Source organism: Mycobacterium sp. MAA66 (assembly GCF_041261665.1).
Taxonomy (GTDB): Bacteria; Actinomycetota; Actinomycetes; order Mycobacteriales; family Mycobacteriaceae; genus Mycobacterium.
This window is the reverse complement of the sequence record NZ_JBGCCC010000014.1, coordinates 1-102,421: the sequence shown is the minus strand read 5'-3', so window position 1 is coordinate 102,421 and position 102,421 is coordinate 1. Positions and strand designations below refer to the sequence as shown.

Annotated in this window: 89 protein-coding genes and 2 pseudogenes; 50 read left to right on the top strand and 41 right to left on the bottom strand. The window is 63.6% G+C overall.

The features are described from left to right. Together ABIA30_RS25810 and ABIA30_RS25805 are read left to right on the top strand one after the other, a co-directional pair. A partial coding sequence (locus ABIA30_RS25810) for an MBL fold metallo-hydrolase (protein WP_370070750.1) occupies positions 1-408 on the top strand: 408 nt, incomplete at its 5' end. 916 nt (positions 409-1,324) lie between these two features. Beyond that, positions 1,325-1,570 (top strand): hypothetical protein, encoded by a 246-nt coding sequence (locus ABIA30_RS25805; RefSeq protein ID WP_370070748.1) that lies wholly within the window; start codon positions 1,325-1,327, stop codon positions 1,568-1,570. Positions 1,571-1,801: 231 nt separating this feature from the next. On the opposite strand, the gene ABIA30_RS25800 is transcribed toward ABIA30_RS25805, so the two are convergent. Next, on the bottom strand, positions 1,802-5,488 hold the full coding sequence (locus ABIA30_RS25800) for a P-loop NTPase fold protein (RefSeq protein WP_370070746.1): 3,687 nt from the start codon (positions 5,486-5,488) through the stop codon (positions 1,802-1,804). Between the two features lie 305 nt (positions 5,489-5,793). Continuing rightward, a complete protein-coding gene (locus ABIA30_RS25795) occupies positions 5,794-6,075 on the bottom strand; it encodes a PhoU domain-containing protein (RefSeq protein WP_370070744.1) in 282 nt (93 codons plus the stop codon). Positions 6,076-6,330: 255 nt separating this feature from the next. Here ABIA30_RS25795 and ABIA30_RS25790 point away from each other — a divergent pair. After that, positions 6,331-6,620 (top strand): annotated as a pseudogene (locus ABIA30_RS25790) (DUF3349 domain-containing protein). Positions 6,621-6,667: 47 nt separating this feature from the next. Here the strand turns inward: ABIA30_RS25790 and ABIA30_RS25785 are convergent. Continuing rightward, positions 6,668-6,807: pseudogene (locus tag ABIA30_RS25785) on the bottom strand (transcriptional regulator); the annotation flags it as partial. Between the two features lie 161 nt (positions 6,808-6,968). On the opposite strand from ABIA30_RS25785, the gene ABIA30_RS25780 reads away from it, so the two are divergent. Then, the gene (locus ABIA30_RS25780; protein ID WP_370070742.1) at positions 6,969-7,928 is read left to right on the top strand and encodes a hypothetical protein; all 960 of its coding nucleotides are present in this window, start codon (positions 6,969-6,971) and stop codon (positions 7,926-7,928) included. 510 nt (positions 7,929-8,438) lie between these two features. On the opposite strand, the gene ABIA30_RS25775 is transcribed toward ABIA30_RS25780, so the two are convergent. Together ABIA30_RS25775 and ABIA30_RS25770 are read right to left on the bottom strand one after the other, a co-directional pair. Next, positions 8,439-9,323 (bottom strand): hypothetical protein, encoded by an 885-nt coding sequence (locus ABIA30_RS25775; RefSeq protein WP_370070740.1) that lies wholly within the window; start codon positions 9,321-9,323, stop codon positions 8,439-8,441. A gap of 706 nt (positions 9,324-10,029) precedes the next feature. After that, the gene (locus ABIA30_RS25770; protein WP_370070738.1) at positions 10,030-13,812 is read right to left on the bottom strand and encodes an NACHT domain-containing NTPase; all 3,783 of its coding nucleotides are present in this window, start codon (positions 13,810-13,812) and stop codon (positions 10,030-10,032) included. A 351-nt stretch (positions 13,813-14,163) separates the two neighbouring features. On the opposite strand from ABIA30_RS25770, the gene ABIA30_RS25765 reads away from it, so the two are divergent. Further along, positions 14,164-14,376, top strand: a complete 213-nt coding sequence (locus ABIA30_RS25765; protein WP_155899294.1) for a hypothetical protein — start codon at positions 14,164-14,166, stop codon at positions 14,374-14,376. Between the two features lie 416 nt (positions 14,377-14,792). On the opposite strand, the gene ABIA30_RS25760 is transcribed toward ABIA30_RS25765, so the two are convergent. The 7 genes from ABIA30_RS25760 to ABIA30_RS25730 form a co-directional block, all read right to left on the bottom strand. Continuing rightward, entirely contained in the window at positions 14,793-15,887 is a 1,095-nt protein-coding gene (locus ABIA30_RS25760) for a GGDEF domain-containing protein (protein WP_370070736.1), read from the bottom strand. Between the two features lie 434 nt (positions 15,888-16,321). After that, positions 16,322-17,452, bottom strand: coding sequence for a GGDEF domain-containing protein (locus tag ABIA30_RS25755; RefSeq protein WP_370070734.1), 1,131 nt, complete (start codon positions 17,450-17,452; stop codon positions 16,322-16,324). Positions 17,453-17,721: 269 nt separating this feature from the next. Next, positions 17,722-18,696: an Abi-alpha family protein gene (locus ABIA30_RS25750; RefSeq protein ID WP_370070732.1), complete on the bottom strand. Its 975-nt coding sequence runs from the start codon at positions 18,694-18,696 to the stop codon at positions 17,722-17,724. Then, positions 18,693-20,045 (bottom strand): hypothetical protein, encoded by a 1,353-nt coding sequence (locus ABIA30_RS25745; RefSeq protein ID WP_370070730.1) that lies wholly within the window; start codon positions 20,043-20,045, stop codon positions 18,693-18,695. Before ABIA30_RS25745 ends, ABIA30_RS25750 begins: the two co-directional genes overlap by 4 nt. A 197-nt stretch (positions 20,046-20,242) precedes the next feature. Next, on the bottom strand, positions 20,243-20,506 hold the full coding sequence (locus ABIA30_RS25740; RefSeq protein WP_370070762.1) for an arylamine N-acetyltransferase: 264 nt from the start codon (positions 20,504-20,506) through the stop codon (positions 20,243-20,245). A 446-nt stretch (positions 20,507-20,952) separates the two neighbouring features. Continuing rightward, positions 20,953-23,571: a LuxR C-terminal-related transcriptional regulator gene (locus ABIA30_RS25735; protein ID WP_370070728.1), complete on the bottom strand. Its 2,619-nt coding sequence runs from the start codon at positions 23,569-23,571 to the stop codon at positions 20,953-20,955. A 33-nt stretch (positions 23,572-23,604) separates the two neighbouring features. Then, positions 23,605-23,802 (bottom strand): hypothetical protein, encoded by a 198-nt coding sequence (locus ABIA30_RS25730; RefSeq protein WP_370070726.1) that lies wholly within the window; start codon positions 23,800-23,802, stop codon positions 23,605-23,607. Positions 23,803-24,042: 240 nt separating this feature from the next. On the opposite strand from ABIA30_RS25730, the gene ABIA30_RS25725 reads away from it, so the two are divergent. Continuing rightward, positions 24,043-28,215 (top strand): hypothetical protein, encoded by a 4,173-nt coding sequence (locus ABIA30_RS25725; protein ID WP_370070724.1) that lies wholly within the window; start codon positions 24,043-24,045, stop codon positions 28,213-28,215. Positions 28,216-28,369: 154 nt separating this feature from the next. Here ABIA30_RS25725 and ABIA30_RS25720 read toward each other — a convergent pair whose 3' ends face one another. The 3 genes from ABIA30_RS25720 to ABIA30_RS25710 are packed head-to-tail and all read right to left on the bottom strand — an operon-like array spanning position 28,370 to position 30,214. Continuing rightward, entirely contained in the window at positions 28,370-28,960 is a 591-nt protein-coding gene (locus tag ABIA30_RS25720) for a DUF4865 family protein (RefSeq protein WP_370070722.1), read from the bottom strand. A gap of 1 nt (position 28,961) precedes the next feature. Next, positions 28,962-29,603, bottom strand: coding sequence for a hypothetical protein (locus tag ABIA30_RS25715; protein WP_370070720.1), 642 nt, complete (start codon positions 29,601-29,603; stop codon positions 28,962-28,964). Next, positions 29,600-30,214 (bottom strand): DUF4865 family protein, encoded by a 615-nt coding sequence (locus ABIA30_RS25710; protein WP_370070718.1) that lies wholly within the window; start codon positions 30,212-30,214, stop codon positions 29,600-29,602. The genes ABIA30_RS25715 and ABIA30_RS25710 overlap by 4 nt, the downstream gene beginning before the upstream one ends. 106 nt (positions 30,215-30,320) lie before the next feature. Here ABIA30_RS25710 and ABIA30_RS25705 point away from each other — a divergent pair, with 106 nt between their 5' ends. From ABIA30_RS25705 to abc-f, 3 genes are all read left to right on the top strand, one after another. After that, positions 30,321-31,178 (top strand): LysR family transcriptional regulator, encoded by an 858-nt coding sequence (locus tag ABIA30_RS25705; RefSeq protein ID WP_370070717.1) that lies wholly within the window; start codon positions 30,321-30,323, stop codon positions 31,176-31,178. 295 nt (positions 31,179-31,473) lie between these two features. Beyond that, a complete protein-coding gene (locus ABIA30_RS25700; protein WP_370070715.1) occupies positions 31,474-32,349 on the top strand; it encodes an alpha/beta fold hydrolase in 876 nt (291 codons plus the stop codon). Positions 32,350-32,496: 147 nt separating this feature from the next. Beyond that, positions 32,497-34,161, top strand: coding sequence for a ribosomal protection-like ABC-F family protein (gene abc-f, locus ABIA30_RS25695; protein WP_370070713.1), 1,665 nt, complete (start codon positions 32,497-32,499; stop codon positions 34,159-34,161). Between the two features lie 31 nt (positions 34,162-34,192). Here the strand turns inward: abc-f and ABIA30_RS25690 are convergent, their stop codons facing one another. Both ABIA30_RS25690 and ABIA30_RS25685 read right to left on the bottom strand, forming a co-directional pair. Then, positions 34,193-35,536, bottom strand: a complete 1,344-nt coding sequence (locus tag ABIA30_RS25690; protein WP_370070760.1) for an ABC1 kinase family protein — start codon at positions 35,534-35,536, stop codon at positions 34,193-34,195. A gap of 61 nt (positions 35,537-35,597) precedes the next feature. Continuing rightward, positions 35,598-36,533 (bottom strand): zinc-binding dehydrogenase, encoded by a 936-nt coding sequence (locus tag ABIA30_RS25685; protein WP_370070711.1) that lies wholly within the window; start codon positions 36,531-36,533, stop codon positions 35,598-35,600. 114 nt (positions 36,534-36,647) lie between these two features. Between ABIA30_RS25685 and ABIA30_RS25680 the strand changes: the two genes are divergently transcribed. After that, a complete protein-coding gene (locus tag ABIA30_RS25680) occupies positions 36,648-37,067 on the top strand; it encodes a MarR family winged helix-turn-helix transcriptional regulator (protein ID WP_370070709.1) in 420 nt (139 codons plus the stop codon). Positions 37,068-37,082: 15 nt separating this feature from the next. On the opposite strand, the gene ABIA30_RS25675 is transcribed toward ABIA30_RS25680, so the two are convergent. The 3 genes from ABIA30_RS25675 to ABIA30_RS25665 all read right to left on the bottom strand — a co-directional run bounded on the left by ABIA30_RS25675 (position 37,083) and on the right by ABIA30_RS25665 (position 39,215). Continuing rightward, positions 37,083-37,760: a sterol desaturase family protein gene (locus tag ABIA30_RS25675; protein WP_370070707.1), complete on the bottom strand. Its 678-nt coding sequence runs from the start codon at positions 37,758-37,760 to the stop codon at positions 37,083-37,085. After that, entirely contained in the window at positions 37,757-38,479 is a 723-nt protein-coding gene (locus tag ABIA30_RS25670; RefSeq protein WP_370070705.1) for a FadR/GntR family transcriptional regulator, read from the bottom strand. Before ABIA30_RS25670 ends, ABIA30_RS25675 begins: the two co-directional genes overlap by 4 nt. A 142-nt stretch (positions 38,480-38,621) precedes the next feature. Continuing rightward, positions 38,622-39,215: an NUDIX domain-containing protein gene (locus ABIA30_RS25665; RefSeq protein ID WP_370070703.1), complete on the bottom strand. Its 594-nt coding sequence runs from the start codon at positions 39,213-39,215 to the stop codon at positions 38,622-38,624. 401 nt (positions 39,216-39,616) lie between these two features. Here ABIA30_RS25665 and ABIA30_RS25660 point away from each other — a divergent pair, with 401 nt between their 5' ends. Together ABIA30_RS25660 and fadD12 are read left to right on the top strand one after the other, a co-directional pair. Beyond that, complete coding sequence (locus tag ABIA30_RS25660) at positions 39,617-40,420, top strand: lysophospholipid acyltransferase family protein (protein WP_370070758.1); 804 nt, start codon at positions 39,617-39,619, stop codon at positions 40,418-40,420. Between the two features lie 5 nt (positions 40,421-40,425). Continuing rightward, the gene (fadD12, locus tag ABIA30_RS25655; RefSeq protein WP_370070701.1) at positions 40,426-42,072 is read left to right on the top strand and encodes an acyl-CoA ligase FadD12; all 1,647 of its coding nucleotides are present in this window, start codon (positions 40,426-40,428) and stop codon (positions 42,070-42,072) included. Here fadD12 and ABIA30_RS25650 read toward each other — a convergent pair. Together ABIA30_RS25650 and ABIA30_RS25645 are read right to left on the bottom strand one after the other, a co-directional pair. Further along, the gene (locus tag ABIA30_RS25650) at positions 42,062-43,501 is read right to left on the bottom strand and encodes a wax ester/triacylglycerol synthase family O-acyltransferase (protein WP_370070699.1); all 1,440 of its coding nucleotides are present in this window, start codon (positions 43,499-43,501) and stop codon (positions 42,062-42,064) included. The genes fadD12 and ABIA30_RS25650 overlap by 11 nt on opposite strands. A 306-nt stretch (positions 43,502-43,807) precedes the next feature. Beyond that, positions 43,808-43,999, bottom strand: coding sequence for a three-helix bundle dimerization domain-containing protein (locus ABIA30_RS25645; RefSeq protein WP_370070697.1), 192 nt, complete (start codon positions 43,997-43,999; stop codon positions 43,808-43,810). 153 nt (positions 44,000-44,152) lie between these two features. Here ABIA30_RS25645 and ABIA30_RS25640 point away from each other — a divergent pair, with 153 nt between their 5' ends. Further along, positions 44,153-44,533: a hypothetical protein gene (locus ABIA30_RS25640; protein ID WP_370070695.1), complete on the top strand. Its 381-nt coding sequence runs from the start codon at positions 44,153-44,155 to the stop codon at positions 44,531-44,533. Between the two features lie 52 nt (positions 44,534-44,585). Here the strand turns inward: ABIA30_RS25640 and ABIA30_RS25635 are convergent, their stop codons facing one another. Then, positions 44,586-44,939, bottom strand: coding sequence for a VOC family protein (locus ABIA30_RS25635; RefSeq protein ID WP_370070693.1), 354 nt, complete (start codon positions 44,937-44,939; stop codon positions 44,586-44,588). Positions 44,940-45,169: 230 nt separating this feature from the next. Here ABIA30_RS25635 and ABIA30_RS25630 point away from each other — a divergent pair, with 230 nt between their 5' ends. After that, positions 45,170-46,288, top strand: a complete 1,119-nt coding sequence (locus tag ABIA30_RS25630) for an adenylate cyclase regulatory domain-containing protein (protein ID WP_370070691.1) — start codon at positions 45,170-45,172, stop codon at positions 46,286-46,288. A 73-nt stretch (positions 46,289-46,361) separates the two neighbouring features. Here the strand turns inward: ABIA30_RS25630 and ABIA30_RS25625 are convergent, their stop codons facing one another. After that, positions 46,362-46,877: a DoxX family protein gene (locus tag ABIA30_RS25625; RefSeq protein ID WP_370070689.1), complete on the bottom strand. Its 516-nt coding sequence runs from the start codon at positions 46,875-46,877 to the stop codon at positions 46,362-46,364. A gap of 152 nt (positions 46,878-47,029) precedes the next feature. Between ABIA30_RS25625 and ABIA30_RS25620 the strand changes: the two genes are divergently transcribed. Further along, positions 47,030-48,118 (top strand): LLM class flavin-dependent oxidoreductase, encoded by a 1,089-nt coding sequence (locus tag ABIA30_RS25620; RefSeq protein WP_370070687.1) that lies wholly within the window; start codon positions 47,030-47,032, stop codon positions 48,116-48,118. A gap of 53 nt (positions 48,119-48,171) precedes the next feature. Here ABIA30_RS25620 and ABIA30_RS25615 read toward each other — a convergent pair whose 3' ends face one another. From ABIA30_RS25615 to ABIA30_RS25605, 3 genes are all read right to left on the bottom strand, one after another. Further along, positions 48,172-49,737: a class I adenylate-forming enzyme family protein gene (locus ABIA30_RS25615; protein ID WP_370070685.1), complete on the bottom strand. Its 1,566-nt coding sequence runs from the start codon at positions 49,735-49,737 to the stop codon at positions 48,172-48,174. Positions 49,738-49,835: 98 nt separating this feature from the next. After that, the gene (locus ABIA30_RS25610; RefSeq protein ID WP_370070684.1) at positions 49,836-50,480 is read right to left on the bottom strand and encodes a TetR/AcrR family transcriptional regulator; all 645 of its coding nucleotides are present in this window, start codon (positions 50,478-50,480) and stop codon (positions 49,836-49,838) included. 112 nt (positions 50,481-50,592) lie between these two features. Further along, the gene (locus tag ABIA30_RS25605) at positions 50,593-51,411 is read right to left on the bottom strand and encodes an amidohydrolase family protein (RefSeq protein WP_370070682.1); all 819 of its coding nucleotides are present in this window, start codon (positions 51,409-51,411) and stop codon (positions 50,593-50,595) included. Positions 51,412-51,574: 163 nt separating this feature from the next. On the opposite strand from ABIA30_RS25605, the gene ABIA30_RS25600 reads away from it, so the two are divergent. Beyond that, the gene (locus ABIA30_RS25600; protein WP_370070680.1) at positions 51,575-52,729 is read left to right on the top strand and encodes an LLM class flavin-dependent oxidoreductase; all 1,155 of its coding nucleotides are present in this window, start codon (positions 51,575-51,577) and stop codon (positions 52,727-52,729) included. 16 nt (positions 52,730-52,745) lie between these two features. Further along, positions 52,746-53,450, top strand: coding sequence for an enoyl-CoA hydratase/isomerase family protein (locus ABIA30_RS25595; RefSeq protein ID WP_370070678.1), 705 nt, complete (start codon positions 52,746-52,748; stop codon positions 53,448-53,450). 40 nt (positions 53,451-53,490) lie between these two features. Here the strand turns inward: ABIA30_RS25595 and ABIA30_RS25590 are convergent, their stop codons facing one another. Both ABIA30_RS25590 and ABIA30_RS25585 read right to left on the bottom strand, forming a co-directional pair. Beyond that, entirely contained in the window at positions 53,491-54,849 is a 1,359-nt protein-coding gene (locus ABIA30_RS25590; protein WP_370070676.1) for an MmgE/PrpD family protein, read from the bottom strand. Between the two features lie 52 nt (positions 54,850-54,901). Continuing rightward, positions 54,902-55,357 (bottom strand): flavin reductase family protein, encoded by a 456-nt coding sequence (locus tag ABIA30_RS25585; RefSeq protein WP_370070756.1) that lies wholly within the window; start codon positions 55,355-55,357, stop codon positions 54,902-54,904. Between the two features lie 248 nt (positions 55,358-55,605). On the opposite strand from ABIA30_RS25585, the gene ABIA30_RS25580 reads away from it, so the two are divergent. The 6 genes from ABIA30_RS25580 (at position 55,606) to ABIA30_RS25555 (ending at position 61,220) form a co-directional block, all read left to right on the top strand. Then, positions 55,606-56,826 (top strand): amidohydrolase family protein, encoded by a 1,221-nt coding sequence (locus ABIA30_RS25580; protein ID WP_370070674.1) that lies wholly within the window; start codon positions 55,606-55,608, stop codon positions 56,824-56,826. Between the two features lie 9 nt (positions 56,827-56,835). Further along, a complete protein-coding gene (locus ABIA30_RS25575) occupies positions 56,836-57,990 on the top strand; it encodes a hypothetical protein (RefSeq protein WP_370070672.1) in 1,155 nt (384 codons plus the stop codon). Next, a complete protein-coding gene (locus tag ABIA30_RS25570) occupies positions 57,987-58,379 on the top strand; it encodes a Zn-ribbon domain-containing OB-fold protein (RefSeq protein ID WP_370070670.1) in 393 nt (130 codons plus the stop codon). Before ABIA30_RS25575 ends, ABIA30_RS25570 begins: the two co-directional genes overlap by 4 nt. A 55-nt stretch (positions 58,380-58,434) precedes the next feature. Continuing rightward, positions 58,435-59,274: a mycofactocin-coupled SDR family oxidoreductase gene (locus ABIA30_RS25565; protein ID WP_370070668.1), complete on the top strand. Its 840-nt coding sequence runs from the start codon at positions 58,435-58,437 to the stop codon at positions 59,272-59,274. 129 nt (positions 59,275-59,403) lie between these two features. Further along, positions 59,404-60,861: an aldehyde dehydrogenase family protein gene (locus tag ABIA30_RS25560; protein ID WP_370070666.1), complete on the top strand. Its 1,458-nt coding sequence runs from the start codon at positions 59,404-59,406 to the stop codon at positions 60,859-60,861. A 32-nt stretch (positions 60,862-60,893) separates the two neighbouring features. Then, a complete protein-coding gene (locus ABIA30_RS25555; protein ID WP_370070664.1) occupies positions 60,894-61,220 on the top strand; it encodes a non-heme iron oxygenase ferredoxin subunit in 327 nt (108 codons plus the stop codon). Positions 61,221-61,242: 22 nt separating this feature from the next. On the opposite strand, the gene ABIA30_RS25550 is transcribed toward ABIA30_RS25555, so the two are convergent. Beyond that, positions 61,243-62,388: an NAD(P)/FAD-dependent oxidoreductase gene (locus tag ABIA30_RS25550; protein ID WP_370070662.1), complete on the bottom strand. Its 1,146-nt coding sequence runs from the start codon at positions 62,386-62,388 to the stop codon at positions 61,243-61,245. Between the two features lie 71 nt (positions 62,389-62,459). Between ABIA30_RS25550 and ABIA30_RS25545 the strand changes: the two genes are divergently transcribed. The 5 genes from ABIA30_RS25545 (at position 62,460) to ABIA30_RS25525 (ending at position 68,353) form a co-directional block, all read left to right on the top strand. After that, the gene (locus ABIA30_RS25545; protein ID WP_370070660.1) at positions 62,460-63,824 is read left to right on the top strand and encodes a cytochrome P450; all 1,365 of its coding nucleotides are present in this window, start codon (positions 62,460-62,462) and stop codon (positions 63,822-63,824) included. A 94-nt stretch (positions 63,825-63,918) separates the two neighbouring features. Beyond that, positions 63,919-65,295 carry an MmgE/PrpD family protein gene (locus ABIA30_RS25540; protein ID WP_370070658.1) on the top strand — a complete coding sequence of 459 codons (1,377 nt, stop codon included), beginning with the start codon at positions 63,919-63,921 and terminating at the stop codon, positions 65,293-65,295. An 11-nt stretch (positions 65,296-65,306) separates the two neighbouring features. Further along, on the top strand, positions 65,307-66,122 hold the full coding sequence (locus ABIA30_RS25535; RefSeq protein ID WP_370070656.1) for an SDR family NAD(P)-dependent oxidoreductase: 816 nt from the start codon (positions 65,307-65,309) through the stop codon (positions 66,120-66,122). 11 nt (positions 66,123-66,133) lie between these two features. Further along, entirely contained in the window at positions 66,134-67,489 is a 1,356-nt protein-coding gene (locus ABIA30_RS25530; protein WP_370070654.1) for a CapA family protein, read from the top strand. 9 nt (positions 67,490-67,498) lie between these two features. Continuing rightward, positions 67,499-68,353 carry an LLM class F420-dependent oxidoreductase gene (locus ABIA30_RS25525; protein ID WP_370070652.1) on the top strand — a complete coding sequence of 285 codons (855 nt, stop codon included), beginning with the start codon at positions 67,499-67,501 and terminating at the stop codon, positions 68,351-68,353. Positions 68,354-68,407: 54 nt separating this feature from the next. Here ABIA30_RS25525 and ABIA30_RS25520 read toward each other — a convergent pair whose 3' ends face one another. Continuing rightward, the gene (locus ABIA30_RS25520; protein ID WP_370070650.1) at positions 68,408-69,895 is read right to left on the bottom strand and encodes an aldehyde dehydrogenase family protein; all 1,488 of its coding nucleotides are present in this window, start codon (positions 69,893-69,895) and stop codon (positions 68,408-68,410) included. A 260-nt stretch (positions 69,896-70,155) separates the two neighbouring features. Here ABIA30_RS25520 and ABIA30_RS25515 point away from each other — a divergent pair, with 260 nt between their 5' ends. Then, positions 70,156-71,466: an amidohydrolase family protein gene (locus ABIA30_RS25515; protein ID WP_370070648.1), complete on the top strand. Its 1,311-nt coding sequence runs from the start codon at positions 70,156-70,158 to the stop codon at positions 71,464-71,466. A 25-nt stretch (positions 71,467-71,491) separates the two neighbouring features. Next, positions 71,492-71,722: a hypothetical protein gene (locus tag ABIA30_RS25510; RefSeq protein WP_370070646.1), complete on the top strand. Its 231-nt coding sequence runs from the start codon at positions 71,492-71,494 to the stop codon at positions 71,720-71,722. 72 nt (positions 71,723-71,794) lie between these two features. On the opposite strand, the gene ABIA30_RS25505 is transcribed toward ABIA30_RS25510, so the two are convergent. Both ABIA30_RS25505 and ABIA30_RS25500 read right to left on the bottom strand, forming a co-directional pair. Next, the gene (locus ABIA30_RS25505) at positions 71,795-73,255 is read right to left on the bottom strand and encodes an aldehyde dehydrogenase family protein (RefSeq protein WP_370070644.1); all 1,461 of its coding nucleotides are present in this window, start codon (positions 73,253-73,255) and stop codon (positions 71,795-71,797) included. 212 nt (positions 73,256-73,467) lie between these two features. After that, entirely contained in the window at positions 73,468-74,256 is a 789-nt protein-coding gene (locus ABIA30_RS25500; RefSeq protein WP_370070642.1) for a hypothetical protein, read from the bottom strand. 649 nt (positions 74,257-74,905) lie between these two features. Between ABIA30_RS25500 and ABIA30_RS25495 the strand changes: the two genes are divergently transcribed. The 15 genes from ABIA30_RS25495 (at position 74,906) to ABIA30_RS25425 (ending at position 86,577) form a co-directional block, all read left to right on the top strand. After that, a complete protein-coding gene (locus tag ABIA30_RS25495) occupies positions 74,906-75,796 on the top strand; it encodes an MlaE family ABC transporter permease (protein ID WP_370070640.1) in 891 nt (296 codons plus the stop codon). Continuing rightward, positions 75,796-76,653: an ABC transporter permease gene (locus tag ABIA30_RS25490; RefSeq protein ID WP_370070638.1), complete on the top strand. Its 858-nt coding sequence runs from the start codon at positions 75,796-75,798 to the stop codon at positions 76,651-76,653. The genes ABIA30_RS25495 and ABIA30_RS25490 overlap by 1 nt, the downstream gene beginning before the upstream one ends. Positions 76,654-76,703: 50 nt before the next feature. Beyond that, on the top strand, positions 76,704-77,777 hold the full coding sequence (locus ABIA30_RS25485; RefSeq protein WP_370070636.1) for an MlaD family protein: 1,074 nt from the start codon (positions 76,704-76,706) through the stop codon (positions 77,775-77,777). Continuing rightward, entirely contained in the window at positions 77,774-78,775 is a 1,002-nt protein-coding gene (locus ABIA30_RS25480) for an MlaD family protein (RefSeq protein WP_370070634.1), read from the top strand. The genes ABIA30_RS25485 and ABIA30_RS25480 overlap by 4 nt, the downstream gene beginning before the upstream one ends. A gap of 5 nt (positions 78,776-78,780) precedes the next feature. Next, on the top strand, positions 78,781-79,743 hold the full coding sequence (locus ABIA30_RS25475; protein WP_370070754.1) for an MlaD family protein: 963 nt from the start codon (positions 78,781-78,783) through the stop codon (positions 79,741-79,743). Beyond that, entirely contained in the window at positions 79,743-80,852 is a 1,110-nt protein-coding gene (locus tag ABIA30_RS25470; RefSeq protein ID WP_370070632.1) for an MlaD family protein, read from the top strand. Before ABIA30_RS25475 ends, ABIA30_RS25470 begins: the two co-directional genes overlap by 1 nt. Beyond that, positions 80,849-81,850, top strand: coding sequence for an MlaD family protein (locus ABIA30_RS25465; RefSeq protein ID WP_370070630.1), 1,002 nt, complete (start codon positions 80,849-80,851; stop codon positions 81,848-81,850). Before ABIA30_RS25470 ends, ABIA30_RS25465 begins: the two co-directional genes overlap by 4 nt. Next, positions 81,847-82,791 (top strand): MlaD family protein, encoded by a 945-nt coding sequence (locus ABIA30_RS25460; RefSeq protein WP_370070628.1) that lies wholly within the window; start codon positions 81,847-81,849, stop codon positions 82,789-82,791. The genes ABIA30_RS25465 and ABIA30_RS25460 overlap by 4 nt, the downstream gene beginning before the upstream one ends. A gap of 56 nt (positions 82,792-82,847) precedes the next feature. Beyond that, a complete protein-coding gene (locus tag ABIA30_RS25455) occupies positions 82,848-83,543 on the top strand; it encodes a hypothetical protein (RefSeq protein ID WP_370070626.1) in 696 nt (231 codons plus the stop codon). Positions 83,544-83,631: 88 nt separating this feature from the next. Further along, positions 83,632-84,240 carry a hypothetical protein gene (locus ABIA30_RS25450; protein WP_370070752.1) on the top strand — a complete coding sequence of 203 codons (609 nt, stop codon included), beginning with the start codon at positions 83,632-83,634 and terminating at the stop codon, positions 84,238-84,240. Positions 84,241-84,342: 102 nt separating this feature from the next. Next, positions 84,343-84,732 (top strand): hypothetical protein, encoded by a 390-nt coding sequence (locus tag ABIA30_RS25445; protein ID WP_370070624.1) that lies wholly within the window; start codon positions 84,343-84,345, stop codon positions 84,730-84,732. Positions 84,733-84,793: 61 nt separating this feature from the next. Continuing rightward, positions 84,794-85,234, top strand: a complete 441-nt coding sequence (locus tag ABIA30_RS25440) for a hypothetical protein (RefSeq protein ID WP_370070623.1) — start codon at positions 84,794-84,796, stop codon at positions 85,232-85,234. A gap of 83 nt (positions 85,235-85,317) precedes the next feature. Then, positions 85,318-85,767: a hypothetical protein gene (locus ABIA30_RS25435; protein ID WP_370070622.1), complete on the top strand. Its 450-nt coding sequence runs from the start codon at positions 85,318-85,320 to the stop codon at positions 85,765-85,767. A gap of 154 nt (positions 85,768-85,921) precedes the next feature. Then, positions 85,922-86,179, top strand: coding sequence for a hypothetical protein (locus ABIA30_RS25430; protein ID WP_370070620.1), 258 nt, complete (start codon positions 85,922-85,924; stop codon positions 86,177-86,179). A gap of 11 nt (positions 86,180-86,190) precedes the next feature. Next, positions 86,191-86,577 carry a DUF732 domain-containing protein gene (locus tag ABIA30_RS25425; protein WP_370070618.1) on the top strand — a complete coding sequence of 129 codons (387 nt, stop codon included), beginning with the start codon at positions 86,191-86,193 and terminating at the stop codon, positions 86,575-86,577. Positions 86,578-87,700: 1,123 nt separating this feature from the next. Here ABIA30_RS25425 and ABIA30_RS25420 read toward each other — a convergent pair. The 5 genes from ABIA30_RS25420 to ABIA30_RS25400 form a co-directional block, all read right to left on the bottom strand. Then, positions 87,701-88,150, bottom strand: a complete 450-nt coding sequence (locus ABIA30_RS25420) for an SRPBCC family protein (protein WP_370070616.1) — start codon at positions 88,148-88,150, stop codon at positions 87,701-87,703. Positions 88,151-88,199: 49 nt separating this feature from the next. Next, complete coding sequence (locus ABIA30_RS25415) at positions 88,200-88,964, bottom strand: SDR family NAD(P)-dependent oxidoreductase (RefSeq protein WP_370070614.1); 765 nt, start codon at positions 88,962-88,964, stop codon at positions 88,200-88,202. A gap of 2 nt (positions 88,965-88,966) precedes the next feature. Then, positions 88,967-90,082 (bottom strand): NDMA-dependent alcohol dehydrogenase, encoded by a 1,116-nt coding sequence (locus ABIA30_RS25410; protein WP_370070612.1) that lies wholly within the window; start codon positions 90,080-90,082, stop codon positions 88,967-88,969. Between the two features lie 110 nt (positions 90,083-90,192). Next, a complete protein-coding gene (locus tag ABIA30_RS25405) occupies positions 90,193-91,110 on the bottom strand; it encodes a TIGR03619 family F420-dependent LLM class oxidoreductase (protein WP_370070610.1) in 918 nt (305 codons plus the stop codon). Between the two features lie 111 nt (positions 91,111-91,221). Then, a complete protein-coding gene (locus ABIA30_RS25400; protein ID WP_370070608.1) occupies positions 91,222-93,936 on the bottom strand; it encodes an AAA family ATPase in 2,715 nt (904 codons plus the stop codon). Between the two features lie 279 nt (positions 93,937-94,215). On the opposite strand from ABIA30_RS25400, the gene ribA reads away from it, so the two are divergent. Next, entirely contained in the window at positions 94,216-95,535 is a 1,320-nt protein-coding gene (ribA, locus tag ABIA30_RS25395; protein WP_370070606.1) for a GTP cyclohydrolase II, read from the top strand. On the opposite strand, the gene ABIA30_RS25390 is transcribed toward ribA, so the two are convergent. Genes ABIA30_RS25390 through ABIA30_RS25380 form a run of 3 tightly spaced genes read right to left on the bottom strand, consistent with a single transcriptional unit; the run spans position 95,464 to position 97,002 of the window. Next, entirely contained in the window at positions 95,464-95,727 is a 264-nt protein-coding gene (locus ABIA30_RS25390; RefSeq protein ID WP_370070604.1) for a cytochrome C oxidase subunit IV family protein, read from the bottom strand. The two genes, ribA and ABIA30_RS25390, sit on opposite strands and share 72 nt — an antisense overlap. An 8-nt stretch (positions 95,728-95,735) precedes the next feature. Beyond that, the gene (locus ABIA30_RS25385) at positions 95,736-96,296 is read right to left on the bottom strand and encodes a cytochrome c oxidase subunit 3 (RefSeq protein WP_370070602.1); all 561 of its coding nucleotides are present in this window, start codon (positions 96,294-96,296) and stop codon (positions 95,736-95,738) included. Continuing rightward, complete coding sequence (locus ABIA30_RS25380; RefSeq protein WP_370070600.1) at positions 96,289-97,002, bottom strand: hypothetical protein; 714 nt, start codon at positions 97,000-97,002, stop codon at positions 96,289-96,291. The genes ABIA30_RS25385 and ABIA30_RS25380 overlap by 8 nt, the downstream gene beginning before the upstream one ends. Before the next feature lie 220 nt (positions 97,003-97,222). Here ABIA30_RS25380 and ABIA30_RS25375 point away from each other — a divergent pair, with 220 nt between their 5' ends. From ABIA30_RS25375 to ABIA30_RS25360, 4 genes are all read left to right on the top strand, one after another. Continuing rightward, positions 97,223-98,446 (top strand): cytochrome P450, encoded by a 1,224-nt coding sequence (locus ABIA30_RS25375; RefSeq protein WP_370070598.1) that lies wholly within the window; start codon positions 97,223-97,225, stop codon positions 98,444-98,446. Positions 98,447-98,501: 55 nt separating this feature from the next. Then, positions 98,502-99,752 carry an acetyl-CoA hydrolase/transferase family protein gene (locus ABIA30_RS25370; RefSeq protein ID WP_370070596.1) on the top strand — a complete coding sequence of 417 codons (1,251 nt, stop codon included), beginning with the start codon at positions 98,502-98,504 and terminating at the stop codon, positions 99,750-99,752. 16 nt (positions 99,753-99,768) lie between these two features. Then, positions 99,769-100,611: an SMP-30/gluconolactonase/LRE family protein gene (locus ABIA30_RS25365; protein ID WP_370070594.1), complete on the top strand. Its 843-nt coding sequence runs from the start codon at positions 99,769-99,771 to the stop codon at positions 100,609-100,611. Between the two features lie 158 nt (positions 100,612-100,769). Continuing rightward, positions 100,770-102,329, top strand: coding sequence for a class I adenylate-forming enzyme family protein (locus ABIA30_RS25360; protein WP_370070592.1), 1,560 nt, complete (start codon positions 100,770-100,772; stop codon positions 102,327-102,329). The last annotated feature ends 92 nt before the right edge of the window (positions 102,330-102,421 follow it).

Here is a 102,421-nt window from a genome sequence, read left to right as displayed (position 1 = left end):
CCGGAGCTGTCAAAAGCCCTCGATGCGCCGGTCCTGCTGCACCCGGCCGACGAGATGCTGTGGCGGGTTGTCCATCCGGACAGCAAGTTTCACGCCGTCGCCGACGATCAGGTGCTCACCGTCGGCGGCGTCGCGATCCGGGCCATCCACACCCCCGGGCACTCCCCCGGCTCGGTGTGCTGGCACGTCCCCGAGCTTGATGCGGTGATCTCCGGTGACACCTTGTTCCACGGCGGGCCCGGTGCCACCGGCCGCTCCTACTCCGACTTCCCGACCATCCTGGCGTCGATATCGGAGAAACTCGGCAAACTTCCCGAGGACACCGTGGTCTACACCGGGCACGGCGACACCACCACGATCGGCGGCGAGCTGGTCAACTACGACGAATGGGTGACCCGCAGCCACTGATTCAGAGCGCCTTCAAAGCGCACCACACAGCCAGCGGCGCTACCGTGAAAATATGCGCGAGTCCAGTGTGGTGGCGCCTCGGCAAGTGAGATTCCGCCAGGCACACGAGATCCCACAGCTGCAATCCGCAACCTCACCTAGGCCGAATGATCAGCCAGCAAGCACGCGGCTGACTTCGTTCCCCTCTCGACGCTATGCCGCCCTAGTCTCATCGCAACGCGATAAGCCCCCCCCAAAGAACTGCTCCGAATCGATGATCAGGGCGAGCCACGGCTGCTGGGACAGCCTGCTGGTAGCGGCTCGTGCGACCTGACCCTGGTGGTGACTTCCCGTGAATCGAGGTTCTGGGAGCTACGCCAGGCCCAAGCGAGGGAACTCGCTGCTGAGATCGGTTCGCGGGCACAAACTCTCAGCACGATCGACGCGCAAGTCGCTGGCAAGAATATTGCGGCACGGCCACCGTGACTCAGGCAGGTGCAGACGGCTGGCGAGTCCGGGGGATGCGTAGAAGAAAAGGCCTTGAAGTCGAAAGGCATTGCTCCACTTGTAGGTTGCATTTCTCCGTGTCATTTTGCATTTTGACTTGTCATGCGATGTTGTACACGCCAACTTGGAATGCAATGTAGGCGGCTGGGTCCGAACGGAATATCGGGCTTCCGGAGATTCATCCAACATCGCGATCGTGGATAGGGAATCCGACTATGTGTTGGAAGGACGTTGTCCCTAAAACGATCTCGTGATCGAGACGTACGTTTGGGCGACGTGGTCAGACGACGCTGTCTCGTGTTACAGCTGCTTTGGTCGATGTTCGGGAAGCGGGCCGACAGGGAACCTCAGCAGTCAATTGCTCTCGCTCTGGACGGGGTGGGTCGGGTAGGCGCATGCTCAAGGATCGTCCTTAGGAGTCAAGATGCATATGCCACCACCACTGAGCTTCCCGAGGCTCGGCGATCCGCTGAACGGGGATGACTTGGCCTATGTCAAACGGATCAGTGCTGAAAGGCAATCGAGGGCCTGGAACAAGATCCTTGTGGATGATCCGGTGATCGGGCCCGCGTGCGGTCTGGTGGTGGGTGTTGCTCCGATGCGGAATGCTGAAGGTCGCTATCCGTTGGTCTGGGTGTATGCGCCGTCGACGATCGCGGTCTTTCGCGACGACTAGCTGGGTCAATGCGGAAGCCTGCTGTGGTCATGAAATTGTCTTGATACGGAGGTGATTTCGCAGATTGGGCGCTGCTCGCGGCGTAGGGGTCGGCGGGGTGACGGATTTGGGCGTTATCGGTATCAGACGGCAACGACGATGGTGGGGAGCCGTCAGACCTACGATGCAGCCGATCGAGGTGGGTGTCGCCTGGGCCAGGCCGCTCGGATCTCGTGTGTTGTCGAAGCGGATCTACCCGGTGTAGTCGATCGTTGTTTTGCGTTGGAAGAAACCTCGTCGCTGCGACGAATAACCCAAGCGTGGCATAACGTTCGACGCTTTCTTCTCCAACGCTTCGTTGTCTTCGACCGCCTTTTGGACCGCTTCGCCAAGGGCTCTTTTGATGCCGTAGGGAAGCGGCGAACCGAGACGTTGCAGCGCGTCTAGGGCTATGTCGGTCTGGCCCGTGGCTCTAGGTGATCCGTCCTGACCTAGCAGCGGGATCACGATGGACTGAATGAGTCGCCGACGAACTGAGTCTTCTGAGATCGAGGCCGCATCCCACATGTCGATAACCGATCGGCGTTGGGGATTGTTTTGGCAGCCTTCGAATCTGGCGATCAAAATCGTCGCGATCGAATCTGGGGGAACGTCTTTCAGCCCGACCAACTCTAGTTCAGCGGTGTGCAGCCGCGGCGACTCTGGCTTCGCGATGTAGCGGCTGAGTAAGTCCAAACGTTCTGTAGCGGACCAGTCCGCTCGCACGTGTGACAAAGCTTGGGCGATGTCGGCGGTCGTGGCTTCGCGACCCAGCAGCGTTCCGACAAGTTCGGCGGTTTCGGCCGCAGACGGCCGCGTCAGCTCAAGCCACATGCTTACGGTCTTACTTGCGGCCGCGCCGAACTGTTCAACCAGCGCTGTGATCGCCGCGAGATCAGGAGTCGACGAAAAGTCTTCGGCCCGTGCCTTGGTCGCGGTGCTCAGGGTCAGGATCAACACTGTTTTGAACGGCTCCTCGATCGTGGTGGATGCCGACAGCGTGCTTGTGATCTCGCGTGCGATCTCAAGTGTTTCGTCGTCGCACGGGACTAGATCGTTGAAAACCGTTGTGGTGGTGGTGACCAGGTATTGACTTAGTGGTCCGGACCCTGTCAGCACGGGATTGAAGCTGGTCGCATAGGTACCCACAAGGCTGGGCAGGGCGGCACGGGAGAGCTGTTCGCGGGAGACGAGGCCGATATCGATCAGGGCTTGTATCTTCGGCACCGTTGTTTCGCGATATTGGGCTATTGCGTCAGTTGTAACTAGCCCAGAAAGTGTGTCCGTCACTTGAGCGGTGATGTCGGGCCTATCTGTGGCTGGCAGTTGAACGAGAATCTTTTTGAGAGACCGTGCAGCGTTGTCCGCTGTCTCGGCAGAAATGTTGTCCTGTGCTGCTCTTGTCCAGAGCATCTCTGCAAGGTGTTTAACGGCGGCAACGTGCTGCGGCTCTATTGCGTTTGGCGCGATCGCGCTGATCCATTTGGGCCACAATGAGATTGGCTGGAAGGAGACTGCCTCCAAGAGGGCGTCCAGCAGGGTGCCTTGGTGGACTGGGCTGATGCATTCGACTAGCTTGGCTACGCCAATTCTGCCAGCAGCGGTGCGCGTCTTGAGAAGTGTGAGCGCTATTTGTTGCGCTACTTCGGTTCCGGTGCGTTCGCTTGCGAGCTGGGTTAAAGCATGAATGATCGGCGCCGCGTCGAACGGGACATCGTCGTCGGCGTGTTCTGTGGCGGCGGTTACTGTCGTCGCGGGAACGTCCGAGGCTTCCTGAGCCTTCTCGTGCTCTGAGTACTTCAATACCGCCGCGCGCAGGGCGTCCTCCAACAGAGTGCTGGATGCTGTGACGAGTTGGAGTAGATGTGAGTCGGGAAGTTCTCGCAGGACATGCACGGCGCGATCACCCCCGTCGCGCACGATGGCGGACGTAACCAAGCGGGCCAAGGCGTCGCCGTTGTCTTTGAAAGCGGGGGCGGGGTGACGGAGGATGAATGTGACATCAGCGTCGGCTATCGACTCCGCGTAGCGAAGGATGGCTTCGCGAAGGCGCGACGCGCCATCTGCGGTTCCAGCGGACGCGAGCTTCCAAGCCGACTCGACGGTGTCGTTGTTCAGTATCGCGGGATGTTCGTGGAGCAAGACGGCGATTGTGTCGCTGGCAGAGTTCGCGACTTTGTCCATCGACAGGGAGTCGTCGTTGGCGTACAGCCTCAGCAAAGTTTGTGCGGCATTCGGGGCTCCGAGGCCAATGCTGGTGCGTAACAGTTGGGTGAGCAGTTCGATTGCGCCGCCGCGGTTTTCGGGTGTAATACTTCGAAGTTGTTCCCGGGCAAGCTCGTAGTTGGCGTCTTCTGCTGCTCGCTCGATGGTCAGGGCTGTTTGGCCATCGAGTCCGAAGGCGGCTCCAGTGCTGTGGAGATGGACAAGGTCGCGAGATGGACCTGACACCAGTTGGGTGCGTTTGAGGTAGTCGAGAAGCTGGCGGTTGCTCTGTTTTGTGGTGCGCTCGAAAGCTTCCGACCGCCCGTCGTCGGTGCCTTCGATAATCAAGCTTGCAGGGGCTTCGCCGTCGTTTGCGTATGCTTCCGCACGGGAAATCGCCTGCGGCGACCAGGAATCATCGGTCTGAACCTTGTTCGCGATCGCGAGCACTAATTCGGGAAGCCGGGCATCCAGTTCCAGGTCGCGGGCAAAAAGCGGAAACTCGACTCGCAGGCACACTAGCTTCGCCAGCGAAGGGGCGATGCTACGAGGATCGTCGCTGAGTAGGGACTCGCGGAAGCGCTGCTCAGCAATTCGATAGCTTAGGGCAAATGTGTTGAGCAAGTGCTTAACTCGGCGGGGGCTGGTTACATGAGTCGGCACGAGAACAGAAACGACATAGTCTGTGGCGATCTCAGACCACACACCGCCCCGATCTTTGACAAGGTCGGCAGCAAAGCGTGTGATCCGGTGAGATAGAAGCGGTGGCAGGCTCACCTGATACTGAAAGACTTTGTCTAAGTATGCACTTCCGGTGCTGTAGTAGGGATTTACTTCGTTGGCCGGAGTCTCTTGCTTTGCCGCACGCGTCAAACTCTCCTCGAGCACTTGCTGATCCGCAGCGATCACAAATACGCACTTCTCAACGCCCAAGAACGTTCTGATCGCGTCTAACGTGGCAACGACATCGTCAGCTGAACAACGGTCGAGCTCGTCCACGAAAATAACCAGTCGGTTAGCTCCACTTTTTTTGACAAGCTGGACGAAAATCTCTTCAAACTGCTCATCGCTGTCGGGCTTTCCCACGCTTCGATCGACCTGAAGAGTCTTGCTGGCCATCGTCATTAGGGCCGATAGAAGTGCCGCTGGCAATAACGCCGATGCTGCCGTTTGGGCCGCTAGCTTGGCGAACGCTGGACCGAATGCGCCACCTTGGCGCCACGCGATGAGGGACAGCACTACTGCCATGACTACAGCAATCAAGAGCAACAGTGTGGAGAAGGTGAGGAAAATTCGACCGAGGGTTCTCGGGCCAAGGGAAACCGATGTCTGGCTCTTTCCGGTGTATAGGTCGCTACGGAACTTTGAGTCATTGACCTTCAGCTCACTGGCGACAGCTGAGATGAAGTTGCGCCGCAGCGGGGCCTCGGCGTATTTAAAGGCGTCGAAGCGGGCGAACTTGATGTTCCGGTTCTGGCCTACCTTATTGCGCAGCAAGTTCCCGATGCCGCTCTTGCCGGACCCCCACGGGCCGTACAGCGCGACGTTCGATGGTGTGGGAACAGTTGTGACGAGTTCAGCGAGCTGCTCGGCGATCTGGGCGTGGGCTAGCTGGTCTCGATCTTGGGTCGTTACCTCGCGGTCCTCGATTAGGTCCGAAGGATGAAGCAGTTGAGAACGAGCGGGTTTCGCCATTAGTCGTGATCGCCTTTGTCTACGTTGACAACACCGTCTTGAAGTGTGAGTACATCATCGTTGACTAATGCGACAAATAATCGAAGGTGTGGCGAGTGGGTCGGGCTTGGCATGAGACAAGATCTGACGAGCACTTGGCAGCAACAGGGTGCGGATTCTTGGTGCCTTCTCCGAATGGAATTTGAGTGACTTGCAAATGTGACGCCACTTCACCGGGGTATTGGGTTACACGCTCGATGTAGAGCCGTTTGAACAGGCAGCTTGCAACGTACTTTGACAAGCTCTGGCGGCTCGCCCGGTTTCTGTCACAGTAGCCAGGCGTGTCTACCGTCATGCATCTCGACGGCCGCGACAGCTACAACTGACGCATGTCTGCAGCAGGCACCCATCCGCTCCACATCGGTAATGTCTTTATGGGCGCTGACCACGGTGCGCCGGTCCCCAGCGACCGGTGCTGGCCGCGCCAGCACAGTGAAGACATCGGCTTCCAACTGGGTTCGCCGGTGGGTGAGTGCGTCGTCCTGGCCGATGACGTGTTCAGCCAAGACCAGATCGGCGTTCCGCAGCGCTTCCGTGGCCTGCTGCAACGCATGTCCCGTCAGACCGCAGAGTTCAGCGGTGTCGGCGCGCAGCGCAGCCAGCCGCTCCTAAAATACAGCTCGCATGGTCATCGAGCCTACGGGGAGAAGCTGGGGTTTACCCATGTCGACATGGGGATATGGGAGATATCAGTGAACTGACACTGTCCGATAGGCGGCGGGCCGCCTGATGTTGCGTACATCCGGCTGCGCACGCCTAGATTTGGCCAGTCAGACAGCGCCAGCTGCTGTAGGAGGTTCGAGGTGACGATTCCAGCGATCGTTGGACGTGTCGTGGGGTTTCTGCGTGCCGGCTACCCCGATGGGGTCCCGACCACTGACTACGTTCCGCTGTTCGCGCTGCTGCGCCGCCGACTGTCTGAGGACGAGGTCCGCGCCGTTGCGGACCAGCTCCACACCCCCGAGCCCGTCGACATCACCGATATCGAGGTCGCCATCACCAAAGCCCTGGACGCGCTGCCCTTCCCGAGGACGTCGACCGCGTCAGGCAGCGGCTGATCAGCGGAGGATGGCCGGTCAACTGCCAGCTGTAAACCGCCAGCGACAGTGCATGGCTAACTAGGAAACTCAGAGGAGCGGATCAGCTGACGTCGCTGGCCTGGTCCGGTGTGCCCATGCGCAGGTGTTCGCTATGGCAGACCGCTTCGTCGAGCAACTGGGCGACGTGGTTTTGTCGTACAGGCGGTAAACGATGCTGCGGCCACTGCGGCCACCGGCGACCCGCGACGGTCTTCCCGCGAGTACGACCGCGCTGCGCGGGCGAGGATTCATGGACCGCAGCTTGAGGTGCGCCTCACGTGTCGCCATGATGGGGCATATTCACTGTGTTGTTCGTGCGGAGTGCGAGGCCGATGCGGCAGAAGTTGTGCGAGGAGTGTGCAGTGGCTGACACCACCGGAGGCACCGAGCGGCTCAACGCTGCGCCGGACGAAATCCGCGAGCTTCTAACCATTTTGGCATCCCGCACGGTGGAGGGTGACAGTGATCGTGCGGATGCTGATGCGGCATTTGCCCGCGTGGCTAATCGGGCTGTTGATCTGTGGCAATCGTGGTGGGCTAGTGGCCGAGAGACCCGTCAGTGCCATGTACCGCAGGGTTTGAACGCAAAGTTTGTGGTCGTATTCGGTCTGGCCGCACATGCCCTCAATCACGTCAAAGTTGCCTTGCAAGTTCGAAGTGATACACCCGGCGTAGCTAAGTCATGCGTGCGGATCGCTCTTGAGCACGCGTTGACAGCTCAGTGGGTGATGCTCACTGAATACGGCGAGCGAGAAGTGTTGGCAAAACACCTTCGGAGCGATTACATCCGTCTAACCGAGATGGTAGGCGCAATACGCGAAATCAATTCGACGGACAGCGTTTTCGCCGCAGGGCATGGCTTGTCGGACGAGCAGCTGCAGAGGCTTCTAGCGGTAGTGGACAACCCGATATCGGGTGGTCCGCCGAACATGATCGACATGTGTGGACGTTTCGCCGGGGGTGCCGCAAAGACGTTGTTCTACGATCTACAGCGCGATTTTTCTGGCGCGGTGCACACATCAAATGCGTTGATAATTAGCCATTTACGCCAAGAGGGCGGAACCGTGAAGGGAGTCGACTGGACAGGATCGCAACTCGCGGTGGCCGATACGGCACGGGTCTTGGCGATGGCATCGACGTGGGCGCTATACGTACTGGAAGTATGCCGGGCCGGTCAACCGAACATCGCCGATGTGCTTGCGTTGGGTCAACATGTTCAGCTACCAGTAGATCTGCGCATGAGTGACCAGTCTCCTCAGAAGCAGCCCACCGGTGATCGAGCGTACTGGAACCAAGAGGTAGCCGGGCCGGCGACGATCTAGTGTTGGTCGCACAGAAGGTTTGGCGCTCCCGGGCGGAACCCTAATAGGGTCAGCGTGAGTATTTTGCCGCTCTACGTTTAACCCGCCATCGGTTGATCTACGGCGAGCTAAACCACGACCCGTGAGCCGACTGATTGGGTCGGTCGGTACCGGAGCAGGATCGTTGGCTGGTTGTATCCGTCGTTGGCCTCCGTCGCCGAAGCGGAGTTGAATTCGCCTGCGGTTCTTGCACTATGGACAGCCGATCCCAGACGATTCGACGTTTGGACCAGACTACGGTGACGGTACGACCCTCGACGTAAGAGCGGGTTTTGGAAACCGGGTCCCTTGTTCGCAGGAACCCGGTTCTCTCCATCATCGGTCCCGACGCGCCCCGCAGGAAGGCCCTACAGCCCCGTGACCACGGCGGGGAGTGCTGGCAGTCGATGTGAGCGACCGATTGATGCCCGTGGAAGAGGTGTTTGCAGACAGATTGACGAGCCTTCGTAACACGCCGTGATAGCGAGGGCGTCAGCCTCTCTCGCGGCGGGTCGCCTTCGGTCGACCTCCGTAGCCAGGCGGATGGGCGAGGTAGTCCGCGATCTCAGGCACAACGGATAGATCTTCGCAGAGTTCCACCAGGTGGGTCGCGACGTCGTGGGAGTACGCTAGGGCATCCCGGCGAACGTCGGGATCGATAGGTGTCCGCTTCTTGTCCTCGGGATTCTCCAGGAGCGCTACGGACGCCCCCCACCTTCCACTAAATCGCCTCATCCAGCAGACTTCGCTCGCAGATAGCGCCCCAGTGTGGGCCACGTAGTTCCGGTAGTCCGCGAGTGTTGTCCCGTATGTGTTCCAACTGTTGGCCACCGTTGCGGCAATTGGACCTGGTATGTGCGTAGATCCTGACTCGATTGCCACCACGGTCTTGCGCATCGAACTCCAACGCCCCTTTCCGTCGGGTGAGTCGCTGAAGTGCTTCCACAAGACTTTCGAAACGGCCTCATAGACACGGCGTGCAGCTCCGAGGTACGCGTCGATTTCAAATAAGAAGCGAGAGTCGCCTGTATTCCCGTTCTGTGGTCCGACCCAGTACCCGTGCCATTCGTCGAATATCTGGCAGGCAATGACGTAACGGTCGATAACACTGTTGAGGTGGTAAAGGGACTCCCGGAGAAAGAAGCGGACGTCGCTTTCCTCGTAATAATCCGCGACCTTGTGTGGGCCGGGCACCTCCAGAGCGTGGATCGTCCGCTCATTTAGTGACGATCCGTCGCTGGCGACGAGCGTCAAAGTGGAATCGGAGTAGATCGGCAATCGGTTTGTCGCGATGATCGCAAGGCCCGCCGGCGGCCGCTCACCATCGGGCACCAAGATTCCGTGCTCGTACACGTCGACATTGTCGGGATACTTCACGTGTTCAGCATGTCAGGGAAAAGGAGCTGTCGTACAAGCTATTTCGGTACCTGGGCCCCACGCTTGTTGGAGAGCGGTCAAAGTCAACAGCCGGGTGTGTAACCCCTTGGCTCGCCGCCAATACCGACTAACCCGATGTGGACTGCGTCGTCCCTAAAAGACTCGCTGGCGGGACCGTCGTCGATGATGTTGTCGCTGGATAGTCGATTTTCGGACACCGCAGCACCAAATTCTGTCGCCGCGGTCGCCGAGGATGTCAGGGCGAAAGGATGCGCGGCTGGGAAATCCGGCCGACTCCCGAGATGACTCTCGGTGTGGGCGGAACGATGATCACAGACTAGCTATCGGGACACCGTGATATCGCCCGCCGGCGGTCCCAGCAGGCGTTCAACGAACACTTCGCCACGATCTGGCCGACGTCGTGCTCGCACTCGCCAATCTCCACTTGGCGGAAGGTTGACACGCAACGTTTTGATAGATGTGTGAATCTGTTTGTGTAGGTAGGCAGTTCGGGCAATCCCGCCCGCGCCACCGGTGGCGGTGGAAAACCTCTCGGACTATCGCGATCGATCCTGCCAGGGCACTCAACCGGCTCGGCGCCATCCGCGGTGGTACTACGTGAGCCGAATGATTGGGCCGATTGGTAACCGGAGCAGGATCGCGGGCTGGTGCCAGCAGTTGCGGAAGGTCGGTCTGAGAAAGCGGTTCAGGAGGGGCCGATGTCCAAGACGACGACGTCGACGTACCTGGAAGGAGCCTGCTGTTCTGCCTGCACTCGAAGTTCGTCAGCAAGCACACCAGCATCAGGATGCTTCTTGGTCCATCCTTTGGGGCGCAGTTCGATAGGAACCCAATAGATCAGGTACAGACCATCAGTGAGCTCGGTGGGCTTCATGTACTTATCCACAAGCTGATCTGGTAGAGCGGTTGACAATTCGCGATTGTTGACCAGTTTCGCTTCCATCGGAACCCGCGCGATCTGAGGGCCGCCAGAGGAGGCTGTGATGTCGATGCGGGTGCCTATGCCGGCGTCCTTGCGACGCGTCACCTGTATCTCGCGATCGAGCACGACGTGGGGTCTGAGGCGTAGCTTCAGCTGTTCGACCAGCCAGTCGGATATGGTGTCCTCACTCTTGGGCGAAGCGTTGTCGTCGCCGGGTTCGCCATCCCATAAGCTTCGAAATCCGCCGCGGCGTAGGTCGTTTTGGATATGTGCGAGTTGTTCGACTAGCAGCGTGCGGAGTCCGGCACTATCTCGGATCAGTCGGGCGTCACCGCTATCGATGAGTTCCATGAGTGTGACCGGAGCTAGCGGCCGCCAGTTTGTCATCGCCTCATAGGCTCGGGCTTGTTGCAGCAGGTGGCGGATCCGGTCCGTGTCTGCGACCGGCCTATCTTTGGCCAAATCAATGAAAGCGTTGGCCATGCCACGACTGGCCATCGATTGCAATAAACGAGTCCGTGTCCGACGTGCTGCCGCAGCCGGAGTTTCCGCGGCGTAGTCGTAAAGTTCGTCGGGATCTTGAGCGAACGGAAGCTCGTCAAGAACTAGCCTTGTCAACGCGACCACCGAGTCATCGGACAGTTTCTCAGTGTCGAGGTCCCGCAGATGCTCCAAGGGGCCCAGGCTTTCTTGGGTGATCCAGCTTGCGAACAGGTCCTCTGGCGCCAGCCTCGCGAGCGCGGCGAACGCCGCCGGGGGCACCTCGCGCTCGCCCATAGCTGCTTTTGCGACCGCAACCGCGACGTCGGGGGCGTGCTCTACCAGTACGTCTAGTGCTTCCGAGCGACGGGCTGCGGATTCGTCCGTGGCGCGAGCAATGTGCTCAACGATGGAGAGGAGCCGACCATCGTTGAAGTCGGCCAGAGGGTGGTACGCATACGACACAGCGGGCATCGAGCGGATCTGTTCGCGCAATGCCGCGTCGACCGCGTCTCGAGCACTCCGATACACTGCACTTCGGAGCTCGTGCAGCCACGACTGCTCCGACGAATAATGCGACATCGCGGTAATCACCGGCGCCCACGCCGTCCATGCCGTGTCTTCCACGTCTACCAGCAACTCCGGTCGGTGCATTACCAGCGTCGCGACGAGAGCTACGCCGGCCCAGTCGGGTATGACGTCCTCGGCCTGGAACACATCCTGCCCTGCCCACCGGTCAACGGTGGGCGTCCTGGCGTTGAGGTATCGGATGCCGATGAGCAGAAGTTCGTCCTGCTCGTCCGTGCTCAGTTGGGACCACAGCCGCCTGTTGGTCAGGTCCCAGTCGAGGTGACGGTTAGGGTCATCACCCCGGCCCGCCAGTGCTACGGAGACGCACCACCAATCGCCAGGCACGGCGCGGGCATGCTCCATGGCCGTGTGCAGCGCAGACGTTTCCTCGCCCGTAGAGTCGCTGTCTGCTCTGTCGGTCTGGCTCGGAAAGGGGGGCCGCGACGAGATGTCCTGATGGCCGAGGAACGACTTGAGGTCGTCGTAGGCCGGGTGGTTCTCGTCCAATGAGAGGATGCGGTCGGCTGCTTCGGCGTCGGCAACGTTCCAAGCCAGGTTTCGGGCCACCACTCCGGCGCACGTCAGGGCTTCGGATGGTGCGGTAGGCATCCAGTCAATGAGCCAGCCAAGGTCAGATGGCGTGAGGATGCCTAAATCCTGGACTGCCATGAAAGCGTGCTCATGGGCACCCAAGGCGGTGGCAGCGATAGTCCGGCGGAGGTCTGGGTCGTCATCGGTCTGCCACGGCAGATCGCCCTGGCGCCCGAATCGATCACTGGCCAACGCGGATCCGATCGCTTCGGCGGTCGACGGATCTCTGGTATCCCACGCCCGCTGGAGTAGCCCTCGAATGAGGTCGTCGAAGGCCCGATCGCCGTCCTCTGGCCGCCGCCGCAGTGCATCATTCAGAGTAGGTAGCACTTCAACCGAAGGTATTAGCCCAGGAAGCTCGCTGAGCAAGCGTTCGTAGTTGCCGATGAAGTGCGAATCAGTTCTGGGGCGGATTGCATTTCGGATGCGGTCGAAGTCCAAGGCGTTGGGCAGTACGGCGCGTAGCGCGGCCGCACGGATTTCGTCGAATGGGTCCTGCGTGGCGCCCAGCTCGAGTAGTGGCGACAGTTCCGCCTTGCGATCATCCGGGGCGACAGCGGCGAAAGCGGTGACAGCTTCGGCCCTGATCATCGGGGGCAACGAGGACTCGAGTGCCAGAGCGAGGAGGTCGTCGGCGACCTCGTGGACGACGCATTGTCGGGCGACCCGACAGATCCAGAATCCAACCCACGGGTTTGCTACGTTGCTCGCCGCAGCGTGCAGCTGAACAGCCAATTCAGGGTGCGACAGTATTGAAGTGTCTGCCCGTGGGGGGCCTTCAAACAACCCAGACGCCGCTCCGTCCAGCAGCGCCTCGACGAGGCTCCGGCGAGTCTGATCATTGGCGAACTCCAGTCCAGCCGTGCTCAACAATTGCCTCGCGTTCTCAGCAATCAGAACATCCGGCACCGGCGCGCCCTTCGACAACAACCAGCCCAGGACTTCGATCATCGGTCCAGGAACCAGACCGTTGACATCGGCACCGAGAAGGGTGATCAACCGTTGTCCAGCGACACCGCGGCGCCGAAGGTATGCCGCTGCCAGGTATTCCGTGTAGGACTGGTGCGTGAACGCCACCGCGCCCTGTCCGGCAGCAGTGAACAGCGCAGTGCCCAATACCTCCTGGATATCCGTCACGGTTAGGGGAGCACCGGCCAGGTCGGGTTCGGCGTGCGTTGGTACCGCGCTGACCGCCAGATGGCCCGCCGAGAAGCCGCCGGCGTGCTGAAGCGAAAAGCTTCCGACGCCGCAAAACATTGAGAGTGCAGCCAGGCGTTCGGCGATCAGCTCCCGCCGTTGGTCGTCTAGTTGCCCAGGGAGGCGAGTCGCGCTTCCCTCGCTGAGCATACGGTTGACTGCGTGCTGCATGGCAACAGACCGATTTGCCGGAAGTTCGCCCGAATGACGCCATGCGTCGAGCAAGTTGGACGCATGCAGCGGAAGTGCTAGCAAACGGATCAGGCCCGCCTGCTCAACTCCGTTGATGAAGGCGTCGGCGTCGTCCGCTGCCATCGCCCGGATGTCAGGTATCCCAAGAGGGAGGAGTTCTAGTTCCTCGAACCCCGGCAGGGCCGCGCGCATCCCGTCTGCCAGCGCGCGTGTCCATGAGGCAGGTCGACAGGCGAACCGCCATGCCAGTTTGCGCATCTCTGCCCGACTGAGGAGCTTGACCAGCACGTGTCCAATATTCGGATCCACTTGTAGCGCCTCATCGATCGCGTCGATAAACACGGTCATTTGAGGTGCGGGCGCCGATGCGGATTGATCGGAAGAGAGCTGGTCGAACGCCGCAATGAGGGATTGCGTGTTGTGCATCCGCAGATCTATTGACTGGCTGGCCGGCTCTCGACGTCTGAGGGCCTCGATGAGCGTGCTCTTACCCGCGCCACCGGGCGCGAGCAGCACATACGAAATTGTGCTCTCGACTAAGTCGTCTGATGATCGCGGTCGGTCACCTGAGTACCACTCGGAGCCCAGCGCTACCGAGTCAAGGAGTCCGTGTTCGGTGCGTGGGATCTTGCTGCCTACCGGAGCTAACCAGCGAACGGCACCGCTTCCTTGTGGCCGATCATCAGTAGCTCCGTCCTGATTCGGACCAGGTTCGTCAGCCTCAGTCATTGAAGGATTCATGCTACTTGTCGGTTGCGGCGACGGGCTGATCGGTGGCTGTAGCTGCGGCGGTAGTCACACCATCCGGTCGGTGGCTGGTGGCAAGGTCGTCTTCACCAATGTGCACCACCGAAACGGGAGGATCAGATGTCCAAGATGACGGTCAAGGGCGCCTGGAAGGGTTGGGACGGCAAGACGTATGTGGAGATGACTGACGGCTCCAAGTGGAAGCAAGCGGAATACCACTACGAGTACCACTACGCATACTGTCCGCAGGCAACCGTCACCAATGACGGACTGATGCTCGTAGACGGTATGAGTCGAGCTGTCCGCGTGCGCCGAGTTTACGGGCGCGAATGAGCTAGATGCTTATCGGCGTCCATCGATCAGTAAGCAGTATCCGGCATCCATCGCAGCCGGCTGATCAACAATCGGCGGCAGAGGAGAGACCCGTCACGTGACGCAAGTAGGGCGCTGGCGCGTCGATGGCTTGCCGGCTCAAGCGGCTCGACTCCGCCGAGGCCAAAATGCCCGCTGAAGAAATGCCAAAATTCTGAGATAGAACCCTGGTGACATCACGTGAGACAACCTGCATCACCGCAGGTCAGGGAATCGGCAGATGACACGGGATCTGAGACCCTACAAGGAGGCCGTGTGCGTCGTCATCGATATGCAACGCAGATTGGCAAACCCTCAATATTGTTTAACTACGGACAGTTGCCTTCTTCTTAGTACGAGTTTGGGGCGATGCTTGCAGACGGTGCGGCCACCACGCTCTAATGCTGATCATTTGCGGCAGGGATGTTGATTGTGGCGTTACCGCCGCGCCGTTTAGCGTCGAATAGTGCACTGTCGGCGCGCGCAATGATGGCGTCGAGTTGGACGGTGGGGTCACCCCCCAACGTCGTGAAGTCCGCGCGGGCGCTGCAACTGAGGCCGATGCTGGCGGTGGCCGGATGGGCCGCGGGCGCTGCGATTGCGTACCGGATGCGCTCCGCGATGAACTCCGCACGTCCGGGATCGGTGAGATCGACGATGACGAATTCCTCCCCGCCGGTCCGCGCCACCAGTGCGCTGCCACGCACTGCCGCCGTAATCCGCTGCGCGGTGCGGATCAGGACCTCGTCACCGACGCCATGGCCAAAATTGTCGTTGATCTGTTTGAACCGGTCCAAGTCCACGACCATGACCGCCACCTCGCTGGCCATGGTGGTGTTGTCGCGCAGCAAGTCTCCGATATGCAGATGCAAGCCGCGCCGGTTGAGCAGCCCAGTCAACGGATCAGTCAGAGATTCGTTAGCGTCGTTGCGCAGATCCCAGATCCCCAGCTGGATTCCCATCGTTGCCGACACCGCCGGCACCACTATGGCGAGTAGTCGAGCGACCATGACTGCCGCGCCAACGTGAGCATCGGCACTGATCCGCGCGGCGAACGCCGTAGCTGTGGCCACAATCCACGCCCCGTGCACCGCAAAGACTTTCGGGCCGTCGAAAAACAGCAGATAAACAGAGATTTGAGCGAAAGCGTTGAACCCCCAGAATCCAGTCAGCCAATTCGGATCCTGCAGCGACACCATCGCGATGCCGATGTCACACGAGACGATGAACCCGATTGACACCGACCGCGACGGCCACGGCCGCGAACACCATAGCCACGCCCAGACGAACATCATCACGGCAAACATCACCACAGCGATTCGAGCGGCAGGCTTATCCGGGGCGACGGTGGGCAGCAGAAGGGCTAGCGGCGTCGCCGCGTTCATACCGTTGCCCAAACCGATCGCTACTTTGATCGTCTGGGACATCGATCGCTTGGCAAAGTACGCGACCTGCGCGGCGTAATCGACCGGCTCGCTCCACCATTGCCGCACGCGAGGGCCATACTGGGCAAAGCTTCCCGAATGCGACAACGGCACCACCGCCCTCTAATTCTGCTGAACAAGCGCTTTGACGCATATTCGCACGCACTAGAGCCACTGTTATAGCAAACTAAAGTTGGTTGACGCTGTGAACGGTCGCACCCGGTTCGAACTTGACTGGACACTGTCGTACCTGGTGGCTCCTGCTTGCGTGCACTCGGACTGCGTCGGTCGACGGCATGGGCTCACGAGGTCTGGATCTGCGCAGTGCGGCTTGGCCGTGCTCGTGAACCATCGAGCCGCTACTCGGGTGACGACGCCTCAGGCGCCTTTGCGTCTAGATGCTCGATCGAAACGACCGAGAGTGGGAAACCCACGTTACGAGAAACGCTGTGTGATCGCTATTGGAGGTGCCGGCCGAGCCGTTGCCGGGGTGAAAGGGCAGCTCAGCGGCAATCGCGTCCACGGGGTTGTTGCCGGACTACCGGTGCGATGTGCCGTTCTGCGGCGCTCGCCGAGCTGAACTCGTCAGCAACATCGGACTGAACCAGGCGATTCCCACCTTGACGTTTGGCTTCGTACATGGCGCGGTCGGCATGGCGCAGCACGTTGTCGACATGGTCCTGCAGCGGTAGGCGCCGACAGACGATTCCCACGCTCGCGGTGACGGTGTCGGTGATGTCCTGCAGCGCGGCGCGAAGACGGTCGACGAACTCGGCGGCTTCGGCTTCGGAGCCGGCCACGGCCAGAGCGCTGAATTCGTCGCCACCTAATCGGGCGGCGATGTCGCCGGGACGGATGCAATCGGCCAGCGCCTGGGCCACCGCTTTGAGGGCGAGGTCGCCCTCTTCGTGACCGTGTCGGTCGTTGAGCCCTTTGAAGCGATCGAGGTCCACGATGGCGGCAACAAGAATGCCCGAACCGCTATCACGGATCAGTTCGTCTGTGCGGGCGTACATCCCACGTCGATTGCTCAGCCCGGTCAGCGGGTCGAGGGTCGCCTGCTGGAAGGTCCTCAACGCGGTGCGTCGGGCGCCTTCGATGAGGGCCTGAATGAGTACCGGCAGGATGATCAGAGATGAGATGGCCGGAGCCAAGAAGACGTACAGATCGCCCCAGCTGGAGTGATCGGTGACAACGCAGTAGGACGAGAGCGCGACCACCGTGGCCAGAGTGAATGCGCAGTGTGCCGCGAGCACGGTCGGGCCGAGTATGAATGCGACATAGACGCCGATGAGGCCCATGTGAAAGGCGCCGTCAAGTCGAGCCTGGGGCGATGAATTCAGCGCAGTACCAATCGCAAGGGCGATATCGGCCCATGCCACAAACAGCAGAGACTGACGGAAAGTCGGCCAATCGCCGAGAATCCACATGATGCCGACGATCGCCGGAGCGGCTCCCAAGATGAACTGGACCACTCGAGGAACCAGGTCGTGCGGTCCGTTCGGGTTGAACTGCATGGTCCACACGACGGGCGTCATCGATATGCACATCACACCGATCACCACCCTGAGCGGGGTCATGAGGTCGCTGGCACGCAGGGCATCCGTGGTGAATCGATACATGTCCTGCTTCATCGGCACTCCACCCCCGCACATGTGACGCTGAGCGGCCGAGTCTAGAGCGCGCCTCGCACATCGACCTATCGATCAAGGATTCGGGTGCGGACGGACTGCGCCACACGGTCCCTGGGTGCCGCGAGGAAGGGGCGGTGTCACCGTCAGTACCCTCACCACGATTAGGCAGGCATGTCCGGATTCAGCATCCGCGGGGTAAGCCGGGTGGGGTCGATCCTCGCTGCGATCAAAGCGCGTCTACGCGCAAAGGAGGCGACAGCTGGCGTACATCAGTCGACGACGTTCGGCGCCTGATGCTCGGGCAGGGCCGCGACGTCTTCGTCCTCGGCCACCAGGCAGGCGCGGCAGAAGTCCACACCGAACGGCGTGAGGTGGATCGAACGGCGGACGACTTTGTGCGCGCGCACCGAGTGCATCGCGGCCAGCACGTCCGGCTGCGCCTCGACAACCTGATACTCCAGCGGGTCGCGCAGTTGCTCTTGTGAGAACCAGATCAGCCCCAGCCGGAAGAGATTGTTGAGGTAAGCAGGGACGTTGTCCAGATAACGCAGCCCCGCCCGCGGGCCGATCATGTTGAGGCCGGGAGCCACCAACCTCGAGGACACCATGCCGATGGGGCCACCCGTGCGGACGTCGACCGTCGGCTGCGGCCCGCCGCGCAGGAGTAACAGCAGGATGCGGGCCTCGTCGGGCGCCATCTCCTCGAGGATGCGGGCGTAGGCGGGGTGACCGCGCTCGGTGTTCCACACGTCGCGCGAGCGGGTCAGCAGCGCCTGCCCCTGAGCGCGCAACGACTGCTCCATCTTGCGTTGGCGCTCTTCCTCCTCCTGCTGATGCGACACCTCGTGCGTCGTCGTCACCGTCTCGGTGAGCGAGGCACTGACCTGGACGACGGCCTGCGACACCGAGACGCCATTCGAGACTGCCCTGGCCACCTCACCGAAAACCGCGCCGGCCTGGGCGACGCCGGAGATCAGCTCGCGTGCCGCACCGGCCGCGGACGCAGGGTCAGCGACTATCTCGAGTGCACGACGGCCGGTCTGGAGCCCGGCAACCAGGGTCCACTCCGCAGTACGCACCCAGGCTGACGCGGCCAGGCGGACCAGGCCGGGCAGTGCTTCGCCGATGTCGGCGCCCGTGGGGAGAAGCGACGAGGACGGCTCCGGCGGGGGAGAAAAGGTGGCGCTGAACGGGCCCCACTGGGTGTGGCGTCGTCTGGAACCCTGACGTCGGTCGTCACTCATGCCACACCAAGTCCCAAGAAAATCCCGTAGTGAAGAAAGCCACCTGCCGCGCCCATGATCGCGCCGTGAGCGTAGAGCATCCACTCATCTTCTCTGATGGCCGACCGCAACATCTCGACGAAGTCCGATGGTGGAAGTTCTTTGGTGCGTTGGGCAATCAGCGTGCGGATTTTCCCTGACTGCGCCTTCGAGAACTCTTCGTCCTTGAAGGGTGTCAGTGTCCGACCGACTGCCTCGGCGGCAAAGCCTGCCTTGATCGAGTCGTAAGCCTGGGCTCCGAGTGCTACCCGTGCGGCGCCCCGGATCGGCCCGGCTGCCCGGTCGATGGCCGGGCCCAGCGCGGCGCCCATCAGCTGGCGGGTGCGGTCGCCGCTTGGGCCGTCGATCAGGAAGTCGCCGATGCGTTCCAGGGTGATGACGTCATCGGCGATGATCCCGGCGTAGACCTCGGCTGCTTGTTCCTGCCGGCGCAGGAACAAGCCTTGGACCTTGATGCCGAAGTAGCGGGTCGGTTCCGTCGGTTCGAAGATCAGCCACATGCCGAGCGCGTTGGTGATCCAGCCGACGAAGACGCCCAACGTAGGCAGCATCCACCAGGTATGGAACCAGTGATCGATGAACGCGACTGGGATGCCCAACAGGAACCCGAAAATGAAGCCGAAGTTGACCATCAGGTTGAGCTCGCGCTGGCCGATGTCCTTGAAGACGCGGATGACCAGATCAGGGTTCTTGCGGAAGTGCTCGATCACCATGATCTTGGGGTCGAGCAACTGGTCGATGTGGATGCCGATCTCGGTGGTGATCGACTGCACCACTTCCGGTAGTTGCGACTGGACCCGCGCGACGATCGCGCGTTTGCCGACGGTCGGCAGGTCGCGCCAGAACTGGGGGTCGTTGGCAACCATCACCTCATCGACGAGCTGCGGGATCTCAGGCTGGAAAAGCCGGACGATATGCTCGGCGATCTTGTCCGGCTCGAGCTGCTGATAGAACTCCGCAGGCGTACCGAGCTTGGCGATGGCCTTGTCGGACGCGATCGAGCCCATCTTGGCCGCGCGCGCCGGCACGATGCCTTGCCAGCCGACACCGCCTTGCAGGATGCCGGGGATTTCCTGCAGCTTGTGCGGTAGCAGCCGTGCCAGCTCCCTCATCCCCGGGATTCTGAACCCGTGGAAGTTGACCGGGTAGAACAGCATGATCAGGCCGGTCCAGTTGATGAGCCAGCCGATCACGGCGGTGAACAATGGAATGCTCAGGAATGCGAACCATTCCATCGGGGTGTGGATCTGGCGCAGCGTCCAGTCGCGATTAACCAACCAGCCCCACAAATCGTTGAACGTCGACCTCACCGCCTTTCGTCGAGCAAAGGTGATTCGCCGACGAGGATGGCTGGTCACCTGTGCGAGTGCACATTAGCGGTTGAAGCGATGCCAGACCGCGACATATGCAGGGCCGATCGGCTTCGGTCCGGTCGTCAAGGACACAAGGAACTTCGCCGAGGGCGAGGCGGCCTTCCTAGAGTTCGGTGCACCTGGGCCGCCAATCCCTAGAGGCGTGCGCGCATCCAGTCAACGAGGACTGCTCTGTCGTCGCGGGACAGTTCGATGCCGAAGGTGTCGGCAAGCAAGACCGGCACGTCGCCGATCTCGACGTCACGTGTGAAGCTTGATCCGTCGGGATTCGTTGTGGTCCAGGCGGTTCCGTCGAGAACATGCTGGACCTCGCCGGCATATCGCTGAGCGAACGGCCGGGCGGTGAACGGCGATCCCGGCGAGGTCGACACGTAGTGGCTGCCGACGGTGTAGTCGATCGGATAGCATCAGCTCGAGATTCTCGAACGGAATCGACGTGGTGTGGGCGCGGTACAGTGCCACCAAGCCAAACACGTTGTCGGACAGTTCAACCGCGTACTGGCTCGGGCCGACTGTCCACGTGGATCGCACAGCAGGCTAACTCCTGTCGTCGGCCGGCCACGGATCGTGGATTGCCGATGAGCTGCCGACGCCCTGTTGGCCGGACAGACGCTGTCCAGACTACGGATCGCAAGGATGACGTCTTCTTTCGGGCTGAACACCCTGAGCTGGACTTTTGCGACGGAGATTAACAAGCCCCCGCGACACGCCGAATTTTGTCGAAATAGCCAGGCATGTCTTGTCAGTCTCCGCTGCGTTTCGGCATGTGTTTGTAGGGCACCAGACCGATGGTGCGAGCGACTTTGGCCGTTGGAAACGATCTCGGGGCTGCGTGGTGGCGTATTCAGCGGGGCGTCGGGTCGGCCTCGAGATGCTGGAAATTCCGTACGAGGGTGGACAATTCGGCACGCGAGCTGACCCCGGCTTTGGTGCTGGCTTGATAGATGTGACCTTCTACGGTGCGCACCGACACTGCCATCGCGGTGGCGATGTCCCGGTTGGACAATCCGCCGCACAGCAGCGTGGCAACCTCGTGTTCGCGGGAGGTGAATGGCAGCGGCACCAGAGCCGCGCTGAGTGCGGGGCTCACCGCACCACCGCAATCCTTGGCAATCAACCTCCCGCGAGCGCTGGAGGTCAACGCGCTGCCCTTGCGCCCCGCGCGGCGGTGGGCGCTCGATGCCTGCGCTGCGGCATCGGCCGCAGCGAGTAGGTCACCCAACGACTGCAATTCGAGCGAGACCGCGTCCAGCGCACCGGCGTCGTCGTCGGACAGGGCCTTGGCGTAACGCGCTGCAACTCCCGCACGGGGGCCCTCTACGAGAGTGGCCAGCTCGGCCAGTCGGTTCGCACCGCTGGTGTCGCCGAATTGCGCGGCAGTCTGCAGACACCACACCTCGCGTGCCAGTTGCCCATTGCTTCGTGCGAAATCGGTTGCCCGTCGGGTTATTTCACGTGCATCGACGGTCCGGCCCTGACCGGCCGCCACCCAGGCCGACGCCAGCAGATATCCCGACTCGACGTATTGGTACGCGGGGTGGCGACTGCGAAGGGTGGCCTCCATCGACGCGCGGGCATCGCCGATGCGGCCGCGGCGGGCCAGCGCCTCGGTGTAGAGGATCCGGAACCGGTAGAACAGCCCGGAGACGTTGCCGTAGTCGCCGAAGCCGTCCTTGGCTGTCTCCAGATGCCGCAGCGCGGCGTTCAGCTCGCCCATGCCCAGTGCGGTCATGCCGAGTGCCGCCTCGGCCATCGAGCGCGACATCCCGGGCCATTGGGCGTACTGGCGATGCTGTCGTTCCGACACGTTGTGGGCTTCGACGACGTGGCCGGCGGCCAGCAGCGCGTAGGCGTGAAATTCGGCAAGACCGGTGCCGTGGAACGAGTCTTGGGGTGACTCGTCGAGTACGCGATAACCGGCCGCCGCCTTCGCGGTAGCCGCGTCCACACGACCTAGATCGCCGAGGGCGATGGTCTCCGCCGCGTAGCCAAACAGTCGGCTGAAGTTGTCCAGGCCGTGGTAGTCGACGCCGTCCATGGTGGCGAGCGTGGTGGCGGGCTGTGCCGCCATCGCGTGCTGAACGGCGCGGAAGGCGCGCAACGAAGCTCCGCGCCGTTCGTCGCTGACCAGCAATGCGGCTTCGATCACGTCAGCGGATTGCGCTGGATCGCGCGCCGGCCACAACAGGTTTGCCGCACGCAACATCGCCCCGTCCACGAGTCCCGGTACGGCCAGCTCGTGCAGATCCAGGGTGTCCAGGAGCGCTTCCGCTTCGGTGCCGTTCTCCTGTAGGAACAGCACCCAGGCCAGCTGAAGTTTGGTCAGTGGGTTGGCCTGTGTCTCCAGCGCTGCACGGGCCAGCCGTTCGGCAAGCACCACGTCGAATCGCGACCCGGCGATTTGAGTAGCCGCCGAGAGGATTTCGACGTCGGGCGGCTGGTCTGACTCCAGCCACAACAGACCCAGGCGGAGCGGGTCGACGGCGGGTGACCGGGCCATGACGCGTGCTATCCGTCCGCGCAGGCGGCGCAATCGCAGTGCGCCGACTTGGCTGAGCCGGATCTCGCCGTACAAGGGGTGCCCGACGTAGACGTCGTCTCCGTCCGCGGCCACCCGGATGAGCTCACGTTGTTCGGCCGCCTCGATGGCGTCCGGCTCGGCCAGCTTCGACAGCACGCTCCGGTCAAGGGGTTCGGCGATTGCGACGAGATCGACGACTTCGCCGACATCGTCGGGTACGGCGCCAATCTGGGTCTCGACCAACTCGATCAACGACCGTGACGCCGCGGCGGTGCCCGTCAACCGCCATTGGCTGTTCACCCGAACCAGCCGGCCGCACTGTCGTTCGTGCTCGACCAGATGATGCATGTAGAGGACGTTGCCTCGGCTCAGCTGCCACATCCGGTCGGCGCATTCGGGACTGACCGTGCCACCGAGCACGGTGTGCAGCAGTCGGTCAGACTCGTTGCGGGACAGCGGCTGTAGCTCCAGCCGGTCCAGTAGTCCGTCCTTCCACAAGGCCGTGATCGCATCGGGCGCCGACTTGCCTGTGCGGATGGTGGCGATCACCCGAACGGTGCCGTGCAGCGCGAGCTGATGCACGATCAACGCCGACAGGTCGTCGAGCAGATGGGCGTCGTCGACCAGTAACAACTGAGCGGCGTCGGCCCGCTGGCTCGGGCCGAAAAGGTTGCGGATCAGGGAAAGTGGTGACGGGTCCGTCGGATCGGCCCAGCGGGCGAAGGCTCCGAGCGTGACCGCCCGACCGGTGGCCGTACCGGCGACGCGTTGCACCGACCATCCGCGCTGCGCCGCGGCGTCGGCGGCAGCTCGGGCCAGTCGGGTCTTGCCGACGCCCGCGGGCCCGGCCAGCACGACCCCCCTGCGGTCGACGTCGGTGAGAGTCTCACCGATCATCCGGAGCTCTTCGCCGCGGCCGGTCAGCGGCCATCGCTCGACCATTTCGGAAATGTTAGCTGTGTTGGGGAGTATCCATCACCCCTCGCCGATTTCGGCCCGCAACTTGCGGTTGGCCAATTCGAGCAACATGGCCAGGCCCTCGGGTTCGATGTGCAGGTATTCGCACATCACGTCCTCGGCCGTGCCGCTGTCGTGGAGTCGCAGCGCTAGCGAATGCGCTTCGGGCAAGCGGCGCAGCGCGGCTTCGTAATTGTCGTCGCCTGCTGTGGTCATACCGCCAGGAGTCTTACGCGCGAGAAACGGATCCGGCCCCGGCGCCGACTACTCGGATTTCGGGTGCCCGGTCGCGCGGACTACTTGGATGGAGCGGGCGGGCGGGACGGGTCCAAGTAGTCCCGGCCTTCTTCACCGGAAAATCCAAGTAGCGCCCTACGGGTCCGCCTCGCGGTTTCGCGACCATCATTCGACCTGCCAGTAGCACAAGGGCCAGTACGGCCACGTTGGAGGTCATTCATGAGCCGGCACCGAGCCCGAAACCGCACCAAGGCAAAGGACACTCGAGGCACGGTGCGTCACCGTCGCAAGCCGGTCGGCCCTCCTCGGGTTTACACGTGGCTCGGCGTCGGTGCGGTGACGCTCGGCCTGGGTGCGGCCCTGGCCACCGGGGCAGGCGTGGCGCACGCGGACGCGGGCGACGGCGGGGGCGCGAAGAGCGGCGCGAGCTCGAAGCCGGCGCACACCGGATCCAAGCCGGCGCGCGACCACGAAGGCGACGCTGCGGGCACCCACAGCGGCACCACTGTCAAACCGGCCCACACCCGATCGAAGCCGGTGCGCGACCACGAGACTGACGCTTCCGGCGGTAACAGCGTCACCAAGTCCACCCCCGAGCACGACGCCAACCCCGCGTCGAACGCTGCCTCCGGCGCTGGCACCGCTGCGGTGACGAAGACCAAGCGGCCGGGGCCGTCGACCCCCAAGCCGTCGAGTGGCTCGGAGGCATCCACGGCAAACGATGAGTCATCCTCTGCCACAGCCACTTCTGTAGCAGCAGTGACCGCATCCAAGCCAGCCCCGAGCGCGGCCTCGGCGGTATCCAAGGCGCTGCCCCCAGCCACACCCGTGCCTCCGGTGGTGCCCGCCGCGCTCGCGGCACTCGTGTTGTTCGCCCAACGCGATCCAAGTACAACGGGTGCAAATCGCGCGGTGGTGCCCTTGGCGCTGGCCGGCCCCGCCGCCACCGGGTTGCCCTTGAATCCCGTAACCGCTTTCGGGAATCCCGTGGCCCTTTTCAGCGCGGCGATCTATCAGCCAATCCACACCGTCGAGGAACTGTTGATCGCCAGTCCGATCGGTGTGGCCTTCGAGGGCTTGGTCAATCCCATCGCCGAGGTGCTCTTCGGCCGGCTGTTGATCGGCAACGGCGCCGCAGGCCTGTCCGGCGGAACGCTGGCCCAAGCCACTGGCCATGCCGGTGGCCTGTTGGCCGGCGACGGTGGAGCCGGCGCGACCGATGCCGCCGGTGACGGCGGCTCTGGTGGAGCCGCCGGCTTGTTCGTCGGCAACGGTGGTGCAGGTGGGCTCGGAGTCAACGGCGGCGCGGGTGGCACAGGAGGCGCCGGCGCGTTGCTCATGGGCTATGGCGGTTCGGGCAGCGCGGGCGGATCGGCTACTGCCGCGGGTACTTCCGGCGGTGCGGGCGGCGCAGGCGGTCGGTCGGGTGTGTTGTTCGGTGACGGCGGCGTGGGTGGCGCTGGTGGCGGTGGAGCCACTGGCGCGCAAGGGCTTTCAGGAATCGTCGATGGCGGCACCGGCGGCGCGGGTGGAACCGGCGGAGCCGGCGGGATGGGCGGAGCTGGTGCGCTGTTCCTCGGCAGTGGCGGAGCCGGTGGCTTTGGTGGCATCGGCGGTATCGGCGGTATCGGTGCCGCGGGCACCAGCGGGACCGTCACCGGCGTCACGGGTGGAAAGGGCGGCAACGGCGGGATCGCCGGTAACGGTGGGGTTGGCGGCAACGGCGGCCAAGGCGGGTGGTTCGGCCTGCGGGGAGTCGGCGGCAACGGCGGCGCGGGCGGCACTGGCGGTACTGCGGGTGACGGTGGAAACGGGGCAACGGCAACGACTTTCGGTGCCAACGGCGCCGATGGTGGTGACGGTGGCGACTCGGGGGCTGCTGGCGTGGGCGGGGCCGGCGGGCTGGGCAGCACTGCGGGGGCAGCTGGCGCGAACGGAACGACGGCGACCAGCGGTGGCAACGGTGGCAAGGGCGGCGATGGGGCGCTCGGTTTCACTGCCAGCGGCCAGGCCGGCGGGCGCGGCGGCAAGGGCGGCGATGGCGGCGTGGTCGGTAACGGCGGTGATGGCGGCAGCGGCGGCGACGGCGCTTTCGGTGTCTACCCGGCGTTTGAGGTTGGACAGACCGGTGGATCCGGTGGCGCAGGCGGCGATGGCGGGGCAGGCGGCCTCGGCGGTACCCAGGCGGGCAACGGCGGCATCGGTGGCAACGGTGGCACCGGCGGCGGCGGGACCGACGGTACGGCGGGCGCCGCGGGTGCTGACGGTGACTTCGAAACCGCCAACTTCGGAAACGGTGAGCAGGGCAAGGTCGGCGGAGCCGGTGGGACCGGCGGCAATGGCGGCAATGGCGGTGCCGGCGGCGCCGCGGCGGCGGGTGTGGCCGGCCTTGACGGCGTTGGTGGAGCGGGTGGCAGGGGCGGTACGGGTGCGGCCGGCGGTGACGGTGGCAACGGCGCCGACAACACCACCTCCTTCGGTGGCTTGGGCGGCAATGGCGGCAATGGCGGAGACCCGGGTGCACAAGGACTCGGGGGCACTGGCGGCTCGGGATCGACCACGGGTCTGAACGGCGCCAACGGCGGCACCGCGACCAGTGGCGGCAACGGCGGCAACGGCGGGGCGGGCGGCAGTGGTTACCTGTTCATCGACACCGTCTTTGCCGGCGGAAACGGCGGCACCGGTGGGGACGGCGGTCTGGTCGGCAATGGCGGCAACGGTGGCACCGGTGGCAACGGTTTCTATGGTCTCACCGGGGCCACCGGAACGACCCCGGGCGCCACCGGCGGCACGGGCGGCGTCGGCGGCGTGGCCGGCACCGGCGGCGCGGGCGGCAAGGGCGGTGCGCAGTCCGGCAACGGCGGCAATGGCGGCGACGGCGGAGTGGGCGGCATCGGCGGCACCGGCGGTACCGGCGCCGCAGGCGCGACCGGCCCTGTCGGCGGCAACGGCACCACGGGCGGCAACGGCGGCAACGGCGGGACGGGCGCGCAAGGCGGTGCCGGTGGTCAAGGTGGCACCACAACATTGGGACGGACCGGTGCCATGGGCGCCGGCGGGGCCGGCGGGGCCGGCGGTACCAGCGGACAAGGCGGCACGGGCGGCACCGGAGGCACCGGAACGTTTGCCGCTGGTGCCAATGGGGTCGGCGGTATGGGCGGTGAGGGCGGCAACCCCGGCCAAGGCGGTGCCGGAGGCGTCGGCGGCCTTGGCGTGACCACCGGAGCGACCGGGGACAGCGGCGGCAGTGCGACCAGCGGCGGCGACGGCGGAATCGGCGGCACCGGCGCTGACGCCGTAACCCCCGGCGGCACCGGCGCGGCAGGCGGCACCGGCGGCACCGGCGGCGCGTACGGCAATGGCGGGACGGGTGGCATCGGCGGCAAGGGTGCCACTGGCACCACCAATCCCACGGCCGGTGCGGCTGGCGGGACGGGTGGCATCGGCGGCACCGGCGGGGCTGGCGGTCAGGGCGGCAGCGTCTCGGGCAACGGCGGCACCGGCGGCAGTGGTGGCGCCGCGGGCAACGGCGGTAACGGGACCACCGGCGCCACCGTCGCCGGTCAAGACGGCGGGACCGGCGGCCGCGCCGGCAACGGCGGTACGGGCGGCAACGGCGGCGTCGGTGGTACCGCGATCAACGGGCAGGACGGAAGCCAGGGTGCGGGCGGGGCGGGCGGCAACGGAGCCACGGGCGGTAACGGCGGCACAGGGGCCGACGGCGCCGGCTCGCACTTGGCCGGCTTCAACGGCGGCAACGGCGGCGGTGGCGGCACCCGCGGAGTCGGCGGCCAAGGATCCACCACTGGAGCAGTCGGCACCAACGGCGCCATGGGCAACGGTGGTAACGGCGGCAACGGCGCCCCGAGCAGCGACTTCAGCAGCTCCGGCGGCAATGGCGGCGATGGTGCGAATGGCGGCAACGGGGGAACCGGCGGCGCCGGCAACGACGCTGTCGCCGAGGTCTCCCCCGCGGGCTCCGGTAACTTCGGCGGCGACGGCGGTAAGGGTCTCACCGGCGTCGGGGGTGCAGGCGGTGTCGGCGGTGCCGGGGGCAACGGGGCCACTGATCCAGCCAGCGGCGGTACCGACGGCGGCTACGGCGGCTACGGCGGCAATGGCGGCCCTGGCGTTGTCGCCGGCGGCGCTGGCGGGCAGGGCGGCGCTGGCGGGCAGGGCGGCGACGGTATCTTCTCGTTTGACGGATTTAGCGCGCCCGGCGGCACCGGGGGCCTCGGCGGCGGCGGCGGCTCCGGCGGCACTGGCGACTCCGGCGGCCATTTCGGCCAGGGCGGCGCGGCCGGCCTCCCCGGTCTCGGTCCGAATGGAGTCCAAAACGTCGTTGGCGGAACTGGTGGCGCCGGCGGCGCAGGAGGAAAGGGCGGCACCTAGGGCGCCTACCCGGTCGCGCGGAGTTGCTTTGCGGTGCAACATGATTGGTGAACACTTAAGCTGCGTACGCGGGACAACTCAGGGTCGGAACCCCAACGCAAACCGTAAGCGGTGTGACCGCACTAGCTGTGACTGTTGACCAACAACGAACCCCTCAGATGGCGGCAAGGTTTCCATCTGCTTGGGGCAGGGTGTGCAACAGCGGTCGGGACAGGTGCAGAATTTGGTAGCCGACGCCGGGCAAGGTGCCGTCAGGTCTGCGTTCAGAAATGGCGATCCGGGTGAACCGCCAGGTTTTGGGGTCGATCCCGGTGATGGCGGCCACGGTGTCCGGTAAGGCGGCTATGCCCCGATTGTGTTCTGCCTCTTTGGCGATGGCTTGGTCGATGTTGACGTCCTCTGGCACGTGGTGCCGTTCCAGGTAGAGAAAATTGGCTTTCTCGCTCGGGCCTTTGCGCGCGTCAACGGGCAGCGCCGTGCTGATCTGGGGTCGGCCGTATCGATCGGTCACATAGTTGAAGGTGCCGTCCGACAAGAAGTTTCGAAACGCCTCCTGTTCCCACAGGTACAGCGACGAGTACACGTTCGTCGCTGCGCCGTGGTGGCCCTTCTCGCGGAGCAAGAACGCCTTGAAGAACAGCGCCGGAGAAGTGTCCCAGTATGACGCGGTTTCGGTGTACCGGTTCTTCTCTTCGTCGAGGTCAAACGTGGACGGCAGTCGGTGCTGGTAGTGAACGATGAGCATGTCAGTTCCCTTTCCTGGTGCGTTGCGCGTATGCAGTCAGACGAATAATGAGGGCGGCGGCGACGATGATGAACGCCGGGATGAAGGCCGGGTCGCGTATTGCCCTGGGGCCGTAGGCTTCTGCAAAGTCTGCCCAAATAACGTAACTGCCGACAAGGTGCAACCAATGCCAGGTGTTGGGACCGATGAGGGCCGCGGTTCGGTCGAATGACGTGGCTGTCATCGCGACGATGCAGAGGTACCCGGCGAATAGCGGAAGCATTCCCAGCTGGAGCGAAACATGTTTGAACGGTGGGGGTATGGCGTGCGTGCCCGCGTACGCGATGAGGAGGGCGATGGCGATGGCGTGTATCGCGTGCGAACCCGCGAAGGACACCCCGAGGTAGCGTCGGTTACGCCGAATCCAGCTGGTGAGGTTGTTCGGCCACAGTTGGTGCAGTGCCGCCGCGGTGAATGCGAGCATAAACAGCGCAAGTGATGTACGCCCGGTGAGCAACAACGCTGCGCGGGCACCGCTGCTGCCGCCAATCCCCACGGCCAGTACCGTTGCTACAGAAAAGATTACAGCGATCAGGACCCCGGTGAGCCGCCAACCCTCAACAAGTTTGGTCCTCTGATGAATGGGAAGATCCGTGGTTCTCATCGGATTGTCTTCTCGGAGTCTGGGAGCGTGTGCAACAGAGGCTGTGCGAGGTGCTCGATTTGGTAGATGGCGGCCGCCCCGGCTCCCGTGGGGGCGTTCTCCGAGAGCAGTATTCGGGTGAATCGCCAGGTGTTCGGGTTGATGGCGGCCACGGTGGCGACTGTTCCTGGTGCGGCCGCTGCTGCTTGATTGTTGGCGATCTCGTCCCGGCTGGTCGCGGCGATGTCGGCATCGGGGTGAATGTCGCGGTGTTCGATATAGGCGAATCGGGCATTTTCACCGGGGCCCTTTCGCGCGTCTAGGACGGTGGACGTGGCGATTTGAGGTCGACCGAACCGTTTGACGACATTGTTGATCCCGAACCAGTTGTGCGCGAACACCGCAGGATCAGGGACGAGGAAGTTGCCGAACCAGTCCTCGTTGTCCCACAGATACAACGAGGAGAACCCATTCCAGGCCGCGCCGTATCGGCCTTTCTCCCGGATGAGAAATGCCTTGAAGTACATCCCGGGAACGCTGTCCCACCTAGCTGAATCTTCTTGTGTGAGTTCGCGTTCCCGGGATACCCCGTGCCATTCGGGGAAGCGGTGTTCATAGTGGGCGACGATCAAGGGGTACCTCCACGAGGCTGTTGAGTGTGTGCTGCCGAACACCCATCAACAACTTCGAGGTATCTTTGAGCTATTCCGTGATGACGAAATCGAATGGTTATATCTGATGCCGACCCTAGACCTTGCGGCGGTTCACGCCTTCGTGTTGATCGCTGACCTGCGGAACTTCACCCGGACTGCCGAGGCGACGGATTCAACGCAATCGGCAGTGAGCCTGAAGATCAAGAAACTCGAGCGTGACCTTGGACAACGATTACTCGACCGTTCTCCCCGTGCGGTGCACCTCACGGACGCCGGCGAGCGGTTCCTGGCTCCGGCCCGTGATCTGCTGGCGGCGCACGATGCGGCGCTGCGCGTGTTGCATGCCGAGCCGCTGCGGATAGTCGTCGGTGTCAGCGCCCACGTCGTCGGAACGCGGCTACCGATCCTGCTGCGCCGGCTGAGCAATCAATCATCGGTCGTCATCGAGACCCGCGTGCTGCCGTCCCGGGAAATCCTCGAATTGTTCCGCGAGGGTGCGCTCGATGCCGCTGTTGTTCTGTATGCGGATTCGGCACGCGATCGCCGTCTGGGGCGCGGAAAGCTGATCGCCCGACAAGAATTCGGCTGGATGGGTACCACCGACTTCGCCTATCGGGCCGGCCAAACCCTCCCCGTTGCGACTCAGGGAGATTCTTGCGGTGTGCGGCAGGCCGCGATCAGCGCGCTCGCCGCGGTCGATATCTCGTGGACTGAAACGCTCATCGGCGACGGCATACCCACCATCGCGGCGGCCGCAGTCGAAGGACTCGCAGTGGCACCGTTGGGGCGGCGGGTAGCACCCTCAGGAACTGTCGATCTCGGGCCACACCTGGGTTTGCCCAAACTACCCACCATGGACGTCGTGCTCTACACAACCGTTGTCAAACCAGCAGCCCGGGCGGCGGTGAACACACTCAGCGCGGTAATCCACACGATTGTCTAACGGCCGGGCCGGGCAGCACATAGGTGACCAGGCCGGTCGGTTGCAGCATGGTGCTGGGTCGTGGACCCATTGTTAGTCCGACTTGGGTTGTGCCCACAGCGCTGGCGAGGCGTGCTGGGTCACTTGGCTGAAGAACTGACACGAACGTGGGACGACAGCTCGATGCCATGACCGTGGAATGGTTCATCGCCACAGGTCAGAGCATCAAGACATGCCACGGGATCTGAGAAACTACAGGTGGTCGCGACCGCCGACGCGTGGCCCCTTGAACTTACTGCGCGGTAAGGTGCGATCTATGACGCAGCGCAGCATGCCCACCCTTGATGGCGCGACCCACGAGTATGTTCAGGCAGGTGACGTGCGGATCCACGTTGCCGTGGCGGGGCCCGAGGACGGCCGACCGGTGCTGCTGCTGCACGGCTGGCCGGAAAACTGGTGGATGTGGCACAAGGTGATCCCCGCGCTGGCTGATTCCGGGTACCGGGTGCACGCCATGGACTTGCGCGGTGCGGGGTGGAGCGAGGTCACTGCGACGGGCTACGAGAAGGAGCAGTTCGCCTCCGATGTACTCGCCGCGGCCGATGCGCTGGGGCTCGAGTCCTTCGACCTGATCGGACATGACTGGGGAGGGTGGACCGCGCAGCTGGTGGCGCTGAAGGCGCCTGCACGCATTCGCCGCCTGGCGATACTCAACATCCCGCCGGTGTGGCAGCGGCCGGGCCGAGTGGCCCGGTACGCCCACAAGCTGGCTTACCAACTCGTCGTGGGAGCTCCTGTCGCCGGGCCGCTCTCGCATCTGTCGCCGACGCTGTGGTGGTTCATTCGTCGCAGTGGGATGCCGCAGGAGTCGGTGGACTTCTTCCGCAGCTGTTTCCGCGACCGGGACCGTCGAGTGGCGGGTTCCAAGATCTACCGGTCCATGGTCGGCAAGGAGTTCGCCAACCTGGCGCGCGGTCCCTACGACGATCAGAAGCTCACCATGCCGGTGCGCGTGCTGTTCGGACTCGACGATGTGGCGGTACACCGGTCGCTGCTGGACGGCTTCACGGATCATGCCGACGATCTGAACATCACCGAGGTGCCCAACTGTGGTCACTTCATCGTCGATGAGCAGCCAGAACTCGTGGTGAAGTGGCTGTTGGATGTGCTGGCCGAGCCGCTACCGAGCTGACGTTGCGGGGTTCCGGCCGTGTGGCCCGGTGCGGCTCCCGTCGGCCAAGCCTGAACTCCTCGTATCCCGTGGGTCCAGAGGTCAGCACGTGTCGAGCTGGCGTCCCCGCTGAGGGATCCCGCGGCGCGGTGATGCGACGATTGACCCATGACCGCCACGCTTGTCGCGAAGAACGTAGCCGGCGGATTCGCCCATCGAACCCTCTTCGAGCGTCTCGATCTGACTGTGGCGCCGGGCGATGTAGTCGGAGTTGTAGGCGCTAACGGCGCGGGCAAGAGCACGCTCCTGCGGATCCTTGCCGGGGACCTCGAGCCGCTCGGTGGGGTGGTCAGCCTCGCCCCGGCCGATGGGTTCGTCGGCTGGTTGCCGCAGGAGCACGAGCGGATACCCGGGGAAACGGTCGCGACCTATATCGCGCGTCGCGTGGGATGTGTCGCGGCGACACAGACTATGGAGGCGGCGGCCGCGGCCTTGGCAGACCCGAACCCGCGGTCCACGGATGTGGACCCGGCTGACGCGTACTCAGCTGCGTTGGAGCACTGGCTCGCCACCGGTGCGGCAGACCTCGACGAACGGTTGCCGGGCGTGCTCGTCGACCTCGGCCTTGATGCCGGGGCGGTGCGAGCGGAGTCGACCCTGATGACCGCCTTGTCCGGTGGACAGGCGGCGCGTGTGGGATTGGCGGCGTTGATGCTGTCGAGGTTCGATATCGTCCTGCTCGACGAGCCGACCAACGATCTGGACCTCGACGGACTCGCCCGGCTGGAAGACTTTGTCCGCGACCTGCGCGGCGGTGTGGTGCTGGTGAGTCATGACCGGGAGTTCTTGGCCCGCACGGTGACTCACGTCCTCGAACTCGACTTGGCCCAGAACACGACCGCGGTCTTCGGCGGCGGGTATGAAAGCTACCTGGAAGAGCGTGAGGTCGGTCGCCGGCACCGTCGCGAACAATACGAGGAGTTCGCCGAGAAAAAGGCGGACCTGGTGGCCCGAGCACGCACCCAGCGGGAGTGGTCGAGCCAGGGTGTCCGCAACGCGATGCGCAAGGCACCCGACAACGACAAGAACCGGCGAAGAGCACAAACTGAGTCCAGCGAGAAGCAGGCACAGAAAGTGCGACAGATGGAGAGCCGGATCGCCCGCCTCGAAGAGGTCGAGGAACCTCGCAAGGAATGGGCACTCCAATTCACCATCGGAGCCGCAGCGCGGTCGAGTTCGGTCGTGGCGACACTTGACAATGCTGTTGTGCGACAAGGTGATTTCGTCCTGGGGCCGGTCTCGTTACAGATCAACGCCGGCGAGCGGATCAGCATCACCGGTCCGAATGGAGCAGGAAAGTCGACACTGCTGCGCCTGCTCTTGGGTCGACAGCAGCCCGATCAGGGCCGCGCGAGCCTGGGCGCCAACGTCGCGATCGGTGAAATTGACCAAGCCCGTGCGGATTTCGCGGGTCCTGGGCGACTCGTTGATCGCTTCGAGCAGCGCGTGCCGTCATGGTCGACCGCAGACGTGCGCACTCTGCTGGCGAAGTTCGGGCTACGTGCCGACCACGTCGAACGCGAGGTCGACGAGCTCTCACCCGGCGAGCGAACCCGCGCCGGCCTGGCATTGCTGCAAGCGTGGGGCACGAATGTGCTGGTGCTCGATGAGCCGACCAACCATCTGGACCTCGCTGCGATCGAGCAGCTCGAGCAGGCGATCGAAACCTATGACGGCGCTTTGTTGTTGGTGACGCATGACCGCCGCATGTTGCAGAACGTTCGGGTGGATCGCTCGTGGCTGGTCGATAATGGCCGCGTGGTGGAGCTGTAAACAGGGGCCCTACTCGTCGCCCAGTACGGCCTTACTGCGCGACGGGTTCGATGTCCTCGTGAAACCCGGGCACCCATTTGTCGATGATTGCGGCGTAGTCGATCGTCGCGTCGAGCTGTGCGGCAATCCCGAGCAGACCGCCGAGCACCCGGAACATCATCAGGTAGTTGGGCGGCAGGTTCAGCTGGCGGCTGGTCTTGAGCGTTGCCGTGAATTGTTCACTGCGCAGATCCGTGGCGGTCGCGGCGATTCTCTGTAGCCATTTACGACTGAAGTGGAAACTCTTGTGGCGCAAAGGTTCGATGTACGGCAGCAGATAGGCGTTGATCTCCTCGTGAGACACCGTGGCGCCCGCCGGGATGAAGCCTTCCGCCCGTAGATAGGACGTCATTTCTTCCCACTTCTCATCACGGGCGAGCCGCAGGATCGGCCCGGTCGCTGCCGGCAGTCCGCCCTCGTGGACCGCGACGGCACCGAAGTCCATGACGCCGAAGCGTCCGTCGTCGAGCAGCATGAAATTGCCGGGATGGGTGTCGACGTGTAGCAACCCGCATCGATACGGAGCGCTGATGGTGACTTCCAGCAGCAGATGCGCGCAGTGGTTGCGCTCTTCTTCAGTGCCACTGGCGATGATCTCCGAAAGCTTGCGGCCCTCCATCCATTCGGTGATCACCACCTTCGGCGAGGACGCGACGACCGACGGGACGTAGAACTGGGGGTCTCCGGCGAACGCCTTGGCGAACGCGCGCTGATTGGCGGCTTCAATGCGGTAGTCGAGTTCCTCCTCGGTGCGCTCGATCAGCTCGTCGATGATGCTCTTGACGTCGGCACCAGGAACCACCTGCTTGAACAACGAGGTGAGCAGCCGCAGCGTCTTGAGATCCGCGCGTACCGCTTCGTCCGCACCTGGGTACTGCACCTTGACCGCTACCCTGCGGCCATCGCTCCAGACGGCGCTGTGCACCTGCCCGATGCTTGCGGAGGCCACCGGCTTGTCGTCGAAGGACTGGAAGCGTTCGCGCCACTTGGTGCCCAACTGGGCGTCGAGCATGCGGTGCACCTTGTCCGCCGGCAGCGGCGGCGCATCACTTTGCAGTTTGGTCAATGCTTCGCGATAGGGCTCGGCGAACGCCGGCGGGATAGCGGCCTCCATCACCGAAAGCGCTTGTCCGAGCTTCATGGCCGCGCCCTTGAGCTCCCCGAGCACCTGAAACAGCTGTTCGGCAGCCTTCTCCACCAGCTCGGCGCTGACGTCCTCTTTCGACTTGCCGGCCATGCGCTTGCCAACACCCAGGACGGCGCGACCTGCGATACCGGCAGGGAGGGATGCGAGTTTGGCGGCGCGAGCGGTACGGCCGCGGCGGATCTCAGCCACGGTCGTCATTCTGTCTGCCTATGCCGCCGTTGACAAAGGTGGCCCATTTCCGCGGTGGCGCTCACGGCAGAAACACGATCCGCTCGTCGGAGTCGGGACTTCTCGTCCACGCGTCTGTTACGGCGTCGAGTGGGAGCGTTCGTGCGCGAATATCGAAGGCACCGTTGCTGACTGCCTTGGCGATCTGGGGTACCTCGGTACGGAAGCACCGACCGGCCACTGAACCTATGCCACTGCCGACGATCTGAGTTCGAGTGGATCGCAGTACGGCCGAGATGATCTCGGCGCTCGGGCCGGCCATTGAACCAATCTGAATCCAGGTGAGTTCCTTACCTCGGTCGCTTCGGTGGGTGAGAAGATCCACCATTGCGTTTGCGCTCGGCTCACCCCAGATGTAATCGATGACGATGTCGACATCGCCGGCCTGGCTCAACTCGTCGAGGGGCAGCACGCGGTCGGCGCCCAAAACAGTCAATTGGCGCAGGCGTTGTGGGTTACGGCCGGCGCCGATGATTTCTTTTGCGCCAAAGCGTTTGGCCACCTGAATCGCGGCGCGTCCGGCGTTGCCCGTTGCGCCGAGGATCAGCACGCGTGATCCGTGTGTGAAGTTGATCCGATGCCGCAGTGCTACCCATGACGACATCACCGGGTTCATCGCAGCTGCGACCAGAACCGGGTCGACTCGACTGGGCAATCGCACGCTTCGGTCTTTCTCGATCACGGTGCGCTCAGCCATGGTGCCGAACATGGTGTCGTCGAGCAGGGTGTAATACAGCGTGCCCGCCGCGTCGCGCACGACCGCGTCGATGCCGGGTATCAGTGGCAGTTCGCCTGTGCTGCTGTAGTGCGATCCGTTGGCCTGGGAGCGCACCCGCGGATGCAGGGCCGCGGCAACGACATCGACCAAGAGCTGGCCTTGGTCCGGTATCGCGGTCGGGTCGGGGACGTCCGCGTAGCGGGGTGGTTCGTCGAATGCGTGTACCACGGCGGCTTTCATGGCAGCTGCTCCTTCCGGATGGCCCGGCGCCTCGATGGGCACGGACGCTGAAAATAGATCGTACTACCATCTAAAATAGGTGGCAATACGATCTATATGCGATAGAGTGACGGCGTGAACACGGATGCCGCAGGCCGCAACGAATTGCGAGATGCGTTGGTGCAGATGTCTTTTACGCTGATGTCGGTGCTCACCGAGGTTGCGTCAAGTCACGAGCTGTCGCTCACTCAGTTGCGAGTGCTGGGCATCCTGCGCGACCGCGAGCCGACGATGGCAGAGCTCGCGGTCTATCTGGGTTTGGAACGCTCGACGATCAGTGGGCTGATCGACCGCGCAGCTCAGCGCGGACTGGTTGTCAAGACCGCCGACTCCGTTGATGGTCGCTCGGTGCGGGTATCTCTGAGTCGGCGGGCGCGCGATGTTGAGCGCGAGATCACCGGGGAGATCGCCGTGCGGATGGAGCCGGTGATCGGACGGTTGAGTGCCGTTGAACAGAACAGGCTGACGGCGCTATTGATCAAGACGCTGGGGTAGCGCTGCCGAAGGCCCTTATGGCTCAGACGGATTGCTGCCGGCAGTGACACTGACATCTGCGTGCAGGTTCCGTACGGTAGGCGAGGACGGTACCCGTTGCGGGTCCGGATATGTGCCCAGCAACCGATCGGCGGTGCCGGAGCTGGTGACTGTGAACCAGTACTTCTCGTTCTTGAAGTGGTGGTAGCGGTGATTGCGCCAGATGGCGCGGTAGATCGCGTGGCGGGGCTTGTAGTCGGTGTGGACGAGGTAGTGAATCCACTCGTAGAAGATCAGGAATGTCGCGATGGTCAGCGTGAAGGTGAGGCCAGTCCCATTGTCCGCAAACATAATCGGGGTAATCGCCGTCAACCCGATGATGATCACGACGAGACTCGGCCATGGGATGAAGACCAAAGGCACCGACCGGGGATCTTGATGGTGCAACCGATGGTCGCGCGCCAGTCGTGAGTCGATCCGCACCCGCCCGATCGTGCGGGGACGCCAATGCAGGATGCTGGTGTGGATGATCCACTCGCCGAATGGTGAAAGTGCCACGAGCACAATCGGTATCACGATATCGGCGATGGACCAGCCGCCGACGGCAAGCCGTGTCGCCAGCAGGGCACTGGCCCACGCCACCAGCATCCACGGGCTCGGGTGTCTGACGAATTCGGCCGCCGCGTCGCGCAGGGTCAGCTGCTGGCGGGTCACCGCCCTGCGTCCAATTGGGTGAGGAACGTTGTGAACGCCGCACTGCCGAGGGCGAGCATCGCGGTGGCGGCTGCGCGCGCGCCTTCCGGGTCGCCGTTGCCGACCGCATCGGACAGCGCTCGGTAATGGCCGATGTCGCTGACTTCGGCGGCCATCACGTTGACGAGAACGTCCAATGCAGGCAGGTAGGCGCTGCGCATCGTGTTGAACATCAGCCGGAATGCGATGTTATCGGTGCTGTCGACGACGAGTTCCCAGAAGCCGAGTGCGCGCCACATGCGTTGCAGCGGTTCGGTTTCCGAGGCGAGGTCATCGGTCGCCGAACGCAATCGGGCGCTCGCGTCCGAGTCTGCGTGCTGTGCGGCCAGTGCGGCGATCTGGGGGCCGATGATCGCGCGGGCCTCGATGACACTCGCCAGTCCAGCGCGGTCGACGTCGCCTCCGTGTGCGAGCAGCAGGGGCAGCACGTCAAACCCGGCGTCGAGACGGAAGTCTCGAATCACGGTGGATTCGCCTTGCCGGATCTGAATCAGGCCGGCGCGGTCGAGGCGGGTCAGGGCCTCGCGGACGGCGGTGCGCGAGACGCCCAAAGCCTCGGACAGTGCGCGCTCACTGGGCAGGGTGTCACCTGGAACCCGGTCGCCGGTGAACACCTGCGTCGCGACCTGTCTGAAGATTTCGTCGGGTATCGACTGGCGGCTGATCGGTTGCAACGTCACGTGGCTACCCTAGCTGTGACGCGGCCAGAGGTCTAGTGGTCTGACCACTTAGTGGCAGCGGACCGCCCGAGGGCTTCTAACTGCACGTTGCCGGACCCAGCATCGCCTGCCAGTTGCGCGACCACGCTGCCGGTGAACCCCGTCAGCCGCTCCAGTCCGCGTCGGCGGCGAGGATGCGATACGACCTACGAAATCCACCTGCTTGGTCGGCACGGCTGAGATGGATGCCGAAGTCTTCGGCCGCCTGTTCCCGGAAGAACAGCCGCAGATAGCTACCCAGCTGGGGCCAGGCAAGTTCCTGCCACGGAATTTCGTCCTCGGAGAAGAAGCCGGCTTCGAGACTTTCCGGTCCGCAGAGTATGGCCGGCTCGGTGACCAGTGCTCGGAACACCACGTAGACCTCGCTGATCGTCGGCAGATTGGTGACGGTGTAGAGCGTCAACTGGTCGGCGGCGATGCGTACCCCGGTCTCTTCCTTGAGTTCTCGGGCCGCGGCCTCCTCGAGAGTCTCTTCCTTCTCCATGAAGCCGCCTGGTGCGCACCACAACCCAAATGAGGGCTCATGGGCGCGGCGGCATAGCAACAATCGTTTCCGCCAGGTGATCATCGCCGTCACCAGAATCCGCGGATTCTCGTAGTGCACCTGGCCACACGTGGTGCAGACGTCGCGTTCGCGGCCGTCAACAGCCATCCACTGCCGATCGATCCGGCCACCGCAGCTCGGACAAAAATTCACCGTAGCGACTCCAACAACGCTTCGTCTGTTGCACCGTGCCAGCTTCAGGTGCGTTCCCAGCGGGTCACAGCTGTCTGGGTCATCACCGAACCGTCCGCGACGAGTCGCTAGCGGTGTAGATCCACATCAACATTAGCGTTTACTCGGGTAGATCGCCAGAACCGCACACCCTTCGTGAGCCGCCCGCGCGAGAGAGTAGTAACTACTCATCCGGTTCGGCTTGACCGTCGTTATGGTTTTGGGGGACAACGGTGTCCGACGTCTGCGTCGGCGGCTTCGGTCGCGTGCCGGATGCAGCTGGACCCGTGCTCTTCGAGGTTCGCGACCCGGCTGGACGTGGCACGCGAACCGGTCGCTGGAGCCGAAACCTCAAGAACGTCAATGGCATCGAAGGGAACGACGTGAGCGGCTCGCAAAGGGACGACGCGCAACTCACCAAATGGGACCCGAATCTGGTGAGACGCCTGTTGGAAGTCACCCGGCCGCTGACCAAACTATGGTTCCGGCCCGAGGTCCAGGGGTTGGAGCGGCTGCCGGCCGGTGGCGCGCTACTGGTATCCAACCACTCGGGCGGATACCTGCCGATGGACGTCCCGGTCTTCGCGGCGCAGTTCTATGCCGAGTTTGGTTACGACAAGCCGCTCTACACGCTCACCCACGACCTCCTGGCCAACGGTCCGTTGGCCGACATTGTTGCCCGCATGGGCTTCATTCGGGCCAGTCGGAGCAACGCCGCGACCGCCCTGAAGTCCGGAGGCCTGGTGATGGTGTTCCCGGGTGGGGACTACGACGTGTATCGGCCCGCCCCGGCAAGGAACGTCATCGATTTCGCCGGCCGCACCGGGTACGTCAAGACTGCGATCGAGGCCGGCGTTCCCATCGTTCCGGTGGTGTCGATCGGCGGACAGGAGAATCAGCTCTACCTGAGTCGAGGTGCCTGGCTGGCCAAACAGTTAGGGCTCAAGCGACGGTTTCGTGCAGAGCTCTTGCCGATCTCTTTCGGGGTCCCGTTCGGGCTGGCGGTGCTTCCGGTCAATGTGCCGCTGCCGACGAAACTGGTGACCCGAGTTCTCGACCCGATCGATATCGTCGCCGAGTTCGGCGATACCCCCGACGTAGGCGAAGTCGACGCGCACATCCGCAACGTGATGCAGACGGCCCTCGACGCACTCGCCGCCGAGCGTCGTTTCCCGGTATTGGGCTGATCGCGATGGCCAACCGATCCGGTCGCTTCAGGGAAATCTGCGACATGGTCGCCACTTTGCGCGATGCCCGACTGCTCGCGCCGTTACGACCCGATAAGTACCTGCGCATGGCTGCCGCTGTACGACGCGAACAACGTTCGCTGGTAACCGGATTCGCAATATCTGCCCAACGGTGCCCACACCGCCCGGGACTTGTCGACGAGTTGGGCACGCTCACCTGGAAAGAACTCGATGAGAGGTCCGATGCGTTCGCCGCGGCGATACAGGTATCGCCAAGTGCCGCACCGAAACTGGTGGGCATCATGTGCCGTAACCACCGCGGATTCGTCGAGGCCTTGATCGCCGCATACCGGATCGGCGCCGACGTACTGCTGCTCAATACCGCGTTTGCGGGGCCGGCGCTGGCCGAAGTCGTGAGCCGCGAGGGCATCGACATGGTGATCTACGACGAAGAATTCACGGCGACGGTCGACCGCGCGTTGCCGCCGCAGAGTACTCCGCTACGAATCGTGGCGTGGACCGACAACCCGGAAAACCATGACCTCACCGTCGAGGAGATGGTTCGGGCACACGCCGGAGAGCGTCCCGTACCCAGCACGCGCACCAGCAAATTGATTCTGTTGACCTCAGGTACGACCGGTACCCCGAAGGGCGCCAAGGCTTCCAGCGGCGGACCCGAAGCGCTCGCCTCGATCCTCACCCGAACCCCGTGGCGCGCCGAGGAGTGCACCGTCGTGGCGGCACCGATGTTTCACGCGTGGGGCTTCGGTCAGTTGATGATGGCGGCGATGATGTCCTGCACGGTGGTGACGCGACGCAAGTTCGATCCGGAGAAGACACTCGAGCTTGTCGATCGCCACCACGCAACCGGTCTGTCACTCGTGCCGGTGATGTTCGACCGGATCATGGATCTGCCCAACGAAGTATTGGATCGTTACGATCTTGGCTCGCTACGGTTTGCGGCCGCCTCCGGATCTCGTATGCGACCCGACGTGGTCATCGCTTTCATGGATAGATTCGGCGACGTCGTCTACAACAACTACAACGCCACCGAAGCGGGCATGATCACCACGGCGACCCCGGTAGATCTGCGGGCTGCCCCCGATACTGCGGGGATACCGGCCGCGGGCACCGAGATCGCAGTCTTGGACCACCAGCGACAGAAGGTGAGCTCCGGACTCGTCGGCACCATCTATGTTCGCAACAAGAACCAATTCGGCGGCTACACCTCCGGTGCGACCAAGGAGTTCCACGACGGCTATATGGCGTCTGGAGATGTGGGTTACCTTGACGGCGAAGGCCGTCTGTTCGTCGTCGGCCGTGACGACGACATGATTGTGTCCGGCGGCGAGAACGTCTATCCGATCGAAGTCGAGAAGGCGCTGATCGCCTACCCCGGTGTGGCAGAGGCCTCGGTACTCGGTGTCGATGACGCGCAATATGGTCAACGCCTGGTCGCCTTCGTCGTGCTCGAGGACGGGGCGTCCGCCACAGCAGAGCAATTGCGGCAGCACGTCCGTGACAACCTCGCGAATTACAAAGTGCCACGTGAGATCTTCATCATCGATGCACTGCCGCGAACGAGTACCGGCAAGATCTCCCGCAGTGAGTTACAGAATCGCGTGAGGACCCAGGGCCAAGCTAGTCATTGACCGCCGCGGCGCGCGGCATGGCAGTTGGAACGTCGGACAATGCGGCGGAATAACCTGAAGCACTGCGAATTTCGGCAAAAGACTGGACCATCGCATCCGTTGCAATGTGTGGGTCGGACAAGGTCCGGCCGTCACAGATGATCGAGATGTTCAACTGGTCCACGTAGCTCCACACGGTGATGTTCAGTCCGCAACCCGCCGAAACTGGCCCCACTGAATAGAATTCGCCGACAGTGGCCCCGGAAAGCCTGCCACGCTCGCGCGGGCCGGGCACATTGGAGACCGAGACGTTGAACAACTTGTTCTGCGTGTCGCGTTGAGATAGCCATCGGAACGCGGCCGGTGCCAGCACAGGCGGGATGTAGGCCATCCAACGGCTTATCAGTTGTCGGCCGAGTAGTCGGTCATTCTCCTTGGCGACGGTTGTTGCGATGCTCGTCAGTCGAACTCGCTCCAAAGGATCGGCGATGTGGACCGGCAACGACACGACCATGATGGTCAACGCATTACCGACGATCCGTTCCGGCGACAGGTCGATGCTGGCTGGTACCGAGGCCAGGATCGGCGCGTCCGCCCGGCCGTCGAAGCGGAGAAGCAGATCCCGCAGTGCGCCCGCGGAAACGGCCAGGACCAGATCGTTGATCGTGACGCCGAGGGTTTTGCTTGTTTCTTTGAACTCGGCCAAGCTCAGAGTTGAGCTGGCGAATCTCCTGGTGGGGGACACGACGTGATTCATGAAAGTCGGGGGCGGGTTGAAATGGCGCGCCAGATGAGGGTGATGGCCACGTTCCTGCGCCCGGCCGCGTACGCGGGAGATACCCGTTGCCGAGTCGAGGACAACCCTGGGCAGTTTGCGAAGCTGCCGGACGTGATCGCGGGCGGCTGCGCGCAGCAGGTGTGCCTTCGTGGGCGGTGCAGCGTTCGACACCGGCTCGGCTTCGTCCGACTGCCGGTCGGCCTGGTCCATCGCTCGCGCCAGCAGGTTCGCCGAGGCGATGCCATCGGCAAGGGCGTGGTGCACTTTGCCGATCACGGCGACGCGGTCGCTTGCCATCCCTTCGGCGAAGAACACCTGCCACAACGGGCGCGTCCGGTCCAGCGGTGTGCTCGCAATGGCACCTATGACCTCGTCAAGTTCTCGTCGGCCACCTGGAGCAGGTACCTGTACGCGGCGGATGTGGTAGTCCACGTCGATGGCACAACTCTCGAGCCACATCGGGTGATGCAACTGCCAGGGAACGTCGATCAAGCGATATCGCATCGGGTCGAGTAAATGCATTCGGCCCGAAAGTGTTTGACGAAATGTTTCGAATGAGTAGTCGCCACAGAAGTCGGCAGTGTTGACGACGGCGACCTTGAGGGTGTGATTGTGCACGTTGGGCGTTTCGCTGTACATCAGCATGGCATCCCAGCCACTGAGACGGTTCACCAGTAGCCCTCCTCGCGCGGTTCGAAATTTCTATGGCACTTCGGAGTTCAGGGTGAATCCGGCGCTCAGGATGCCGGGCCGGGACTCTGCATCCCCCGGTGTCGATCATTGTGGTCGATCCCGAGAAATCCGATGAACGGCATTGACACTCCTGCAAATTCGCGACGTGGTGTGCTTTGCGGCGACCGACGGCAGTGCCCGCGAGTCCAACGCTAACGCCCACCACGACCACAGTCAACAGTTATGTTGATCGCCGTCGGGGTGGGAGAAGTGCCTATTGCAGCCTTTGCTCGCTACGATGCCGACTCAATCAGTGATGAATTGTGCCGCAGTGGAATTGGCCCGTCTCCCGAGGAACTGGCTCTTGGCCCGTTTCTCCACCAGTAGTGGGACAAAGTCGCGGACGCGGCTGCTGGCGAAGCCGGCGTAGATCGCCGAGACGGTCGACGCGACGTCAGCGGGAGAAAGCTGAGGAATGGATTGACTGTCGGCGGGCATCCGGTCAGGGGCGTCGCCGCACGGAGAGTAGTGACTACTCCTGGCGCGGTCTGTCGAGGCTGGTCAGATGGTGGTTGGCGCAATGGCCCGGTGGGAATGAATGCAACGTCGAATCGAATCGGCGATCGCTGAGCTATCCAGACTGAAGCACCGATGACATTCCCGAGCTCGGAGCCGACCGCGCTGTATGAAGTGGCGACAAGCAAGGGAGTGAAGGTGTACGTCGACGTACTGTTCAGCCGGACCAAACCATCGATAGTGAGCCTCAGTGACGAGAACAATCTGAGTTTGATCAGCCTGCGAGCGCCCGACTGGATACCCAACGGGATCATCGACGCCGCATTGAAGTCGGTGGGTGCCGGTTGTCTGGACGGCAGCAATACCGCCATCAACGTGGACTGGCTGCGGTCCTACACGGTGGACCGTTCGCCCCAGTGGCACCGCCGCTTCGACAAGATGCTGTCCTATGCGGCGTCCAAGGGTTGGATGAGTGCGGCCGGCACTGCCGTATACGCGTACGTCGAAAAATGGTGATACGTGAAATGCCTCTGACGGCTGGCGTCACCAGAGGCATTTCACCGGGGCGTTACCGACCCAACGGGCTGTAGAAGACGATGCCGTTGCCCTTGTTGTCGTATACGACGGCGCGGCGTTCGTGCGCGTCGTCGTACGGACCTTGCACTATCCCGCCACCGTTGGCCTCGATGGCCTTCGCCGCGGCATCGACGTCCGAGGTTTTGATGCCCACCACGACCTGTCCCGGAATGGGATGGTCTATTGCAGTGGCCAGCGCGAGGGTGACACCACCGCCGTCGAGGGCGGCGAAGTGGGTACCGTCGCGGAACTTGACGTCCATTCCCAAGGTTTCGTTGTAGAACCGGATCGATTCATCGAGGTCGTCAGTCGAAAGAATGATCATCTTGACTTCTGGCTTGCTCAACCGAGTCTCCTAAGGCCGTAATGGTTTTTCGAGTAGGTGTGCGACATCGGAGCTTGTCTGACCGAGATCGGACCGCGGCCGAGAAATCGATCACGATATGCCACGACATCAACGTATATGTTGACCAAATTCGATTCAAGGCCGAAGGTGGTGCTGCATGGTCACCGGTGTCGCGGGGTGAGTGGGCCGATGGAGCGCGGTGGCCGACGAGTTGCCGGTAAGTTTGACATGTGGCCAGCGAATCCGACGGCATAGACCGGTCAGGTCTGCTGGAGGGCTTGACCGGGCAGGCACGCCTCGAGCGTCACGAGCTGGTCGAGTGGCTGCTCGAACGGGGATTTCGTCTAGATCAGATCCGAAACTCGTTGAGCCCGATCATGTTAGCCGCCAATCGCAGCATCGGCGACGACGGGACCGTCCGCTCCGCTCGAGCGGTTGCAGAGTCGAGTGGTCTGCCGGTGGACCTCATCCAGCGGCTCCATTTCGCCGTGGGATTGGCCCGCGCAGATGATCCGGATGAGACCCTGTATTCCCGCTCGGACGCCGAATCGATTGTGCCAGCGGCATCTTTGGTCGCGTTTGGGTTCGACGCCGATGAGGTTGCCCTACTGGTTCGACTGCTGGTGGATGGGCTGACGCGATTCGCGGTGACCATGAGGCAGGCTGCGCTGCAGACGCTGATCAGGCCCGGGGCCACGGAGCTCGAACTTGCCGAGGCGTTGGAGCAGCTCGCCTTGAGGGTCGAGCCACTGCTCGATCCGATGATCAATGGGCTGGCACGACTTACGCTGCGGCATTCGTTCGAGACCGAAGCGATCAATGCCACAGAACGCGCCACGGGGCAGCTCCCTGGCGCCAGGCCGGTCACCGTGGCGTTCGCTGATGTTGTCGGGTTCACGAGATTGGGGGAGGCCGTCCCGCCACAGGACCTGGTCCAGGTCGCGAGCCGCCTGGCCGACCTGACCCGCCGCGTCGTCGTCGAGCCGGTGCGGTTCATCAAGACCATCGGTGATGCCGTGATGCTGGTCAGCACCGACGCGGAGAAGCTGACTCGCGCGGTACTGGACGTGCTTCGTGCCGCCGCGACTGACCAGCTGCCGCCCCTGCGAGCCGGCGTCGCGTCCGGGCTGGCGGTCAGTCGGGCCGGTGACTGGTATGGGAGTCCGGTCAACCTGGCCAGCCGGGTTACCGGTACGGCGCCCGCCGGGGCGGTGCTCGTCACCGAGGAAACACGTGCGGCGATCGGTGACTCCAGTGGCATCGCCTGTTCGTTCGAGAAGGCGGCACATTTGAAAGGAATCCGCGCGGAGGTCAGGTTGTTTCGGGCCAGTGTCGTCGAGGCGACGTAGTCGCTGACAGCACTACCTCGAAACTGCCTTTATCGCAAAGCGTTTCGCAGTCGGTGATCGCCGCGGTCTCCGGTCAGGCCGACGGTGCCGGTCGATAGAAGAACGCCAGCTGACCGATGCCGCCCGCCAGCCCGAGAGTCAGGCTGATCAACAAGCCCCACCAGCCGCCCAACACAGGCCAGAGCCACGTGCCGCGAAACAGTGCGTAGTCCAGGCTGATCCGACCGGCGCCCATCATTGCCACGGTGATGGCGCCGAGCGCCAAGACCAGGTTGTACTCCCAGCCGTCCTTGACGATGAAAAATCCGTTGTGCCGGTGCACAGTCCACGCGGCTACCAGCATCAAAGCCACGAATCCGGCCGCTGGAATCGGAGTCAGTAGTCCTAGCGCCAGGCCCAGGCCGGCCGCGATCTCGATCGTCGCGGCGACTCGCGCATGGAACAGGCCCGGTCTCATGCCGATGCTGTCGAACCACGCCGCGGTTCCCGGGATACGGCCGCCGCCGGTGAACTTGTTGTATCCGTGCGCGGCAAGCGTGATGCCCAGCGTTGCACGGAGGATCAGCACGCTGACGTCGAAGGCCGTCATGCGCACCGTCCGCAGCGTCGGGGCAACACGGGTGTTGAAATTGTGAACACAAGCGTTGATGCTATCAACACGAGAGTTGACAGCGCTAGCTGAGCCGGGCAGTCTTAGTTCTGCCCGGGCAGCGCATGGCCTGGCTTTCCCACTAGCGACGCATGGAGATCAACGTGGAATTCGGACTGCTTTACGAATGGCAGATGCCGCCTGGCGTTTCTCGGGCCGACGAGTCCCAGCACTTTCTGCAGATGATGGAACAGATCAGGACCGCGGAGGAACTCGGCTTCACCTCGGTGTGGTCAGTCGAGCACCACTTCCTGGAGTCCTTCTCTCACGCCTCGGCGCCCGAGGTGCTGCTGTCCTGGATCGCGGCACAGACGTCGAAGATCCGGATCGGCCACGGTGTCCGGCTGCTGCCCTATCCCTACAACCACCCGATTCGGGCCGCCGAACAGGCCGCGACCTTGGACTTGCTGTCGCAGGGCCGACTCGAGTTCGGTAGCGGACGTTCGGCCACTGCTGCTGAGCTCGGGGGCTTCGGTATCGACCCGGCAGAGACCCGGGACATGTGGCGCGAGTCGCTGGAGCTGATCCTGAAGGCTTGGACCAACCCGGTGGTGGAACATCAGGGCAAGTACTTCAACCAGGTCGCCCGGCCGATGGTGCCCAAGCCCCTGCAGTCGCCGCATCCGCCACTCTGGATGTCGTGCACCAGCCCCGAATCACACGAGGTGGCAGGTGAACTCGGTTTGGGTCTGCTGTCCTTCACGCTCGCGCTCGCCTTCGAAGAGGTTGCTTCGCGCATCGCGAAGTACCGGGAACGGATCAAGACCGCGACGCCGATCGGTCAGTTCGTCAACAACCAGACGGCAGTGTTCACGATGGCGCATTGCGCCGCGACAAAGGAATTGGCGCGTGAGCGTGCCGAGGCCGGTGTGATGCGCTACCAGCACGACCAGATCGAGCTGCTCACCTCGCTGATCCCCGATCTCAAGGAGAACAGCTCGTACGACTACTACCAGCGCTTCGTCGGGGTGGACTACGACAAGTTCAACTACGACTACCTGGATTCGCGGAACATGATCCTGGTCGGTGATCCGGACCGATGCATCGAGCTGGCCAAGCAATACGAAGCCATCGGTGTCGACCGCCTGCTGCTGTTCGTGCAGTACAAGGACATGCCGCACGAGCACACCATGGACTCGCTGAGGCTCTTCGGTAAAGAGGTGCTGCCGGCGTTCAGCTGACCGTAGAGTCCCTTCCCTTCGCCAATCGCGCAGAGGGAAGGGACTTTTCGCTGTCAGCCCTGCAGCAGGGCCTGGGTCTGTTCCTTGAGCAGCCGCTTGCTGACCTTGCCGGTCGGTGTCAGCGGTAGTTCGGTCGCGGAAACGACCCGGATGTTGGAGGGCACCTTGTAGGCGGCAGCGCGGTTGCGCAACCAGGCCGCGACGTCGAGGGCCAATGGCTCCTGCTGGTGCGAGTCCACCGTGGAAACCAGAACGCAGCCCACCTGCTGATCCCCCTCCGGCGTCGGTAGACCGAACACGAACGCTTCGTCGACTGAATCATGTTGTACGAGTAGCGACTCGACTTCGAGCGGAGAGATGTTGATACCCTGCACTTTCATCATCTCGTCGCCCCGACCGAGGTAGTGCAGGCGACCTTCTGAGTCGATCATTCCGATGTCGCCGGTGGTGAACCAACCGTCGGCAGCGAGCGAGTCGCATGGGCCGTCGAGATAGCCAGGCGTGACTGTTCCGCGGATCTGAATGTCGCCGGGAGTGCCGGCTGCGGCCGGAGCCCCGGCGGTGACGATCCGAACCTCTTGGGTGGGAAGCGCAGTGCCCTGGGAGTAGATCCGGACCTCTTTTGGATCGGTGTGCGCCGTCATTGCCGTGTGCCCGTATCCCTCGGTCATGCCGTAGGCGTTGCAGACCTCGGCCACGCCGAGCTCGTCGATCGCAATGCGCAGATCTTCGGGAGTTGCGTTGGCGGTTCCAGTGCGCAGCGCCGAGATGTCCCGATCGGCGAGCTCGGGACACGCAGCCAGCGCACGGGTGACGGGGGCAACGCCGTAGTAGACGCTACAGCGTTGGCGTTCAATGAATTTCAGCGCGGCGGATGGCTCGAAACGCTCCTGTACACAGAGCGTGGCGGCATGAGTCAGTGCGTTCGGCAGTGCGTTGGCGCATCCGAAGACGAAAAACAACGGCGAGGCAAACCAGAACCTGTCGTCGGCGCGGATGCCCTGACGCTCACCGATGGCATGTGCATTGCGAATCAAGCTGCCCTGCGTGAGCCTGACCGCTTTCGGTGCGGCGGAACTGCCGCTGGTGAACAGCACCAACGCGTCGGCTTCGGGGCGCGCCGGTGAGCAGCGGAGCGTTGAAAGCGCATCTTGCCACCCGCTCTGCGGCGCGAACTCGGGCAACTGGTTACCGACAGGCCACAAGATCGGGCCCAGGTAGCCGTCGATGTCGAGGTCGTCGACCGCGGCCGCCGTGTCATGTCCGAATATCTCTGCCTGGGTGACGATGGTGCGGAGCCGGGCCCGGCGAGCGACGCTCGCGAGTTCATCGCGGCGGTACCAGGTATTCAGTGGCACAACACACAGACCGGCAGCATGTGCACCGAGCAGCGCTGCGCACCAACGTGATCCGTTGGGTAGCAAGATACCGACGCGTTCACCGGGGACGAGCCCGCGCGAAGTCAAACTTGCGGCGATGGCTGCGCTCAGTTGTGCGGTCTGCCGGTAACTCAGGTCGCCGTCGTCGGCCACGATGAACGGGTGATCGGGCTTGGCCGAGGCGACCGCCGCAAGCACTGTCGGCGTCGTGGCGATGCGCTCGACATCAAGTTGGAACACGGCATCACTCCGCACGATCGACACTGAGGACTCACTAACTTGTCAACGAACTTGTTGACAAGTATCCCTCATGAACCGGCCGCGGTGAGACTGTTTGGCTACGTGTTGTTTTCGGCGCCCTTCAGAAATATCTCCGTGAACGTCTTGGACACTTCTTCGGGACTCCACTTGATGTTCGGACGGTACCAGCGGTGCATCCAGTTGATCATGCCGAACAATGCCAGGGCGGACAGATCGACCGGGATGTCCTTGCGCAGGGTGCCGTCGCGTTGTCCTTTGGCCAGAATCGACTTGACCAGGGACTCGTAGGCTCGCGTCCGGGCAATGACATCAATCGACCATTCGCTGTCCTGACGCGCAATCCGGCCGAGGTCCTCGATGTAGACGTTCATGTGCGGATAGTTGTCCGCGTAGGAGTTGACCATGGCTTCGATGAGCGCGGCGATCTTGTCCCTGGTGGAGGCCCGGCTGCGCTTCACCGCCTCCGCGGTCTCGATGTCGCGGCCGAGGGCTTGGCGCACGATCTCTTGGAGCAGTTCCTCTTTGCTTCCCACGTAGTAGTACAGCGACGCGCGGTCGGTGTTGAGTGCTGCCGCCACGTCTCGCAGGGTGGCTGCTTCGAATCCGCGGTCTCGGAAAACGTGTGCAGCGGCCTTGACGATCTCTTCACGTCGGGCCAGGTAGGCGGCGCTACCATCCTCGAGGGCAGCTTGCCTGCGGGCGTCGATGCCGCTTTTCGCCATTGCTCACTACCTCCATATGACAGCGTCAGGTTGACGCCAGTAGACACCGGCGTTGATGCTGGCTCACGCTACCACTGGTGTGCACGTCGGGCGGGCGGTCCGACGGTTGCGGTCAGTGCCCGAAGAACAGCCGCTGTGCGTTGCTCGAGACGAACTTGGTGAAGCGATCGGCATCGCGAAACGGAAGTTCCCGAACTTCCTGCATGCAGCGTGCGTGGGTCAGCAGCGGATAATCGCTGGCGAACATGACACGGTCGGCGCCACGGGTATTGGCGTAGGCGATGATCGCCGGCGGAATGTGCTTCGGGGCGATCGCCGATGTCATGTAGTGGATCCCGGGCCACTTCACCATCAGCTTGACGCAGGTGTCCACCCACGGTTCGCCACCGTGTTGCAGGATGATTGTCAGCTCCGGGAAGAACGCCGCGACATCGTCGACAGCGATTGGATCTTGATATTTGCTCGGGACCTGTGGGCCGGGAAATCCGACGTTAAGTCCCACTGGGACACCGAGTTCGACACACTTGGCATAGACGGGGTAATACGCGGGATCGTTGTAGGCGAGCCGGGTCTGCAGGCCGAGCATGCGGATCAGCCGGTAGTCCTCGGATCTGACCAGTTCCTCGGCGAGTCGGACCGCCTTCATGCCCTCGCGAGGATCCACGACGTGTGACAGCCGGAACCTGTCCGGATATTTGTTCCGTGCCGCGATCACCCAATCGAGATCGCCCGCGCCTGAATAGCCGGAGCACAACACCGCCTGCGCCACACCCGCCTCGTCCATCTCGTCGATGAGTTGCCCGAGGGTGGTGCCCCTTTCGATGCGTTCACGCAGACCGGGGAATAGGTAGGAGACGTCGTTGCCGTCGGTCAGCGGGCCAAGGTTGGGGTTGATCCACGCGTCGACGACGCCCTCTGGTAGCTCGAACACCTGGCCAGCGTAAGGAGCAACAACAAACCCTGTCAACGTTGGCGTTGAGTACTCGATCAACACCTGTGTAGATGGTAGTCAACACGAGAGTTGACAAAGGTGAATCGCTCCGGCATGCTCCGAAAAAGGGGCAGCAGTGCCGACGCTCGATGGAGGTCTAACGATGAAATTCCACTTGATTCAGCCCGGCATGATCGGCCGGCGTCACGAGATCGAGCAGGGGAAGGCCGGTCAGAACAAGGAGCTGTATCAGCGGTATCTGGAGGAGATCCGCGGATACATCCGGCTGGCCGACGACTTGGGTTACGCCAGCTACGGGCATAACGAGCATCACCTGCAGATCGAGGGCTTCGAGATCACCAACCACCCGGGGATGTTCAGCCTGTTCGTCGGGCTGCACTCGAAGCGGATGCGGGTATCAACGCTGGGTTACGTGCTGCCTACGCACAATCCGGTACGCGCCGCCGAGGAGATCGCCACCCTCGACCACATGCTGAAGGGCCGGCTCAACGTCGGTTTCACCCGCGGGTACCAGAGCCGCTGGGTGGGGTCCTACGCTGCCGTGCCCGGCGTCAACGCAACGACGCCAGAGCTGGCCAAGAGCCGTGACGACGTTGACAACATGAACCGCGAGATCTTCGAAGAGTCACTGAAGATCGTCAAAACAGCGTGGCTCAATTCGACTTTCAGCTATGAGGGCAAGTATTGGCAGTTCCCACCGAAGTCCGGTCTGACCGGCCACCCCGCCTACGAGAAGTACGGCGCCGGCATGGGCGAGGACGGCATGGTGCACGAGATCGGCATCGCGCCGCGCTGCTACCAGGACCCGCACCCGCCGCTGTACGGAGCATTCGCGCACAGCATGCGGACCATCGATATGTGGGCGCGCGAGGGTGGCAAGCCGATTGTGATGGCCAACCAGATGGAGTTCTGCGAGGCGCTGTGGAGCCGTTACATCAAGACCGCCGATGAGGCCGGTCGTGAGGTGAAGCGCGAGGATGCGGCGGCCTGGGGCGGCGTGCTGATGCTGGGCAACGACCCCAGCCGCCTGCAGGCGATCAAGGATGAGCACGATTGGTACTGGAACACCTTCTTCCTGCCGTTCGGCCAGGGCTACGCCAACTGCCTCATCGGTGACGTGGACGAGGTATCGCGGCAGATCGAGGATGCCCAGAAGCGGCTCGGATTCACCGAGATGTGGCTGCAGTTCGGCCAGGGTCACCTCGACCCGGAGGAGAACGAGGAGATGCTGCACACGTTCGCCGAGAAGATCTTCCCACGATTCTCCCAAAAGGACGAAGAGGGAACCTGGGTCTGATCGGAGAATGCTACCGATGAGCCGGCCAATGGCGTCCGCGCTCACGCGGGACGAGCGGGGCGTCGTCACCTATACGGTGAACGACGCCCCGACTCGAAACGCGTTGAGCACCAAGATGCTTGCAGACATCGACCACCTACTGGCAGAGCTGGCACAGGACCGGTCGGTCCGTGCCGTCGTGTTCACCGGCGCGGGTGCCACCTTCTCTTCGGGAGCTGACCGCTCGGAATTGGGCGACCCTGCCCTGGTCGAGCGGGCCACGACGCTGTTGTCGTCGATCCTCGTTCGCATCGATCGGTCACCGGTGCCCGTGGTGTGCCGGGTCAACGGAGCCGCATTCGGTGCCGGCCTGGCCGTCATGGCTGCTGCCGACATCAGTATCTCGGTCACCGACGCGGTATTCGGTCTTCCCGAGGTGCGCTTCGGGCTCGTTGCCGGTCCGGCCGCGGTGTCTTGTCTCGCTCGAATCGGCCAGACCGCCGGTCTGGATGTCTTGCTCACGGGCAGGCGGTTCGACGCCGAAGAAGCCCAACAGATGCAGTTGGTCACCGCAGTGGTGGATCGCGGTGATCTGGACCGCGCGGTGGACGCGCGGATTTCTGAACTCTTGCTGGGCGACTACGACGCGATCGCCCGTACGCGCAGGCTCGTGCGGCAGCTGTCGAGCGCAAGCATCTCCGACCGACTGGCGTTCGCGGCTGCGGTGGCCGAGGGTCGGTAGTTCGAACTGGATCTACGAAGCTCGGCCGGCCGCCGGCCGGTCACCCGAGGAGCGGCTCGGTGACGTCAGCGAGCCGGTTCACCTTGTCCAGGCCTGCTATCGCCGCGATGGCGTCATCAACTGCTCCCGGATTGATCCGCCCTTGCACGTTCGCGCGGAACTTGGATTCCAGCTCATGCCATGCCATCGGCTGCGCGAGACTGCCGCGCACGATCAGTTGTTCGCGTTCGAAGGTTCGGCCATCTGTGGTCATGATGGTCACGCGGGCACCGTTTTGGGGCAGATCGTCGGTGGCGTGCACGAACACCTTGTCTCGGAATGGCGAAAGTCTTTGCAGTGCAGGCCCGGTGAACGTTTGCACGGACACCGCACGGTCGGCCAGTGCCGCTGCCACGTTGTACGCCAAGGAGAACTTGCCCTCCAGCGCGGTGCGGGGCCAGGGATAGACCAGGACCTCGTTGAGGTTCCGCTGTTCGATCCAAACATCGATGCGCGCGACATCGGGCTCGTGCAAACCTGACTCGCGCAGCAGGGCAATCGTGGCGTCGATCGCGTAATGGTTTGCGCCGCAACAGGGATACTGCTTGAAGACCATTCCCTCCTCCACGGCGTAGCGGTCGCCGAGCCCGGCGACCACGGTAGCGAGCTCACCTTCGCCCCGGCAGATGACGTCGTGCCAGCCGAACCGTTGTTCCAGGATTTCGGTGCTGGCGGTGAATCCGGCTTGGGCCAGCAATGCTGCTTCGACCCCGGTGCGGCCGGCCAGCCCGGCGTGCAGTGGTTTGGTCATCGTGCCGAAGTTGGCGCGCAGTCCGCCGGCCTGCGAGGCCGCGATTCCGAGCGCGTGAGCAGTTTGGTCCGTGGTGAGTCCCAGTAGTCGGGCGGCGCCGCTGGTCGCTCCGAAGACTGAGTAGACGGACGGCTTGTGATAGCCGGCGGCGTATGGCCCCAGCCGGGTGTCGACGTACATGGTGGTCAGCCGATGCGCGACTTCATACCCGATCACGAGTGCTTCGATGAAACCGAGACCGTCGGCGCCGACCAGCTCGGCTACGGCCAGCACCGCCGGGATGATCGCCACGCTGATATGGCCTGCGCCGAGACCGATGTCGTCGAAGTCAAGGGCGTGCCCCGACGTTCCGTTGACCAGCGCAGCTGCCGATGGCGCGAGCCGTGCGCGGCCGCCGAGAACCGCAGAGGCGCCGGGTGCGCCCTGAGACCGTGCGTAGGCCAGCGCAATGAGACTGGCCTCCTCGACAGTGCCTGCCACCGTCACACCAAAGAGGTCCAGGACGGCCTGTTTGACCACATCCGTCGCGCGCGGCGAGACGACCGTGCCGGGTGGGTTGCGGACAAAGTCCGCCAACTCCCGGGTTACCTGTCGTGATTCTGTGCCCATCAAGGCAGCAAACCAGACTCGACGTAGTCTTCGGGGCTGGTTCGGCTCCCGGTCATGCGGTCTGGGTAATCGACGCCGCGTGGGTGCCGAACGCGCGCCGGTGATAAGTGAGGGGTGCCAGCTCTACGTGGTCCGTCTCGACTACCCGGCCGATCACGATGGTGTGATCGCCGCCGGGAACCAGCTGGTCGACTTCGCAGGCAAACCAGCACGCCGAGTCGACGATGTGCGGAACCTCGGAACGCGACTCCCAGGTGACGTCTTTGAACTTGTCGTCACCCTTGGTGGCGAATCGGCCGGCGATCGAATCCTGGCCGTGGCTCAGTACGTTCAGGCCGAACCGACTGCTGCTCCGCAAGACCTGCAGGAGAGCCGAGCCCTGGTCCAGGGCAGCCAGCACCAGTGGCGGATTCAGGGACAGGGAACAGAACGCACTCACGGTTGTGCCGTGGGGACGCGCGCCGTCGAAGGCCGTCACCACCGACACCGGCGTGCACACCGATCCCATCACGGCCCGGAACAAGTCGGCGGGGACGTCGGCGCTCCGCGCGTCGAACCCCGAATCTGTCGCCGAATCTGAAGTCATACAACGAATCTACGTCGGGCCCGCACGCGTGTCAACGCGTCTGTTGACAGGTCGACGTCCGGTATGTAAACGTGGTCGTTGACATGGCCGGAGTGGCGTGGCACGTTACTGCAGTAAGGCGCAGGCGTGGTCTTGCCGAATCCCGCCGAAGAGGATGAAAGGGCACATCGATGACCTACAAGCCACGCGAGAGCGGACCATTCGCAGGTCTGAAACTGATCGACGCAGATTCGCACATCACCGAAGTGGAGGATCTGTGGACCTCCCGCACGCCGGAGAAGTACAAGGATCTGGTGCCGCAGTGCCATCTTGATGAGGATGGCATCAGCTACTGGTATGTGAACGGGCATCAGAAGCTCAGTAAGAACAACAGCATCGCCTTCGTGAACAAGGCCGGGGAGAAGATCCCCTACTACGGCGCCAACATGGAGGAGTACGACCGCGAGACGAGCCAGATCGGAGGCAGCAAGGAGGAGATCCACCGCGCCGCGGTCGAGGCCAAGCCACGCGTCGACCTGCTCGACGAGATGGGTATCTATGCCCAGATCGTTTATCCGAACATCATGGGCTTCGCCGCGCCGGCGATGGTCCAGGGCCTGCCGCGTGACCTGTCCCTAATCATCTGCCAGATCTACAACGACGCGATGCGCGAGTGGCAGGCCGAGGGTTCCGAGCGGCTACTGCCGCAGGCGATGCTGCCGTTCTGGGACATCGATCAGGCCATCGCCGAAGCCAGGCGCGCCAAGGACATCGGTCTGACCGGTGTGCTGATGGCCGGTGAGCCGCATCTGGGCGGCCTGCCGGATCTGGGCACCTCGCACTGGTACCCGCTGTACGAGGTGCTGTCCGAGCTTGAGTTGCCGATCAACATCCACATCGGTGCCCGGAACTGGAAGGGTGAACAGGGTGGTGCGGCGTGGCCGTCGCTGCCGGAACGAGCCGGCAAGCCGGTTCGTTCCATCCAGACCGAGTTGTCGAACTCGCGGTTCATCTCCAACCTCTGCGCCTCCGATGTCCTCATCCGCTACCCGAAGCTGAATTGGGTCAGCGTCGAAAGCGGCATCGGCTGGATCCCCTACGTCCTGGAGCGGATCGACTACGAGTACCGCGAGGAGTTCCCGGGCGGGCTGCCGCCGGAGCTGCCGCCGGCCAAGGAGATGTTCCAGAAGGGTGTCTACGGCACTTTCTGGTTCGAGGATGCCGGGCCACTGGCGCTGTTGGACCGGATTGGCGCGGACAATGTGTTGTGGGAAACCGACTTCCCGCACCCCACGAGCCTCTACCCGAACCCGGTCGAGCGCTCGGAGGAGAAGCTCAAGGACCTGGCGCCGGACGTGATCCGCAAGATCGTTCAGGACAACGCGGCCAAGCTGTACAAGATCGAGGTCTGATCGGCCTGCATGGCTACTCAACGTAACCCCATCGCCGGTCAGGTCGCCATTGTCGGCCTCGGCCACACGGTGCAGGGTGAGTTGCCCGGACGGTCGGCGGAGGAGAACGCGGTAGATGCGGCGCTGTTGGCGCTCGCCGACGCCGGGCTCACGACTGCCGACCTGAACGGGCTCATCTCCTGCAAATCTGTTCAGGGACAGGCCAATGACGTCGCGGTCGGCAATCTGCTTGGACTGAACCTGCCGTACGTGCAGTCACTGGACTACGGCACGTGTAACTTCTCGCTGCATTTGGCCGTGATGGCCGTGGTCAGCGGGATGGCTGACACCATCCTGCTGACCTACGGGGCCAACGCTCGAAGTGGCAAGTTCGACTTCGGTAAGCCGATGTACGGCGCAGACATGGCCTCGGCGGCCGGCCTGGTACACATCTCTGGCCGAGCCGGTCTGGCGCTGCAACGGCACAAGGCCGTGTACGGCACCACCGATGAGCAGTTCGGGATGCTCGCGGTAGGCCAGCGGTTGTGGGCACAGATGAACCCCAACGCCATCTTCCGAAAGCCACTCGCAATGGACGACTACCTCGCGGAGCCGTATATGGTTGAGCCGCTGCGCCGTTCGGATGTGACGATGATCTCTGACGGCGGGGTCGCGGTGGTGGTCACCACCGCCGAGCGGGCGCGGGATCTGCCGAACACGCCGGTCTACATCTCGGGTATGTCCGAATTCGCCGGTGTGCGTAGCGAACACAATCCGGAAAACCTGATGCGCCCGTGGCTGAAGGACTCTGCCAAGGCGATCTGGGACAGCACCGGCCTCGGGCCGTCGGATATCGATGCTCTCTACATTCAGGACCCGACTGCGCTGTGGTCGCTGCAAATGCTGGAGTACTACGGGTTTTGCGGTATCGGCGAAGGCGGTCCGTTCCTGGCTGAGGGACATACCGTCCCTGGCGGCGATCTGCCGCTCAACACCCACGGCGGGCAGCTCTCGGAGAGCTACACCTGGGGATGGATGCATGTGGTGGAAGCGGTCCGGCAGTTGCGTGGGCAGGCTGGCGAGCGCCAACTTTCGACACCTGAAATCAGCATGTACTGCTCGAGTCATGGCTTCGTGAAGGCTGCGGCGTCGATCTTGTCGGTCAGTTCGGAGGTCGGGCGATGAGCGGCCTTACTCCGCAGGGTGATTCGCTTGCCGCGCCGTTCTTCGAAGCCGCGGCGCAGGGCCGGTTGGTGGTACAACGCTGCGATTCGTGCAAGAACCTGCGCTGGCCGCCCTTGAGTGGTTGCCCGGACTGCCACAGCCGCGACACGACGTGGGTGGAGGTGGCGCCGTCCGGCACGATCTGGAGCTTCGTGGTCTATCACCGCGCATTCCAGCCGGAGTTGCGTTCGCAGATCCCGTACACCGTCGCGATGGTCGAATTGGACGACGGGCCGTATGTGGTCGGCCGCCTCACGCCTGGGGCCCGGACTCCGGTGGTGGGTGACCGGGTGGTGGCCGAATTCGGTGACATCGACGGCGAGCCGTCGGTGCGATGGCGGATCTCGTAGTGGAATGGGCGCGTTCCGTCTGGCGGAATGTAACAGGGACACAGAGGAATTGGTCATGGGTCAACTAGACGGTCGGGTCGCGTTCATCACCGGTGGTGCCAGGGGGCAGGGCCGTGCCCACGCGCTGGCATTGGCGGCTGAGGGGGCCGATGTTGTGGTCAGCGATATCGCCGCCGATCTGCCGGGACTGCGGTATCGGCTGGCCACGCCGGACCAACTCGCCGAGACGGTCAAGCTGGTGCAGGAGTATGGGGTCCGGGCTGTCGGACTTCAGGTCGATGCCCGCGACACCGAACAGGTCAATAATGCGGTCGCACAGACCATCGCCGATTTCGGACGCATCGACATCCTGCTCGCCAACCATGGAATCGTCGACTTTTCCACCGTCGAACACACGACGGACGAGTTGTGGAACACCATCGTCGAGACCAACCTGACAGGCATCTTCAAGGCCGTGCGGGCTGTCCTGCCGCAGATGCGCGCTCAGAAGTACGGCCGGATCGTCGCGACCACCTCGATGGGTGCCCGCAACACCGCTCCGAACCTGGGCCACTACATCGCGGCCAAATGGGGGGTCATCGGTTTGGTCAAGACGACGGCATTGGAGGTGGCCGGCGACGGGATCACGGTGAATGCCATTGCCCCCGGAGCGGTGGACACGGATCTGTTCTTCAACCAGCCGACCTACGACATCTTTTTGCCCGACGTGGTCAATCCGACCGAGGATGATTTCCGCAACCGTCTCGAAGCGCTCAACTACGGCTTGAACGGTGTGCGTTTCCTGCAGCCCGAGGATGTTGCGCGCGCGATGCTGTATCTGGTGACCGACCGCGGTCTGATGACCGGGCAGGTGCTCGAAATCGGCCTCGGCACTTCGGCACACGGCATTTACTGAGTACGGCCAGGTTCGCGCGGGGTGAGGTGTTCCCGCGTGAGGCCCGTTGCGATAGACTTTCAACACGCGTGTTGACCATATGTAGAATCACAGTTGGTTGGCTACCGACCTAGACAGGGAGCGCTGCGCATGCTGGAACACGCCGAGCACTTCATCGCCGGTAAGTGGGTGAGGGCCAAGGGCGCGGACTTCATCAACGTCATCTCGCCCTCGACCGAGGAACTGGTCGGCCGCGTGCCGGTCGCACTTCCGGAAGAGATCGACACCGCGGTCACTGGCGCCCGCGAGGCATTCGAGAGCGGACCGTGGCCCCAGCTCAGCATCAGCGAGCGAGCCGAATATCTGCGCCGGTTCGTCGCGGCGCTGGATGCACGCCGTGAGGACGTTCTGCGGGCGCAGATCGATGAGATGGGCGCTCCCTACCGATTCGCCGTGGAGAACTTCGACGCCATCGCGCCGTCGCTGGAGCGGATGATCAAGGACGCCGAGAAGCTGCAACTGCGCGAGGTGCGCGACGGAACCATTGGCAAGGTGCTCGTGCTGCGCGAGCCGATCGGCGTCACCGCCGCCGTCACTCCATGGAACTCACCGGTCATGGTGGCACTGTCCAAACTGTTCCCGTCGCTGTTGATGGGCTGCCCGATCGTGCTCAAGCCGGCTCCCGAGTCGCCGCTGAGCGCATATCTGGTGGCCGCCGCCGTGCTCGATGCGGGCATCCCCGAAGGTGTGGTCAGCATTGTGAACGGCGGTGTCGCCGAGGGTGCGCATCTGGTGGCCCATCCAGGCGTCGACCATGTCACGTTCACCGGAAGTGTCAACGGCGGCAGGGCGATTGCGGTGGCGTGCGCCGAGCGGCTCCGGCGCGTCACGTTGGAACTCGGAGGAAAGTCGCCCGCGGTGATCCTGCCCGGAGTCGATATGACGCCGTATCTTCCGACGCTGGTGGGCGGCTCGTTGCGCAACAGCGGACAGATCTGCGTGTCGACCAACCGGGTGATCGTGCACGAAGACGACCGCGACAAGGTCGTCGGGCAGCTCATCGATTACATCTCGCAGATGAAGATCGGCAATCCACACGACGTGGACACCGATTTCGGGCCGGTGGCTTCGGCAAGACAACGCCAGGTGGTGGAGCGCTACATCGCATCCGGCAGTGCCCAGGGCGCGCGCGTGGTGTTGGGTGGTGGCCGGCCGGCGTTGTTGCCGCGCGGTTGGTATGTCGAACCGACCGTCTTCGTCGATGTCGACCCCAAGATGGATATCGCCCAAGAGGAGATCTTCGGACCGGTGCTGTCGGTGATGACCTATTCCGAGGAAGGCGAGGCGGTTGCGATCGCCAACGACAGTCGATTCGGACTCGGCGGCGCGGTGTTCGCTCCGGATCCCGAGGCGGGGATCGAGATCGCGTCTCGCATCGTGACGGGTACGTGCTCGGTCAACGGCGGCCCGCCCTCGGGTGGTGGCGCTCCGTTCGGTGGGCGAAAGGATTCCGGGCTCGGTTACGAACGTGACGTCGAGGGCTTGGAGAGCTTCGTGGAGCTCAAGTCGGTGACGTTGCCGGGCGGCTATCAGCCGAACGTGCACTGATCACCCGGATTTACATCAACGAGGAGATACCCATGACGAAATGTGCCGTCGCAGCACTGGCCGAACTCGACGACGACAATCCGCTGAAGCGGGTGGACGTCGACGGCGTGCCGATCTGCCTGGCCCGGCTCGCCAATGGCGAGGTGTTCGCGATCAACGACATGTGCTCGCATGAGGACATCGAACTCAGCGATGGTGATCTGGATGGCGACGATGTCGAATGCCCGGCGCACGGTTCACGTTTCAACGTCCGAACCGGTGAAGTGAGCGGGCTGCCTGCCGAGGAGCCGGTGGCGACCTACGCGGTGACTGTCGAGGACGGCCAGATCTTCGTCGAAGTGCGGGAAGCCGGGGCCTAGGTTCCTGCACAGGTCCGGCGGCTCAGCCGCCGGACCTCGCCAGCAGTTCTGTGCGGGTGGCGGCGATGAACTTGGACTGATCGACCGACAACGCGGCGGTCACCCGGCCGGAACCGTCAAACCACTGAGCCGTCCAGCCCTTTTCGTGATCTTCATCGATTGTCACTGTGTCGGACCCATCGTGATGGCCGACGTATTCGATGCGATGGCCGAACTGGTCGCTCCAGAAATACGGCACCGGATCGTGGATCAGCTGGCTGTCGGCGCCGTGGTAGATACCCGCTGCCACCACCGCGGGGGCGCAGTACGCGTCGTCCCAATGCTGGACGTTGAGCCTGCGGTCGTAGCGCCGCGACCACCAGGCTGCGGCGTCGCCAACCGCGTAGACGTCACGTGCGGCAGTGCAGCGCAGGTACTCGTCCACCGCAAGGGCAGGCAGCAGTTCCAGCCCGGAATCGGCGAGCCAATCGGTGGTGGCGCGCACCCCGATGCCCGTCACCACGACGTCCGCGGGGATCACCTCGCCGTCGGCGAGCTGTACGCCCTCATCCTCCACCGCGACAACCCTTGCACCGGTTCGTAATTCGGCCCCGCTCCACCAGGATGCGAACCGGCTGCCGATTTCGGTGCCCAGCGCTTGCGCCAACGGTGCGCGGTGGTATTCGAGGCCGGTGACTCGGCAGCCGCGCTCCACGGCCACGTGGGCGACCTCGGCCCCGATCCAGCTCGCGCCGATGACCACGACGCGTGCGCCCTCTGTCAGACGGTCCCGGAGCGCGGCAGCCTCGGTATCGGTGCGCAGCGTCAGCTGCTCGCCGCTACCCGGCAGACGCACCGGAGTGGCGCCGGTGGCGATCACCAGATGTCCGAATTCGATTGGACCGTCCGATGTTTGGACCTGACGGGAGTCCAAGTCGAGCGCCTTGGCGGTAACGCCAAGGCGCACGTCGATCGACAACTCCTCGTAGCGCACCTTCAGTGGCTTGGATTCCCTCTTGCCGCGAATCACGTTCTTGGACAGCGGTGGACGGTCATACGGCAGGCCGGGTTCGTCGCACACCAGCACGATCGGCCCACTGAAGCCGAGTTGGCGCAATTCCGTGCATGTTCGACTTCCGGCCAGGCCGCCACCGATGATGACGACGGGTGCGGTGTTGTCCTGAATCACGCCAGTCAACATAGCAGTTGACAGCGTTGCCGACGAGTGCCATTGTTCAGAATGTAAAGGAGGTATGTCCGATGACTGAGCCCGCTGGACGCGATGAGGCGCCTGCGCCGGAGGAAACGGTGGAAGGTTCGAAATGCCCCTTCGCTCGGGTCAATCAGATTGCCGACGCGTCGAAGTTGTTGCGTTCCAAGACTGCTGTCGCGCACAGCCCCGACCTCTTCGCGGGCCGCAAAGCCGACGAGGTCAACGGTGAGATCAATGTCCGGGAGTTCCTGGCGGCATCGATGATGTTCGTCGAAGGCGACTCACACCGCCGGCGCCGCAAGCTGCTCAATCCGCTGGTGCGCGCCGATGCGTTGCAGGGTATCCGTGAGGACATCGTGTTGCCCGAAGCGGACAAGCTGATGCAGACCAGGCTGGCCACGCCGGATGCCGACGGCATGTACCGGTTGGACTTGGTGGAGTTCCTGGAGCTGGTGTTCATTCACTTCACCGCTCGGCTGATCGGTCTGGTCGACATCGCCTCCGAGGAGCGGCTGGCGTTGCTGCGTTCCTTCGCCGGGCCGATTGCGGCCGGCACCAGTTCCGCCTATCTGAGCGATCGCACTGCCGTCAACGCCGAGGCGTTGCGGGCCAAAGCGGAGTATGTCGAGCAGTTCTTCAACCCGTCACTGCAGTGGCACCGGGAACAACGGGCACGAATCGAAGCCGGCGAGATCGCCGAGGACGATGTCCCGGGCAGCCTCCTGAAGATGGTGGCCGCACAGCTGGCACCAGAATGGGCCGACGAAGACAACGCCGTCGTCGAGTCGACGCTGCTGTTCGCCGCGTCGGTCGGGACCAGCACGCAGTCGATCATCCACACGATCGATCTGCTGCAGACCTGGTTCGTCGAGCACCCCGAGGACCTCGAACGGAAGACGGAGTCGAAGTTCCTGCTGAACAGCCTGCAGGAGGTGATCCGCATGCGCGCCCCGTTCTCGCCGTACACCACGCGACTGGTGCTGGAGGAGGGCGAACTGTCCGACGGCACCAAGATTGTGCCCGGCCAGGAACTGCACATGGAATACGTCAAGGCCAACCGCGACACCGAAGTGTTCGGTGAAGATGCTGCAGGCTTCAACCCGAACCGGGCCGACCCGACCAACGGGATGCCGCGCTATGGGCTGGGCTTCGGCATGGGCACGCACCAGTGTTACGGATTGCGTGTGGTGGTCGGCAACGACGGCAACGGTGGCGCTCACCTCGAATTGTTGCGCAAATTGATGGCCGTGGGTGTGCGGCCCGACCCGGACAACCCGCCGGTGGGCCTTGAGAAGGACATGAGCAAGTTCGAGGTAGAGGACATCCCGCGTTACACCGAGTACCAGGTCGTCCTCGACGACTGGGCGTCCGCGGCGTCCGGTGCCCGATCGGTGGCCGCCGCCGTTCACTGACGGCTTGGTCAAGCAGAACGTTGACCGGCACAGCAAGCGGAGATTAGCGTCGGCTTCGGTGACCGGATGAATGTGCAAGAGGACAGGAACACCCATGGCTACAACGGTTTTGGACGTCGACGAGGTCGGTAACACCCGCACGCTGGCCGAATATCTCGTCGATCTCCAATACGACGATCTGCCCGGTGAGGCAGTCGACCTACTCAAGATATTCACCCTGGAGTGTGTCGGCCACATGGTGCTCGCTCACGCCCAACCGGTCAGCCGGCTGTTGGTCGACTACGCGCGCCAACTCGGCGCCGCAGAGCAAGCGAGCATCATCGGCGGTGGTCTGCGGACATCGGTGGCCGAGGCGGCGTACATAAACGGATCCCTTGCGCACGCAGATGAATTGGAGTCGTACGGCACGATTCCGGGTACCGGCTTGATCCCGCCGATCGTCGCCGGTCTCGCCACGGGAGAATTCAGAAACAGCTCGGGTCGCGACTTCGTCACCGCCGTCATCGCCGGCATCGAGATGCAGGGGCGACTCGGCATGGCGGGCATCGGTGCCTGCGACCGCGGCTTCATGGGGATCTCCCTGGTCGGTCCCGGCGGCGCCGTCGTGGCCGCAGGCAAGCTCTTCGACCTCGATGTGAACCAGCTGATGCACGCGATGGGGACCGCCTTGCCGCTCGGCAACGGAAGTACCCGCGGCTGCGGTGCGATGTCCCACGTACACGAGGCGGGCGTGCCGGCCCGCACCGGCGTGTTCGCCGCGCAGGTTGCCGCATCGGGCTTCACCGCGTGTACCGACTATCTGGACGGAAACTATTCCTGGGGCGTGCAGTTCGCGGGTGAGACCGGCTCCCGGCCGTATGACGCGGCCAAACTCACCGACGGTCTGGGTGAGCGCTTGTTCCTGGAATTGGCCGGTGTGGCACCCAAGCAGTACGGGTCTTGTGGACTGACGCATCAGACGATTCACGGGACCATCGACATCATGCGGGAAAACGGTGTTGGCCCAGACGATATCGCCTCGATCGAGCTGCGGGTGCCACCATGGGCGGACCGCATCGCTCCCTACCGTGACCCGGTCAGTGGCGAACAGGCCAAGTTCAGCATTCGCCAAGGCGTGGCGGGGCTGCTGGTCGGGGGCGTTCCGGAGCTGCCCTACACCCATGCCTTTGATGACGCAGCGGCTCGGGATCCGCGATACGTGCAAGCACGCGAGCGTGTCGATGTGGTCGTGCTCGAAGGCGAGAGCGTACGCGGCTTCGCCGATCAGACAGTGATCGCGACGCTGAACGATGGCCGGGTCATCACCAAGGTGGTGCCCAGCCTGGAGGCACAGGGGCATACCGTCGACGAACGCATCGCGATGTTCAAGAACACCGCGAAACGGCTGGGGGACAAGGCAGACCGCCTGGTCGACGTGGTGATGGACCTGGAGAATCACGCTGTCTCCGATATCGCCGAACTGGCCCGGTGAGCGGGCCGGGGATGACGCGGTCTGTCGGTGATCTGTCGGGCATCCGGGTCATGGTTGTCGGTGGCGGCGGCGTGGGCAACGGACGAGGCATTTCACTGGGCCTGGCTTCGGCCGGTGCTCGGGTGGTGGTGGCCGATATAGATCTGGACCGTGCCGCCGGCGTTGCGGAGGCGATCACCGCGCAGGGCGGCGAGGCGCACGCTTTGCGCTGTGATGTGTTGTCGGCGAACGATATCGAATCTGCCACTGCCGGTGCGGTGAGTGCGTTGGGCGGCCTCGATGCGGTGGTGACCATCGTGGGCGGTTACTCCTTGTTCGCCCCGTGGACGCCGGTGGGGGAGGTCTCTGACGAGCAGTGGCAGCGGATCATGGACCTCAATCTCACCTACGTATTCCGTTTCGTCCGGGCAGCGGTGAAAGTTTTCGATCAGCAGGGCACCGGTGGGTCCATCGTCAGCGTCGGGTCGATCTCCGGCAGTGTCGGCAGTCCGTACGCCCCGGCATATGGTGCAGCCAAGGCAGGACTCGCGAGCCTGGCCAAGTCGGTGTCCGTCGAATGTGGTGCCCGCGGTATCAGGATGAACGTGGTGTCGTGCGGTGTCATCGCCACCGAGGCGCAGCGCGCGAATTTCCCGAACGAGGGTGGTATCCCGCAGCGTGTGCCGGTCGGCCGGGTCGGCCGTCCGGACGAGATCGCAGCGGCCGTAACCTTTCTGGTATCGCCCGCGGCATCGTATGTGTGTGGGCAGAACCTCGTCGTGGACGGGGCGCTCACCAGCCGGTTCCCACTGCCGCTGCCCGATATCCCGCCCAACGCCGCCGGCTGAGTGCGGCTCCGGTGTCGGGCACATACAGTTTCGCTCTCACCGGCGACGTGATCATGAACACGCCGGTCTCGGTTTGTCGAGACGCCGACGTGCTGGCGGCGGTCGATGTGCTCCGCGATGCTGACGTCACGCACGCGCACTTGGAGATTCCGCTTCACGATTTCGATCGCGCCGACATCTTCGGTGCGGCCGAGGGCGCACTCAGTTGGATGCGCGGGCCGAGTCGGGTGGCGTCCGAATTGCGATGGCTCGGTGTCGATGTGGTTTCAGCGGCATCCAATCATTCGTTGGACTACTCCTACGGTGGACTGCACCGCACGATCGAGTCCCTCGACGCTGTCGGGCTACCGCACGCCGGTATCGGCGCCGATCTCGGTGCGGCCCGAGCGCCCGCTTTCGCTGACACTGCGGTGGGACGCATCGCCCTGGTGTCAGCGACTTCGGCGTTTCCGGCGTTCGCGCGGGCAGGTGCAACCCGCCCGGACGCACCGGGGCGTCCGGGGGTGAACCCGCTCCGCCATCTGCACGTGGTCGCTCCCGCTGTGGCCGAACAGATCCGCACAATCGCCGGTGGCCTGGGTTTGTGGGTGGTCAGTGACGGCGACGAGTTCGTCGTCCACCCGCCCGGATTGCACAACTCGATCACCAGATTCCGTGTCGCGCCAGAAATCTCAGCGTCGACCACCGCGTGCGACACCGACGATCTGGCCGGGACCATGGAGTCGATTCGGCTGGCTTCGGTCACCGCGGACCTCGTGGTCGCGCATCTGCACGTACAGGCTTGGGATGGTGCTGACGGACGGATGTCGTCCAGTCCCGCGTTCGTCCATGAATTCGCCGGCGCGGCAATACAAGCTGGAGCCCGCATTGTGCTGGTGCAGGGTTCGCACGCTCCGATGCGGGGGATCGAAATACGTTGTGGCGTACCTATTTTCCATGACCCCGGACCACTCTTCAGGTTGGGGCGCCGAGAGGCGCAGCCCCATGACTTCTATTTGCGCTGGGGCAACGACGGGTCGGTGCGCTCATTCGATGCGGGGCAGCTCGACGCGTTCGGTGAGCGTGACCATGCCCTCGGCGGCGCCGGCAGTGGCAAGACCGTGCACAGCCCACGGGAAGGGAACGACCACGAACCCGGTTTTGTGGTTCCGGTGTGCATCGTGGACGCCGTCACCCACCGGGTGATCCGGATCGAGTTGCATCCGATGGCCTGGAGCACGGTTCGCCGGGCCACCACGGGCTTTCCGGTGCGTGCCACAGGTGCACGCGCACAAGCGATTCTGTCGCGACTCGGCGTACTCAGCGAGCCCTATGGCACGGTGGTGTCGGTGGATGCGGATCACGAGCGCGGCGGCATCGTCGTATGAGGGGTATCCGTGCGATTTAGCGTCTCGATGGTGGTCACCGATCGCGGTGCGCACGTTGCCGACATCGCTCGTGACGTCGAGACTCGCGGCCTCGACGGGCTGTGGATACCCGACCATACGCACATTCCGACGTCGCGCGAGACGGCGTATCCGCTGGGCGGCGAACTGCCGGACCGCTACCGGCGCAACCTGGAAACGCTGACCGCGATGGCGATGGCAGCGAGTGTGACGACGCGGATTCGGGTCGGCAGCGGCGTGCTGCTGGCCGCTCAGCGGGACCCCATCGTGACCGCGAAGGCACTGGCCACCATCGACCAACAGTCCGGTGGCCGCGTGGCGGTTGGAGTGGGCTACGGCTGGAACCTCGAAGAGATGCGTGATCACGGCGTCGACCCGGCTACTCGACGTGCCCGCACCCGCGAACATGTGTTGACCATGCGTCAACTCTGGGAGCGCGAGACCGCCTCGTACGAAGGAAGATTCGTTGCCATGGCGCCCACGTGGTCCTGGCCCAAGCCGGTGCAAGATCCGTTGCCGGTCTTGGTAGGCGGGGCAGGCACGCCGACGGTCTTCGACCACATCGCCGAGTACGGATCGGGCTGGATACCTCTCGGCGGTCGCGGGCTCTCGGCCGCAATACCACGGCTGCGTGATCGAGTGGCCGCGGCAGGACGTGATCCGGGTCTGCTGGAGGTGGTTCCGTTCGTCGCGGGTACTCCGGAGCACGGCAAGGTCGATACATTCGAGCGTGCCGGAGTCACCGAGATCGTGTTCGATATCAGCGCCGAGGATGCGGCCGTCAGTCAGCGGGCACTCGATTGCGTTGCCGCATTCGTGACCGAGCGTCGGCACGGCAGCAGATAGATCCGGCGCCCGTGGCAGGGGACCACGGGCGCCGGACCGGCTCGGTGCGGTAGGTCAGGCCAGGTAGCTGCCTTCGTTGTTGATCTTGAGGACCTTGGTCTGGGTCCATTCGAGCAGGCCCTCCAGCCCCATCTCCCTGCCGATGCCCGACAGCTTGAAGCCGCCGAACGGTTGGCCGAGGACGCCGCCGGTGGAGTTCACCGTGAAGCTGCCGACATTGAGTCGCTCACCGACACTGCGCGCCAGTGTGGTGTCGTGGGTGAACATCGCCGCGGTGAGTCCATATTTGGAATCGTTGGCGATCCGCACGGCATCGTCGACATCCTCATAGGTGATGACGGTGAACACCGGACCGAACACCTCCTCCTGTGCGACCTCCATCGAGTTGTGCACGTCGGTGATCAGCGTCGGCTCGAAGTACCAGCCGCGGTCCAGTCCGGCTGGGCGCTTACCGCCGGCCGCGATGGTGGCGCCTTCCTGCACGGCGCCCTCGACGAATCGCTCGCACCGGTCGCGCGTCCGGCTGACCGCTACCGGACCGAAGTCGGTGGCGGGGTCCAGCGCGCTGCCGATCCGCAGGCTGTTGAACACGGCACTGATGGCGGCGACGATCTCGTCGTGCCGACGCTTGGGGACCAGGAGACGGGTGAGCGCCACACAGACTTGGCCCTGGAACGGGATGAGGCCGGGCAGCAGCAGTGGCAGCAATTCGGCGATGTCCATGTCGTCGGCGACGATGCCGGCAGACTTGCCACCGAGTTCCAGAGTGGTCTTGACGAGCCGGTCGGCCGTGCTGTGCAGGATCTGCGAGCCGACGGTGGTGCCGCCGGTGAAGCTCACGGTGTTGACGCCGGCGTGCTCGACGAGGTATCTGCTGGCCTCGGTGCCCGCCGCCACGACGGTCAATACACCGGGCGGCAGGTCGGCTTCGGCAGCCGCATCGGCAATGTACTGCGCGACCAGCCGGGTCTCGATCGGCAGTTTGACGATGACGACGTTGCCCGTCAACAACGCGGGGAGGGCCTTCATGCCGATGTAGGCGAGTGGCCCGTTGTACGTCAGCACCGCGACTGCGACGCCGTAGGGTTCGCGGGTTACGGTGACCGGTCCGGCGAAGCCGGTGCGCTCCTCGCTCATCGGCACCGTCTGGGCCATGTCGTACATGTTCTCGTAGACCGTCGGGGCCACGATGCCATTGATGGCGTCCCGGAAGGCGGCGGTCGGGCCGCACTCGGCACCCCAGGCCAGGCCGATCTGATCCTTCTTGCTCAGCAGCGCATCGGTGAATCGCCGCAGTGCCACAATGCGTTCGACAATGGGCAGGCGTGGCCATGGTCCTTCGTCGAATGCCCGGCGGGCGACGGCGACGGCTTTGTCGATATCGGCGGGCGTGACGTCGGGCAGCTCGGTGATCACCGTTTCGTCACTCGGATTGATCACGGTGACGCGGGCGTCGGTCGTGGCCGGCTGCCAGCTGCCGCCGATGAAATGTTCGTCGGGATGGGGTACGGCGAGGTCGAGACTCGGGAACGAAACTGTCATCGGGAAGATCCTTCAAATATGTTGGGCCACTGCGATATCGCTTCAACATGCTTCGGACGCCGGTGGCAAGGACATCGGGTTGCCGAGGCCTGTACGCGAGAACGATAACCACCCCTTTGTCGGGTAGTCAACAGCGATGTTGAGATCGACTCCCGGCGGATCCGGGCAGTATTCAATAGAGTCAACTCGGGTGTTGACTATCGCGTTCGTGCGGATTAACTTGGGCGTCACGCACTCTGGGTATCGACGGGAGCTAGGTAATGACCACGGTTGACGACCTTTCATTGACGGAGCGGGCATTGATCGTGTCCTCGGATGGGCACGCAACGGCGCAGATGCGCGCGTACCGGCCCTACCTGGACTCGGACATCCGTGAAGAATTCGACGCATTCTGCGATCGATTCGACGAGGAGGGTATGACGACGGCCAACCCGAAGAGCCTGGCGAACCGTATCGATCCCGACCTGGTCAAGCTGTGGGTCGAGACGGTGCTGGACGAGGGGCGTGTCGACGGCCAGTGGGATCCGGCACGGCGCTTGAAAGAGCTCGACCACGAGGGAATTTCGGGGGAAGTTATCTTTCCGGACTTCGGTCTGCCGTTCGAACTGCATCCGCCATTGGTGGCCGCCATCCTCGGCTACAGCCGCACGCCCGAGCAGGTCGAGGCCGCCAATCGCGCCTACAACCGCTGGCTGGTCGACTTCTGTAACACGTCCCCAGAACGTCTTTTCGGGTTGGCGGTGACCACCTTTGACGATGTCGAGGCGACGGTGGCCGAGATCCGCTGGGCCAAGGACGCCGGTCTGGTCGGCATCGTCCTTCCGGCGTTCGATGAGAGTCGACCGCTGTTCAGCGCTCAGTTCGATCCGATCTGGGCCACCCTGGCCGAGCTCGAGATGGTCGTCACCTCGCACACTGCGATCTCGTCCATCACCAACCGCATCTCGGCCGCGACCCTGCAGTCTGTTCCGCACCCGGCCTGCGCGGCCCCCATCATGACCGCCCAGGCGTTCTTCAACTGCCAGCAGATCCTCAACCACTTGATCTGGGGCGGCGTTCTCGAGCGCCACCCGAACCTGCACGTCGCGCTGACCGAGCTCGGTTCCGGTTGGGTGGTCAGCGCCCTGCGTGGCATGGACTACTCGTGGGAGAACAGCTATTTGCGTCGCGATGTGCGCGAGGTGGTGAAGAACAAGCCTTCGTTCTATTTCGATCGGCAGGTGCATATGGGCTCGTCGCTGCTGTCGCGCGCGGAGGCGGCCGCTCGTGAGGAGATCGGCATCACGAAGATAATGATCGGCGCCGACTACCCGCACCACGAAGGCACCTGGGGCGCCGGCCCCGGCACCACGGAGTACATGCAGGCGACGTTGGGTGCGGCCGGTGTGCCGCCCGCCGATGCTCGTCTGATGTTGGGGGCCAACGCCGTTGACACTTTCCATTTGAACGGTGCCGCGCTGCGCAAGGTCGCCGACGAGATCGGCAGGCCGATGCGGGACCTGCTGAAGCCGCCCACGAAGGAGTGGTTTCCGCGCGGGGACGTCCACAAGCCTTTGGCGACCGCATTCTGATGCGGGCCGACGGCATTCTTGCCTGATGCCGCTAGCTGGCCAGCTGGCCGCGACACGATGTGTCTGCGGCCAGCCGGTGCTGCTCGACCGCCTGTCGCGGGTCGTCAGTGCGGCAGCGTGCACCCGGTGTGGCCGGTGGTTCACCGTGACCCGGCGGACCTTCGTGCAACGATTCGGTGCCTTGGTGATCCAGCTGCTCAGCGGCTGCTGTGCGCACCCCGATGACATCTTCCGAGTTCTTTGGATGCTGTCCTGATGTCCCGTTAAAGCGCACGCGCACCGACCTTTTGGCCGCGATGACCCGGTCGTGTCGCTGCGGTCCACCACGTCAGCCCAGTCTGCTCGGCCAGCTGGCGGGCAATGCGATCGACTTGACCCGAAGGTAGCGGTGCAGCCCGTCCGGCCCGCCGTCGCGGCCCAGGCCGCTGGCCTTTGCGCCCCCGTAGGGGCCGCCTCCGCCGGCGAACAGCGCATTGTTGACTGCGCAGGTGCCGGTCTGCAGCTTGCCGGCCAGGTCAACGGCGTGCTCGGGGTCGTCGGAGTAGACGCTTCCGCCCAACCCGTAGGTGGAATCGTTGGCCAGCCGAACAGCCTCGGCCTCGTCGCGATAGCCGATGATGGACAGCACCGGGCCGAAGATCTCGTCGCGTGCGATGACCATGTCGTTGTTCACGTCGCCGAAGATGGCCGGCCGCAGGTAGTAGCCGACCGGTAGGTGCTCGGGACGTGTACCGCCGTAAAGCAATTTGGCGCCTTGTGCCTGTCCCGAGGCGATGTAGCCCTCGATTCTGTTTCGGTGCCGCTCACTGACCAGTGGGCCGATCGCCGTGGCCGCATCGTGGGGATCACCGATCTGCATCGCCGCCACCGCGTCGATCAACGCGTCGCCGAACTCGTTGACCTGGCTGGTGTGTACCAGTAACCGGGAAGTGGCGATGTGGAGTTGGCCGTTGTGGGTCAGGGAGTGTGCGAGGACCGCGGGCAGATGCCGCGCAATGTCCGCGCCTTCGGTGAGGATCGCGGCGGACTTACCGCCCAGTTCGCAAGTGAGGGACTTCAATTGCTGCCCGCACACCGCAGCGATCTTGCGCCCGGTCTCGGTGCTGCCGATGAAGGTGACGGCGTCGACCTGCGGGTGGGAGATCAGATACGAACCGACATCCTGTCCGCCGGGCAGGATCGACACCACTCCCGGTGGGATCCCGGCGTCACCGAGGGACTGCGCCAGCAGATATGCCGAAAAGGGAGTCTGCGGAGACGTCTTCAGAACAGTGGGGCACCCCATCAACAGCGCCGGAAACAGCTTCGCCGCCGCCGCCAGGACGGGGGCATTCCAGGGCACGATCGCCGCCACCACCCCTAACGGCTCTCGCAGGACCCGCACCTTGCCGGTGATGCCCTGCCGGGTCTCACTGGACACCACCTCCGCGGCATCTTGGGTCAGACGATCCAGCAGCGTGGACAGCGCCGTGGTGGTCGCCCTGCTGAACGAAATGGGAGCACCGGTCTCGTCGACCTGCATCGCGATGGCAGTCTGTTGGTACTTGTTCTCGAAGATCGTCAGGGCCGCTTGCAGATAGGCCGCGCGCTCTTCGAGCGGAAGTCGGGGCCATGGACCGTCGTCGAAAGCCGTCCGAGCGGCCTGTACTGCTCGGTCCAGCTCGCGGAACGTCGGAATGACGATGCGCCCCATGGGTTTTTCGGTGCAGGGCGACACGACGTCCAGCCACTTGCGGCTGGATCCGATCAGCCACTCGCCACCGACGAACAGTTCCTCTGTGATCAACACCGGCGTCAAACCCCTTTCGCGGGCGCGACCTGTCTACGTCTGCGGCCGACCGTGTCCGTCGGCACGGTGAGCATCGGACCTGACCGCAGCGCGTGCTGGGCGGGAGGTGACAGGGATGTACGCCATCCGGTACAGCACAGCCCGAGAACGTCCGCCGCGGCAGAGTAGTCGCTACTTTCTTTGTGACATCCCTGTCGTCAGCGGTCTGTGGATCAGGCCGCGGTGACCCGCTGGGATGGACCGTCAGCCGTACGTGTGGGACGCGCCGGAAGCATCTTGATCGCGAGGTAGACCGTCGTGACGCTCGCTGCCATCGACACGATGGCAGCGGCGTACATCAGCACCGTCGACGGATTCGCGTTGCTGATGACATCCAACGCAAGGAAATTGGTGCCGATTTGGATCGCCGGCATGACGGCGGGCACCAGGACGACCATGGCCCAGGCCTGATGCCCGGTGAGCGCTCGGCGCAGACGGGCGGCGATGATGCCACCCACGATGCCGATCGCGGAGTTGGCCACTGAGATCCACAGGGGGAACGAGGCGACGCGGAACGGATGTGCGCCGTAGTACTCGTAGGTACCCAGCCGAATGCACACGATTTCGGTCGCGATGCCGATCGCCACCAGCACACCGGCCAGTCGCCATACCGATGACGCGGTAGCGCCCTGTTCGACTCTCCACCAGACCAGGAGGGTCAAGCCGCCGTAGAAGGCACCGTAGGAAAGCCACGACCATATGGGCTGGCTCTGGCCGAACGCCGAGTACATGTTCCATTGGCCGGGGGTGTAGTACCACAAGTGCATCGTGACGCAGTACATCGGTTCGATGAAGCCGGCGATGAGGCTGCCCACGAGGGTGGCCACGGGGCCCCAGCTGGACAGCCTTCTGCCCATTCGCACCGCCGAGACCGCAGCCACCAGCAGCGCGATGACCACGAGAATCGTCATGATGAGCTGTCCGGTGTGGTTCACCGGTACGTCGTACGGCGGAACTGGCATTCTCGGCTCCTCTTGATGTCAGCGTCGACCTGTCAGAGCCGATTCGACTCGCCGTCGCACGGCAGCGCAGGAGTAGTCACTACTTCCTCTTTCCGGTGTGTCGACGGAAGTCCAAAGGCCAGGTCATCTGCGGCGTCACCGTAGAGCCGGCGATCCGGAATCTCGTCCGGCCACGAGCGTGAGCGTCTTCGGTGAGCGCCCGGTCTCGTTAGCCCGTCAATGCAACCGCTCGATCTGATCAACATCGACATTGACGACGGTGCAACGATGAGTCGCAAAGAGCACCAGGGATTTTCGGTCCGTGCGACGCGTAGCCGGTCGCACCCGGCGGACGACGAGCGCAGGACGAGGCGTCGGACGATGCTTAGCGGGAAACCCATGCCGATGCCGGCCAGAAAAGTCGGGCGAGAGTCTTGAAATGCGCGCCCGCAGAGTAGCCACTACTCTGTCGCACCCCCGACCGTGTGCTGTGTGGTGGTGCTCACAGATCCACCGCTCAAGAGGTGGTGCTCACAGCCGCTTGACCTTTAGGAGGGACTTCCATGGCGTTACCGTCGTCCGGCACTCGGGCCGAGGCCCGCAGGAGCTGCGCCGATGCCGTACTCCATCGGCTTCTGCTCCTGTCCCGAGTCGAGCTGGCGGTCGCCGGATGGTAGTAACCAGAGAACGACCCACCGTGAACTCTCAGGGCCGCCATGTTGAGCCATCACGGACGACTACCGCGTTGGGCATGGCCGGCCGCAAGGTGTCCTCGTTCGGTGCCGTTCCGGTGCGCGCAGCGGGTACGACCGGCCGTGCTGTGCACTTGGCGGTCTCGGTGTTCCGCTACGCAGTCCAGGACACCGTCACCTTGCGGTTGCCGGTTCAGGAGTTCCTTTGGCAGGCTTGGGTATTGCTTAAGGTGACCGCGACGCCGGCGGTCCTGATGGCGATACCGTTCGGCGCGATGATCACGGTGGTGACCTCGGGATTGGTTGCCCAAGTGGGGGCGACCGCCCTGCTCGGCGCGGCCAGTGGCGTAGGTGTCCTGCGCCAGGGCGCACCCATCACCGCCGGATTGTTGATGGGCGGCGCCGCGGCCTCGGCCATCGCATCGGACTTCGGTGCGCGTGCCATGCGTGAGGAACTCGACGCCATGCGGGTGCTCGGCGTCGACCCGGTCCGGCGCCTGGTGGTGCCGCGCTTCTTGGCACTGCTGCTCGTAGCCCCCATCCTGTGCGTGGTCATCATCGTGTCGGGCACCGGCGCCGCGTTCCTGCTGTCGGTTGCGGTCAGCGGCGTGGCCACGGGGAGCTTCTGGAGTTCGTTCGGGACGTTCGCGAATATGACCGACGTATGGTTCGCGATCGCGAAGAGCCTCGTGTTCGGCGCGATCGTGGCGATCATCTCCGCGATGCGGGGTATGGAGGCCAAGGGCGGTCCACGCGGTGTCGCCGATGCCGTCAATGCGGCGGTCGTGATCAATGTTGTGCTCATCGTGCTGACGAATCTGTTGATCACCCAGATCCAGGCGATGTTCTTCCCAGCGGTGGTGGCGTGATGTCGGCGCCTTCGGTTCCTTCTGTTTTGTGGCGCGCCCGCACGGCCGGCGTCGATGCGGTCCAGAAGCCGGTACTCGGATTCGGTCAGTGGATGTTGTTCATTGGGCAGACGTTTTGGTATCTGCCACTGACAGTCCGCCGGTATACCCGCCAGACATTGGCGACGATGATCGAGATGTCTTGGGGTAGAGGGGCGCTCATCGTCGACGGCGGCACGATCAGCGTGTTGCTCATCCTTGGTATGGCTGTCGGTGCCTCGTTGGGCATCGAGGCGCTCGCGACGCTGAACACCCTGGGCTTCGGCGCGCTGTCGGGCCTCATCGGTGGTGTGGGCGCCGTGCGCGTGATCGGGCCGCTGATCGCTGGAATCGCGTTCACCGCACAGGCGGGTACACGCATGACCGCCGAGATCGGGGCCATGCGCATCGCCGAGGAGATCGACGCCCTGGAGACCATGGGCTTGCGACCCATCCCGTTCGTGGTGGGTACTCGCCTGGTCGGCGGGCTGATGTGCGTGATACCGGGTTTCCTGCTCACCCTGGTGGCCACCTTCTACGTGCTGCAGCTGGTGGTGGTCGTATTCAGCGGGGAGCACGGGGGAACCTATGACCACTACTTCATCCAGTTCCTGACGCCCATCGACCTCTTTTATTCGTTGATCAAGGCGACGATTTACTGCATCGCGGCGACATTGATTCATTGTTATTACGGATACTTTGCCTCCGGCGGTCCGGTCGGTGTGGGCCAAGCGTCCGGTCGCGCGGTGCGTACGAGCCTGGTCACGATCATGGTCTTGGATTTCACGACGACCGTGTTGTTGTGGGGCCTCAAACCCGAATTTATTTTCAAAGGATAGGCGCTGAATTCATGCTGAGAGGATCAGCGAAGTACCAGGAACGAGTGTTGATGACGATAGGCGTCGTCGGGCTGCTGTGTATTGCGGTGGGGGTATTCCTCATCGTGGCGAATCCATTCGGCGGCCGGCCCAAGGACGAATTCTCCATTGCGATCACCACGCCCTACGTCGGGCAGGGCATCGAGGCGGGAACCGCAGTCGTGCTGCACGGCATCAAAGTCGGACAGGTCACCAACGTCACCAATACGACGAGCGGTGGTGTACGGCTCGACACCGACCTGCAGAAGAAACCGGTGCAGGGCATAACCGACAAGGTGGACATCGATTTCCGGCCCATCAACTACTTCGGTGTCCCAGGAATCAACTTGCTGCCGAATCCGGGCGGTCAGGAACTGCGCGACGGGAGCCAGATCAGTGTGGCGCCGAAGGGAAACTTCACGCTTTCCCAATTGCTGTCCCAACTGGGAGACGTTTCCGCGGCCAGCCTGACGCCGCAGCTCGTCACCGTCATCGACCGGGTGACCCGCTACACAGACGGACTCAACCCGATGTTCGAAACAGCTGTGACCGCGATCAGGACGGTCGACTCGGCTCAGACGGTCCCAACCCAACAGCTGCTGGCCAACCTGGCACCGGCGATCGCGGCATTTCCGGCATTCACCGACGCGTCGTTGGTGACGGGAAGACGAATCATCGATTTCAGCTACTACCCGGGGCAAAACCTGCAATCGGCGACGTCCAGCGGTCCGGCGACGAAATTTCCCTTCCTGCAAGCGACCGAGGTGGAGAATCTCTCCGACGAAACCGAACCTTTCTTCCGGAATGTGGCCTACCACACCACAGACCTCCTGGCGAACGGTCTGTTTGCCTCCGTGGGCAAGCTCGTCAGCAGCCATGTGGACGACTTGTTCCCCCTGATCGCTGGGCTCAAGTCGATCACGGACACGGGGCCTGTCTTGTTGCGGCCGGCTGACGTCGCGGAAAAGCTTGCGGAATTGCGGTCTCGGTTCGAGACGCTCTATGCCGGAGACGGCCAGCAGCACGCGGTTTCGGTGCGAATCCTGCTGGACAGCCTTCCCGGTGTGGCGGCACCTCTGGGTATCTCGGCGGAGGCTGCGCGATGAAGATCATCTCCTCGCTGTGGCGTCTCGGTCTGAGCGTCGCCTTTACGGTCGCGCTGGTCATCCTGCTGTCGAACACCCTGACCAATCCCGTGGCGGTCGACACGCGCACCTACACCGCCGAGTTCACCGATGCGTCGGGGCTTCATCCCGACGGCGACGTGCGTGTGCGTGGCGTCCGGGTGGGAAAGATCGAATCCGTCGACCTCGTCCGCCGCAATGAACAAAACGTTGCGCAGGTCAAGCTCACCCTGAACCGGAAATACGGTGTCGTGGCCATCACTCGGCTTGCCATCAAGTTCCAGGCCTTGACCGGTGTGCGCTACGTGGATGTCACCAACGCCGCTGAGGGATACCGGGATTCGGATCTGGTGACGCACGTGCCCACCACCATGACTCAACCCTCCTTCGACGTGACAGCGCTGTTCAACGGACTCCAACCCGTGCTCGCCACGTTGAGCCCGGCGGAGATCAACACCTTCACCGCGAACGCGGCGTCTTTCCTGACCGGCGACGGCAGTGGTTTGGCCCCACTTCTGGCGAGTGTGAACAGACTGACCGCGTTCGTCTCGGACCGCCAACAGGTTGTTTCGACGTTGATACACAACTTGTCGCAAGCCGGCACCGCTCTGCAGGGCACGTCCGCGAAGTTCATCCACGTCATCGACTTGGTGAATACACCAGTGGACAAGGCACTCTCGATCTTGGACGAGTTCCGCAAGGACCTTCTGTACAAGGATTTCTTCGATCCGGTCATCCGGTTGCTGCACAGTGCCGGCTTCAAGCCGGGCACGAATGTCGACGAAGCGTTGGACCGTGCGTTCAGCAACCTCGACCGCTTCTTCGACGCATTCAAATTGGTGCCGGTGATGGACGGGAACATTCCACCGCCGGGTGAGGATGGAACCCCCGTACAGCCGTGCTCGCGCGGCAACTTTCAACTGCCGGAGACGATGGACGTGCTGCTGAACGGTCGACGGGTCGTGCTATGCAATCGCTGAGATCGATGAAGTTCTTGCGCAACCCGATCATGTGGGGTGCCGGGGCGCTGGTGTTCGCCACCGTCGTAGCGCTGGTGTTGGCTCACATCTATTTCAGCCCGCCAGGCCGGGACAAGATCATCTCCTTCTACACCGACGATGCGGCATCGGTCCGCGTCGGAGATGAGGTGCGGATGGCGGGGATCTCGGTGGGCAAGGTGACGGAACTGTCGCTGCAACCGAACCAGGTTCTGGTGAAGGCCCGGGTCAATGACGATGCATTCGTCGGCGACCAGTCGCAAGTAGACGTGCGGATGCTCACCGTGGTTGGCGGCTACTACGTCAATGTCGCGTCGATCGGTGCCACCCCGCTGGGCTCGCGCACCATTCCGCTTTCACACGTGACGATGCCCTACAACCTGGTGCGGGCACTCACCGATACCACCAAGATCACCGAAAACGTCAATCCGACGCCGGTGAACGAATCGCTCAACCAAATCGCGCAGGGTCTCACGGGTACGAATGTCGAAGTCGTCTCGAACGTGATCAATGCGGGCAATGGCTTGATGTCGGCAGTAGAAAGGCAGCGCGGCGAGGTGACGAAGATCCTCGATATCTCCAGCGAATACATCAAGACGCTGGCGAATTATCGCGATAAATTCGCGGATCTGCTTCGGAAGGTGTCGATTGTGATCCAGACACTGGTGATCTACAACAATGGATTGGCCGGTACGCTTCAGGGACTGGGTGAAGTCCTTCTCGATCTGATACCTATTGCCGATTTCTACGAAAACCATCGTGTTGCATTCGTCGAGAAGGTACGGAATTACCTGTCCAAAGGTCAGGATTTCGTGACGCGCAATGGTGTCACCATTCGCGCCCTGCAGCGGGTGCAGAACTTGATGGACCGAGTACTCGATGCGCAGAATGCGCCACCTGGACTATTGGCCACCGACCTTTGCATGCCGCTACCCGGGAGCGCCTGCTGATGGCCGGGTCACTACCATTCCGGTTCCGCCGAATTGGCGTCGCAGTCGCGGCGACGGCCACGACGCTGTCCTGCGGATCGTGTTCGCCGACCAGCATGGCAGAGGCCGTTCGATCAGAGGCCGGTCGATATTGCGCGATCATGCCCGACAGTGTCGGGCTATACGTCGACAACCCGGTCACCCAGATGGGCTATCCGATCGGCAAGATTGCTGCCATCACGCCCGAGGCGATGTCCGTGCGGGTGGACTTCACAGTCGACGATGGCCGGGTGCTGCCCGAAAACGTCAAAGCAGTCACCAGGTCGGCTTCCATCTTGGCCGACCGGTCGCTAGAACTCGTCGGCAACTACGAGGCAGGTCCCCGGCTGTCCGCGGGGGGATGCATTCCCTTGAGCCGGTCTTTGACGCCGAAGAGTTTGTCCGAGGTGGTCGGGGCGTCGACCACGTTCATCAACTCGATCAACCCCGCGGGTTCGGACAACGTCGGTGCCGTGGTGGGCGGCGTCGACCGGGCGCTGCACGGTCAGGGCGCCGGTGCCAACAATCTACTGACCACGACGTCGGCGGTCGTCGACTCACCCGAGCAAACCCTTGGTGATCTCGACTCCATCACCACCAACCTCGCCCAGGTGACGACCACACTGGCCGACCTCAACCCGACGTTGAAGGAAGTGTTCGTCGACGCGTCGAATTCTGTGTTGCAGGAGGCGATCAAGACAACGGTGGGTGCGGCAAACACCTTCGACGGCGTCATTCCCGTCACCGACATGGCCTCAGGTCTAGAGAAAGAGCTCGGTCCGCAGATTCAGCAATTGCTCGACGCGGTATCGGTCGCCGTTCGTAAGGCCACTCCGCGCGCCCCCTACTACGCGAGCCTGCTGAACGTGGCCCCTCGCTTGCTCAACGGATTCATCAACGTCGCCAACAACCACCAGTTCACGCTGCATTATCGTCCGCCGACGTACCGTCTGCGGGCGCCGGAGGGGGTCGCGCAGTGCAACATCATGAACGCCGCCATGCCCGGTAGCTGCGCGAACGTCAAGGGAACGCCGTACGCCGTCGACGTGGCGCTGCTTCAGTACGTTCTGGCGCAGGCGGCGAGCAAATGACACCTCGATTGCGGACCCTCGCGGTCGCCGCGCTGGCGGCCAGCGTGTTCACGGCCTCGGGCTGTGCCTCGCTCAACGTCAGCCAGCTGCCCCAGCCGGGCCCGTCCTATGACGGCGGACACGACATCGTCATGCAATTCGAGAGCGTCTTGAATCTGCCCGAGCGCGCGAAAGTGGTGCTGGACGGTGTGACCGTCGGCGTCGTGTCGAAGGTGACACTGGCGGGCCACGACGTCGACGTGACCGCGCGCATCGCTCCCGGCGTCGTCATCCCGTCGGACATTCACGCCGTTCTACAGCAAGCGACCGTGCTGGGCGACATCTACGTGGCACTGGAGCGTCCCCCGGCCGGCGCTGTCCCGGCACACCCATTGGCTGCGGGCGCGGTGATCCCGATCAACCAGACGACGTCGCCACCACAGCTGGAAGACACCATCGCCAGCCTCGCGAACTTCGTTTCGAGCGGATCCATCCAACGGGCGCAGAACACCATCATTCGCCTCAATCGCGTGGTGCCCTCCAGTGACGAGGTACGACGGCTGACGACCCGGGTCGACACCGATCTATCGGCACTGTCGGCGAACATGGACCAAGTCGATCAACTGCTCACCGGATTGGCAGGAACCGCGGAGGCCGTGAATCGCCACATTCCGGAAGCGCAGTACTGGTTCTCGCCCAAGGGGCAACTCGGGTTCGAGCGCACCACGGACATTGCGACGTTCACCGGTCAGGGCCTCATTGGCGTCGGAACCATCACCGGCGGTGGCTACTGGTTGGTCCCCTTCCTGAATTCGCTGGCGGATTCCGTTGGCGCGCTTCAGCAGTCGAAGGTGGCCACCGAAGCGGAAATACCGAAGTACCGGCATCTATTCACCGATTACTTCCTGCCGGTGGACAAATATCCGGCGATCAACATCACCTCGATCGTCGGGCCTGACGGGCGGGAGCTGTCGGGCAATGTGCAGGACGTGCTACGAATTCTGGGGGCAATGCCATGAGATTGCGTGACTTCGTTTCCTTTCTGGCATTTGGCGCCATCATGGTGTTCGTCCTGGGGTATTTCGGATCTCTCGGACTTCGCGTCAGCCCGCCTTCCCACCGCACCAACCTGTCCATGGACGTCCCCGATGTCAACGGTCTCGTCGTTGGCTCGAACGTGCTGCTACGTGGTGCGCCGGTCGGGAAGGTGAGCAGTATGCGAACCTCCCTCAGCACGTCGACCATCGACTTCTACGTCGAAGGCCAGTACCGGATTCCCGAAGACACCGACGTGCGGCTCGAGAATCTCTCTGCACTGGGCGAGTCCTTCGTCGAGTTCGTGCCGAAAACCGATGGTGGACAAGCGTTGCGGGATGGCCAGCGCATCGCCACCAAGTCGGTGACACTGCAACCGTCGGTCTCCGAGTTGACGACGAGCGTGGTACGGGTACTCGACCAACTCGACCCCGACGCGGTCAAGCGCATCATCGGCGAGGCTGATGCCGCACTGCCAGACCCCAACGCAGTGCTGCCCAACTTGGCACACGCGAGCACCCAGCTGAACAACATGGTCAACGGCATGAACGGTCAGGGTCGCCAGCTTCTGATCAATTTTCAGACGCTGCTGCGCAACGCCGAATGGGTCAGCCCAGCCTTGACGAGTATGGCTCCCCAGATTCAGGCCCTGGGCGTGGGTTTGCAGGACCTCTTCAAGCTCTTCTCGGCCTTCTATCAACACGACAATCCCAATGCCATCAACAATCTGAACAATCTGGTCGCGCGGATTCAGGGCCTGCTGGACGACCGTGGCGGCGACCTCAAGGTGCTCGGTGAGGCATTTCAACCGAAGCTCAATGCGATTGCCGCAACCCTGATGAATTTCGACAGCGGTCAGATCCTGGACAACTTCCTCAACCAAGTGCCCGCTGACGGAACCATCACGCTACGTGTCACGCCATGATCCGGATCCGCGATCGCGTGCTCGTCAGGGACGTAATTTTCGAGAAAGGTTGCACGATGAGCAATAACGGGACCCAAATGCAAGAGGCAACACGTGAGGTCGACGCCGCCGATGACGCCGCTTCCGGACCAGAACCCGCCGAGCCCAAGGCCGATGGTCGATTCGACGCGGGGCAGGCCGACGTCCCCGAGGAAGACGGCCCCGAGGAAGTGAAGTCAACCCGCCGACAACGGTCCGTTTCGATCAGCGTCCGTGGGTTGGTGGTCGGTGCGGTGATCGTGGCACTCGTCGCCGTGTCAGGCGTTTTGGGTGCGCTGTATCTCGGGGCGCGCCATCAGTTGGACGCCCAAGCCATCGAATCGGCCAATGTTGCGCATGCCGAGAAGATCGCTCTCGATTACGCGGTAAACGCCGCGACGATGGACTACAAGGATCTGCAGAGCTGGCACGTCAGACTCGTGGCGGGAACCAGCCCGGAACTCAACAAGAAGCTCTCCGACGCCGGCACCTCCATGGAACAGGTCCTGGTCCCGCTGCAATGGAGTTCGACCGCGCAACCACTGGTCGCCAAGGTCAGGTCCCACACCGGTGGCATTTACGTCGTCGACAGCTTCGTGAGCGTTCGTACCAAGACGGTGCAGGCGCCAGAGGCACTGCAGTCCACGGCGACCTATAGCACCACGATCGACAGCAACAACAACTGGCAGATCACCGACGTCGGTGGAATCGGCTCGGCTTTGGGCCCGAAATAACTCCGACAGACGTCGAAGGAAATGGGGCCACGGTGAGGACGAGAGGAGTTCGACGATGAGAGACAGAATTCGACGCGGTGCTGCCGCCATGGGCTGTGCGGGGCTCTTGTCGGCGATGGCCATACTGACGAGCTCAACTTCAGGTGCCGGTCCTGATGTTGCACCCCCGCTTCCCGATCCACCCAGCAACAGCGAACTGATTCGGGCCTTACCGGTGACCACGCCGACACCGTCGGCCTGGGCGCCGCAGTTCCCCTTTCCCTACGATCAAACGCGCAACGAAGTCACCGACGCCGACATCACGGCGATGCGTGAAATGTGTCAGTGGTACAACGCCCAATACGCCACGCTCAGCGCTCAGATCGACAGACTCCAATTCAACCGGATCGGTGTCTGGGGTGACTACGACTACACGCAAGGCAATGTTCAGCAGCAGGTCGATATCGTCACCGGAAACATCGGTAAGGCTGTCGACTTTCTCGCACCGCGGGCCCAGTCGCTGACCCGAGCCCAGAACCCCTACGGCGACAGCTACTTTCCCATCTACAAGGGCGAGCAGTTCTACAAGCTGTGGGAGCAACTGTCCAACGTCAACAACGGGATCTTGGCGCATCAGCCGGATTGGTTCACCGGACCGTCGGTGCAGAAGGCGAAGCGTTGGGGCGAGGACATCCACCGCTCGCACGTGTGCGAATAGGACATGCCCGTGCGAATTCGAAGGAACACGATGAGACCAGGTCGCCGCGTCGCGCGCGGAACATGCGCAGCTCTGATCGTATTGACCACTGCAGGTGTTGCCATGGCGCCCTCGGCGGTGGCCGATTCCAGCGACACTCTGCGGGCTGCCCTATTGGCGGCGCGGGCGGGGACGTGTGGGCCGCTGCGGTCCGATCCGCTGGTCGAGAAGACGGCCGCAGAAGTCAATGCATCCAACGACAAGTGGCTCAATCACGAAGCGCGGTTCGAACCGGAGGCCGACGCGTTACCGCGACTGAAAGACCTCGGCTACGGCGGCAGCAAGGCGGCGATCTTGTCCGGTGCCGGGGCAACCGATGCCGACTCGATCAAGGCGCTGTTGTTGCAGGGCTATCTCAAGATTCCGGACTGTTCCTACACCGATTACGGCGTGAGCGCGCTGCACAACACGTCCAAGGACATGACTTTGACGATCGTCGTGCTGGCTGCCTAGGCAGCCTCTGGTTGCGGTCGACGCTGTCATATTTTCATTCGCCTATCAGAAAGGGAGCCACGTGAATCGAATTCTGCCGATGACGGTCTCGGTCGCCGTCGGCATTACGGGCTTGGTGCAGATGCCGGTCGCGTGGGCGCAAGACACGGTGACCTACGACATCTTCTCCGATTCGGTCGGCGAGCTGGCCGGCGTTGAGTATCGCGACATCTCGGGTAAACACCTGCTGCAAGACGTGCCGCTGCCCTGGACGCTGACCGTGCCGGTGGTGAGCGCAAAGAGCCCAACTGCCGACGGTGCCGAACTGCGGGCTGACTGGCGGCCGAACTTTCGCACGGCTGCAACGGTCGGGCGGGTCTTGCTGGATCATTTTGTGACAGTGCGTATTTCCGAAGGCACCAACGTGCTCTGCGAGAGCATCCTCGATGTCGGAAATGCGACGTGCTACGGCAGCGTGCCGCACACGTCGGAGAACGAATCGTCGCCGGGAAACCTGCCGTGACCGGGCGGCTTGGTCGTGCAGTCGGACGAGTCGGGCGCTCGCTGGCGACCACCGGATGCGCGCTAGTGTTCGTCGCCTCGCCCGTGGCGCACGCGGAGCCGGCTGATGGGTCGTCCGGCGGACCTCCGCCCAGTCCCTTCCCGGACGCCAACCTCATCCTCAGGTATTACGACCTGGTGCGCTACGACGACTACTTCACCAACAGTGTTGGCGGCGTGTGGTTTTCGACCCCGCTTGGGCTCAACTGCGGCATTTGGGACCGGGGAAGCTTCGGCTGCAGGGGCGACATTCGTGGCGCGCCGCCGGGGACGAACAACATCGGTTGGATCACCGGACAGATCGAACCTCGCTACGACCCGGCACTGGCGGTTCAGTTCCCGCCGGGACAGGCGCAGCGGGAGCTGCCCCCGCGCAGTTACATCGAGTACAACGGGACCAGATGCGCGACCATGGCTGATACCAGCACCTTCTGCTCGCGCGGTCCGTTCAAGTTCTTCGTCACGCCGACCCGGACCTGGCTGGGCCCGCCGTGACGAACGTGCGGTGCTGCGGATCAGTCGGCTTGGTGAGGATCCAAAGTCGAAACAATCTGTTGACCAAGCTATTTCGTGGATATCGGCATTCGAGGAGGAGGTGGAGTTGAGTGCCCCAAGGTGGCCTTCGGCTGGGTTGGTACTGACAATCGCCATGAATGTGGCCTGGGCACAGCCGGCGCAGGCCGATCCGTTGACCCCGTTGACTCCGGCCGAGATCCAGTACCTCCAACAGGTGCGCGCGGTGCTCACAATCAGCCACAACGACACCGCATTCCGTAGCGACGGAGAGCTGATGGTCGATGGTCGATATGCCTGTCAGCAACGCGCCCGCGGGTTCGTCGGGCAAGAGGCGACACTCGTACCGTCCGCCATTACGCAACTGGCTTTCATCTACCTGTGCCCGAATTGAACGGAGCCAGTGTGGACTTCACCCTGGACGCCGTGAGCCCTCCGCCAAAAAGGCGCCCTCCCATATCGAAGGGAATCCGAATGCGAATGTATGCCCTGAAGATGGGTTGCGCCATCACTGCGGTGACACTCACGCTGTCGGGATCACCGGTCGCACATGCAGACGATGCCAGCTTCGTACGCGACACCCAGGCTCTCGGTTTCATACAGGCTTCCCAAAATCTCATCAGCACGGCTCGGTCCGCGTGTTATTTCATCGGTTTCTTCAACAGGGATCCCGATCAGGTATCGGATCGCATCAAGCGTTATCTGAGCGTCGACTCCGATAAGGCGCACCGCTTCCTCGTGCTGGCCGTCAATGAATACTGCCCCCAGTACATTTCACGAATTGGCGACTGAGCGGCGTCTGCAGATGGGCGTCAAGGAAGTGGTGCCGAAGATCGTCGGCCGGGCAAGAGGCGGCCATGGACGATCGCATCCGCCGGCGCACTCGTTACCGCCCGTGGAACGACGAAAGCTCAAGGCAACTCACAGCCATCGCATGCCGGCACAGCACGCTGCGGGCGGTCGACTGGCCTCAACGGTATTGTTCGTGCGCCAGGACTTGGCCCAGCCACTGGCGCGGCTGATCCGCGTGATCCAAGCTCCTCGGATCCCTGACGTCGGCGCCGACATGCTCGTCACCTGCCACGAGTCGGTATGGCAGCGGGGAGCTCGCATGGCGCGGACTCCGGCCTTCGGGCTTGCCGTGATCACTTACCTGGCCGCGGCTGGGGTTGTCAGTGCAGCGATTTCCCCGCTTCTCGCGGAAGGGCCGGCGGCAGGTGGTGCCGGCCCAGCCCCGCCTATGGGACTCAACATCGTCCCCGTTAGCTCATCGGGTTCAGGTCTGACCGGTGCGTCGGGCGGTCCTGCGTCGGCTGATGTACGCGTTGATCCGCACTATTTAGCCAACCTGCAGAAGGTGTTTGGGGACTTGGGTGGGCCTGTAGTTGCGCCCCGGCCACGGGATCAGCACTACGGATTCGGTGACGAGCCGCGCGGCCCCGCGCCCGGCCCCGTCGAATCCGTATCCGTGGACGCACCGCCACCCGACGCACCGCCACCGGACGCACCAGCACGCGACACCGCGCCAGACGCTCAGCCCGGTCTGGCGCCAACGACTGCGCTTCCGAGCGGGCAACAATCTGCCGGTCCACCTCCGTCAAGCGCGCCGGCATCGGCGACCGTGCCGGACCCGCCTGCATCGGGGGATCCGAACGGCTAGGGCCGTCAGCGTGTGGGTTGAGAATGAAGCCCGGCTGGGTTGGCGACACGGCACCGATGAGAACACCAACGGCCCTTTGGGCCAATGCTTTCCGAAGTACGCCGATCCATCCCGATGGATGGCGCTAGCCACCCGCAGTGTCTGTCATCGTTCCGTTTCGACCTCGGCCTCAGGCCACAGGACTCCGGTTGGTCACGTGCACAGGGAGTTCGCCACCGGTGTGGATGTGGAGTGACCCGTTGTCGGATCGTCGAGTCACGAGGAACGTGGAAGTGCCTCGGCCGCAGCGACCAACGCTGCCGCCAGCCGTTGTACCCCGAACTCCAGCCCGGCTCGCAGCAGTGTGCCGGTGCCCGGGAACTTCGGGGTGAACGAGCTGTCCCACCGGATGTGTGTTCCGGTCTGACTGGGAATGAACCAGACGTCGGCCCGATGGTTGCGCACGGGGAACACCGTCTCGATGGAGTAGGCGTGATGAACGCCGGGCTCTTCGGCGAGGACGCGTTCGGTCACCGTCAGCGGGCCGATCGTCACCAGGCGTACCGCGCCGGGGCCGCCGGCGGGGTGCTCACTGCTCCAGCTGACCCGACGCGCCGGTCGGAACCAGGCCGGCCACGCCGGCGCGTCCGCAAGCAAACCGAAGAGCTGATCGGCACGCGCACTGCTGGCGATCTCGATATCGAATCGCTGTTCCTGGAATGGCACGCAGTCTCCCTAACAATGCTGTGCAACAAGGTGTTCGGTGGTGAACACCTCAGTGGCTGGACATCCCGCCATCGACGGCCAAGGTGACCCCGGTGATGTAGGAAGCGGCGTCGCTGGCGAGGAACACCACCGCGGCATCCAGTTCCTGCTGTTGTCCGAAGCGTTGGAGTGTGCAGGTCTGTTCGATGAACGTGTCCAGCTTGGCGGATGCCGCTTCATCGGTCATCTCGCTGGCGAAATAGCCTGGGGCGATGGCATTGACGCGAATACCTTTGCGCTTGGCCCATTGCTGTGAGAGGTCGCGGGTGAGGCCGACGACGGCGGCCTTGCTTGCGGCGTAAGCAGCCTGGGGCGCATACGATTTGACCAGTCCGAGCACGCTCGAGATGTTGACGATGCTCGAACCCGGAGCCATGAGTCGAGCGCTCGCCTGTGCCATCCAGTACGCGCCCAGCAGGTTGACGTCGATCACCGAGCGGAACTGGTCGGGAGTCTCGCGAAGCGCTGGGATGGCGGTGCCGATCCCGGCGTTGTTGATCAGAATGTCGAGCCGCCCGAAGTCCTCGACAGCTGACTGTGCCAACGCATCGCAGTCCGCCGGATCGGTGACATCCGTGCGGCGAACGCTCACCGCACCACCATATTTGGAGATCTGGTCTGCCACCGAGTCCAGCGAATCCGCGCGTCGGGCACCGAGCACGACACTGGCGCCTGCCTCGCCGAGAGCAAGGGCAAACCCACGTCCCAACCCTGAACTGGCTCCGGTGACGACGGCGACCTTGCCGTCCAGACTGAATCTGGAGTTGAGGGACACGTTCAGAAGGTCACGATGCCGCGGATGTTCAGCCCGGCATGCATGTCGACGTAACCCTGCGCGATGTCGTCGAGGGTGTATCGCCGGCTGATGAGCTCGTCGAGCTTGATCGCGCCCTGGCGGTAGAGGTCCAGCGCCCGCGGAATGTCGTAGGTGGGATTGGCCATACCGAAGATCGCACCCTGAATTCGCTTCTGGTACAGCACCAGTTCCGGGCCGGAGATCGGAACGCCGACCGCCGCGGGATTGCCGAATCCCGCAACCACCAGGGTGCCCGCCTTACGGATCGAGGCGAAGCCCTGCGCGATGTGGTCGCCGGTGGTGACACCGGTGGTGATGATGGTGGAGTCGGCGCCCTGACCGTTGGTCTGCGACCGGGCGTAGTCGGCTGCCTCTTCGATGGTTTCGAACGCGCTGGTGGCCCCGAGAGAGGTGGCGAACTCGCGTTTGGAGGCCACCGGGTCGACGGCGATCACCTGGGCTGCGCCGGAGTGACGGGCGCCTTGCACCGCGTTGACCCCGATGCCGCCGACACCCATGACGATGACGACGTCGCCAGGACCGGTCTGCGCGGCGTTGACGGCCGAGCCCCATCCGGTGATGACGCCACAGCCGACCAGGCAGGCGACGTCGAGGGGAATGTCCTTGGGGATCACCACGATTGATCGAACATCAACGGTGGTGTATTCGGCGAAGGTCGAGGTTCCGCACATCTGGCCGACGGCCTCGCCGTTGTGGGTCATCCGGTAGCTGGTCGGATCGTCGTACCGACTGCCGGCCAGCAGCAGGGCGCCGAGATCGCAGAGGTTCTGGCGGCCGGTGGCGCACCACCGACAGCGACCGCACACCGGCATGAACGAGAACACGATGTGATCGCCCACCTGGACGCCGGTCGTGTTGGGACCGACCTCTTCGACGATGCCGGCACCTTCGTGGCCACCGACGACCGGATACTTGCCCACCGGCAGGTCTCCGGTGGCGATGTGGTCGTCCGAATGGCAGAGGCCGGCGGCGACGACGCGGACCAGTACCTCGTTCTGCCGCGGGCCGTCCAGCTCGACCTCGATCGTTTCGTACTTACCGGGAGCTGACAGCAACGCAGCAGCGCGCACCTTCATGAAATCGCCTTTCGGGCCAACCAACGGCTGGGTATGGGTTCCTGCCAACAGACACTGGCACCAACGTGTGACCTTGTCAACTATCGTGTTGACGGATGGTTGACGGGTAGCTACGCCGACCGTAACGCCGCCAGCAGTTGCGGCAACGCATCCAGATCGAGCTGGTAATAGTTCAGTGGCAGCGTGAAATTCGTGATGCCGAGACCTGCCAGTCGCCGTCCACTGTCCACTGCAGCGTCGATCAGATCGTCGACGTTCTCGGGCACCGGCCACCCGGTCGGCGTGAGTGAGCATCGGTAGGAGACCGTCGCGGGATCCCGTCCGATCTCGGCGCACTTCTCGCGGATCGACTCGATGGATCGGGCGATCTCGTCGTAGTCGGCGGCCTCGCGAGACAGCCAGCCCGCGCAGAATTCGGCGACGCGTCGAGCGGTTGGGCCTTTCACTGCGTTTCCGCCCCACCAGACGACCGGCCCGCCAGGGGTGATCGGGGCTGGCTCGCTGATCACGTCCCGGAACTGGATCCAGCGTCCCTGATAGCTCGACAGGCCCGGCTGCCACAACTGCATACAGGCGCGGATGGCATCCTCGGCCCGGGCGTCACGTTCTCTGGGCGGGATGCCCTGCGCCGTGAATTCGTCTGCATTCCAGCCCATTCCGACGCCGAGGCTGAACCTCCCGCGCGATATCACGTCGAGGGTGGACGCTTGGCGGGCGAGTACGGCGAAGCTGTGCGCTGCCGGGAGCAGCACGCTGGAGGTGAATCGGATGGAGCTCGTCTTGGCCGCGGCCGCAGCGAACACGACAAGGGTGTCGGCCCGGTCTGAGTGTTGGATATCGCGGCCGTGCACCATGTTTCCCGATCCGCCCGGATGGTGCATGACGGGGGTGAACAGGATGTGCTCGCCGTCGACCACGTCGTCGAAGCCGATCTGCTCGAGCTCGAGCACTAGATCAGGAATGTCGCAAACGCCGGCGGCCCAGCGGGGGATCATGCCGGGCAGCTTTGCGCCGAGGGACTGCTTCATTGCAACAGACTGTAGGGAAACCGGCGCCATCGGTCAACATATGAGTTGACATCCTGTTGGATATCGCTCTTGTGCGGCGAGAACCTTTGGGCCACAGCCACAACGGTGGCCTCAGTGATGAGGTTGGGGTACGGACTGGCGCCGGCGGGGTCGTGGCGAGGCCGGTTCGGCGTCACTATGGGGTGGCCGACGGGTCGAGATGTTGAGCGCGAGCGGAAGTGCCGCACGACTGCTGATGCCGAGCTTTTCGTAGACCCGCTGCAGGCGATTCTCGACGCTGCGTACCGACAGCACCAGTTCGTCGGCGATCGCCTTGTTGGACAGACCCGAAGCGGCCAACGCGGCTGTTTCGTGCTCGGCCGGCGTCAGGCGCGCGCGGGCGTTGATGGACTGCAGGGCCGGCGTGGTCGCACCCTGGCAGGCTTCGGCAAGGTCGACGGCCATCCGGGTGGCCGCCGCGGCGTTGCGCTGGTGTCCGTGGCGGGTCCACGACACGGCGGAGTCGGCAGCGGCATCGGCGGCCAGCAGATCGGCGCCCAGTTCGGCGAATGCCGTTGCGGCGTCCTGCAATCCCTCTGGATTGTCGCCGGCAAGATGGCGAGCGTGCGCGGCCAGGGGATTGACCAGGCCGGGATCGATGCGGCGCTCGAGCCGGTCCAGTGCTTCGGTGACCTCGGCTGCGGCACCGAAGCGGGCTTGGGTGTGCATGGCAACCGACGCCACCACGAGATCCCCCGATTTCAGTGCCAGCTGGGCCGCGTCGTCGGCCAGCTTGCGGGCTTGTGGGAGGTGGGCTTGGGCTGCGGCCATCCAGGCTCGCGCGACCAGTGCGTCGGCTGCGTCGTAGGTGCGCCGGGGGAGGTCGAACTCGTCGATCTTGGCCAGCACCGTGTTGGCAGCTTCGATCTCGTCGGTGTGTGCCCGGGCCATGGCCAGGATGTGCAGCGCCTCATGGAGGAACATCGGCCGGCCGATACGGCGCAGGACCGCAACGGCTTCTCGGGCGTGCGTAGCGGCATCGCGAACCCGACCACGTAGCAGGCAGACCTTCGCCAGTTGGAGGGCGAAACAGCCCTGCGCTTCCGGAGAGTGGTCACGTAGGCCGGCAGTGTATTCGGCCCGCGCGAGGGCCTCGGCATCGTGTAGTCGTCCGACGTTGAGCAATGCTTCACAGCGGTTGAACAGGTGAAACCACGGATACCACTCGATGGGTTCGGTAAGTGCTATCTGGGTCGCGTAGCCGCGCTCGGTCAGTTGCAGTGCTTCCTGGCATCGTCCCATTCGGGCCAGGCTGCGGGCCCCGGTCAGGCACGCCCACACCAGCGCGTTGTTACTGGTGCTGCCGGCGAGCAAGGGGGTGACAGCCTTCAGGGTGGCCAGCGGACCGTCCGTGGCGACCAGGATGGCCGATCTGCGGGCGACGATCTCGTCGCGCCAGTGGCGGTCCCGGATGGTGGTTTCCGCCGCCGTCGCCACCTGCAGACTGTCGCCTGGGCGGTCGGAGTACAGGAAATTGTCCATCCGCGCGATGGTCACCTTGGCGCGTTGGGCATCGTCCGTGGCGAGTTCGGCCAGAACGGCGAGTTCAGACTCGGCAGCGTCGCTGCGGCCCTGGATTCCCGACAACCGCGCCGCGAGCAGGTCTGCGTCGAAGCCGCCGCCGAGATCGCGGGCGGCCTGCACCAGTCGTTGTGCGAGCGGGAAGTCGTAACGCCAGCGTGCGGCAGTAGCGGCGGCCAGCATGACCTGCGGACTGCCGCCGCCGCCGATCAACCGCCAACTGCCGATCCGAAGCACTTCCTCGTCGTTGGCGGTACCGCTGGCCTCGACCGATTCGGCCAGTGCCCGCGATATCGACGCCACTCTCAGCACAGGTAGACCGGCCCGCAGCACGTCGCCGTAAACCGGGTGGCCCAGACGCACCTGGAGGTGACCATTGTTGACTTCCACCCGGACCAGGCCGGCCCGCTCCAGGCGTTCGGCCACGTCGGCATCGCCCAGTGTCTCGAGTTCGCGCTGCCCCAGGGGTTCGCCGAGGCTGACCAACTCCATCAGGGCGCGCTCGTCGGGCCCGAGCTCACCGAGTCGGGATTCGACGAGTTCGACCAATCTGCTGGACGGTCGCAACGGGCGCGCCAGGCGCCACATTCCGTGTTCGTATCGCAGGGTGCGGTCTTCGACTGCCCCCAAAACCAGCTCGCGCAGAAACAGCACGTTGCCGTGGCAGTGGGTGGCCAGCGTGAGGGTGGTATCGGGGTCGACGACCCCGTCGAGTGCTGCGCAGATGAGGCGTTCGGTGGCCGCGATCGGCAGCCCGACGACCTCGTGGCGTTCGATCAGGCCGTCCTTCCACAACGCCACCACTGCGTCCGGCGCGACCTCGCCGGCACGCACGGTGGCGAGCACGAATGCCGATCCGGTCAACGCGAGCTGATGGATCAAGGTGGCCGACGCCATGTCGAGCAGGTGGGCGTCGTCGACCAGCAAGAGCAGCCGGCGCGAACCTGCGCTCTTGATCAGTGCGTCGGCGAACTGCCGTAACAGCCCCGCGCGGTCTTGGCGCATCGCCTCCTCGCCGTGGTCCACGGACGGCAGTAGGTGGGTGAGAGCGCCAAAGGGAAGTTGCGCCGATGACTGGTGCCCGGCGACGCGGGCAACGGCGCAATCCTTGGCGGCGGCGGCGCATTCGGTTGCCAACCGGGTCTTCCCGACACCGGCGGGTCCGGCCAGCACCACACCGCGTGCACTGGGGTCAGCAACCATCCGGGACAGCGCGGCAAGTTCGTTGCCGCGGCCGACAAACGGCCAATCGGTGCTCGTAACCATAGATTCCAATTCCGGCCCGCGTCCTTCGTCGCCTGTGACGAACTGTGCAGAGCAAGCTCGACTAAACCGTACTCCAAGTGTTGCGTCGGTCACATAGCAGCATCGATCGGGTCGTCCGTCAATTGATGCCGCCCCGCCAGCAATCGCAGGTGACGCTGCTGGGGCGGTAGGTGCCGACGCGGTGGGGGCGCCGATAAATCGGCGGCACCCGCGGTGACTGCACCGAGGTTATCAACACATGTGTTGACTGAATGAACGGGCGGTCGTAGCGTGGTGCGCATGATGGAGACAGCGATTGACGCGATTCGGCGTGGTGGTCTCGTGGTCGTCACTGATGACACCGATCGGGAGAATGAGGGCGATCTGGTGATCGCGGCCGATGCGGTGACGCCGGAGGCGATCGCATTCATGGCGGTCCACGGGCGCGGCTTGGTCTGTGTCGCGATGGAGCCGCACCGGCTGGACGCCCTCGAATTAGGGCCGATGGTGCCCGGCGGAAGTTCGGAGACCAACTTCACCGTCAGCATCGACCTCGATGTTCCGGGCAGTACCGGGATCAGCGCGGCCGATCGGGCCGCCACGATTCGGCGGGCCGTCGACGCCAACAGCGTGCCGTCAGAATTCCGTCGCCCCGGGCACGTGTTCCCGTTGCGGTACACCCCGGGTGGTGTGCTGGCCAGGCGCGGTCACACCGAGGCCTCGGTCGACCTGGCGAGGCTGGCTGGTCGTACCCCGGCCGGTGTCATCTGCGAGATTCTCAACGACGACGGCACCATGGCACGGGGTGCAGTCTTGAGATCGTTCGCCGAATGGCACGGGCTTCCCATGGTGTCCGTCGCCGACATCGCGGACTACCTCCGCGACCGACCGCACTGGGCGGATCAGTCGGCGGTGACGGGCGGCGCGGTGCGGCTTGCCGCCGAGACGGTGTTGCCCAGTCGCTATGGGGACTGGCGCACTTTCGGATTCCGGGGCGGAGACGGGCTGGAGTACGTCGTCTTGATGCGCGGCGAGCTCGGCGGTGAGGAGCCGATGCTGGTCCGGTTGCACTCCGAGTGCCTGACCGGCGATGCGCTCGGTTCGGCGCGCTGCGACTGCGGCGAGCAGCTCCAGATGTCCATGAGGCAGGTCGCCGACGAGGGAACCGGTGCCATCATCTATGTCCGCGGACACGAGGGCCGGGGAATCGGACTGCTGCCGAAGCTGCGCGCCTATGCACTGCAGGATCAGGGTCTCGACACCGTCGATGCGAACTTGGCGCTGGGGTACCGGGACGACTCACGTGAGTATGCGGGTGCGGCTGCGGTGCTCAAGACCCTGGGGATCGAGCAGATCCGCTTGCTCACCAACAACGCGGTGAAAGTCACCGGCATGCGCGACAACGGAATTGACGTCGTCGAGCGCATCCCGCTGATCACCACGCCGTCCGCGGACAACCTGCGGTACCTATGGACCAAGCAGACCCGGATGGGTCACCAGCTCGACACCGATGGGACTGCCGGGCCGGTCGACAGCCACCTGACGCCTTCACAGCCACAGGTAGAGGCCCGACAGCACCGCCCACAGGGTGACGCAGTAAGCCTCGAAGGTCGCGCGTAAGGCGACCGGCGCGCTACGCAACTCCATGAAATCCAATCCGATGAGACGGATCTTGGCCGCGGCCAGTCCGAGCACCACCACCGCGACATGATCGCCGAGGCTGTGTTCGATACCCAGTAGGGTCGACAGCGCAGTGGCAGCGATCAGCAGTAGCCAACTGAGACCTGTTCGGGTGCACAAGCTTTGAATCATCGGGACACTCAGCTCACCAAGTAGAGCAATGGGAACAGGGCTACCCACAGCAGGTCGACGAGATGCCAGAAACAGGCTGCGCCCTCGACCACTGCCACGCGGGTTGGATTCAGGACCGGATGGCGGGCCTGGGTGTAGATGAAGGCCAACGCCGCCAGGCCCAAACAGACGTGCAGTAGATGCAGACCGGTGAGGATGAAGTAGTACAGGTAGAAGGTCCCACTGCCGGCACCGTGATGATCTGCCAGCAGCAAGCTGTATTCGACGGCTTTGAGACCGACGAACAGCGCGCCGCAGCACATCGAGAGCCACATCGCCCTGCGCGTGGTGGTCGACCGGCCGGATCGCAGCGCGGCGATCGCCATTGCTACCAGAAGCGAACTCGTCAGTAGGACAAAGGTATTCGTCACACCGATACCGGTGTGCAGGGTGCGCCGTGCCACGTCGAACTGTTCGGGGGCCTTGGCGCGCTCCACCATGAAGGTGGAGAAGAAGATGCCGAACACCAACATGTCGCCCATGAGGAACACCCAGGTGCCCGGCTCTGCGGGTACTACGCGTTCAGGCATGTGGGGTCAGCTCGGAAGCCTCCACCTCGATCGCGCGCAGCATGAGCACGACCAGTGCGATATACCAGGCCGCGAAGGCTCCGAGTGGAACCCAGAAGGCGAATACGCCGTTCCATGACAAGGGCCCGTCGTTGAACACGACCACCAGCGCAGCAGGCGCTGCGAGCACGGCGTACCAGATGTTGAAATAGCCGAACCAGCGCGGGAACGTCGGTGTCGCTGACGTATCGGTGAACGTGGCGACGGCGATTACCAAAGCCTGCAGTACCAGCGGACCCACGAAGCCGATCAGCATCAACCAGAACAGGTCGTCCAGTGCCAGCGTCAGCTCCGGCGGACGACTCTCGGGCCGGAAGGTCGCGCATGCCAGCACCATCAACGGGCAGTAGAACCCGGCCGGGTAAAGCGCTGCTGCAGCCAGGAGCTGGGTGATCGACAGCACGCCCCAGCGGCCGCCTTCAGCGCGCCGAATCCGCAGCGCCAGTGCGGCATTGAACGGCACGACCAAAGCGGACGTCACCAGCATGAGCGCGACACCCCACCGGATGCGCAGCTTGTTGTCGATCAAGTGCGCAGTGATCTGCTCGGCACTCGATGTCGGTGACAGCGGCGGGATGAGGCCGGCAACGATCATGAACATCACGAAAAGCACTACCAGGAAGCCGATTCCGCACCAAGCGCAGGCACGTTGCAGGGCTGGTTGCACCAGGAGTCTCCTCTTGCCGTATTTCATGGCCGGCCCGGTCGGCGGCTGAGGTCGGCGTCGGCGATGAGCGTAGGCGCCCGCTCGAAGTCGAGTCAACATCAGAGTTGACAGTGCGGGTGGGTCGGTGTTGCAATGGGTCATCCCCTCCGCCGCGGGTACCGCGGCGGAGCCGGGGAGGATGCAGTGACCCAGAACTTCTGACCTTTAGAGGGTGGTATCAATGGCCGATACCGGCACCGTCGAAGAACTCGCAGAGAACTTCGACTTCAGTGACGAACGAGTGCGACGGGACCGGGCGGCCGTTTACGCGGAGCTGCGGAAGGGGCCGCCCCGCTGGTCGGATGCCTATGGCGGCCACTGGGTGGTCAGCCGCTACAGCGATCTGAAGGACATGCTCGGCAACCCGGGTGTCTTCATCTCCGGTGAGGGCACCACAATTCCGCCCACCGGCTTCCCGATCAAATTCCCGCCCAACGAGGCCGATCCGCCCGATCACTCGAAATGGCGCAAGCTGACGGCGCGGTTTTTCACCTCGACCGCGGTGACCGGGCTGGAAGATTCGGTCCGTGGCATCGTCCGAGAGAAGCTGGCAGCCTTCGTCGAGAAGGGACAGGCCGACCTCGCCACCGACCTCGCGCAGCCGATCCCGGCGTATGTCATCGCCGACATGATGGGTTTCCCGCGCGAAGACGCACCGTGGTTTGCTCACATCAGCGACGAGCTGCTGGTGACCGCCGAACTCAAACAGGAAGAGGCGAACGCCGCGGCTGCCCTTGAGTTCGTCACCTATCTGACCAAGCATCTCGAGGATCGCAAGCAGAATCCCAAAGAGGATCTGCTGACCGATCTCGTCAACGGCACCATCGACGGGCGTCCCCTGGCGATCGAGGAAATGCTGGGCGTGGCGTTCTTCTTCCTGATCGCCGGACACGAAACCACCGTCGGCGGAATGACTTTCCTGCTGTGGCGTCTGGGTCTCAACCCGGACACGCGGGCCCGGCTGATCGAGGATCGCAGCTTGATCCCCAAGGCCATCGAGGAATTGCTGCGGCTCGACTCGCCCGTGCTGCATCTGGCTCGGACGGTCGCCGAGGATACCGTGCTCGGCGGTGCCCAGATGAAGGCGGGCGACAAGGTGATGGTGTTGTACGCCGCGGGCAACCGGGACGAGGAGGTGTTCCCCGACGCCGATGTCTTCGACATCGACCGCCCCAATGCCAAACGGCATGTCGCGTTCAGCTCGGGTATCCACCTGTGTCAGGGCGCCGGCCTGGCTCGGATGGAGATGCGGGTCCTGCTCGAAGAGATTCTCGACACCATCCCGGAATACGAGATCGCCCCTGAGGCAGTGGAATTCCGTGGAATCCAGGGCGTGCACTCGGTGAAGACCCTGCCGGTGACGTTCACACCGGTATCGGCTGCCGGACTGGCGGCGACGGTCTGATGAGTCACCGTGGCCGGGATGACCCGGCCACGGTGACCGCTGGATCGATCTGACTATGCCTGGAGATTCATACCTGCAGCACCTGGGAGACAGGATTCGACCGGGCGACCTGATGGTCGCGGGTCAGGTGCTGGGTGAGCCGACTGCACTGATCGAGAAGCTGTTCGAGCGGCCCCGCCAGCTCACGGGGACCCGGCTGTTCACTGGCATGAGCCTGACCTCGGTGCTGGAGCGCGCGCCCGACGAAGTCGAGTTGATCAGCTTCGTCGGGATGGGAACGAATGCGAAGCTGTTGGCGCAGCGTCGATTACGGCTCGTTCCCTGTCACATGTCGGAACTGGGCTGGTCGATGACGCGGGGACCGTTGCGACCCGATATCGCGCTCGTCCTGGTCAGCCCGCCCGATGCCGATGGCATGTGCAGCTTGGGCGCGGCCTCGGACTACATCTGGCCGGCGGTGTCAGCTGCACCACTGGTGTTTGCCGAGGTCAATCCGAATGTGCCCCGAGTGCCGGGCGATACCGCCATCCCGTTTGATCGCCTCGACGCTGTGGTTGAGTCCAACCGGTCGCTACCTGACTATCCGCGCGGGCGGCCGTCGGAAACCGAACAGCTCATCGGCAAGCGCGTTGCCGAGTACGTCCACGACGGCAGTTGCATCCAGATCGGTGTCGGCAAGCTCGGTGACGCGGTGTTGTCGTCGGTGGCGGACCGCCGCGATCTGGGCGTTCACGCCGGGATGGTCGGCGAGACCATCCTGGAGCTCATGCGCGATGGCGTCGTGACCAACGCCCGCAAGCCGATCGACACCGGATCGACCGTGGCGGGTTCGATACTCGGCGGGCCCGGGGCGGTGGCGCTGGCGGCCGCCACGAATGATCTGCAATTGCGATCCGTGGACTACACCCACGACGGCGCAGTGATCAGCTCGATCGACAACTTCATCAGCGTCAATTCGGCCATCGAGGTGGACCTGCTCGGTCAGGTCAACGCCGAGGTCGCCGGCGGACGCTACCTCGGCGGCATCGGTGGATCGGTGGACTACATGCGCCCGGCCGTCCGTGCCCGTGGGGGCCGATCGATTGTTGCGCTGCCGGCCATGGCCCGCGGCGGGATCAGCCGCGTCGTACCTGCGGTGCAGCGAATCACGGTGGCCCGCAGTGATATCGACGTCGTGATCACCGAGTACGGCGTGGCAGATCTGCGCGGGGTGAGCGAAGGCGAGCGCGCGATGCGGTTGATCGAGGTGGCAGCGCCCGAGCATCGCGATGGGTTGCGCACCGCCGCCCGGCAACTGGGACTGTAGAAGGAGACGAAACACGATGCGGCTGTTGATGGAAGGTTTCGGGCTGCTGGAGGCGGCGCGCTGGTACCCGGATCGGGGACTGTTGTTCTCCGACATGATCTGCGGTGGGGTGTACTGCAGCGGTGACCTGAACAGTCCCGCGGAACTGATCATTGCGCACCGCAAAGGGATTGGTGGCCTGGTCGCCCATCGGGACGGTGGGCTGGTCGTGGCGGGTCGCAACGTAGCCCTCAAAGGTGCCGACGGCGCAACCTCGGTGATCCTCGAAACAGGCCAGGATGAAACATTTTTCAACGATCTCACGGCAGATCTACGAGGTCGCCTGATTGTCGGTTCGGTGGGAACGGGCCCGTCCCCACACGAAGGTGCGCGCGAGGCGCAGCGGCAGCCCGGCCGGCTCTATCGGGTCGACGTCGACGGCTCAGTCACGACTTTGGCCGATGATGTTCTGGTTTCGAACGGACTTGGTGTGTCGCCCTCGGGTGATGTGCTGTATCACGTGGACTCCTACCGGCGCACGGTATGGGCATTCGGCGAATCGGGCGACCGCCGTGTCTTCGCCGATGTCAGCGGGTATGAAGGCATTCCCGATGGGTTGGCCGTCGCGGCCGACGGGTCGGTATATGTCGCAATGGCGGGCGGTGGCGTCGTATTGGGCTGGGCCGCCGATGGTACGGAGACCGCTGAATTGAGGGTGCCGCAGCCGTTGGTGACGTCGATCTGCTTTGGCGGTGCCGACCTCCAGAGTCTGTTCGTCCTGACCGGTGTGAACGAGGAGTACGCCGATGATCAGGGTGGTTCGGTGTATGTCACCGCCGCGCCGAGCCCCGGTCTGGCGGCACCGGTCTGCTCGGTCTGATCCGTTTGACGGAGCGTGGCGGCGCAGTCGACCTGCGCAAACTAACGCAAATGACAATAAATGTGGGGTCGGAGTAGCAACTACTCTTCCCGACCGGGTGCCCCGCGCGGTGCGCTGTTGATGAATTCATACGTTCCCGGCGCAGGAAGAACATTAGGTTGATCAACATCGCAGAACTTGGATCAAAGGCAGCCCGGTATGCCCCGCATGCTCCTGCATTGATCGACGCCCAACGCGGCGTGGCGCGGACCTTCGGCGAACTGTCGGACCGGGTGGACAATCTGGCGACGTGCCTGCTCAATATGTTTGGACCCGGCCAGCGGGTGGCGGTGTTGTCACGCAACTGCGTTGAGATGGTCGAGCTCTACCTGGCCTGTGCCGCGAGTGGCTCACTGCTGTTCCCACTGAACTGGCGGCTGTCACCGGCCCAGCTGATTCAGGCGCTCAGTGACGCCGACCCCGTTGTGGTCTTCTACGAGAAGTCATATGAGGCGGTGATCAAAGAGCTGACTTCAGTGATTCCGGCGCGTGCCTGGGTGCCGTGGGACACCGGCCATGACTCGGAATTCGAAGAGCTGTTGGCGCGCGCCGTCGACGCCGGACCTCACCGTTCGACTCTGCTCCCGGACGCTGGTTCATTACTGGACAGGCCTTATCTCGCGGTGTCCACCGGAGGCACCACCGGAATTCCGAAAAGTGCTGTGCACAGCCAACGTTCGTACGCGGCATGCGCGCTGAACTACCTCGCCGCGGCCCGAATCGCGCAGACTGACGTCTATCTGATGTTGGGACAGCTCTTCCATGTCGTCGGCTACATGCCGCTGGCATATCTGGCCGCCGGGCGGCCGGTGGTCATTGCCAACTTCAATGCAAATGAATTGGTCGACATCATCCGTGCGGAGCGGGTCAGTGGCTTCTTCGCAGTCGCAACCATGCTGCCCCAACTGATTTCCGCAGTACGCGATGCCGGTGTTCGCCTGCCGTCGGTGCGGCAGGTGGAATACGGCGGTGCCCCTATGGGTGAGGCAGTGATTCGGGAAGCCGCGGATCTGTTCGACGCGGACATGATTCAGGCGTGGGGGATGTCAGAGCTGGGGCCAGGTACCTATCTTGGGCCAGAGGATCACCGGCGCGCCTTTGCCGGCGAGAATCCGCAACGTCTGCGCTCGTGCGGGCGCAGTGCCCTGTTGAGTACGGTCGCGGTACTCGACGAGACAGGCCGTCCGGTGCCTCGCGACAGTGCAGCTGTCGGTGAGATCTGCCACCAAGGCCCCGGAAATATGTTGGGGTACTGGAACAAACCCGATGAGACCGACGAACTGCTACGCGACGGATGGATCCACAGCGGCGATATCGGCACCTGGGATGAGGATGGATACGTCTATATCGTCGATCGCAAGAAGAGCATGATCATTTGCGGCGGCGAGAACATCTTCCCGGCGGAAGTGGAACGCGCACTCAGTAATCACCCCGATATCAACGAAGTCGTTGTCGTCGGAGTCGCCGACCCGACCTGGGGCGAACTGGTCAAGGCTTTGGTGGTGCGCAGGTCTGGATCCGAACTCGACGCGGCATCGGTGACCGCGTACGCCGAGAACGAGCTCGGGTCGTACAAGAAGCCACGAATCGTGGAATTCGTTGACGCCCTGCCTGTTACACCAACGGGAAAAGTGGACAGACGGGCCGCGGCCGGGCTGGCTCCGGCGCAGGGAGTCTGACCGTCATGGACTTCGGGTTGTCGGGTAGGGCGCGGGATTATCAGGGCAGGCTCATCGAGTTCATGACGGAGTTGGTGTTTCCGGCGGAGGCG

Bases quoted from the DNA above. Each gene is read 5' to 3' on its own strand.
- ABIA30_RS25585 (WP_370070756.1), bottom strand. From the start codon at position 55,357: ATGGGATCGGTGTGCACGCCGGTGTCGGTGGTGACGGCCTTCGACGGC.
- ABIA30_RS25510 (WP_370070646.1), top strand. From the start codon at position 71,492: ATGCCGCTAGCTGGCCAGCTGGCCGCGACACGATGTGTCTGCGGCCAG.
- ABIA30_RS25620 (WP_370070687.1), top strand. From the start codon at position 47,030: ATGGAGATCAACGTGGAATTCGGACTGCTTTACGAATGGCAGATGCCG.
- ABIA30_RS25430 (WP_370070620.1), top strand. From the start codon at position 85,922: ATGAATGTGGCCTGGGCACAGCCGGCGCAGGCCGATCCGTTGACCCCG.
- ABIA30_RS25560 (WP_370070666.1), top strand. From the start codon at position 59,404: ATGCTGGAACACGCCGAGCACTTCATCGCCGGTAAGTGGGTGAGGGCC.
- ABIA30_RS25575 (WP_370070672.1), top strand. From the start codon at position 56,836: ATGGCTACTCAACGTAACCCCATCGCCGGTCAGGTCGCCATTGTCGGC.
- fadD12 (WP_370070701.1), top strand. From the start codon at position 40,426: ATGGCCAACCGATCCGGTCGCTTCAGGGAAATCTGCGACATGGTCGCC.
- ABIA30_RS25590 (WP_370070676.1), bottom strand. From the start codon at position 54,849: ATGGGCACAGAATCACGACAGGTAACCCGGGAGTTGGCGGACTTTGTC.
- ABIA30_RS25480 (WP_370070634.1), top strand. From the start codon at position 77,774: ATGAAGATCATCTCCTCGCTGTGGCGTCTCGGTCTGAGCGTCGCCTTT.
- ABIA30_RS25520 (WP_370070650.1), bottom strand. From the start codon at position 69,895: ATGACAGTTTCGTTCCCGAGTCTCGACCTCGCCGTACCCCATCCCGAC.
- ABIA30_RS25610 (WP_370070684.1), bottom strand. From the start codon at position 50,480: ATGGCGAAAAGCGGCATCGACGCCCGCAGGCAAGCTGCCCTCGAGGAT.
- ABIA30_RS25755 (WP_370070734.1), bottom strand. From the start codon at position 17,452: ATGAAGCAGGACATGTATCGATTCACCACGGATGCCCTGCGTGCCAGC.
- ABIA30_RS25765 (WP_155899294.1), top strand. From the start codon at position 14,164: ATGTCCAAGATGACGGTCAAGGGCGCCTGGAAGGGTTGGGACGGCAAG.
- ABIA30_RS25570 (WP_370070670.1), top strand. From the start codon at position 57,987: ATGAGCGGCCTTACTCCGCAGGGTGATTCGCTTGCCGCGCCGTTCTTC.
- ABIA30_RS25540 (WP_370070658.1), top strand. From the start codon at position 63,919: ATGGCTACAACGGTTTTGGACGTCGACGAGGTCGGTAACACCCGCACG.
- ABIA30_RS25640 (WP_370070695.1), top strand. From the start codon at position 44,153: ATGACATTCCCGAGCTCGGAGCCGACCGCGCTGTATGAAGTGGCGACA.
- ABIA30_RS25725 (WP_370070724.1), top strand. From the start codon at position 24,043: ATGAGCCGGCACCGAGCCCGAAACCGCACCAAGGCAAAGGACACTCGA.
- ABIA30_RS25450 (WP_370070752.1), top strand. From the start codon at position 83,632: ATGGGCTGTGCGGGGCTCTTGTCGGCGATGGCCATACTGACGAGCTCA.
- ABIA30_RS25545 (WP_370070660.1), top strand. From the start codon at position 62,460: ATGACTGAGCCCGCTGGACGCGATGAGGCGCCTGCGCCGGAGGAAACG.
- ABIA30_RS25455 (WP_370070626.1), top strand. From the start codon at position 82,848: ATGAGCAATAACGGGACCCAAATGCAAGAGGCAACACGTGAGGTCGAC.
- ABIA30_RS25645 (WP_370070697.1), bottom strand. From the start codon at position 43,999: ATGCCCGCCGACAGTCAATCCATTCCTCAGCTTTCTCCCGCTGACGTC.
- ABIA30_RS25720 (WP_370070722.1), bottom strand. From the start codon at position 28,960: ATGCTCATCGTTCACTACCAGCACCGACTGCCGTCCACGTTTGACCTC.
- ABIA30_RS25750 (WP_370070732.1), bottom strand. From the start codon at position 18,696: ATGAGTGACGACCGACGTCAGGGTTCCAGACGACGCCACACCCAGTGG.
- ABIA30_RS25485 (WP_370070636.1), top strand. From the start codon at position 76,704: ATGACGATAGGCGTCGTCGGGCTGCTGTGTATTGCGGTGGGGGTATTC.
- ABIA30_RS25400 (WP_370070608.1), bottom strand. From the start codon at position 93,936: ATGGTTACGAGCACCGATTGGCCGTTTGTCGGCCGCGGCAACGAACTT.
- ABIA30_RS25410 (WP_370070612.1), bottom strand. From the start codon at position 90,082: ATGAAGGTGCGCGCTGCTGCGTTGCTGTCAGCTCCCGGTAAGTACGAA.
- ABIA30_RS25625 (WP_370070689.1), bottom strand. From the start codon at position 46,877: ATGACGGCCTTCGACGTCAGCGTGCTGATCCTCCGTGCAACGCTGGGC.
- ABIA30_RS25700 (WP_370070715.1), top strand. From the start codon at position 31,474: ATGACGCAGCGCAGCATGCCCACCCTTGATGGCGCGACCCACGAGTAT.
- ABIA30_RS25475 (WP_370070754.1), top strand. From the start codon at position 78,781: ATGAAGTTCTTGCGCAACCCGATCATGTGGGGTGCCGGGGCGCTGGTG.
- ABIA30_RS25735 (WP_370070728.1), bottom strand. From the start codon at position 23,571: ATGGTCGAGCGATGGCCGCTGACCGGCCGCGGCGAAGAGCTCCGGATG.
- ABIA30_RS25685 (WP_370070711.1), bottom strand. From the start codon at position 36,533: ATGAAAGCCGCCGTGGTACACGCATTCGACGAACCACCCCGCTACGCG.
- ribA (WP_370070606.1), top strand. From the start codon at position 94,216: ATGATGGAGACAGCGATTGACGCGATTCGGCGTGGTGGTCTCGTGGTC.
- ABIA30_RS25500 (WP_370070642.1), bottom strand. From the start codon at position 74,256: ATGCCAGTTCCGCCGTACGACGTACCGGTGAACCACACCGGACAGCTC.
- abc-f (WP_370070713.1), top strand. From the start codon at position 32,497: ATGACCGCCACGCTTGTCGCGAAGAACGTAGCCGGCGGATTCGCCCAT.
- ABIA30_RS25565 (WP_370070668.1), top strand. From the start codon at position 58,435: ATGGGTCAACTAGACGGTCGGGTCGCGTTCATCACCGGTGGTGCCAGG.
- ABIA30_RS25595 (WP_370070678.1), top strand. From the start codon at position 52,746: ATGAGCCGGCCAATGGCGTCCGCGCTCACGCGGGACGAGCGGGGCGTC.
- ABIA30_RS25730 (WP_370070726.1), bottom strand. From the start codon at position 23,802: ATGACCACAGCAGGCGACGACAATTACGAAGCCGCGCTGCGCCGCTTG.
- ABIA30_RS25715 (WP_370070720.1), bottom strand. From the start codon at position 29,603: ATGAGAACCACGGATCTTCCCATTCATCAGAGGACCAAACTTGTTGAG.
- ABIA30_RS25385 (WP_370070602.1), bottom strand. From the start codon at position 96,296: ATGCCTGAACGCGTAGTACCCGCAGAGCCGGGCACCTGGGTGTTCCTC.
- ABIA30_RS25390 (WP_370070604.1), bottom strand. From the start codon at position 95,727: ATGATTCAAAGCTTGTGCACCCGAACAGGTCTCAGTTGGCTACTGCTG.
- ABIA30_RS25535 (WP_370070656.1), top strand. From the start codon at position 65,307: ATGACGCGGTCTGTCGGTGATCTGTCGGGCATCCGGGTCATGGTTGTC.
- ABIA30_RS25515 (WP_370070648.1), top strand. From the start codon at position 70,156: ATGACCACGGTTGACGACCTTTCATTGACGGAGCGGGCATTGATCGTG.
- ABIA30_RS25580 (WP_370070674.1), top strand. From the start codon at position 55,606: ATGACCTACAAGCCACGCGAGAGCGGACCATTCGCAGGTCTGAAACTG.
- ABIA30_RS25370 (WP_370070596.1), top strand. From the start codon at position 98,502: ATGCCTGGAGATTCATACCTGCAGCACCTGGGAGACAGGATTCGACCG.
- ABIA30_RS25445 (WP_370070624.1), top strand. From the start codon at position 84,343: ATGGCGCCCTCGGCGGTGGCCGATTCCAGCGACACTCTGCGGGCTGCC.
- ABIA30_RS25365 (WP_370070594.1), top strand. From the start codon at position 99,769: ATGCGGCTGTTGATGGAAGGTTTCGGGCTGCTGGAGGCGGCGCGCTGG.
- ABIA30_RS25705 (WP_370070717.1), top strand. From the start codon at position 30,321: ATGCCGACCCTAGACCTTGCGGCGGTTCACGCCTTCGTGTTGATCGCT.
- ABIA30_RS25465 (WP_370070630.1), top strand. From the start codon at position 80,849: ATGACACCTCGATTGCGGACCCTCGCGGTCGCCGCGCTGGCGGCCAGC.
- ABIA30_RS25805 (WP_370070748.1), top strand. From the start codon at position 1,325: ATGCCACCACCACTGAGCTTCCCGAGGCTCGGCGATCCGCTGAACGGG.
- ABIA30_RS25405 (WP_370070610.1), bottom strand. From the start codon at position 91,110: ATGAAGCAGTCCCTCGGCGCAAAGCTGCCCGGCATGATCCCCCGCTGG.
- ABIA30_RS25375 (WP_370070598.1), top strand. From the start codon at position 97,223: ATGGCCGATACCGGCACCGTCGAAGAACTCGCAGAGAACTTCGACTTC.
- ABIA30_RS25800 (WP_370070746.1), bottom strand. From the start codon at position 5,488: ATGGCGAAACCCGCTCGTTCTCAACTGCTTCATCCTTCGGACCTAATC.
- ABIA30_RS25600 (WP_370070680.1), top strand. From the start codon at position 51,575: ATGAAATTCCACTTGATTCAGCCCGGCATGATCGGCCGGCGTCACGAG.
- ABIA30_RS25470 (WP_370070632.1), top strand. From the start codon at position 79,743: ATGGCCGGGTCACTACCATTCCGGTTCCGCCGAATTGGCGTCGCAGTC.
- ABIA30_RS25555 (WP_370070664.1), top strand. From the start codon at position 60,894: ATGACGAAATGTGCCGTCGCAGCACTGGCCGAACTCGACGACGACAAT.
- ABIA30_RS25495 (WP_370070640.1), top strand. From the start codon at position 74,906: ATGGTAGTAACCAGAGAACGACCCACCGTGAACTCTCAGGGCCGCCAT.
- ABIA30_RS25460 (WP_370070628.1), top strand. From the start codon at position 81,847: ATGAGATTGCGTGACTTCGTTTCCTTTCTGGCATTTGGCGCCATCATG.
- ABIA30_RS25490 (WP_370070638.1), top strand. From the start codon at position 75,796: ATGTCGGCGCCTTCGGTTCCTTCTGTTTTGTGGCGCGCCCGCACGGCC.